Origin of the sequence: Campylobacter sp. BCW_4321, assembly GCF_001763075.1 — a bacterium.
In the GTDB taxonomy this organism is placed as follows: domain Bacteria; phylum Campylobacterota; class Campylobacteria; order Campylobacterales; family Campylobacteraceae; genus Campylobacter_D; species Campylobacter_D jejuni.
Window position 1 is genome coordinate 80,557 of record NZ_MJYA01000064.1, and the last position, 100,008, is coordinate 180,564.

At 30.4% G+C, this 100,008-nt stretch carries 114 protein-coding genes, 2 tRNA genes and 1 pseudogene (1 of these 117 only partly in view); 36 read left to right on the top strand and 81 right to left on the bottom strand.

What is annotated here, in order from left to right; genetic code table 11:
* Nucleotides 1-99, bottom strand: the beginning of a protein-coding gene (locus AJN58_RS08455; protein ID WP_044779048.1) for a hypothetical protein. It extends 504 nt beyond the left edge of the window; only the first 99 of its 603 coding nucleotides appear in the window; it begins with the start codon at nucleotides 97-99; the stop codon falls past the left edge of the window.
* A gap of 111 nt (nucleotides 100-210) precedes the next feature.
* Between AJN58_RS08455 and AJN58_RS08460 the strand changes: the two genes are divergently transcribed.
* The 4 genes from AJN58_RS08460 (at nucleotide 211) to AJN58_RS08475 (ending at nucleotide 3,888) form a co-directional block, all read left to right on the top strand.
* The gene (locus AJN58_RS08460) at nucleotides 211-1,410 is read left to right on the top strand and encodes an MFS transporter (RefSeq protein WP_044779047.1); all 1,200 of its coding nucleotides are present in this window, start codon (nucleotides 211-213) and stop codon (nucleotides 1,408-1,410) included.
* A 55-nt stretch (nucleotides 1,411-1,465) separates the two neighbouring features.
* Nucleotides 1,466-1,786: an invasion antigen CiaC gene (gene ciaC, locus AJN58_RS08465; RefSeq protein WP_044779046.1), complete on the top strand. Its 321-nt coding sequence runs from the start codon at nucleotides 1,466-1,468 to the stop codon at nucleotides 1,784-1,786.
* Between the two features lie 180 nt (nucleotides 1,787-1,966).
* A complete protein-coding gene (gene hemE, locus AJN58_RS08470; RefSeq protein ID WP_044779045.1) occupies nucleotides 1,967-2,989 on the top strand; it encodes a uroporphyrinogen decarboxylase in 1,023 nt (340 codons plus the stop codon).
* A complete protein-coding gene (locus AJN58_RS08475) occupies nucleotides 2,986-3,888 on the top strand; it encodes a radical SAM protein (RefSeq protein WP_044779044.1) in 903 nt (300 codons plus the stop codon). Before hemE ends, AJN58_RS08475 begins: the two co-directional genes overlap by 4 nt.
* Here AJN58_RS08475 and AJN58_RS08480 read toward each other — a convergent pair.
* From AJN58_RS08480 to AJN58_RS08490, 3 genes are read right to left on the bottom strand one after another with little or no spacing between them, the layout of a single operon-like run.
* A complete protein-coding gene (locus AJN58_RS08480) occupies nucleotides 3,885-5,081 on the bottom strand; it encodes a hypothetical protein (protein ID WP_044779043.1) in 1,197 nt (398 codons plus the stop codon). The two genes, AJN58_RS08475 and AJN58_RS08480, sit on opposite strands and share 4 nt — an antisense overlap.
* A 1-nt stretch (nucleotide 5,082) precedes the next feature.
* Nucleotides 5,083-6,885 (bottom strand): excinuclease ABC subunit UvrC, encoded by a 1,803-nt coding sequence (gene uvrC, locus AJN58_RS08485; protein ID WP_044779042.1) that lies wholly within the window; start codon nucleotides 6,883-6,885, stop codon nucleotides 5,083-5,085.
* Complete coding sequence (locus AJN58_RS08490; protein WP_004305626.1) at nucleotides 6,878-7,372, bottom strand: hypothetical protein; 495 nt, start codon at nucleotides 7,370-7,372, stop codon at nucleotides 6,878-6,880. Before AJN58_RS08490 ends, uvrC begins: the two co-directional genes overlap by 8 nt.
* Nucleotides 7,373-7,510: 138 nt before the next feature.
* Here AJN58_RS08490 and guaA point away from each other — a divergent pair, with 138 nt between their 5' ends.
* The 7 genes from guaA (at nucleotide 7,511) to AJN58_RS08525 (ending at nucleotide 17,277) form a co-directional block, all read left to right on the top strand.
* Nucleotides 7,511-9,046, top strand: a complete 1,536-nt coding sequence (guaA, locus tag AJN58_RS08495) for a glutamine-hydrolyzing GMP synthase (RefSeq protein ID WP_044779041.1) — start codon at nucleotides 7,511-7,513, stop codon at nucleotides 9,044-9,046.
* A gap of 85 nt (nucleotides 9,047-9,131) precedes the next feature.
* Nucleotides 9,132-10,592 carry a hypothetical protein gene (locus AJN58_RS08500; RefSeq protein ID WP_044779040.1) on the top strand — a complete coding sequence of 487 codons (1,461 nt, stop codon included), beginning with the start codon at nucleotides 9,132-9,134 and terminating at the stop codon, nucleotides 10,590-10,592.
* A 239-nt stretch (nucleotides 10,593-10,831) separates the two neighbouring features.
* Nucleotides 10,832-12,082: a phosphoribosylamine--glycine ligase gene (gene purD, locus AJN58_RS08505; RefSeq protein ID WP_002861945.1), complete on the top strand. Its 1,251-nt coding sequence runs from the start codon at nucleotides 10,832-10,834 to the stop codon at nucleotides 12,080-12,082.
* Nucleotides 12,079-12,531, top strand: coding sequence for an RDD family protein (locus tag AJN58_RS08510; RefSeq protein WP_002855813.1), 453 nt, complete (start codon nucleotides 12,079-12,081; stop codon nucleotides 12,529-12,531). Before purD ends, AJN58_RS08510 begins: the two co-directional genes overlap by 4 nt.
* The gene (locus AJN58_RS08515) at nucleotides 12,521-14,569 is read left to right on the top strand and encodes an LPS-assembly protein LptD (protein ID WP_044779039.1); all 2,049 of its coding nucleotides are present in this window, start codon (nucleotides 12,521-12,523) and stop codon (nucleotides 14,567-14,569) included. Before AJN58_RS08510 ends, AJN58_RS08515 begins: the two co-directional genes overlap by 11 nt.
* A gap of 69 nt (nucleotides 14,570-14,638) precedes the next feature.
* On the top strand, nucleotides 14,639-16,798 hold the full coding sequence (locus AJN58_RS08520; protein ID WP_044779118.1) for a polyribonucleotide nucleotidyltransferase: 2,160 nt from the start codon (nucleotides 14,639-14,641) through the stop codon (nucleotides 16,796-16,798).
* On the top strand, nucleotides 16,795-17,277 hold the full coding sequence (locus AJN58_RS08525) for a DNA-deoxyinosine glycosylase (protein WP_044779038.1): 483 nt from the start codon (nucleotides 16,795-16,797) through the stop codon (nucleotides 17,275-17,277). The genes AJN58_RS08520 and AJN58_RS08525 overlap by 4 nt, the downstream gene beginning before the upstream one ends.
* A gap of 36 nt (nucleotides 17,278-17,313) precedes the next feature.
* Here the strand turns inward: AJN58_RS08525 and AJN58_RS08530 are convergent, their stop codons facing one another.
* Together AJN58_RS08530 and AJN58_RS08535 are read right to left on the bottom strand one after the other, a co-directional pair.
* On the bottom strand, nucleotides 17,314-17,976 hold the full coding sequence (locus AJN58_RS08530) for a DUF4230 domain-containing protein (protein ID WP_002853958.1): 663 nt from the start codon (nucleotides 17,974-17,976) through the stop codon (nucleotides 17,314-17,316).
* A gap of 17 nt (nucleotides 17,977-17,993) precedes the next feature.
* Nucleotides 17,994-19,178: an MFS transporter gene (locus tag AJN58_RS08535; protein WP_070292183.1), complete on the bottom strand. Its 1,185-nt coding sequence runs from the start codon at nucleotides 19,176-19,178 to the stop codon at nucleotides 17,994-17,996.
* Between the two features lie 53 nt (nucleotides 19,179-19,231).
* Between AJN58_RS08535 and AJN58_RS08540 the strand changes: the two genes are divergently transcribed.
* Nucleotides 19,232-19,687: a low molecular weight protein-tyrosine-phosphatase gene (locus tag AJN58_RS08540; RefSeq protein ID WP_070292185.1), complete on the top strand. Its 456-nt coding sequence runs from the start codon at nucleotides 19,232-19,234 to the stop codon at nucleotides 19,685-19,687.
* 251 nt (nucleotides 19,688-19,938) lie between these two features.
* Nucleotides 19,939-21,213 (top strand): group 1 major outer membrane porin protein PorA, encoded by a 1,275-nt coding sequence (gene porA / locus AJN58_RS08545; protein ID WP_070292187.1) that lies wholly within the window; start codon nucleotides 19,939-19,941, stop codon nucleotides 21,211-21,213.
* A gap of 115 nt (nucleotides 21,214-21,328) precedes the next feature.
* Here porA and dnaJ read toward each other — a convergent pair whose 3' ends face one another.
* On the bottom strand, nucleotides 21,329-22,453 hold the full coding sequence (dnaJ, locus tag AJN58_RS08550; RefSeq protein ID WP_070292189.1) for a molecular chaperone DnaJ: 1,125 nt from the start codon (nucleotides 22,451-22,453) through the stop codon (nucleotides 21,329-21,331).
* A gap of 154 nt (nucleotides 22,454-22,607) precedes the next feature.
* Here dnaJ and AJN58_RS08555 point away from each other — a divergent pair, with 154 nt between their 5' ends.
* Genes AJN58_RS08555 through recR form a run of 3 tightly spaced genes read left to right on the top strand, consistent with a single transcriptional unit; the run spans nucleotide 22,608 to nucleotide 25,083 of the window.
* The gene (locus AJN58_RS08555; RefSeq protein ID WP_002861955.1) at nucleotides 22,608-23,279 is read left to right on the top strand and encodes a response regulator transcription factor; all 672 of its coding nucleotides are present in this window, start codon (nucleotides 22,608-22,610) and stop codon (nucleotides 23,277-23,279) included.
* Nucleotides 23,276-24,511 (top strand): ArsS family sensor histidine kinase, encoded by a 1,236-nt coding sequence (locus AJN58_RS08560; RefSeq protein WP_002861956.1) that lies wholly within the window; start codon nucleotides 23,276-23,278, stop codon nucleotides 24,509-24,511. The genes AJN58_RS08555 and AJN58_RS08560 overlap by 4 nt, the downstream gene beginning before the upstream one ends.
* Nucleotides 24,511-25,083, top strand: coding sequence for a recombination mediator RecR (gene recR / locus AJN58_RS08565; RefSeq protein WP_002861957.1), 573 nt, complete (start codon nucleotides 24,511-24,513; stop codon nucleotides 25,081-25,083). The genes AJN58_RS08560 and recR overlap by 1 nt, the downstream gene beginning before the upstream one ends.
* Here recR and AJN58_RS08570 read toward each other — a convergent pair.
* The 17 genes from AJN58_RS08570 to AJN58_RS08650 form a co-directional block, all read right to left on the bottom strand.
* On the bottom strand, nucleotides 25,080-25,616 hold the full coding sequence (locus tag AJN58_RS08570; RefSeq protein WP_070261352.1) for a HyaD/HybD family hydrogenase maturation endopeptidase: 537 nt from the start codon (nucleotides 25,614-25,616) through the stop codon (nucleotides 25,080-25,082). The two genes, recR and AJN58_RS08570, sit on opposite strands and share 4 nt — an antisense overlap.
* A complete protein-coding gene (gene cybH, locus AJN58_RS08575) occupies nucleotides 25,613-26,305 on the bottom strand; it encodes a Ni/Fe-hydrogenase, b-type cytochrome subunit (RefSeq protein WP_052794882.1) in 693 nt (230 codons plus the stop codon). The genes AJN58_RS08570 and cybH overlap by 4 nt, the downstream gene beginning before the upstream one ends.
* A gap of 10 nt (nucleotides 26,306-26,315) precedes the next feature.
* On the bottom strand, nucleotides 26,316-28,031 hold the full coding sequence (locus tag AJN58_RS08580; protein WP_070292190.1) for a nickel-dependent hydrogenase large subunit: 1,716 nt from the start codon (nucleotides 28,029-28,031) through the stop codon (nucleotides 26,316-26,318).
* 2 nt (nucleotides 28,032-28,033) lie between these two features.
* The gene (locus tag AJN58_RS08585) at nucleotides 28,034-29,173 is read right to left on the bottom strand and encodes a hydrogenase small subunit (RefSeq protein ID WP_070252803.1); all 1,140 of its coding nucleotides are present in this window, start codon (nucleotides 29,171-29,173) and stop codon (nucleotides 28,034-28,036) included.
* A gap of 119 nt (nucleotides 29,174-29,292) precedes the next feature.
* Nucleotides 29,293-31,134: a bifunctional tRNA (5-methylaminomethyl-2-thiouridine)(34)-methyltransferase MnmD/FAD-dependent 5-carboxymethylaminomethyl-2-thiouridine(34) oxidoreductase MnmC gene (gene mnmC, locus AJN58_RS08590; protein WP_070292192.1), complete on the bottom strand. Its 1,842-nt coding sequence runs from the start codon at nucleotides 31,132-31,134 to the stop codon at nucleotides 29,293-29,295.
* Nucleotides 31,131-33,110: an N-acetylmuramoyl-L-alanine amidase gene (locus AJN58_RS08595; RefSeq protein WP_070233579.1), complete on the bottom strand. Its 1,980-nt coding sequence runs from the start codon at nucleotides 33,108-33,110 to the stop codon at nucleotides 31,131-31,133. Before AJN58_RS08595 ends, mnmC begins: the two co-directional genes overlap by 4 nt.
* A complete protein-coding gene (locus AJN58_RS08600) occupies nucleotides 33,110-34,201 on the bottom strand; it encodes a nitronate monooxygenase (RefSeq protein WP_002861964.1) in 1,092 nt (363 codons plus the stop codon). The genes AJN58_RS08595 and AJN58_RS08600 overlap by 1 nt, the downstream gene beginning before the upstream one ends.
* On the bottom strand, nucleotides 34,198-35,403 hold the full coding sequence (gene tyrS, locus AJN58_RS08605; protein ID WP_002861965.1) for a tyrosine--tRNA ligase: 1,206 nt from the start codon (nucleotides 35,401-35,403) through the stop codon (nucleotides 34,198-34,200). The genes AJN58_RS08600 and tyrS overlap by 4 nt, the downstream gene beginning before the upstream one ends.
* 11 nt (nucleotides 35,404-35,414) lie before the next feature.
* Entirely contained in the window at nucleotides 35,415-37,610 is a 2,196-nt protein-coding gene (locus AJN58_RS08610) for a RelA/SpoT family protein (RefSeq protein ID WP_044779026.1), read from the bottom strand.
* Nucleotides 37,594-37,818: a DNA-directed RNA polymerase subunit omega gene (locus tag AJN58_RS08615; RefSeq protein ID WP_002853464.1), complete on the bottom strand. Its 225-nt coding sequence runs from the start codon at nucleotides 37,816-37,818 to the stop codon at nucleotides 37,594-37,596. Before AJN58_RS08615 ends, AJN58_RS08610 begins: the two co-directional genes overlap by 17 nt.
* Nucleotides 37,819-37,828: 10 nt before the next feature.
* Entirely contained in the window at nucleotides 37,829-38,548 is a 720-nt protein-coding gene (gene pyrH, locus AJN58_RS08620) for a UMP kinase (RefSeq protein WP_044779025.1), read from the bottom strand.
* Between the two features lie 51 nt (nucleotides 38,549-38,599).
* A complete protein-coding gene (locus tag AJN58_RS08625) occupies nucleotides 38,600-39,793 on the bottom strand; it encodes a murein hydrolase activator EnvC family protein (RefSeq protein ID WP_044779024.1) in 1,194 nt (397 codons plus the stop codon).
* Nucleotides 39,790-40,596: an FtsX-like permease family protein gene (locus AJN58_RS08630; protein ID WP_044779023.1), complete on the bottom strand. Its 807-nt coding sequence runs from the start codon at nucleotides 40,594-40,596 to the stop codon at nucleotides 39,790-39,792. The genes AJN58_RS08625 and AJN58_RS08630 overlap by 4 nt, the downstream gene beginning before the upstream one ends.
* Nucleotides 40,583-41,248, bottom strand: a complete 666-nt coding sequence (locus AJN58_RS08635; RefSeq protein WP_044779022.1) for a cell division ATP-binding protein FtsE — start codon at nucleotides 41,246-41,248, stop codon at nucleotides 40,583-40,585. Before AJN58_RS08635 ends, AJN58_RS08630 begins: the two co-directional genes overlap by 14 nt.
* A 69-nt stretch (nucleotides 41,249-41,317) precedes the next feature.
* Nucleotides 41,318-42,496: a tRNA (guanosine(46)-N7)-methyltransferase TrmB gene (gene trmB, locus AJN58_RS08640; RefSeq protein WP_070292194.1), complete on the bottom strand. Its 1,179-nt coding sequence runs from the start codon at nucleotides 42,494-42,496 to the stop codon at nucleotides 41,318-41,320.
* The gene (locus AJN58_RS08645; protein WP_079396981.1) at nucleotides 42,496-43,731 is read right to left on the bottom strand and encodes a fibronectin type III domain-containing protein; all 1,236 of its coding nucleotides are present in this window, start codon (nucleotides 43,729-43,731) and stop codon (nucleotides 42,496-42,498) included. Before AJN58_RS08645 ends, trmB begins: the two co-directional genes overlap by 1 nt.
* Nucleotides 43,676-44,644: an RluA family pseudouridine synthase gene (locus AJN58_RS08650; protein WP_044779019.1), complete on the bottom strand. Its 969-nt coding sequence runs from the start codon at nucleotides 44,642-44,644 to the stop codon at nucleotides 43,676-43,678. The genes AJN58_RS08645 and AJN58_RS08650 overlap by 56 nt, the downstream gene beginning before the upstream one ends.
* A 77-nt stretch (nucleotides 44,645-44,721) precedes the next feature.
* Between AJN58_RS08650 and AJN58_RS08655 the strand changes: the two genes are divergently transcribed.
* The 3 genes from AJN58_RS08655 to AJN58_RS08665 all read left to right on the top strand — a co-directional run bounded on the left by AJN58_RS08655 (nucleotide 44,722) and on the right by AJN58_RS08665 (nucleotide 47,335).
* Nucleotides 44,722-45,822, top strand: coding sequence for an FtsW/RodA/SpoVE family cell cycle protein (locus tag AJN58_RS08655; RefSeq protein ID WP_044779017.1), 1,101 nt, complete (start codon nucleotides 44,722-44,724; stop codon nucleotides 45,820-45,822).
* A gap of 53 nt (nucleotides 45,823-45,875) precedes the next feature.
* A tRNA-Ile gene (locus AJN58_RS08660) sits at nucleotides 45,876-45,952 on the top strand.
* A gap of 207 nt (nucleotides 45,953-46,159) precedes the next feature.
* Nucleotides 46,160-47,335, top strand: coding sequence for a tyrosine-type recombinase/integrase (locus AJN58_RS08665; RefSeq protein ID WP_070210339.1), 1,176 nt, complete (start codon nucleotides 46,160-46,162; stop codon nucleotides 47,333-47,335).
* On the opposite strand, the gene AJN58_RS08670 is transcribed toward AJN58_RS08665, so the two are convergent.
* From AJN58_RS08670 to AJN58_RS08770, 21 genes are all read right to left on the bottom strand, one after another.
* The gene (locus tag AJN58_RS08670; protein ID WP_044780132.1) at nucleotides 47,332-47,538 is read right to left on the bottom strand and encodes a helix-turn-helix transcriptional regulator; all 207 of its coding nucleotides are present in this window, start codon (nucleotides 47,536-47,538) and stop codon (nucleotides 47,332-47,334) included. The genes AJN58_RS08665 and AJN58_RS08670 overlap by 4 nt on opposite strands.
* A 1-nt stretch (nucleotide 47,539) precedes the next feature.
* Entirely contained in the window at nucleotides 47,540-47,893 is a 354-nt protein-coding gene (locus AJN58_RS08675) for a hypothetical protein (protein ID WP_002787307.1), read from the bottom strand.
* Between the two features lie 17 nt (nucleotides 47,894-47,910).
* Nucleotides 47,911-48,666, bottom strand: a complete 756-nt coding sequence (locus AJN58_RS08680) for a DNA-methyltransferase (protein ID WP_070292196.1) — start codon at nucleotides 48,664-48,666, stop codon at nucleotides 47,911-47,913.
* Nucleotides 48,644-48,910 (bottom strand): hypothetical protein, encoded by a 267-nt coding sequence (locus AJN58_RS08685; RefSeq protein WP_044780569.1) that lies wholly within the window; start codon nucleotides 48,908-48,910, stop codon nucleotides 48,644-48,646. Before AJN58_RS08685 ends, AJN58_RS08680 begins: the two co-directional genes overlap by 23 nt.
* Nucleotides 48,894-49,265: a hypothetical protein gene (locus AJN58_RS08690; RefSeq protein WP_002858334.1), complete on the bottom strand. Its 372-nt coding sequence runs from the start codon at nucleotides 49,263-49,265 to the stop codon at nucleotides 48,894-48,896. The genes AJN58_RS08685 and AJN58_RS08690 overlap by 17 nt, the downstream gene beginning before the upstream one ends.
* The gene (locus AJN58_RS08695) at nucleotides 49,266-49,490 is read right to left on the bottom strand and encodes a hypothetical protein (protein ID WP_002787300.1); all 225 of its coding nucleotides are present in this window, start codon (nucleotides 49,488-49,490) and stop codon (nucleotides 49,266-49,268) included.
* An 8-nt stretch (nucleotides 49,491-49,498) separates the two neighbouring features.
* Entirely contained in the window at nucleotides 49,499-50,260 is a 762-nt protein-coding gene (locus AJN58_RS08700) for a hypothetical protein (protein ID WP_070210183.1), read from the bottom strand.
* On the bottom strand, nucleotides 50,197-50,511 hold the full coding sequence (locus AJN58_RS08705; protein ID WP_044261580.1) for a hypothetical protein: 315 nt from the start codon (nucleotides 50,509-50,511) through the stop codon (nucleotides 50,197-50,199). The genes AJN58_RS08700 and AJN58_RS08705 overlap by 64 nt, the downstream gene beginning before the upstream one ends.
* Nucleotides 50,512-50,593: 82 nt before the next feature.
* Nucleotides 50,594-50,896, bottom strand: a complete 303-nt coding sequence (locus AJN58_RS08710) for a hypothetical protein (RefSeq protein WP_070210184.1) — start codon at nucleotides 50,894-50,896, stop codon at nucleotides 50,594-50,596.
* A gap of 147 nt (nucleotides 50,897-51,043) precedes the next feature.
* On the bottom strand, nucleotides 51,044-51,283 hold the full coding sequence (locus tag AJN58_RS08715; RefSeq protein WP_052776566.1) for a helix-turn-helix transcriptional regulator: 240 nt from the start codon (nucleotides 51,281-51,283) through the stop codon (nucleotides 51,044-51,046).
* Between the two features lie 462 nt (nucleotides 51,284-51,745).
* Nucleotides 51,746-51,970, bottom strand: coding sequence for a hypothetical protein (locus AJN58_RS08720; RefSeq protein WP_044261582.1), 225 nt, complete (start codon nucleotides 51,968-51,970; stop codon nucleotides 51,746-51,748).
* A 530-nt stretch (nucleotides 51,971-52,500) separates the two neighbouring features.
* A complete protein-coding gene (locus AJN58_RS08725; RefSeq protein WP_070210185.1) occupies nucleotides 52,501-52,734 on the bottom strand; it encodes a helix-turn-helix domain-containing protein in 234 nt (77 codons plus the stop codon).
* A gap of 13 nt (nucleotides 52,735-52,747) precedes the next feature.
* Nucleotides 52,748-53,149: a hypothetical protein gene (locus AJN58_RS08730; RefSeq protein ID WP_070210186.1), complete on the bottom strand. Its 402-nt coding sequence runs from the start codon at nucleotides 53,147-53,149 to the stop codon at nucleotides 52,748-52,750.
* A 4-nt stretch (nucleotides 53,150-53,153) separates the two neighbouring features.
* Nucleotides 53,154-53,384: a hypothetical protein gene (locus tag AJN58_RS08735; RefSeq protein ID WP_002787283.1), complete on the bottom strand. Its 231-nt coding sequence runs from the start codon at nucleotides 53,382-53,384 to the stop codon at nucleotides 53,154-53,156.
* Nucleotides 53,350-53,613: a hypothetical protein gene (locus tag AJN58_RS08740; RefSeq protein WP_044779014.1), complete on the bottom strand. Its 264-nt coding sequence runs from the start codon at nucleotides 53,611-53,613 to the stop codon at nucleotides 53,350-53,352. Before AJN58_RS08740 ends, AJN58_RS08735 begins: the two co-directional genes overlap by 35 nt.
* A gap of 9 nt (nucleotides 53,614-53,622) precedes the next feature.
* A complete protein-coding gene (locus tag AJN58_RS08745; RefSeq protein ID WP_044261586.1) occupies nucleotides 53,623-54,006 on the bottom strand; it encodes a hypothetical protein in 384 nt (127 codons plus the stop codon).
* 101 nt (nucleotides 54,007-54,107) lie between these two features.
* Nucleotides 54,108-54,905, bottom strand: a complete 798-nt coding sequence (locus tag AJN58_RS08750; RefSeq protein ID WP_070210187.1) for a DNA cytosine methyltransferase — start codon at nucleotides 54,903-54,905, stop codon at nucleotides 54,108-54,110.
* Complete coding sequence (locus AJN58_RS08755) at nucleotides 54,886-55,368, bottom strand: YopX family protein (protein WP_070210188.1); 483 nt, start codon at nucleotides 55,366-55,368, stop codon at nucleotides 54,886-54,888. Before AJN58_RS08755 ends, AJN58_RS08750 begins: the two co-directional genes overlap by 20 nt.
* Nucleotides 55,369-55,431: 63 nt before the next feature.
* Nucleotides 55,432-56,163 (bottom strand): phage regulatory protein/antirepressor Ant, encoded by a 732-nt coding sequence (locus AJN58_RS08760; RefSeq protein WP_070210189.1) that lies wholly within the window; start codon nucleotides 56,161-56,163, stop codon nucleotides 55,432-55,434.
* Between the two features lie 430 nt (nucleotides 56,164-56,593).
* Nucleotides 56,594-56,887: a hypothetical protein gene (locus AJN58_RS08765; protein WP_044779008.1), complete on the bottom strand. Its 294-nt coding sequence runs from the start codon at nucleotides 56,885-56,887 to the stop codon at nucleotides 56,594-56,596.
* Entirely contained in the window at nucleotides 56,884-57,087 is a 204-nt protein-coding gene (locus AJN58_RS08770; protein ID WP_044779007.1) for a hypothetical protein, read from the bottom strand. The genes AJN58_RS08765 and AJN58_RS08770 overlap by 4 nt, the downstream gene beginning before the upstream one ends.
* A 70-nt stretch (nucleotides 57,088-57,157) precedes the next feature.
* On the opposite strand from AJN58_RS08770, the gene AJN58_RS08775 reads away from it, so the two are divergent.
* From AJN58_RS08775 to AJN58_RS08795, 5 genes are all read left to right on the top strand, one after another.
* The gene (locus AJN58_RS08775; protein ID WP_002801731.1) at nucleotides 57,158-57,466 is read left to right on the top strand and encodes a hypothetical protein; all 309 of its coding nucleotides are present in this window, start codon (nucleotides 57,158-57,160) and stop codon (nucleotides 57,464-57,466) included.
* A gap of 256 nt (nucleotides 57,467-57,722) precedes the next feature.
* Complete coding sequence (locus AJN58_RS08780) at nucleotides 57,723-58,268, top strand: hypothetical protein (protein ID WP_052521811.1); 546 nt, start codon at nucleotides 57,723-57,725, stop codon at nucleotides 58,266-58,268.
* A gap of 316 nt (nucleotides 58,269-58,584) precedes the next feature.
* Nucleotides 58,585-59,226: a helix-turn-helix transcriptional regulator gene (locus AJN58_RS08785; protein WP_044780574.1), complete on the top strand. Its 642-nt coding sequence runs from the start codon at nucleotides 58,585-58,587 to the stop codon at nucleotides 59,224-59,226.
* A gap of 5 nt (nucleotides 59,227-59,231) precedes the next feature.
* Complete coding sequence (locus tag AJN58_RS08790) at nucleotides 59,232-59,885, top strand: DNA/RNA non-specific endonuclease (RefSeq protein WP_070243438.1); 654 nt, start codon at nucleotides 59,232-59,234, stop codon at nucleotides 59,883-59,885.
* 87 nt (nucleotides 59,886-59,972) lie between these two features.
* Nucleotides 59,973-60,260 (top strand): SHOCT domain-containing protein, encoded by a 288-nt coding sequence (locus tag AJN58_RS08795; RefSeq protein ID WP_070209750.1) that lies wholly within the window; start codon nucleotides 59,973-59,975, stop codon nucleotides 60,258-60,260.
* 6 nt (nucleotides 60,261-60,266) lie between these two features.
* Here the strand turns inward: AJN58_RS08795 and AJN58_RS09900 are convergent, their stop codons facing one another.
* From AJN58_RS09900 to AJN58_RS08875, 17 genes are all read right to left on the bottom strand, one after another.
* Nucleotides 60,267-60,464 (bottom strand): hypothetical protein, encoded by a 198-nt coding sequence (locus AJN58_RS09900; protein ID WP_079860321.1) that lies wholly within the window; start codon nucleotides 60,462-60,464, stop codon nucleotides 60,267-60,269.
* On the bottom strand, nucleotides 60,382-60,801 hold the full coding sequence (locus AJN58_RS08800; RefSeq protein ID WP_044778778.1) for a hypothetical protein: 420 nt from the start codon (nucleotides 60,799-60,801) through the stop codon (nucleotides 60,382-60,384). The genes AJN58_RS09900 and AJN58_RS08800 overlap by 83 nt, the downstream gene beginning before the upstream one ends.
* A 64-nt stretch (nucleotides 60,802-60,865) precedes the next feature.
* The gene (locus AJN58_RS08805; protein WP_070209747.1) at nucleotides 60,866-61,342 is read right to left on the bottom strand and encodes a DUF5675 family protein; all 477 of its coding nucleotides are present in this window, start codon (nucleotides 61,340-61,342) and stop codon (nucleotides 60,866-60,868) included.
* 13 nt (nucleotides 61,343-61,355) lie between these two features.
* Nucleotides 61,356-62,645, bottom strand: coding sequence for a hypothetical protein (locus tag AJN58_RS10440; protein WP_251988541.1), 1,290 nt, complete (start codon nucleotides 62,643-62,645; stop codon nucleotides 61,356-61,358).
* Complete coding sequence (locus AJN58_RS08815) at nucleotides 62,642-63,016, bottom strand: DUF1353 domain-containing protein (protein ID WP_021358083.1); 375 nt, start codon at nucleotides 63,014-63,016, stop codon at nucleotides 62,642-62,644. The genes AJN58_RS10440 and AJN58_RS08815 overlap by 4 nt, the downstream gene beginning before the upstream one ends.
* On the bottom strand, nucleotides 63,009-63,392 hold the full coding sequence (locus tag AJN58_RS08820; RefSeq protein WP_044780579.1) for a hypothetical protein: 384 nt from the start codon (nucleotides 63,390-63,392) through the stop codon (nucleotides 63,009-63,011). The genes AJN58_RS08815 and AJN58_RS08820 overlap by 8 nt, the downstream gene beginning before the upstream one ends.
* Complete coding sequence (locus AJN58_RS08825; RefSeq protein ID WP_044779002.1) at nucleotides 63,389-64,024, bottom strand: DUF4376 domain-containing protein; 636 nt, start codon at nucleotides 64,022-64,024, stop codon at nucleotides 63,389-63,391. Before AJN58_RS08825 ends, AJN58_RS08820 begins: the two co-directional genes overlap by 4 nt.
* 12 nt (nucleotides 64,025-64,036) lie before the next feature.
* The gene (locus tag AJN58_RS08830; RefSeq protein WP_070209749.1) at nucleotides 64,037-64,486 is read right to left on the bottom strand and encodes a hypothetical protein; all 450 of its coding nucleotides are present in this window, start codon (nucleotides 64,484-64,486) and stop codon (nucleotides 64,037-64,039) included.
* Between the two features lies 1 nt (nucleotide 64,487).
* Nucleotides 64,488-66,053, bottom strand: coding sequence for a coiled-coil domain-containing protein (locus tag AJN58_RS08835; RefSeq protein WP_070210013.1), 1,566 nt, complete (start codon nucleotides 66,051-66,053; stop codon nucleotides 64,488-64,490).
* Nucleotides 66,046-66,678: a hypothetical protein gene (locus tag AJN58_RS08840; protein WP_052775429.1), complete on the bottom strand. Its 633-nt coding sequence runs from the start codon at nucleotides 66,676-66,678 to the stop codon at nucleotides 66,046-66,048. Before AJN58_RS08840 ends, AJN58_RS08835 begins: the two co-directional genes overlap by 8 nt.
* Nucleotides 66,675-66,992, bottom strand: a complete 318-nt coding sequence (locus AJN58_RS08845; protein ID WP_002788295.1) for a head-tail adaptor protein — start codon at nucleotides 66,990-66,992, stop codon at nucleotides 66,675-66,677. The genes AJN58_RS08840 and AJN58_RS08845 overlap by 4 nt, the downstream gene beginning before the upstream one ends.
* A 12-nt stretch (nucleotides 66,993-67,004) precedes the next feature.
* Complete coding sequence (locus AJN58_RS08850) at nucleotides 67,005-67,442, bottom strand: phage gp6-like head-tail connector protein (RefSeq protein WP_002788293.1); 438 nt, start codon at nucleotides 67,440-67,442, stop codon at nucleotides 67,005-67,007.
* A complete protein-coding gene (locus tag AJN58_RS08855; protein WP_070284321.1) occupies nucleotides 67,439-67,720 on the bottom strand; it encodes a hypothetical protein in 282 nt (93 codons plus the stop codon). The genes AJN58_RS08850 and AJN58_RS08855 overlap by 4 nt, the downstream gene beginning before the upstream one ends.
* A 10-nt stretch (nucleotides 67,721-67,730) precedes the next feature.
* Nucleotides 67,731-68,897, bottom strand: a complete 1,167-nt coding sequence (locus tag AJN58_RS08860; RefSeq protein ID WP_002788288.1) for a phage major capsid protein — start codon at nucleotides 68,895-68,897, stop codon at nucleotides 67,731-67,733.
* Between the two features lie 16 nt (nucleotides 68,898-68,913).
* Nucleotides 68,914-69,471, bottom strand: coding sequence for an HK97 family phage prohead protease (locus tag AJN58_RS08865; RefSeq protein WP_002788287.1), 558 nt, complete (start codon nucleotides 69,469-69,471; stop codon nucleotides 68,914-68,916).
* An 85-nt stretch (nucleotides 69,472-69,556) separates the two neighbouring features.
* On the bottom strand, nucleotides 69,557-70,426 hold the full coding sequence (locus tag AJN58_RS08870; RefSeq protein ID WP_002788286.1) for a hypothetical protein: 870 nt from the start codon (nucleotides 70,424-70,426) through the stop codon (nucleotides 69,557-69,559).
* A 12-nt stretch (nucleotides 70,427-70,438) separates the two neighbouring features.
* Nucleotides 70,439-75,874 carry a hypothetical protein gene (locus AJN58_RS08875; protein ID WP_070292198.1) on the bottom strand — a complete coding sequence of 1,812 codons (5,436 nt, stop codon included), beginning with the start codon at nucleotides 75,872-75,874 and terminating at the stop codon, nucleotides 70,439-70,441.
* A 60-nt stretch (nucleotides 75,875-75,934) separates the two neighbouring features.
* On the opposite strand from AJN58_RS08875, the gene AJN58_RS08880 reads away from it, so the two are divergent.
* The gene (locus AJN58_RS08880) at nucleotides 75,935-76,273 is read left to right on the top strand and encodes a hypothetical protein (protein ID WP_002788283.1); all 339 of its coding nucleotides are present in this window, start codon (nucleotides 75,935-75,937) and stop codon (nucleotides 76,271-76,273) included.
* On the opposite strand, the gene AJN58_RS08885 is transcribed toward AJN58_RS08880, so the two are convergent.
* The 3 genes from AJN58_RS08885 to AJN58_RS08895 form a co-directional block, all read right to left on the bottom strand.
* Complete coding sequence (locus AJN58_RS08885) at nucleotides 76,265-76,480, bottom strand: hypothetical protein (protein WP_002788282.1); 216 nt, start codon at nucleotides 76,478-76,480, stop codon at nucleotides 76,265-76,267. The two genes, AJN58_RS08880 and AJN58_RS08885, sit on opposite strands and share 9 nt — an antisense overlap.
* Before the next feature lie 80 nt (nucleotides 76,481-76,560).
* Nucleotides 76,561-76,917 (bottom strand): hypothetical protein, encoded by a 357-nt coding sequence (locus AJN58_RS08890; RefSeq protein WP_002788281.1) that lies wholly within the window; start codon nucleotides 76,915-76,917, stop codon nucleotides 76,561-76,563.
* A complete protein-coding gene (locus AJN58_RS08895) occupies nucleotides 76,914-77,894 on the bottom strand; it encodes a hypothetical protein (protein ID WP_038851013.1) in 981 nt (326 codons plus the stop codon). The genes AJN58_RS08890 and AJN58_RS08895 overlap by 4 nt, the downstream gene beginning before the upstream one ends.
* Nucleotides 77,895-78,040: 146 nt before the next feature.
* On the opposite strand from AJN58_RS08895, the gene AJN58_RS08900 reads away from it, so the two are divergent.
* Both AJN58_RS08900 and AJN58_RS08905 read left to right on the top strand, forming a co-directional pair.
* Nucleotides 78,041-78,265, top strand: a complete 225-nt coding sequence (locus AJN58_RS08900) for a DUF6290 family protein (protein WP_002869970.1) — start codon at nucleotides 78,041-78,043, stop codon at nucleotides 78,263-78,265.
* On the top strand, nucleotides 78,262-78,525 hold the full coding sequence (locus AJN58_RS08905; RefSeq protein WP_002869971.1) for a type II toxin-antitoxin system RelE family toxin: 264 nt from the start codon (nucleotides 78,262-78,264) through the stop codon (nucleotides 78,523-78,525). The genes AJN58_RS08900 and AJN58_RS08905 overlap by 4 nt, the downstream gene beginning before the upstream one ends.
* Here AJN58_RS08905 and AJN58_RS08910 read toward each other — a convergent pair.
* The 9 genes from AJN58_RS08910 to AJN58_RS08955 all read right to left on the bottom strand — a co-directional run bounded on the left by AJN58_RS08910 (nucleotide 78,513) and on the right by AJN58_RS08955 (nucleotide 84,969).
* The gene (locus tag AJN58_RS08910) at nucleotides 78,513-78,863 is read right to left on the bottom strand and encodes a hypothetical protein (RefSeq protein ID WP_044261881.1); all 351 of its coding nucleotides are present in this window, start codon (nucleotides 78,861-78,863) and stop codon (nucleotides 78,513-78,515) included. The two genes, AJN58_RS08905 and AJN58_RS08910, sit on opposite strands and share 13 nt — an antisense overlap.
* Complete coding sequence (locus AJN58_RS08915; protein ID WP_002800770.1) at nucleotides 78,864-79,406, bottom strand: HK97 gp10 family phage protein; 543 nt, start codon at nucleotides 79,404-79,406, stop codon at nucleotides 78,864-78,866.
* Nucleotides 79,403-80,575, bottom strand: a complete 1,173-nt coding sequence (locus AJN58_RS08920; RefSeq protein WP_002788272.1) for a phage portal protein — start codon at nucleotides 80,573-80,575, stop codon at nucleotides 79,403-79,405. Before AJN58_RS08920 ends, AJN58_RS08915 begins: the two co-directional genes overlap by 4 nt.
* 159 nt (nucleotides 80,576-80,734) lie before the next feature.
* Nucleotides 80,735-81,169, bottom strand: a complete 435-nt coding sequence (locus tag AJN58_RS08925) for a type II toxin-antitoxin system PemK/MazF family toxin (RefSeq protein WP_002788265.1) — start codon at nucleotides 81,167-81,169, stop codon at nucleotides 80,735-80,737.
* A gap of 54 nt (nucleotides 81,170-81,223) precedes the next feature.
* Nucleotides 81,224-82,849 (bottom strand): terminase large subunit, encoded by a 1,626-nt coding sequence (locus AJN58_RS08930; RefSeq protein ID WP_070292200.1) that lies wholly within the window; start codon nucleotides 82,847-82,849, stop codon nucleotides 81,224-81,226.
* A gap of 3 nt (nucleotides 82,850-82,852) precedes the next feature.
* Entirely contained in the window at nucleotides 82,853-83,488 is a 636-nt protein-coding gene (locus AJN58_RS08935; protein ID WP_038850812.1) for a P27 family phage terminase small subunit, read from the bottom strand.
* Nucleotides 83,489-83,747: 259 nt separating this feature from the next.
* A complete protein-coding gene (locus tag AJN58_RS08945; protein ID WP_002788260.1) occupies nucleotides 83,748-84,089 on the bottom strand; it encodes an HNH endonuclease in 342 nt (113 codons plus the stop codon).
* Nucleotides 84,076-84,366: a hypothetical protein gene (locus tag AJN58_RS08950; RefSeq protein WP_002788257.1), complete on the bottom strand. Its 291-nt coding sequence runs from the start codon at nucleotides 84,364-84,366 to the stop codon at nucleotides 84,076-84,078. The genes AJN58_RS08945 and AJN58_RS08950 overlap by 14 nt, the downstream gene beginning before the upstream one ends.
* Before the next feature lie 527 nt (nucleotides 84,367-84,893).
* Nucleotides 84,894-84,969, bottom strand: a tRNA-Phe gene (locus tag AJN58_RS08955).
* Nucleotides 84,970-85,108: 139 nt separating this feature from the next.
* Here AJN58_RS08955 and AJN58_RS08960 point away from each other — a divergent pair.
* Together AJN58_RS08960 and AJN58_RS08965 are read left to right on the top strand one after the other, a co-directional pair.
* Nucleotides 85,109-86,452 (top strand): TrkH family potassium uptake protein, encoded by a 1,344-nt coding sequence (locus tag AJN58_RS08960; protein ID WP_044778992.1) that lies wholly within the window; start codon nucleotides 85,109-85,111, stop codon nucleotides 86,450-86,452.
* A gap of 10 nt (nucleotides 86,453-86,462) precedes the next feature.
* The gene (locus tag AJN58_RS08965) at nucleotides 86,463-87,113 is read left to right on the top strand and encodes a potassium channel family protein (RefSeq protein WP_002861975.1); all 651 of its coding nucleotides are present in this window, start codon (nucleotides 86,463-86,465) and stop codon (nucleotides 87,111-87,113) included.
* Here the strand turns inward: AJN58_RS08965 and AJN58_RS08970 are convergent.
* The 4 genes from AJN58_RS08970 to gltX are packed head-to-tail and all read right to left on the bottom strand — an operon-like array spanning nucleotide 87,110 to nucleotide 91,038.
* The gene (locus AJN58_RS08970) at nucleotides 87,110-87,781 is read right to left on the bottom strand and encodes a menaquinone biosynthetic enzyme MqnA/MqnD family protein (protein ID WP_044778991.1); all 672 of its coding nucleotides are present in this window, start codon (nucleotides 87,779-87,781) and stop codon (nucleotides 87,110-87,112) included. The two genes, AJN58_RS08965 and AJN58_RS08970, sit on opposite strands and share 4 nt — an antisense overlap.
* 5 nt (nucleotides 87,782-87,786) lie before the next feature.
* Nucleotides 87,787-88,413: a uracil phosphoribosyltransferase gene (gene upp, locus AJN58_RS08975; RefSeq protein ID WP_044778990.1), complete on the bottom strand. Its 627-nt coding sequence runs from the start codon at nucleotides 88,411-88,413 to the stop codon at nucleotides 87,787-87,789.
* Nucleotides 88,410-89,645, bottom strand: a complete 1,236-nt coding sequence (locus tag AJN58_RS08980) for a malic enzyme-like NAD(P)-binding protein (RefSeq protein ID WP_044778988.1) — start codon at nucleotides 89,643-89,645, stop codon at nucleotides 88,410-88,412. The genes upp and AJN58_RS08980 overlap by 4 nt, the downstream gene beginning before the upstream one ends.
* 1 nt (nucleotide 89,646) lies before the next feature.
* Entirely contained in the window at nucleotides 89,647-91,038 is a 1,392-nt protein-coding gene (gltX, locus tag AJN58_RS08985; protein ID WP_044778987.1) for a glutamate--tRNA ligase, read from the bottom strand.
* 64 nt (nucleotides 91,039-91,102) lie between these two features.
* Here gltX and salC point away from each other — a divergent pair, with 64 nt between their 5' ends.
* Nucleotides 91,103-91,918, top strand: coding sequence for a peptidylprolyl isomerase SalC (salC, locus tag AJN58_RS08990; RefSeq protein WP_044778986.1), 816 nt, complete (start codon nucleotides 91,103-91,105; stop codon nucleotides 91,916-91,918).
* A 36-nt stretch (nucleotides 91,919-91,954) separates the two neighbouring features.
* On the opposite strand, the gene AJN58_RS08995 is transcribed toward salC, so the two are convergent.
* Both AJN58_RS08995 and accB read right to left on the bottom strand, forming a co-directional pair.
* Nucleotides 91,955-93,286, bottom strand: a complete 1,332-nt coding sequence (locus AJN58_RS08995; RefSeq protein ID WP_002854112.1) for an acetyl-CoA carboxylase biotin carboxylase subunit — start codon at nucleotides 93,284-93,286, stop codon at nucleotides 91,955-91,957.
* Between the two features lies 1 nt (nucleotide 93,287).
* Nucleotides 93,288-93,743, bottom strand: coding sequence for an acetyl-CoA carboxylase biotin carboxyl carrier protein (gene accB / locus AJN58_RS09000; RefSeq protein ID WP_044778984.1), 456 nt, complete (start codon nucleotides 93,741-93,743; stop codon nucleotides 93,288-93,290).
* A gap of 145 nt (nucleotides 93,744-93,888) precedes the next feature.
* On the opposite strand from accB, the gene dcd reads away from it, so the two are divergent.
* Genes dcd through AJN58_RS09020 form a run of 4 tightly spaced genes read left to right on the top strand, consistent with a single transcriptional unit; the run spans nucleotide 93,889 to nucleotide 97,944 of the window.
* Nucleotides 93,889-94,449, top strand: a complete 561-nt coding sequence (dcd, locus tag AJN58_RS09005; protein WP_002861983.1) for a dCTP deaminase — start codon at nucleotides 93,889-93,891, stop codon at nucleotides 94,447-94,449.
* A 49-nt stretch (nucleotides 94,450-94,498) separates the two neighbouring features.
* Nucleotides 94,499-95,503 (top strand): UDP-N-acetylglucosamine 4,6-dehydratase (inverting), encoded by a 1,005-nt coding sequence (gene pseB, locus AJN58_RS09010; RefSeq protein WP_070292201.1) that lies wholly within the window; start codon nucleotides 94,499-94,501, stop codon nucleotides 95,501-95,503.
* A 1-nt stretch (nucleotide 95,504) separates the two neighbouring features.
* Nucleotides 95,505-96,635 carry a UDP-4-amino-4,6-dideoxy-N-acetyl-beta-L-altrosamine transaminase gene (pseC, locus tag AJN58_RS09015; RefSeq protein ID WP_070292203.1) on the top strand — a complete coding sequence of 377 codons (1,131 nt, stop codon included), beginning with the start codon at nucleotides 95,505-95,507 and terminating at the stop codon, nucleotides 96,633-96,635.
* Nucleotides 96,628-97,944, top strand: coding sequence for a DUF4910 domain-containing protein (locus tag AJN58_RS09020; RefSeq protein WP_044778980.1), 1,317 nt, complete (start codon nucleotides 96,628-96,630; stop codon nucleotides 97,942-97,944). Before pseC ends, AJN58_RS09020 begins: the two co-directional genes overlap by 8 nt.
* On the opposite strand, the gene AJN58_RS10195 is transcribed toward AJN58_RS09020, so the two are convergent.
* Nucleotides 97,927-98,196 (bottom strand): hypothetical protein, encoded by a 270-nt coding sequence (locus AJN58_RS10195; RefSeq protein ID WP_186820940.1) that lies wholly within the window; start codon nucleotides 98,194-98,196, stop codon nucleotides 97,927-97,929. The two genes, AJN58_RS09020 and AJN58_RS10195, sit on opposite strands and share 18 nt — an antisense overlap.
* A 551-nt stretch (nucleotides 98,197-98,747) precedes the next feature.
* Here AJN58_RS10195 and AJN58_RS09030 point away from each other — a divergent pair.
* Nucleotides 98,748-99,536 carry an AAC(3) family N-acetyltransferase gene (locus AJN58_RS09030; RefSeq protein WP_044778979.1) on the top strand — a complete coding sequence of 263 codons (789 nt, stop codon included), beginning with the start codon at nucleotides 98,748-98,750 and terminating at the stop codon, nucleotides 99,534-99,536.
* 9 nt (nucleotides 99,537-99,545) lie between these two features.
* Nucleotides 99,546-100,008, top strand: a pseudogene (locus AJN58_RS09035) (hypothetical protein); the annotation flags it as partial.

Below are 100,008 nucleotides of genomic sequence, written 5' to 3' on the forward strand. Positions count from 1 at the left end.
AAAACTGGGTTTTACTTCATCTTTATAAATAAGCTCATCAAAACTCAAAGCCCCTAAACTCACCAAACTTAAACCAAGCAATAAAATAATTTTTTTCATTATTTACCTTTAAAATTTTTATTTTATTTTAACAAAAATATTTTGAATTTTTTAAGGAAATTAAGCCTTTATTTTATTATAATGCGTTTTTATTTTTATAAGGAAATTAAAATGCAAAATTACAAAAAAGCTCTTTTTGCACTAGCTCTTAGTGCTTTTTGTATGGGTGTAACCGAATTTGTTATGGCAGGAGTTTTGGTTGATGTTGAAGCGTATTTTAGCGTAGATGCAAAAACTGCGGGCTATCTTACAACCTTATATGCTATAGGTGTTGTTATAGGTGCTCCTCTTATTACTATACCTTTAAGTCGTTTTCACAGACATACACAACTTTTAATCAATCTTGGAATTTTTGCTTTAGCAAATTTCATTATCTTTTTTAGCCAAAATTTCTATCTTACAGCGTTTGCGCGTTTTGTAGCAGGAACACAACATGGAGTATTTTTTGTCATTGCTACCTTAGCTGTAAGTGCTATAACCCCAGATGATAAAAAATCAAGCGCTCTAGCTATAATGGTCACAGGACTTACTGTAGCCTTGGTTACTGGAGTGCCACTTGGAACTTTCATAGGGCATTATTTTGGCTTTAAATTTATCTTTTTACTTATTTTTATCATTACAAGCCTAGCATTTTTTGGAGTATGGCATATGATGCCCAAAAATTTACATCCTAGTCCAACAAGTCTTAAAAATCTAATCCCTGCTTTTTCGCATCAAAATTTGTTAAAAACTTATACTATAACCATTTGTAGCTGTGGGGCTCAATTTGTTCTTTATACTTATTTGCAAAAATTACTCGTAGAAATAAGCAGTTTTAAAGTCCAAGATACAGCTTATATCTTGCTCTTATATGGAATTTGTGCAATTTGCGGGAATTTATGGGGCGGAAAAATAGTAGATAAAAAAGGTGCTATTTTTTCCTTGCGTCTTATTTTAAGCATACAAGTTCTAGTATTTTTAAGCGTATTTCTCACCATGTATTCTAAAATTTTAATCATTTTTAGCGTAGCCTTGATAGGATTTTTTGCCTTTTCAACCATACCTGCACTAAAAATGCTTAGCATTGCCAAAGCTAAACGCCATACTTATAAAGTCATAGATAGTACAGTAAGTGTGAATGAAGCAGCTTTTAATGTAGGCATAGCTTTAGCAAGTTTTTTAGGTGGGATTGTTTTAGCAGGATTGGGCATAAAATTTAATGCTTTATTTTCGGCACTTTTTGTAAGCCCTGCTTTGATTTTTGCCTTACTTTTTGCCAAAGATAAATTAAATTATAAAAAATTTCAAAGAAAAAGTTTAAAAAAGATATAAATTGGAATAGAAATTGCTTGTTTGTTTAATGTAAAGTTAAATAAAGGAGGAGAAAATGGTAGTAGATAATACTCAAAAAACATCAAATGCTATTTTTAGCACCACAACAAAGGTTAAAGAGAAAAATACTTCAGCAGATGAATTTCAAGCCACATTAAATGAAGTAAAAAACAAAGAAGAAAAGGAAGAAGAAAAAACAAGCTCAAGCAAATTTACCAACGAAGATATTGATCTTAGTGCTGTTAGAGAAGACTTTAGATCTTATGCTTGGCAAAAAATGAGAGAAGATCAATACAAAAAAAATGAGGAGACTTTGCTAAATAAGCTTTTTGCTACAATTGACGCAGGAAATGCCACAAACAATACAAAGGCTTAATATACAAATCAAAATTCAAACTACACAAACGAGAATTCCAATAATTCTCGTAAAATTTCTCATAACTCTGGATAAAATGAAAAAAATTTATTATTTCCTCCATATGAAGAAAATATAGAAAAATTGACCAATTTAATTTATCAATTTCTGTTATAATTTTGCCAAAAACAAAGGAAAATAATGATTTTTATTGATGCTTGCTTTAAAAAACCTACACCCTATACCCCTATTTGGATGATGCGTCAAGCAGGAAGATATTTGCCAGAATATATGGAAGTAAGAAAACAAGCGGGCGATTTTCTCTCTTTGTGTAAAGACTATAAAAAAGCTTCTGAAGTTTCTTTACAGCCTATTGATATTTTAGATGTAGATGCAGCAATCATTTTTTCAGATATCTTAGTTGTTCCTCTCGAAATGGGCATGAATTTACATTTTGAAAAAGGAGAAGGACCTGTTTTTGATAATCCTATTTCAACCCTAGAAGACTTAGAAAAACTTGACGATCAAAATGCGCATAAAAAATTAAATTATGTCTATGATGCCTTAAAGCTTACTAGAGAAAAATTATCTCAAAACAAGGCTTTAATAGGATTTTGCGGAAGCCCTTGGACTATAGCTACCTATATGATAGAAGGAGGCGGAAGTAAAAATTATGCAAAGTGTAAAAAAATGCTCTATCAAAACCCAGAACTTTTACATAAAATTCTAAACAAACTAACTCAAGTTTTAAAACTTTATTTAGAAGAGCAAATTAAAGCAGGTGCCAATGCTGTACAAATTTTTGATAGCTGGGCAAGTGCTTTAGAATACGATAAGTTTTTTGAATTCTCTTTTAATTATATGCTTGAAATTTCAAATTTTATTAAAGACAAATACCCAAATATACCTGTAATTTTATTCCCTAAAGGTATTAGCGGTTATTTGGATAGAATCGATGGTAATTTTGATGTTTTTGGGGTTGATTGGAGCACTCCGCTTGATTTAGCACGTGATAAACTATCGCACAAATACACTCTTCAAGGCAACATGGAGCCTTGCAGACTTTATGATAAAAATGCCATTAAAAAAGAAGTAGAAAAAATACTAAAAACCATGCAAAATAAAGCTCATATTTTCAACTTAGGACATGGGATCTTGCCTGATATTCCTGTTGAAAATGCAAAATATTTTATCAAGCTTGTACAAGAAAGTTCAGCTAAATGAAAATACTCTTTGGTCCTGTTAGCTCAAGGCGTTTTGGAAGATCTTTGGGTATAGATTTAAGCCCTAGTAAAAAACAATGCAATTTTGATTGTGTTTATTGTGAGCTTGATCCAAAAAAAGCCCAAGAAAAACAGGATGAAATTATCAGCATAGATAAAATTATCTCCGAAGTTAAAGCTATGCTTGAAAAAAATGTTGAATTTGATTTTCTTACCCTTACTGCCAACGGAGAGCCTAGTCTTTATCCTTATTTAAATGAGCTTATTTTATCTTTACGCAGCATTGCTAAAGATAAAAAATTGCTTATTTTAAGCAATGGCACAGCTGTATTAGATGAAGACAAATTTAATGCTTTGCTAAAACTAGATGTGGTCAAATTTAGCCTAGATAGTGCAGTTGCTAAAACTTTTTATCGTATTGATAGAGCTTTAAAAAACATTGATTTAGAAAAAATGATAGAAAAAATGGCAGATTTTAGAGCTAGGTTTAATGGAGATTTGATTATGGAAATTCTAGTTGTTAAAGATCTTAATGATAACGAAGAAGAATTTAAAGCACTCAATCAAGCTTTAAAAAAAATCATGCCTTTAAGAGTTGATCTAAGCACCATAGATAGACCTCCTGCTTATGCTGTTAAAAAAGTAAGCGAAGAAAAACTTTTAGAACTTTCTAAACTTATAGATTCTACTCCTGTACTCTTAGCCAAAAGACATTATGAAGGTGAAAAACTAAGCTTCAATGAAGAAGAATTATTAAAAATGCTTCATTTACGCTCACAAAGCGAAATAGATATAGAAGTGAAATTTGATGAACAATCCAAAACTCTCTTAAATCAACTTATCAAAGAAAAAAAGGTAAAAATTCTCGATTTAGCTGGAGTTAAATTTTATAAAGTTTAGGCCTTTGGTAAATACTTTCTAAGTAAAGCTATAAGATCATTTCTACTTACATCACTTAAAACTTCACTCACACAATCAAAATCCCTAACTTTTTCCTTTGAAAAAAAGATGATATGGCTTTGTGGATGCTGTTTTTTATAAGCACTTAGCAAATTTCTCATTTGTTCAAGATCAAATTTAATTAATTCATAATCAAGCAAAATCAAACGATAAGTCTCCTTGCTTAATTCTTGTTTTAATTGACTAAAAGAATTTATACATATATTTTTATCGCATTGTTTTTCTATTATATTAAAAAATAAGGTTGCATCAAAATCATTTTGTTTAAAAAGCAATACATTATTTTGATAAGGGGTTTTAAATTTTAAAGTGCAAACCTTATCAAGCTTGTTTTGCAAAATATTTTCAAGATCTTTTTTTTCAAAAGGTAAAGTTAAAAAATACTCATAATGTGTATTTTTATGGCGACCCATCACTATAAAATCATAGTTTTTCTTTACATTTTCATTTAAAATTTTATCCTTGATAAAAATCAAATGAAAGTCATTAACATCAAAACTTAAATTTTTAAAACAAGTGCTTTCTATGCCAAAATACGAAAGTAAATTTGCAAGTAAAAAATTCTCAAGCTCATCATTATTAACTATAGCCACACTTGCTTCAAATTGCAAAACCTTTCCATGAGATGTCCCTATAATGCTTTTATGATGCTCTAAAGCCTCATTTAATTCTAATCTAATTTGATCTTTTTGAGAATTTAAGGCATTTAAAATCAAAGAATTAATTTCTTTATTATACCCTTCATTTAAGCAACGCATTGCATTGGATATATTTCCAAGCTGATATAAATTTTCCTCCAATAAATGCAAATATCTATCTTTTTCATGGGATGTTTTAGTTAAATTTTGACCCGTAGTTTCAAATTTTTCCTTTAACAAATCAAGCACGCTATCAACATCAATCTTTTTTTGAAAATTTAAAAAATCATTTTGCATGTAAAAAATTTTTTGATATATTTTGTTTATATTTCTATTTTGTCTAAAAGCAAAAATAAAAAGTGTTAAAGATAAAACAAAAATGCTAGAAAACATACCTATTTTCAGTTGTTCAGCAACACTATCAAGCTTTGAGATATCAATACTTAAATACGCTAAAATTAGATTAAAAATAAAAATTATCCCTGCTAATATCAAATCAATTTTCCTTTATCTTTTGTGCCACTTTCTTGCCTACAAGCATTGCAAGATCTTTAAAATCAGCCTTATATATAGATTCAAAATTTCCATAATACGCTAAAAGTTTTTGTATAACCCCTGAACTAAGTCCTAAATTTACAAGCTTAGAACTATTCAAGTCCTGTTTTTTCTTAGTATTTTGATGAAAGCTGATAGCAAAACGATGCGCTTCATCTCTTAATTTCTGTAAGAATTGTAGTTTTTTATCGTTAATACTTAGGCTAAATTCTCCTTTTAAGGAATGAATTTTATCTCTAGCACCTCCTTTAGCCCTATGTGCTTTTGCATCGATTTTTTCTTTTGAAATAGCTAAAATATCGACATTTGCCCCACTACTTACAATGATTTCTTTAGCCAAATCAAGCAAAGCCTTGCCTCCATCTATAAGCCATAAATCAGGAGGGGGTATTTTATCAAAGTCCAAAGCCCTACGCATTAAAACTTCACGCATTTGATCATAATCATTTTTATGTTTTAAATGAAATTTGCGATATTTTGACTTATCCCAAGAATTTGCACTATAAGTTACCATAGCTCCAACATTTGCCACGCCTTGCAAATGAGAATTATCAAAAATTTCTATATCATTTGGTAAATTTTCAAGCTCAAAATAAGACTTTAATTCTTTTTGTATAGTAAAATCATGATTTTTTTGCTCTTTTTCTATATTTAAAAGGGCATTTTGAAAAGCCAAATCACAAATTCTTCTTTTTTCTCCTATTTTAGGGATTTTAATACTGATTTTTTTATCAAACCTTTGGCTTAAAATTTCTTCTAAAAGCATTCTATCTTCAAATTCTTCATAAACATAAATAACATTTGCAAGCAAAGGAATATCCATGCTAAAATTTTCTAAAATCAGTTGCTTATAAATTTCATTTTTATCCCATTGTATATCATTTTTTATAGGAGTAATCTTAGAATTTACACTGATAATTTTTCCATTTTGCACTACAAAACGTAAGGTTGAAAGCATGGAATTTTCAAAGGCTAAAGCAAATACTTCAAAATCTTCTAATTTTGCAATATCTATTTCAACCTTAACTTCCAAATCTTTAATCGTTGCAATCTGATCCCTTACTTTAGCTGCTTCTTCGTAATTTTCATTTTGCGCTAAAACAAACATTTGTTTTTCTAAGTTTTTAAGCAAAACACTAGGATTTAAAAGCGCATGCATAGCCTCATCTAAAATTTCAAGGTATTTTTCCCTGCTGATGCGTTTATCACAAGGCGCAAGACAACGAGAAATTTGATAAAAAATACAAGGGGATTTGCAACTTGCTTTTTGTTTTAAAGGATAGTATAAATAAAGCGCATTTAAAAGCTCTCTAGCACCTTTAAAAAAAGGGCCAAAATATTTGATTTTGCTTTTTTTTACCAATTTTCTAGTGATCTCAAAGCGTGGAAATTCTTCTTCAAAATCCACATAAATATAAGGATAAGTTTTATCATCTCTTAGTAAAATATTATATTTTGGATGCAGTTGTTTGATAAAAGAATTTTCTAAAATCAAAGCATCGGCTTCTGAATTAGTAGTGATAAATTCCAAATGCACTGTTTCTTCAATCATTTTTTGAATTCTTAAAGAATTTCTTGGATTTGCATGTAAATTTGGAGTAAAAGCAAAATAAGATTTGACACGATTTTTAAGATTTTTAGCCTTACCTACATATAAAAGCTTTCCTTCTTGATTGAAGTATTGATAAACTCCAGCACTATTGGGAAGAGTTTTTAGCTCATTTTCTAATTTCTCTTTAGTCAAGATTAGAACCTTTTTTTATAAGTTCTCTTAAATCTTCAAATTTCTTAAATAATTTTTCATCTTTAAAGCAATTTTTAAATTCACCCTTAGAAAGCTCCAAATAAGAATTTTTAGAGAGTTTTTCATCATTTTTGTTTTTATTTACTGCATAAGTGTATTTTTGGGAAAAGATTTTTATATCTTTTATATCAACAAATCCACTTAAAGGATATTTTTGTCCATATGCTTTTATGAGAAATTTAATATAAATTTTGCTATCATCATGATTTAATTCTTGATAAGCTGCTGGATGTAAGGTTATTATATTTAAAATATGATTTTTTACATAAATTTTAGCAATCAAACGTTGCTTAGCAAGCGGAAAAGAACTTAAAAAATCTTTGCAAAAAAATAAGGTTTTTAAAGGCTTATAATGAGGTTTATCCATCAATTCATTAATGACAGCACTAGCGTTTTTAGTCATCTTAATATTATTTCTTTTTCTCATAAGATGATTTTAGCATTTCTTTTCTTAATTTTCTTCTGTGCTTGCGGATATAAAGGCAACCCTCAATACACAAGCTATGAACAAAATGGTTCGGTAAAAACCATTAAAAAATACGAACAATTACATAGGTGGTAAATAATGAAAAAAGCAGATATTTTAGTTTTAGACTTTGGCTCTCAATACACTCAGCTTATAGCAAGACGCCTAAGGGAACAAGGAGTTTATGCAGAAATTTTACCTTTTAATGTAAGTTTAGCTGATATTAAGGCAAAAGAACCAAAAGGTATTATTTTAAGCGGAGGTCCAGCAAGCGTATATGCAACTGATGCGTATTTTTGCGATAAAGGCATATTTGACTTAGGTTTACCTATTCTTGGAATTTGTTATGGTATGCAGCTTATGGCGCATCATTACAAAGCTACAGTTGCACCTGCAGGACATAAAGAATACGGTAAAGCAAACATAGAAGTTAAAAAAGATAGCGCTTTATTTAAAAATCTTCCAAAAAAGCAAACTGTTTGGATGAGTCATTCTGATAAAGTAGAAAATTTACCTCAAGGTTTTGAAGTTTTAGCCACAAGTGAAAATAGCCCTTTTTGTGTTTTTGGAAATGAAGATAAGAAATTTTTTGCTCTGCAATTTCACCCAGAAGTACAACACAGTGAATTTGGCAAAAATATCTTAAAAAATTTTGCTAAATACGCTTGTAATTGTGAAAGTGTTTGGAATATGGGTTCTTTTGCAAAAACTCAAGCAGAAAAAATCCGTGAAGAAGTAGGCAGTGATAAAGTGCTTTGTGCTGTAAGTGGCGGAGTAGATAGTAGTGTAGTTGCTGCACTTTTAGCCAGTGCTATAAAAGAGCAAGTTATAGTAGTTTTTGTAGACAATGGACTTTTAAGGAGCGGAGAAAAAGAACAAGTTGAATTTATGTTTAAAAATACCTTAGGTATCGATCTTATCAGCATTGATGCAAGTGAAATTTTCTTAAGTCGCTTGGCTAATGTTAGAGATCCTGAGCAAAAAAGAAAAATCATAGGAAATACCTTTATAGAAGTTTTTGAAGAAGAAGCAAAAAAACATAAAGATGTAAAATATCTCGCTCAAGGAACACTTTATACTGATATCATAGAAAGTTCTGTTGTAGGTGCAAGCAAAACCATTAAAAGCCATCATAATGTAGGGGGCTTGCCTGAAAAAATGAATCTTAAACTCATAGAGCCTTTAAAAGAAATTTTTAAAGATGAAGTGCGTGCCCTAGGACTTGAGCTTGGACTTAGCAAAGAAGTAGTTTATCGCCATCCTTTCCCTGGACCAGGGCTTGCTATACGCATTATGGGAGAAGTAAATCGCCCTAGCTTAGAACTATTGCGCAAGACTGATGTAATTTTACTTGAAGAACTTAAAAGCACCGGCTGGTATGATAAAACTTGGCAAGCATTTTGCGTGCTTTTAAATGTTAAAAGCGTTGGGGTTATGGGGGATAACCGCACTTATGATAATGCAGTTTGTATACGCGTTGTAGATGCAAGTGATGGTATGACAGCTACTTTCTCGCATTTACCTTACGAAGTTTTAGAAAACATAAGTCGCCGTATCATCAATGAAGTAGAAGGTATAAACCGCGTTGTTTATGATATCTCAAGCAAACCACCTGCAACCATAGAATGGGAATGATCCATTTTTTCTAGCTCTTATTTTTATTATAAAATTTTTATAAAAATAAGGCTAGAATTTATTCAAGAAATTTCAAGGAAGAAATATGCATGGAAAAATAGCTATTTATATGGATTCTACAGGACGTGGAACCGTTACAAACTCAGCAAATACCTTTTTTGACTTCAATCGCCAAATTTGGAATGATAAAAAAAGTATGCCAAGTGTTGGCATGCTTGTGGAATTTAGAACTCTTTCTAGCGAAAAAAAAGCAGAAGACGGCAAGCCCGTTCAAACAAGCAAAACCATAACGGGTATAAAACCTTCAAAATTTCAAGAATTTAAAGAAGGGGATTTTATCACTGAGCATGATTTTTGGAAAACTGATAATGATGATGAATTAGAAGACTTGCAAAACTCAAGAAGAAGTGCTTATATAACAGAACTCTATAGAACAACAGACTTTGACAGTATAGAAAAAATTCCTCTTTCTTTTACTATACCTCAAGCTATACAAAAATATTTTGCCCATGAAATTTTATCCGTAGAAACGCTTCAAGCCAATCTACAAGATGAAAAGGAAATTCCTTGCATACTTGATTATCTTATACTTAAAAGATTTTTATTTAAAGCTTATGATACTTTAATTTTTATGGATAATAGCATAGACCAAACCCAATTTAGCGCGTTAAAAAGCATCATGATGCATTTAGAGAATTCATATAAGCAAATGATAGCTGATCAAAAACCAAATATCACTAAAATTTTTAACGAAACTTTTTTATCTTTGCAGTGTCATTACCAAGCTTTAGTAGCCACCATAGATACAAGAAAAAATCGTCTAGCCTCACTTGAAGCACAAATGAAAACTTTGCAATCTGAAATAAATCTTAAAAGCAATGCGGCCAATACAGACCCTGAAAAACTTAAAGCAAGACAAGAAAGATTGGCTAAACTACAAAAAGAAGCAGAATACTACAGAACAACACTAAAAAGACTTGATGCTATAAGGGAAGATTTTTATAAGAAAAATTACAATATTTTCGAAAATGCTTTTAAACTTTCACGAGAAAAGCTCTTTAAAAAAATTGTCACAGGTTTAAATCTATGCGCAACCATAATGGATGTTAAAATTTGGCACTTATCTTTAAAATCATCAGGGGTTAAAAATTCTTATTTTACCATGAGCAATATAGAAAATTCTTTCTGTTCTCTTTCTTTTGCAGAACATTACTTAAGTCGCTTAAATAAATCCGCTCTAAATCCTTTTGATCAAAAACTTTTAGTGTATATTCAAAAAATTACAAAAGAACAAAGAAAAAAATTTTTAGTTGTCACATCGGATTTAGATTTATTATGCAAATTAAAAATTGAAAACTTTTCACAAAATCCATATTATTTAGTAAAATACGCACCTAAAAAAGTAAATTATCAGTCTTTAATGCGTGACAACACCTTTGATATAGTCTATATTGATGAAAAACATGTTTGGGAAAATGTTGCCGATATTATTTTACAAGGAAAGCATTTTGACAAATCAGGAAAAACCAAATTTAAACTGATTTAAGACATAGAAATTTAAGCTAAATTAAGTTATAATTTCCTTGCCTAAACAGTTTGTGGTATTTAAAGTGATCCAACACATTTTTATTAACTGCGATTGTGTGATTTACCGTGTTCTGTGGCATCGTTTGAGCTTTGAAAAAAGCGAGAAGTTGCAGCCTTTAAAAATTACCTAGCGGTTTTCTTTGACTTTTTGGGGTCAATCTTTGTTAAACGGCTGTTTGGGTTTAAAAGGAGATATAAATGAAAATAATGATTTTGGGTAGTGGTGCAAGAGAATATTCTATTGCTTTAGCCTTAAGAAGAGTAGACAAAAATTTAGAGTTTTATTTTGCTCCTGGAAATGGCGCTACCGAAAGTCTTGGAACAAATTTAAACCTAAAAGATCCAGTAGTTTTAGCAACCTATGCGAAAGAAAAAGGTTTTGATCTTTGTATAGTAGGAAGTGAAAGTTTTTTAGCTGAAGGTGTTGTAGATATTTTTAAACAACAAGGACTTGCCATTTTTGGGCCAAGTAAAGCTGCTGCAATGCTTGAAACCTCAAAATCTTTTATGAAAAGCTTTCTTAAAAAATACCGTATCAAAACAGCCAAATTTTTAAACACAAATGATATTGAAAAAGCAAAAAATTTTATACATAGTTTAACCCCTCCTATAGTAGTAAAAGCCGATGGACTTTGCGCAGGAAAAGGTGTTATCATAGCTAAGACTCATGAAGAAGCCATAGAAGAAACAGCTAAAATGCTGAGTGGAGAAAGCTTTGGAGATGCTGGAAAACTCGTTGTAATTGAAGAATTTTTAGATGGTTATGAATTAAGCATTTTTGCAGTATGTGATGGCAATGATTTTGTTTTACTTCCTGTAGCACAAGATCACAAAAAATTACTCGATAATGATCAAGGGCCAAATACTGGCGGAATGGGTGCTTACGCTCCTAGCTCTTTAGCGAATGAAAGCTTGCTTAGAAAAGTTCAAAAAGATATTATTTTACCGACTTTAGCAGGCATGAAAAAAGAAGGAGCGGAATTTTGTGGTGTTTTATTTATAGGCGCTATGATCGTTGGAAATAAACCTTATGTATTAGAATTTAATGTTCGCTTTGGAGATCCTGAATGTGAAGTTTTAATGCCTTTAATCGAAAATCCTTTGGAGCTTATTTTAGCTGCTACTCAAAGACGCTTAAGACACACAAAAATCAAAATCAAAAAAGAATTTGCAGTAGGGGTTGTATGCGCGAGTGAAAACTATCCTTACAAAAGTTCACCAAAAAGTGAAATTACTGTAAATAACATTCCTGAAAACTCTCATATCTCTTATGCTGGAGTAAGCCTAGAAGATGGCAAATTAATGGCTGATGGTGGAAGAGTTTTGGTTTGCGTTGGCACAGGAAAAAGTATAGAAGAAGCGCAAAAAAATGCTTATAAACTTTGTGATAATGTAAATTTCAAAGGAAAGCAATACAGAAAAGACATCGCTCATCAGGTTCTTAAATGAAAGAAAATTTACAAGACCGCTTAGAGCGTGAAAATCTAAAAATAGCAAGTTTTGGAAAAAGAGTTCTAGCTTTTTTAATCGATGATATGGTTATTTCTTTGATTGTATTTATCATTTTTTATGATCGTCTAATCCAAGCAAAAGATTTATTTGAAACGACTCAAATTATAGGAAATTTTTATCTTGGCTTCATCTTGCTTCATTTTAGCTATCAAGCGATTTTTACTTATCTTTATGGGGCAAGTTTGGGAAAAATATTATGCAAAATTATCATCTTGGATGAAAATCTTCTCGACAAACCCAATCTCATCCAAAGTTGCATCAGATCTGCCATAAGACAAGTTAGTGCTATGGCGTTTATGCTTGGGTTTGCTTGGGCTTTAAGCAATGATTTGCGCAAAGCTTGGGAGGATTATCTAGCAAGGACAATAGTAGTCGATGTGGCGTAAATTTTCCCTATTGCTAGGAACTAGCATAGCTTTAAATGCAGCACAAGTTGATATTTACGCTCTTGATGCAAAAAAAGAAGGTGATATTCTTACTGCAAACAATGATGTTATTATTTTTTCTGATTTTTATTTCATCACTGCCAATAAAGCAATTTACAATGAAAAAACCGGAGATGTTGAGCTTTTTGGCGATGTTAACATCCTAAGGGGACAAAACGAAAGATCACATTCTGATTATGCTAAAATCAACCTAAATTCCAATCAAGCCGATTTTAGTAATTTTTTCTTTTCCAATAACAATCTTGAAGTATGGTTTCAAAGCAAAACAAGCCATCTAAATGATAAAGTCTTTGAAAGCAAAATTTCAGCAGTTTCAAGCTGCAATGTTGAAGATCCTGATTGGGAAATTCGTTTTTCAAAAGGCTGGCTTAACCGGGAAACCAATTTTGTTCATCTTTACAATGCAAGATTATATGTTAAAAATACCCCGGTTTTTTATCTACCTTATTTTGGATTTAGTGCTGATACTCATAGACAAAGCGGGCTTTTAATCCCAAAAATCGTTTTAAAAAGTAGCGAAGGCTTATACTATGAACAACCTATTTATATTGCCACTCAAGAAAATTGGGATTTAGAACTTGATCCACAAATTCGAACAAACCGTGGTTTTGGACTTTATTCTACTTTAAGATTTCTTGATTCTCCATATTCAACAGGAGAATTAAATTTTGGTGCTTTTAGGGAAAATAGCTCCTATTTTCACGATGAAAATTTGAAAAATCAAACCCACTATGGAATAGAACTAAAATACTCAAGAGATGATTTAATCAAATCTTTACTCAGTGATAATTTTCAAGAAGGCCTATGGATAGATGCAACCTATCTCAACGATGTGGATTATTTAAATTTAGGAAGTAGAGATTATCGAGATCTTAACTCGCTTGTAACCTCCAAAATCAATTATTTTTTAGCCGATGAAAACAATTTTTATGGAGCTTATGCAAGATATTATATCGACACATCTAAACTTAGCAACAATACAACCTTGCAAGAATATCCAAGCTTTCAATATCATAGATTTTTAAATAACCTTTTTGATGAACGCTTGCGTTATTCATTTGATGCTTCATTTCATAATTTTTATCGACCTGCTGGTTCTTATGCAAATGAGTTAAATTTAGACTTGCCTATCTCGTATCACAATGCTTTTTTTGGAGACTTTTTACACTTTACTTTTACAGAAAAATTTTATGCTTCTTTTGTAAATTATAGCAACGATCCCGAAAGAAACCATGAGCATTATTTCAGAAACACTCATGATTTTAATCTCTACACCGATCTTTCAAAAGCTTATGAAAATTTCTTTCATACTTTAAATTTAGGAGTGAATTACATTTTACCAGGAGCAAAATCAGGTAAAATCACGCAAGATTATCTTGAAGAATACGACAAAGAAAACGAACATACAAGTCTTTATGCTGTGCAATATTTCTATAACAACGAAGGACAAAAAAAACTCAAACACAGATTTTCACTTGACTATCTCAATAAACAAAATAAATTCTATGAACTTGAAAATCTTTTAACTTATTATTTTAATGCAAACATCAATCTCAACAGCGAAGTGCTTTACTCTTATGAACAAAGTCGCTTTACCAATGTCATCAGCCAAATAGAAGTCAATACAAATTCAAAATTTAATTGGATGTTTTCTCATGCTTATCAAAACGATGAGTATGGAAAATATAGCTTTATTGGCACAAGAGCAAATTATATTGCCTCACCTAATTACAATTTATTTGGTGGAATTTGGTTTGATACTCAAAGAGCTCATGCAAACATGTGGGAACTTGGCTATACCTATCAAAGAAAATGTTGGAACTATTCTTTAATGTATAGAGAAAGAATCGATCCACAACTCACAAGTGGTGGTATCACAGCTAAAAATCAAAGCGGAGTTTATTTTATTTTCAACTTCTATCCTTTAGGAGGAGTAAAATACGATTTCTCTTTAGCAGAAAGTGAAAACAAAATTTAAAAAGGATGAAATTTGCTAAATATTTTAAAAAATTTTACGAATTTATTATCTGGTAAAAAAGGAAAAATAATGCAATACAGCATAGAAATTAACAAAAATACAGAAATATTTGATATAGATAAAGTCGCCAAACAAGCTGCTGGTGCTGTTTTAATGAGACAAGGCAAAAGCGTTGTTCTAGCTACAGTTGCAAGAGAAGAAAAACAAGTTGAAGAAGATTTTTTACCCCTAACCGTCCAATACATCGAAAAAGCTTATGCCGCGGGAAAAATCCCTGGTGGTTATGTCAAAAGAGAAACCAAGCCAAGCGATGCAGAAACCTTAACAGCACGTATTATCGATAGAAGCTTACGCCCTCTTTTTCCAAAAGGCTATGCTTATCCAACTCAAATCGTTGTGATGGTTCTCTCAGCTGATCCTAAAGTAGATTTACAAGTAATGAGCTTAAATGCCGCAAGCGTAGCTCTTTATCTTAGTGATATACCTATGAAAGCTCCAGTATGTGGTGTTCGCATAGGAAAGATAGATGGAAATTTCATACTCAATCCAAACAATGAAGAGCTTCAAAATAGCACTCTAGATCTCTATGTAGCAGGTGTAAAAGATGAGCTTTTGATGATAGAAATGAGAGCCTTGCCTGATCAAAAAGAAAATGAAATTTTTATCGAAGCTCCTTATGCTGATGTTTTAACTCAAACCACTTCACAAAATATGAATGAACTTAGCGAAGATGAAATTTTAGAAGCTCTAAATTTAGCTCAAAAAGCTATATTAAATGGTTCAAATGCTTATGAAGAAGCCTTTAGCAAACACAAAAAAAATTCTCAAATCGAACTAAAAAATGAGATTGAACATCCTGAAATTTTAGCTTTTATAGAAAATAATTTCCAAAAACAAATCAAAGAAGCCATCAACCAAATGGCAAAAAGCGAAAGAGCAAGCGAACTAAATAAAATCGCTAAAGAAATTTTAAATCTTGAAATCGCTAAAGACTGGAGCGAAGAAAGTATCTTAAATACCTTAGCTAAAGTCAAACGCAAACTTATTCGTGAGCAAATTTTAAATGAAGGCAAAAGAGCTGATGGTAGAAGTTTAAACGAGGTTCGTCCTATCAGTATAGAAACCAATCTCTTGCCAAACGCTCATGGCTCTTGTCTTTTCACTCGTGGACAAACTCAAGCTCTAGTGGTTGCAACCTTAGGCGGAGAAAACGATGCTCAAATGATAGACTTGCTTACAGAAAAAAATCCTATAAGCGAACGCTTTATGGTAAATTATAATTTCCCAGGTTTTTCAGTAGGCGAAGCAAGTCCTATCAAAGCTCCAGGAAGAAGAGAGCTAGGACATGGAAATTTAGCCAAAAGAGCACTTTATCCAAGCATAGATGAAAACTATCCTTATGTAATCCGCTTAGTCAGTGAAATTTTAGAAAGCAATGGCTCAAGTTCTATGGCAACGGTTTGTGGCGGATCTTTAGCCCTAAAAGCAGCAGGAGTGCCAAGCTTAAAACTTGTTGCAGGAGTAGCCATGGGGCTTATCTTTGAAGATAGCAAATTTGCTGTTTTAACAGATATCATGGGACTTGAAGATCATGATGGGGATATGGACTTTAAAGTAGCAGGAAGCAAAGACGGCGTTACTGCTCTTCAAATGGATATAAAACTAGGCGGAATCGATCAAGAAACACTAAAACAAGCTTTATACCAAGCCAAAGAAGGAAGAATTCACATCCTAAATATCATGGAAGAAGCCGCCAAAGAAATCGTAGTCAATGAAGAAGTTTTACCTAAACTTGAGCTTTTTAGCGTTGATCCTTCAAAAATCGTTGATATCATAGGGCAAGCTGGAAAAACCATCAAAGAAATCATAGAAAAATTTGGCGTTTCTATAGACTTAGATCGCGAAAAAGGTGAAGTAAAAATAGCAGGTAATCAAAACGAGCAAATCAAAGCCGCAAAAGACTACATCATAAACATCACAAGCTCTCAAAAAGGAACTAAAAAAGGCTCTAAAGACAAAGATATATCAGACTTTGAACTTGGGCAAGAATTTCAAGGTATTGTTAAAAAAATCGCTCCTTTTGGAGCCTTTGTGGAACTTAAAAATGGTGTTGATGGTTTATTGCATAGTTCAAAAAGCAAGCATCTTAATTTAAGCGAAAACCAAAGCTTAAAAGTTAAAATCAGCGAAATTAAAAACGGAAAAATTTCTGTGGATTTGTGTGAGTGAGTGAATTTCTAACTCATCCTTTTGAACCTTTTTTTGACAAAGATTCTAAAATCTTAATTTTAGGATCTTTTCCTTCTATCAAATCAAGACAAGACGGCTTTTATTATCAACACCCAAGAAATCGTTTTTGGCCTATACTAGAAACACTTTTTGATGTAAAATTAGAAAATATCACAGAACAACAAGCCTTTTTAAGAAAAAAACATATCGCTCTTTGGGATGTACTTCAAAGTTGCAAGATAAAAAATTCAGATGATAAAACCATAAGTTATGCAAAAGCCAATGATTTAAACCTAATCCTTTCTCAAGCCAAAATCCAAGCCATTTTTACTACAGGGCAAAGTGCTTATAGATTTTTTGTTAAATTCCACCCTAACTTAGAAGCCATAGCCCTACCCTCAACTTCTCCTGCAAATTTAAATTTTTCTTTTGAGCAGCTTTTACAAAACTATGAAATAATCAAAAAATTTACAAAATAACAAACTAAGCATTACCCAAGCAAGAAAAGAAAAAAGCTAGTTTACATCTAACTTTTGCGTGTTATCTTTAAATTCAAATTCCACTCTCTTAGCCCCAAAACCTTTAGCAATAGCTTCTAAAGTATCCTTAGCACTTTTATGAATTTTGCTTTCTAAATTTTGGATAAGATTTAAAGACAAGTCTTTAACCTCATCTTTGGCTTCTTTTATGAGTTTGTTTTTATCACTTTCACTAAAACTAATCCCCGTACTATTGATAGAATCAGGCAGTAAAAAAGGTAAAAATTTAGCATTTTTTTCATCATAAAATTTCATATCTATGATGCTGTGTTTGTATCTACACTCTGGCATGATGATCTTATAAGCATCGTCCCCTAAAGGCAAAATATCAAAGTTTTTATCCCTTAAATCATACAAGAAAGTGATCTCAAATTCAAAAATCAAAGCAATCTGTCTTTCACTCAAAGACCATCCTAAAAGATTTTTCCAAATTCCATTAAAAGCGCTATCTTTTTTAGTGACAATCTCTTTACTAAAAACTTGAAAAACACTTAATTCTCCTATGGATTTAAGTTGCATGATATCGCTAAAACTTTGCGTGCTTTTTTCTTCTATTTTAGGGCTTTTATACTGCCTAAAAAGCACTACAAACAAAAGCACAAGCAAAATCATCACTAAAACAAATAAAATCATTTCCATTTTAAACCTTTCTAAATTTATAAACCTTGATTTGAAAAGATATATTTTTTCTCAAACGCCAAGAAAATAAAAGCATTAATGATAAAAATCAAACACACAAAAGTAAAAACAAATTCCACGCTAAAATGAGAAGCCATAAGCCCTCCACCAAAAGCACCGCAAAAATTTCCCAAAAATTGACAAGTTTGATTAAAACCAAAAATCACACTTAAATTTTTAGCACTCACACTTTTTTTAAGCAAGGCATTCACACAAGGCAAAAGCCCTCCAAGTCCTACACCTATAAGCAAACGCACGAAAATAAGCGTATAAACATTACTTGCTACAGCCTGCAAGTAAAAGCAAATTCCACAAAATATCAAAGCTCCAAAAATAATCTTACTAGGCCCTATCTTATCGGCGATTTTTCCAAGTTTTGGTGCGAAAAAAAGATTGCTAATCCCACTTGCAGCCACCACTATACCCGCCCAAAGAGCCAAATTTCCACCTTGATGAATTTGCTCAACATAAATACTTAAAATCGGCATCACTCCAAAAGTGCCAAATTGTATCACAAAAGTAGTGATAAAAAGAACGATGATAAGGGTTTTGTTTTCTTTCACTTTTTGAGTATTTTTCTTCGCCTCTTTTTGAATTTTTCTCTCATGGATGAAAAAATAAATCGTCACAAAAGAACAAGCGATCAAAAAAGCCACCACATCAAAAACCGCACTAATGCTAAAAAATTCAGTCACAAAGCCACCAAACAAAGGCCCAAGCAAACTTCCACTTATAGAAGCCGTAGAAAGAGTTCCTAAAGCATAAGCCACTTTTTCTTTAGGCGCTATTACAGCGATAAATACAACAGCAGCAGAAGTAAAACCTGAAATTATCCCTGTTAAACCCCGCACAAAAACCACTTCTAAAGCACTATGCGCAAAGCTAAGCCATAAGGTTAAAACCGACATTCCAAAACTTGCACGAAGAAGCATATTTTTATAACCATACTTTGCGCCCAAAAAAGCCCATAAAGGTGAAAAAACAGCCATAAAAAGCGGAGTGATCCCAAAAGCAAGTCCTGAGTAAAACGCTATCTCACTCGTATCAACATGTCCTAGTTCTTTGATATAAAAAGGCAAAATCGGAGCGATTTGACTAAGCCCCATGCTTGTGGTAAAAACACCAAACCAACACACAAGCAAAGTTCTATTGAAATTTTCCATGGATTTATTGTATGATATTTTTTATAATTTTTAATTAAAACTCAAGGATAAAAATGAAAAAAATACTCTTTATATGCTTAGGCAATATATGCCGTTCACCTATGGCAGAATTTATCATGAAAGATCTTGTCAAAAAAGCAAATTTAGAAAAAGAATTTTTTATAAGCAGTGCTGGAACTTCAGGAGAACACGATGGAGAAGGTATGCACTATGGCACCAAAAACAAGCTTACCCAACTTAACATAGAACACAAAAACTTCACAAGCAAAAAACTCACTCAAAAGCTTTGTGATGAAAGCGATTTTTTAATCACCATGGATAATTCTAACTTCAAAAATGTTTTAAAAAACTTCACCAACACCCAAAACAAAGTTTTAAAAATCACTGATTTTAGTCCTAGTCTAAACTATAATGAAGTCCCTGATCCTTGGTATAGTGGAAATTTTAATGAAACTTATAAAATTTTATCCCTAGCTTGTAAAAATTTACTTGTTTTTTTATCAAAATAATTTAAAACAACTATATATTACTTCTCGTTTACTTTTTAGGCTTATACTTCTAAACGAACCGAAAAACATTCATAAGAAAAACTCCTTAAAATTACACGCCTAGCTTAAATCCCTTTAGCTAGGCTTTTCTTTAGATGTTTTTATCCTTCGGATTTAAAATTTTTACTATTTTAAGTGCTTCTTAAGAAAAAACTCCAAATTTATGTGCTACAATTACGATGTTTTATTAATTTTTGACAAGGAGAATTCTCATGAAACTAGTTAAACTTAGTTTAGTTGCAGCTCTTGCTGCAGGTGCTTTTTCAGCAGCTAACGCTACTCCACTTGAAGAAGCAATCAAAGATGTTGATGTATCAGGTGTATTAAGATACAGATACGATACAGGTAATTTTGATAAAAATTTCCTTAACAACTCAAATTTAAATAACAGCAAACAAGATCACAAATATAGAGCACAAGTTAACTTCAGTGCTGCTATAGCTGATAACTTCAAAGCTTTTGTTCAATTTGACTATAATGCTGCTGATGGTGGTTATGGTGCTAATGGAATAAAAAATGATCAAAAAGGACTTTTTGTTCGTCAATTGTACTTAACTTATACAAACGAAGATGTTGCTACAAGCGTAATCGCTGGTAAACAACAACTAAACACTATCTGGACAGACAATGGTATCGATGGTTTAGTTGGAACAGGTGTTAAAGTAGTAAATAACAGCATCGATGGTTTAACTCTAGCTGCTTTTGCTGTAGATAGCTTCATGGCTGAAGAACAAGGTGCAGATTTATTAGGATTTAGCAATATATCATCTAATTCTAAGGCAGCTCCTTTTAAATTAGACTCAATTGGAAATCTTTACGGTGCTGCTGCTGTAGGTTCTTATGATCTTGCTGGCGGACAATTCAACCCACAATTATGGTTAGCATACTGGGATCAAGTAGCATTCTTTTATGCTGTAGATGCAGCTTATAGCACAACTATCTTTGATGGAATCAACTGGACACTTGAAGGTGCTTACTTAGGAAATAGCCTTGATAGCGAACTTGATGATAAAGCACATGCTAATGGCAATTTATTTGCTTTAAAAGGTAGCATTGAAGTAAATGGTTGGGATGCTAGCCTTGGTGGTTTATACTACGGTGATAAAGAAAAAGCTTCTACAGTTGTAATCGAAGATCAAGGTAATCTTGGCTCTTTACTTGCAGGTGAGGAAATTTTCTATACTACTGGTTCAAGACTAAATGGTGACACTGGTAGAAATATCTTCGGTTATGTAACTGGTGGATATACTTTCAACGAAACAGTTCGCGTTGGTGCTGACTTCGTATATGGTGGAACAAAAACAGAAGCTGTTAATCATTTAGGTGGTGGTAAAAAGCTTGAAGCTGTTGCAAGAGTAGATTACAAATACTCTCCAAAACTTAACTTCTCAGCGTTCTATTCTTATGTGAACCTAGATGAAGGTGTAAACACTAAAGAAAGTGCTGATCATAGCACTGTAAGACTTCAAGCTCTTTACAAATTCTAAGAAGTTTTTAAGTTAACTTTAAGGCGGGGTTTTGCTCCGCTTTTTTTATGCCTGATTTTTAAAACTTAAATTTATATAAAAAAAGATTTTCCCAAGCTAAAAAGCTTTAGGAAAATTAGGACTTAAACCAATTAGCTATTTTTTCAAAAAGCCCTTTTTGCTCTTGATGCATACCATCTTTGATACCAAAACTTTCACTTAGTCTTTCTAAAAGTTCTTTTTGTTCATCGTTTAAAGAAGTTGGAAATTTGATAGAAATTTGAACGATTTGATTTCCTATGCGAGAACTATGAACATCTTTTACCCCTTCTTTTTCAAGAACAAATCTTTGTCCATCTTTAGCACCCTTTGGCAAATTTAAACTTGCTTCACCGCGTATGGTAGGTACTTTTATACTCTCTCCTAAGATAGCTTGAGTAAAAAACACTGGAAATTCTATATATATATCATCATCATCTCTGATAAAAGTATCATCTTCGGCAGCAATGATCTTAACATACATATCCCCTCTAGTGCCATTTTTTAAGATATTGCCTTTAGCATTGACACGAAGTTTCATACCTGTATCTACACCTTCTGGGATATTAAGTTCTACACTATCTTTGCTTTCATTATAACCTAAACCTTTACAATCGCTACATTTTTCACTAGCTTTTTCTCCACTTCCTTGACAATCAGGACAAGTTTGTGCAAAAGTGATAAAACCTTGAGAAATTCCAACTTGTCCTCTACCTTGACACTTTGGACAAGTTTGAAGTTTTCCATCTTTAGCTCCTGTTCCATTGCAAGTTTTGCAAAAACATTTATAAGTAAAGTCTATATTTTTCTTGCAACCAAAAACCGCTTCTTTAAAACTTAATTTTAAATTAACGATAAAATCGGAAGGGATTTTCTCATCATTTGAACTCTTTCTACGACGCGATGATGAGCCAAAGCCTTCTCCAAAAAAACTAGAAAATATATCTCCTAAATCCTCAAAACCACCAAAACCTGAGCTATTAGAACCAAATCCACCGCCTTTTAAAGCATCTTTTCCATATCTATCATAAATAGCTCGCTTTTCATCATTACTTAAAACCTCATAGGCTTCATTAACAAGCTTAAATTTCTCTTCTGCTTCTTTATCGCCTTGGTTTCTATCGGGATGGTATTTTAAAGCCATTTTTCTATAGGCTTTTTTTATGGTTTCTTTATCAGCACTTTGCGTGATTTCAAGAATTTCATAATAACTTATTTCCACATTATTCCTTTAAAAAATTTAAAATTTTGCTAGAATTTTAATCTTAAAAATTCAAAAATCTAATTTTAGCAAAAATAAAATCAATAATTTATCAAATTTTAAATAAAATTATGCAAATATTATAAATCTTAGATAAAATTTAAAGGATACTAAAATGATTAATGTGTTGATGATAGAAGATGATCCTGATTTTGCGCAATTATTATCTGAGTATTTAGCGCAATTTAATATTAAAATTACAAATTTTGAAAATCCTAAAAGCGCCTTAAATGTAGGCGTTCAAGGCTATGATTGCCTAATCTTGGATTTAACTTTACCAGGAATTGATGGTCTTGAAGTTTGTAGAGAAATCAGACAAAAAAGCAATATTCCCATTATCATCTCATCAGCTAGAGGCGACTTAAGCGATAAGGTTGTAGGGCTTCAAATTGGTGCTGATGATTACCTACCAAAGCCTTACGATCCAAAAGAAATGTATGCAAGGATTATGAGTCTTATTCGTCGCACAAAAAGAGTTGAACACGCAAATAATGAAAATATTAATTCTGCTTTCAAAATCGATGAGAGAAGGCATGAGATCACCTATGAAGATAAGGTTTTAACACTTACTCCTGCTGAGTTTGAAATTTTAGAATACCTTATCCAACAGCACGGATATAGCGTTTCAAGAGAACAGCTTGTAAGTCGCTGTAAAAATCTAAAAGATAAAGATTCTAAAAGTCTTGATGTTATCATTGGTCGATTAAGAGTAAAAATAGGAGATAGTTCAAAATCCCCAAAACATATTTTTTCTGTTAGAGGTATAGGATATAAACTAATAGGATGACAAAAAATTATTCTATTTATACCAAGCTAATTATTTTATTTGTTGTTACTTTTTTCTTAGTTTGTGTGCTTTTTATCGTTCTTTTGAAAATAGAAGGAAGTGCTTACAACGAAGAAGAAAGTTTAAAACAAGAAAATCTTATAAAAAATTTACTCATCTCCTATGAAAACACTTCAGGTGCTAAAATAGGATCCTATCTTGAAAATAGCGGTTTTAATACTATACAAAATCCCTATCTTGTAAAAAGCATAAGAAATAATGGACAATCACTTTTTAAAGCAAATGGAGAATTTTGCACCCTTTCTTCTTTAAAATATCATAGCAATCTTTATTTTGATGTTCAATGTAAAGATTTTGATGGCTTATATGAAGAAAATACTAGCGATAGAGTTTATAATCTTTTATTAATAGGATTTTTTTCTTTTTCTTTGTTGGTTGTTTTTATGTATTTTTCGGTATTAAAATCTTTAGAACCTTTAAAAAAATTAAGAAGGCAAGTTGCTAAAGTTGCAAATGGGGAGCAACCTGATTTTTTAGATTATCAAGAAGATGAAGTAGGAAAAATCGCCTTTGAATTTCAAAAAGCTTTTAAAAAAAATCAAGAATTAATCCAATCAAGACAACTTTTCCTAAGAACAATTATGCATGAGTTAAAAACCCCTATAGGAAAAGGGAGAATTATTTCTGAAATGATCAAAGAAGACAGACAAAAAGAAAGACTTATCGCTATATTTTTACGTATGGATTCTTTGATCAATGAATTTGCCAAAATCGAAAATTTATTTTCAAAAAACTACAACTTACACTTTAAACCTAGTCGTTTTAGCACTATACTTGAGGAAGCTAAAGAACACCTTATGAGAGATGATTTTAATAAAGTTGTAAAAGTCGATATCAGAGATGATGCTTTAATCAATGTTGATATGGAAATTTTCTCTGTAATTTTAAAAAATCTTATCGATAATGCCTTAAAATACTCAAACAATGGCACTTGTGAGCTTTTTTGTTGTAAAGAATGTTTTACCATTAAAAATCCAGGCAAGCCTTTAGCAGAGCCTATAGAACATTATCTTGAAGCTTTCGCAAGAGAAAAACACAATCAGGTCAAAGGTATGGGACTAGGACTTTATATAGTTTCAGAGGTATGTAAACTGCATAATTTTGATTTGATTTATTTTTATGATGATGGAAAGCATTGCTTTAAAATTTTCTTTGGAGATAAAGAAAAATAATGGCAAAAGGCCTAGAAAAATTCAACGAACTTGTTGAAAGTTTTGCAAATTTACCTACCATAGGGAAAAAAACTGCCATAAGGCTTGCTTATCACCTTTGCATAAATAATCAAATCGATGGTATGAAACTCGCACACAATATAGAAAATGCTATCCGCTTTATAAAACCTTGTGAGCAATGTGGTGCTTTAAGCGAAAATGAGCTTTGCGAAATTTGCAGTGATGAAGAAAGAAATAAAAACATTTTATGTATAGTTGAAAGTCCAAAAGATATACTAACGCTCGAAGAGAGTCAAAGTTACAATGGGCTATATTTTGTTTTAGATGAGTTAAATGAAGAAAAACTTGAAAAACTAAAGCAAATCATACTTAAGCTAAATATCTCTGAGCTCATTTTTGCATTGACACATAGCATTAATTCTGATGCAACTATCTTTTTTATAGAAGATAAATTTAAAGATTTAAACCTAACTTTTAGTAAAATCGCTCAAGGAATTCCAAGTGGTGTAAATTTAGAAAATGTGGATTTAATCTCTTTAAATAAAGCTATGAATTTTAGAACAAAAATTTAGAAATTTTTATAAGAAATATCGGCTAATTCTTGCAAAGAAAAATCCGCAATCTTTTCATAAATAAAACCTTCCTTGCTTAAAAAATCAAGTAAAGTTTTTTCCATGATTTTAGCCCCTTGTATAAGCTCATCTGAGAGCTTAAAACTCATCGCTTCAATACGCTTTGGCACACAAGCTAAGATGTGTGTTTTAGGCAAATCTCCTGCAAGTTCCATGTATTGTAAGGTTTGAAGCATTTCTATTTCATGAGCACTTCCACTCCAGCTAATTTTATTAGGCATAGCATCATAAGGAAAGAAAAATACATCTCCTATACTCGCATCTTGCGCTTCTATGCAGTCTAAAACGATAAGTCTATCGTACCTAGCGATGATATAGCTAAGTTGCAAAGCCAAAGTTCCACCATCAATAAAATCTAAAGTAAATTCAGGATGAGTAAATTTGTAGTTTTTTTCAAGTTGTTTGCAAAGATGAACGCCTAAGCCTTCATCTGCAAACATGATATTGCCTATTCCAAGGACTAAGAATTTCAATGCTTTTCTTCTTTTACAAATTTATATCCGCTAATAATAGCATCCATAGCACCATCTTTACCTTTTACTGCGTTAAAAATCGCCATGTAAATATGTACTGGTACAAAAATCATAATCACCCACATCAAAATTCTATGATAAGTTCTTACATCAGCCAAACCGCCCATTGCAGCTTCAAGCGGTCTTAAAATATGATATAAAAGCCCACCTAAACCCTCATGGTAAGTATGAGTATAAAGAATAAGCCCTGTAAGAATGATACCTAGCATCACAAGATAAAAGAAAAAATAAGTTACAAATTGCAAAGGATTATAAACCCCTTTTAAATGCGGGTGTTTTCCTAAAAAAATGTAAAATTTTACTTGTTCTATCCATAATTTGATATTAAAAATATCCCATACACTTCTGCGTTCTTTTGCACTTACCTTGTCACAAAAAAACAAATATACTTTAAAAATAATACAAGCGATTAAAACAAAACCCACCGCTTGATGTACTAAACGGTATTTTGCTTGCATAAAATTTACAGGTTCGCCATTACTAATAGGACTTTGAAACACATAAGAAAGATAATACCCTGTGCCAATAAGAATCACTATAGCAATAGCTCTTATCCAGTGCGTTAAACGCAAACCTATGCTAAATTCATATTCAGCTTTTCTTTGCAATTTTTCTTCTTTGTTTTGCATGAAAGCCTCCTTATAAATTGACATTCACTTTATATTCACTTAGATTATTGCCCTTAGTATCCATTATATGCACCGCACAAGCAATACAAGGATCATAAGAGTGAATTTTTCTAATGATTTCAAGCGGTTGTTTTACATCAGCGATTTTAAGTCCTATCAAACATTGTTCATAACTTCCACCTACGCCATTTGCGTCTTTTGGACTTGCATTCCAAGTAGAAGGCACTACAGCTTGCCAGTTTTCAATGACGCCATTTTTAATTCTACACCAATGACTTAATGTTCCGCGTGGCACATGCCCCATATAGCGTCCTTTGTATTCTTTAGAATTATCGATCACATAAGGCGCACAAGTACTCTGATCTACTTTTAAATTTTCAACTAAATTATTAAACGCTTTTAAAGCATTATTTGCAACGATTTTTGCCTCAATACAACGCGCAGCTGTTCTTCCAAGTGTGCTAAATACAGCATTTAAAGGAAGTCCTGTTTCTTTTAAGAACTCATCTACCACAGGAACAACATTTTGATTACCTTTGGCATAATTTACAACGATATTTGCTAAAGGTCCTACTTGCATAGGGTTTCCTTCATAGCGTGGAGCTTTAATCCAACTATATTTACCCTTAGTATCAAACACTTTAGAATGAACATTATTTCCATGATGATCTACGCTTTCTCCATCTACAAGTCCTGTATAATTTGGATTTGTTTTGCCATCATAAGGATGTAAAGGTTCATTGTCTGCATACCAAGAATGAGTTGCCTCTTCAGTAATCTTATCTTCTTCTACTTCATAAACCTTGCTTAAATCTCCATTTTTGATAATACCACTTTCAAAAAGCCATTCATCTCTTCCGAGTTGGAATTCTTTAAAGGTGTAAAGATTATTTACCCCTATATCATTTAAAACACTTGCTTCATGCGCATAAGCTTTTCCTGCCATCACAAGATCAGGATAATACGCACGATTAACAAAGTCTTGTACTTCTTGGAATTTAACCATATATTCACCCATTCTTGCAGGATCAAGTAAATCCATAACGCAAGTTACACCACCAACAGTTAAGCTTTGTGGATGTGGATTTTTAGCTCCAAAAATCGCCATACATTGAGCAATGATTCTTTGGATTCTTAAACATTCTAAATAGTGAGAAAGAACGATTAAATTTTGCTCAGGACTTAAACGATAAGTTGGGTGATCATAGTACGCATTAGCAAAAGGTCCTAAATTTCCTTTATCTACGAAAGTTTTAAGTCTTTGTTGCACTTCAAGAAGTTTATCTGCACCTGTTGCATAAGGATTTGGAGTGTATTTAAAAGCTTCATCGCTTGCTTTTTTAACATCAGCACTTAAAGCACTTACCACATCAGCCCAATCAAGCCCATGAAGTTGATAAAAATGTACAATATGATCGTGTAAGAATAAAGCCGCATTCATTAAAGTTCTTGTTAAAAGGGCATTTAAAGGCGGAGTAATACCTAAAGCATTTTCAACAGCAACTATACCTGCTTTATAATGTGAAAAAGTACAAACTCCACAAATTCTTTGTGTCATAAAACCCGCATCTCTTGGATCACGCCCTTTTACTATGGTTTCAATACCACGCCACAAAGTAGAGCCAGCATAAGCTTCTTTTACCACATTGTTATCATCAACAACAACTTCAACTCTTAAATGCCCTTCAATTCTTGTAATAGGATCTACGATTATTTTTTGACTCATTTTTATTCCTTATCTTTTTGCATGGAAGATATAACTGCGTGCGCTGCTATAGCAACACCTGTGAGCGTAAGCACGCCTATGCCGATTTTATCTGAAACACTATCCGCGCCCAAACCAAAAACAGTATCAAATTTACGACTAGCCATAGGCTCTTCAAAAGGTCCCATAGTATCCCAAAAATCGGGCTCAGAACAACCTATACAACCATGCCCTGCTTGAATAGGCCAAGAAGTGTGCTGGTTAAATCTCTCTCTTGAACAGTTATTGAAAGTATAAGGCCCTTTACAGCCTACTTTATAAAGACAAAAACCTTGTTTTGCTCCTTCGTCTCCAAAGGCATGCACAAATTCACCCGCATCAAAATGTCCGCGTCTTTCACAAAGATCATGAATTCTTAAGCCATAAGCCCATTTTGGCCTATTATATACATCAAGTGCTGGTAACTCACCAAATAATAAATAATGAAGCACATTACCCACTATATTTTTTTCACTTGGAGGACAGCCGGGAACATTGATCACAGTTTTGCTTGTTACTTTGCTTAAAGGCTGCGCATTACTAGGATTTGGTCTTGCTGCTTGGATTCCTCCAAAGCTAGAACAGGTTCCTATAGCAAAAATAGCCAAAGCATTTTCACTTGCCATTTTTGAAAGCTCATAGCCTGTTTTTCCATGTGCACCTATGGTTAAAAAATGCTCTGTATCACCCATAGGGATACCACCTTCAACCATTAAAATGTATTTATTTTTATGCTTTTGAATGGCACTTTCTAAATTTTCTTCAGCTTGCCAACCTGCTGCAGCCATCACTGTTTCGTGATATTCTAAAGAAATATAATCAAAAATCAAACTATCAATCGTTGGAGTATCACTTCTTAACAAACTCTCACTACAGCCTGTACACTCAGCCATATGAAGCCACACAACAGGAAGTCTATCAGCAAGTTCAGCAGCTTTTGCTACCATAGGAGTAAAACTCGCTGGTAAAGCCAAAAATGCCGTCATAGCACCTGCCCATTTCATAAAATCCCTTCTAGAAAAACCTGACTTTTCTAATGCTTTTGCAATGCTATTATTGTCTTTTAAAGAAGGAAGCTTTTCAAGAGCCGATAAACGCGACTCTATTTGATGATAATCAATCATTATATTTCCTTTATAACATGAAATTTATTCTCTATAATAATAAAATAAAGGAAGTTAAAATAAAATTAAAAACTTACTCTCATAAGCAAATATTAGTATCAATCTTAATTAAAGTTTAATCATAAACCTTTTTTGAGTTTGCGAATCAAAAATCTTGCAGGGTGAATAGCGTGGATGTATTTTTTTTCTAAACACAAGGGTTCATTATTTATCAATGCACACAAATACCTTGCCGCTAAAACACTTGTGCTAAAACCCCTTGATCCATGAGCAAAATTAAAATACAAATTACAAGACATTTTAGCTGGTTTTTGCTCCTTGTTTTTTGTCCATAATAAAGCTTTATATTCTTCTTTATAAAACACTTCATCATAAGCATTTCCAACTATCATAAAGCGATCACTCGAATAAGATCTAAAACCTACCTTAGAACCTATGATTTCTAATTTTGTATTTTTATCTATAAATTCGGCTATATTTTCTATATTTTGTTTATCATCTTCTTCTTTTGATTCTAAACTTGTATCAAGCCTATCATAACTTGCTCCAATCACTTGCAAATCATCTTTTATAGGGCAAATATAAGCCTTAGAAGATAAAGGAAATGGAGAGTCTAAAAAAGGTTTTAGATGTGTAACTTGACCTCTTACTTTACTTAATTTCATCTCATCATAAAAAACAAAATCTTTTGTATCTGCACCCATAGCATAAATCAAAACCGCATAATCACTTTTAACAATATTATTTTTAAATTTTAAAGCAAAACGCTCATTTTCAAATTTATAAGCTTGAAATTCATGATTAAAATATATACAAGCTTTACTTTTTTCAAAAAGATTTTTAACCAAATTTTTTGGAAAAATCACTCCACCATCTTCTAAAAAAGCTTGATTTTTTGAAATTTTAAACAAAACATTTTCTCTTTGCGTGTCAAATCTTTCTTGCATCAAATCATTATGTGCAAACTCCACCACACCCTTAAATTCTAAATCTAAAATTTGTCTATAAAAACGGCTTGCTTCTATAAAAGAAAGCTCTGAAAATTCCCCTAAATTTACCTTAGGCTTTAAGATTAAAGAGCTTAAAATTCCACTTTCATTTCCACTTGCACCCTTGCCTAGTTCTAAATGTTTTTCAAAAACATCTATTTCAAAACCCCTTAAACTAAGCTCATAAGCTAGAACAGCACTTGATATACCCGCGCCAATAATAGCTACTTTTTTATTTTTTAAAGATGAAAATGTTCTTGAAAAATACGCTTCTTTATCTTTAAACTCAAGCTCATTTTCCAAATAAGCTTTAATCATTTCTCTTTTTCTAAAACCTTTGGTTTTTTCTACTCTAAAGCCATATTTTTTTAAATTTTTTTGCAAAAAACTTGCCGAAGAAAAGGTGCAAATTTGTGTATTTTTTTTAGAAAGTCTTGCCACTTCAAAAATTAAATTTTCATCAAACATTTGCGAGTTTTTATTTGGAGAAAATCCATCTAAATACCAAATATCAGCTTTAAAATCCAATTCTTTTAAAATAGCAATATCTTCAAAAACAAGGTCTAAAAAACAATCTTCAAAATAAAAACGATAAATCCCTTCTTTAGCCTTAGGATAAAATTTTAAAAATTGCTCTAAAAGCTCTTTAAACTCTTCATAAAATCCTAGTTTTTGGTAAATTTCTCTTAATTGTTCTTTTTCGATATAAAAAGCTTCTATACTGATATAAAAAAGTTTTTTGGGACGCTTAAAAGGAGTGGTTTCTAAAAAGCGTTTCAAAGTAAGAAAAAAATTTAAACCTATACCAAAACCACTCTCTGCGATAATGAAATTTTCTTGATTTTTCCATTCAAAAGAATGAGTGTAAACAAATTTGCTTTCATTTAAGCCATCTTTGGAATTAAAATAAAAATCATCAAAATCCAAAGAAAAAGGAGTATTATCCTTAAAAATTAGTTTAGCTTTTTTCATCGGTTGTTATAAAAATAACTCTCAACTCCATCAGCAATACCCTTAACCAATAAATCTTGAAAAGCTTTATTGGCGATTCTTTTACCTTCATTTGGATGTGTGATATAGCCAATTTCAATCAAAATTGCAGGCATTTGCGCACCCACTAAAACCCAAAAAGGTGCTTCTCTTACACCGCCATCTACAATTTTATACTTTTTGCGTGTTTGAGTGAGTATATTTTTCTGTACATCAATAGCTAGTTTATTTGAAGCAACGATTTTTTCACGATTTAAGAAATTTAAAATACTTTGTTTTGAGAAATAATTAATCTCTTCAAAATCCCCTTGATTTTCTTTTTCTGCTGCTTTTTTACTTCTTTCGCTTCTTGCAGGACTTAAAAAGAAAGTTTCCACGCCTTCGCTACTTTTAGCCTTGGCAACATTGGGTGCTGCATTAGCATGTATAGAGATAAACAAATCCGCTCTTTTATCATTAGCATATTTAGTTCTATCGCGAAGATTGATAAATTTATCCGAACTTCTAGTGTAAAGCACTTTATAACCGCGTTTTTTAAGTTCATTTCCAAGTTTTAAAGCCGCGCTTAAAACTATATCTTTTTCTTTTAAACTTCCTTTTTTATCACTTAGAGCACCGCTATCTTTTCCACCATGCCCCGCATCGATAACTATAAGTTTTCCTGATTTGTATCTCGTACTTAAGGTTTTATTAAAGCTTTGAGTTGCTTTTTTATCTACACTTTGACTTGAAGTTTGCGCATGAAAACCTAAAGTGAGATTTTTATTATCCAACTTTTTTAAAAGTTTAAATTCTTTAGGAGCACTCAAAACCACACGAACAATTTTTGGATTATATTGCGTAACGACAATTGTATTTTGTCCAAAGGTAAAGCTTTTTCTATTACCTTCTAACACACCTTTAAAACTTACAACATATCGGAATTTTTGATCTTTGGTTTCAAATATTGCTATTTCTTTTTCATCCAAATCATCGCTCAAATTTAACACCACAGCGTTAGAAATTTTATCCACATCTAAAACATATAAAGGTCCTTGATCTTCTTTTTCGTTATTGGTTTTTTTATCTTGTTTTTTTGTTTCTAAAACTTTGGCTTTAATTTCTATTTTTTGATCTTGCTTTTTCTCTGAAATTTTACTAACTTGCTCGGTCTTTTTTTGGCTAGTAATTTCTTTTGAAAAAATTATTTTTTCTTCTTTAAAAGATATATCAATAGGAATTTTTTCTTTAGCATAAACCACTATGCGTATGGTTTTGGGATTAAATTGTGAAATCACTAAACGATAGTCATCAAATTTAAACTCTTTTTTACCTCCTTCTAAAACCCCATCAAAATCACTAATAAAACGATAGTTTCCTTTTTCATCTAAAGCAAAACTTTTTAATTGATTCTTATCTAAATTTATATTTAATTCAAGCTCTACACCTTGGCTTGTTTTACTTGACTTTAAAACATAAATTTTATCATCACTTTTTGTTTTAGAAACGATACTACTCTTTGGCTCTTGTGAAGTTTTAGAATCTATTTTTTCTATATTTTTTATTTGTTCATTAGGTGATTTTTTTTCACTTTTTTGAACTGTTTTTACAGGTTTAAAAGTTGATTTTTCAGTATCTTGAGAAATATTTTGAACCTTAATATCTTTAATAACAGCCTTTCTTAAAGCATTGATACTTGCTTCACTTATACCACTTTCTTTTAACTCATTAGCATATGACTTGTCGTCTAAATTTAAAGTATTTGAACTGATGATCAATCTTTTTAAGATTTCAATTTTAGTTTTTTCATCTTCATTGATAACACTTTGTATATAAAGGCTTTTTAGCTGATGATGAAATTTTACTTGCACTTCGCTTTTAGAACTGATAAAATTTTTATCGAAATTTGCAAGTTCATTTTCATAAGCTCCAAAAAGAGTTGTGAAAACAAATACTAAAAATACAAAAATTTTAGCCATTATTCACCATTAACCAATTTTTCCATAAGTTCTTTAACGCTGATAAGTTTATCTAAACGATATCCATTTGCACCTGTAAAGAAAAGTCCTGTTTCTTTTTTACCTGACCACGCATCAAAAAGCCTATCTGCTATACAATAGCCTACTTTAGTCGCCTCTTTTCCGCGTCCACAAGGCGCTACACAATTGCTTATACAATTGATCTTTGGACCCATTCTTTTATCTACCAAATTTAAAAGATTGGTTCTAACTCCACGAGCAGGATAGCCCACAGGAGATTTAATAAGCTCTATATCTTCTTCTTTAGAAGCTAGCAAAACGCTTTTAAACTCTTCACTTGCATCACATTCAAAAGTTCCTATGAAACGCGTTCCCATTTGAACACCACTAGCTCCTAAAGAAATAGCGTTTTCTATATCTTTTTTATCCCAAATTCCACCTGCGGCAATCACAGGAAAAGATCCCCAATTTTTAGCCTCTTCTACCACAGGAGCGATTAATTTTTCTAGCTGATAATTTGGATCTAAGCACTGCTCATAAGTAAAACCTTGATGACCTCCACTTTTTGGCCCTTCTAAAACCACTGCATCAGGTAGGCGGTTGTAACGGCTTTGCCATCTTTTGCAAATAATTTTTAAAGCCTTTGCAGATGAAATAATAGGCACTAAAGCCACATCAGGAAAATCTACAGTAAATTCAGGTAAATTTGTAGGAAGTCCAGCGCCTGAAACAATCACATTAAAACCAACCTCACAAGCATCGCGTGCTATTCTTGCATAATCATTACTTGCACATAAGATATTACACCCCAAAGGTGCATCGCCACAAACTTTTCTTGCATTATTAATTAAAGCTTGCAAACCCTTGCGTGAGTAAAAATTTTCACTTCCATAAGGCTTAGCGTTTAATTCTTTACTCGCATACTTTCTTTCTTCATAATATCCTGTTCCCACAGAAGAAATGATCCCAAGTCCACCATTTAAAGAAACTGCAGAAGCTAATCTATCCCAGCTTATGCCTAGTCCCATTCCCCCTTGAAAAATGGGATATTTTATAGTATGTTTTCCTATTTGTAAGGGTTGTAAATTCATTCTTTTACCTTTAATTTTGCAAATTTTCTTTTACCTATTTGTAAGATGTATTCTCCTCGTTCTAAATGCATTTGCTCGTCGCTAACTTTTTGAGAATTTACACTTACTGCATTAGCACTGATGCTTCTTCTTGCCGCAGAAGTAGAACTTTCCAAACCACATTCAACCAAAGCCTTAGCAAGCCAAATTTTTCCTTGTATTTCAAACTCAGCCATATCACTTGGTAAAGCATTTTGAGAATGAATCCTATCAAATTCAGACTTAGCATTATTAGCCTCTTCTTTGGAGTGAAAACGCTCCGTAATCTCTAAAGCTAAATTTTCTTTAGCTTTTTTAGGATGTAAATTGCCTTGTTCTATATCTTTTTTTATTTGCGCGATTTCTTCTAGACTTTTTTGACTTAAAAGTTCATAATATCTAAACATCAATTCATCACTAATACTTAAAATTTTAGCATACATATCATTAGCTTTTTCTGTAACACCAATGTAATTATTTAAACTCTTACTCATTTTGTTTACACCATCTAAACCTTCGAGTAAAGGCATCATAATCACAGCTTGTTCTTTTCCTATGTTATAAACCCTTTGAAGCTGTCTTCCCATTAAAAGATTAAATTTTTGATCCGTTCCGCCCATTTCAATATCGCTTTTTAAAGCCACGCTATCATATCCTTGAAGTAAAGGATACAAAAACTCGCAAATCGAAATAGGGCTTTGCTCTTTAAATCTCTTGGTAAAATCGTCACGCTCAAGCATTCTAGCTACACTAAAAGTTGAAGTAAGCTCTACTATACCCGCAGCTCCAAGTTCATTAAGCCAAGTAGAATTAAACTTAATCTGTGTTTTTTCTTTATCCAAAACCTTAAAAACCTGCGTTTCATAAGTTTTAGCATTAATTAAAACTTGCTCTTTATCCAGCTTTTTACGCGTTGCACTTTTTCCACTTGGATCGCCAATTTGTCCCGTAAAATCTCCAATCAAAAACTGCACAATAGCTCCATGTTTTTGCAAAAAAGCCATTTTTGTTAAAACCACACTATGGCCTAAATGTAAATCAGGCGCTGTAGGATCAAACCCTGCCTTTATAAAGAAATTTTCACCCTTTTCATAATAATTTTTAATTAAATTTTCTATTCTTTCTTCATCAATAAGCTCTGCACAGCCACGCTTAACTTCTGCTAATATTTTTTTTATATCCATAATAAACCTTTTTAACCTTCTTTATAAGCATCATTTAAAGATGTAAAATCTAAAATTTTACAACGAGATTTTAACCTATCCTTGACACTATCTGGATTGATATTATCAGGAATTTCCATTGTAATCTCAAAATAATCTACCGCCGAATTTAAATCACTTGATAAATTAATTGTTAATAAATTTATCTGCATTTTAGCTAAAAATGCCAAAAATTCCGCTAAAACACCTTTTTTATTTTCCAAAGAAAAAATCAATTTATAAGATTTAGGGATGTTAGAATCCCATTTTATAAATACCATATCTTGATTATTATCTATCATTTTATCAGCTCTATCGCAAAGCTTATGATGGACAATAGCGTTACCACCTTTAACAAAAGCTAAAACAGCATCACCTCTTTTTGGATGGCAGCAAAAATCAAAATCCACATTAGCAATTTTATGGTTACAATATAGAGTAAAATTTCCTATTTTTTGTTCTTTAATCTCATATTTATCAAACCAATATGACTTCTTGGCGTATTTTTTAAGACTATTAACTATATCTTTCAAATAAGCACTATCTGTTGCTACTTGTCTAATACGTCTGGCTAAATTTTCTTTTTCTATCCAAGTTTCAATTCTGTTTTTATCAACTCCAAAAATAAAACTTAACATATTAATAGAACTTGCTAGATTAATCTCTCTGATTTTTTGCTTACAAAATTCCCTTATACTTGCTTTTGCTTTTCCTGTTTTAACACTATCTATCCAAGAACAGCGATAAAATTTATCATTGCTAGTAACCACTCGCACAATATCGCCATTTTTAAGCTCAGTTAACAAAGGTACTTTAATACGATTTACATAAGCGCTTTTTGCATGAAGCCCTACTTTGGTATGCACTTCATAAGCAAAATCAAGAACCGTTGCACCACGAGGCAAAGTGAAAATTTCTCCCTTAGGAGAATAAACTGCAACATCTTCAACATAAAGACTATCTTTAGCATATTCATAAAGTTCAATAGCATTATAATCTTCTGCATTTTCAAGATTGTTTATACTTTGCATTGAAATATCTGTAAGCCAATCAAGACGAGGTGCAACCACGCTGCCATCTTCTTTATATTTCCAATGCGCTGCTATACCAAATTCCGCAATTTTATGCATATCAAAAGTTCGAATTTGTGCTTCTATAATACTTTTAGCATCAAAAAGTGTGGTATGTATGGTTTGATAACCATTTTGTTTAGGCAAGGCTATATAATCCTTAAAACGCGAAACCAAGGGATTAAAATGTGTATGTAAAATTCCCAAAGCTAAGTAACAATCACTTACTTTTTCAACCAAAATTCTTACCCCAAGTAAATCAAGAACTTCTTCAATACCAATGCCTTTTCTTTGCATTTTAAGATAAATAGAATAACTATGCTTAATGCGTTTTTGAATTTCAAAACTACCTTGTCTAAAGCCATTACTCAAAAATAAAAGTTCGATTTTGGAAATAAATTCATTTAAACCTAATTGCATTTCTTGATTATTGGAATTGATATAATTGTCAATAAGCTTATACTCATCTGGCATAAGATATTTAAAACTAAGATCTTCCAAATAATTTTTTATGCTTGAAATACCAAGTCTATGAGCTATTGGGGCATATACAACTAAAGTTTCTTCGCTGATTCTTTTTTGCTTATCTTCTCTTAGAATATCAAGAGTAAGCATATTATGCAGTCTATCGCATAACTTCACAATCAAAACCCCAACATCTTCAATGCTTGCTAAAAGCATATTTCTGAAAGTCAAGGCTGATTTAGTTAAACTTTTTTTAGATTTTGATGAAATGAGATTATCTTCTCTAATTTCTATAATTTTAGTAAGCCCTAAAACAAGTTTTAAAACCTCAAAACCAAACTGCTCTCTAAGTTCTTCTTCGGTGCAGTTTGTATCTTCGATCACATCATGCAATAAAGCAGCTAAAATATTGCTTTTATTTTCACTTAAAAATCCAACCAGTGTTGCTACTAAAATAGGATGTACCGCATAAGGCTCTCCACTTTTTCTAAACTGCCCTTCATGGCAAAATATACAGTAATCTACTGCTTTTTCAAGAATGGCATCGTGGCCACAAATTTCGAAAAGTAAAACCTTAGCAGCTTCTAAATCTTTACAATTTTTTACATTATCGATTAATTGTTCAAGTAATAATTCTTCATCGATTGGTTTCAACTAAACCCTCTAAAGTGATTTTATTTTCTGCAATTTCATATAAAGCTATATCTGCAAGTTTATTTTTATTTTTATCAAAGTCTACCAAAGGGGTTGCTCCATTCGCCAATTGTTCCGCTCTTTTTGCTACCACTAAAGAAAGGCGATATCTATCATTACCCATTTTTTCCAAAGCTTTTGCCGCTACTTCTTCTATTCTTTTATCCATAATTTTCTCCTTAATTATTTTTAACGATTGAACAAAGGCTAGTATTACCTTGTATGATTTTAAGTAAATTACCCTCTTCAAACATATTACAAACCACTATAGGAAGTTTGTTGTCTTTAGCTAAAGCTATCGCTGTATCATCCATCACTTTAATATTATCTTGCATAGCCTCATCATAACTTAAAGTATTTAAAAATACTGCATCATCAAATTTTTTTGGATCTTTATCATAAACTCCATTAACTTTTGTAGCTTTTATTACCATATCTGCATCAATTTCTACAGCTCTTAAAATAGCTGTTGTATCTGTAGTAAAATAAGGATTTCCAGTGCCTGCAGCAAAAACCACAACACGACCCTTTTCTAAGTGTCTTTGTGCTCTTCTCATAATATAAGTTTCACAAAATGCTTCCATCTGAATAGCACTTTGAACCCTCACTTCAAGCCCAGAGCTTTCCAAGGCTTCTTGAATGGCAATAGCATTGATAACCGTAGCAAGCATTCCCATATGATCGCCACTTGTCCTTTTAATCAATCCGCCCTTAGCAGCACTTACTCCACGAATAATATTGCCACCACCTATAACTATGCCTACTTCTATTTGATTTTTTACAAGTTCTTTAATCTCTGAAGCTATGAATTTTAAAATAGAATTTTCTATGCCAAAGCCATTTTCACCTGCTAAAGCCTCTCCTGAAAATTTTACTAAAACTCTTTTTCTCTCTTGCATTATTTCTCCTTATTTAACTTGAAATTATATTTTAAATTCCATTAAATTTAGCTAATTTAAGCTAATGAGCTCCAAAGGATTGATATGAAAATTTTTTTGAGTTACTTCAAAAGTAAGATCATTTTTTATTCTACCCACTACGGCACCTTTTTTAATATTCTTACCAACTTTAATATTAGGAGCAATCTTATCTAAATGTGCATATATTGTATGTATGCCATTATCATGTTCAACAATAACAACTCGAGCTAGCATGCTAGTATCTTTGGCAAAAACTATTTTTCCATCTAGCACATTTTTAACAACTGCATCACTTTTATTACTTCTTAAAACTACATTCTCGTTAAAAATTTTAAGATTATAAACAGGATCAACATAATTTCCAAATTTTTGCTTCACAGTAAAAGAATCTAATGGAGCTATGGTTTTTTTTCCTGTGTAACGCTTGACTGAACCTCCTTGATAGCTTGAACCTAATTGCCTTATTTGTTGATTATTTTTTACTATTTTAGTGTCATTTTTGCTTGAATTTACATTTTCTTTATCATTAATAATTTTTAATTGATTTAATGTTTTTCTAAGCTCTTCTTGCTGAGCTTGTAAGTCATCAAGTTTTTTTGCATATATGGTTCGATCTGTTTTTTGTTTGTTGATTTCGCTAATTTGTTTTTGTTTTAAACTTTGAAGTTTAGCTAATTGAGCGTTGTAATCCTTAAGACTATCATTGATTTTCTTAATCTGAGCTTGTTTATCATCAATAAGCCTATTTATTCCCTCATAATCTTTAGAAATTTTTAAAATTTCTTCATTTAAAACTTTGTTTAAACTTCCTAAAATTTCAAAAGCCATAAAACTTTCTTCACTTTCAATATAGCCTTGAGGGATAGGTAAATCATAAGCAAAATCTTTAGCCATTAAAGATATAAGCTTACTTTCCATATTTGATTTACTTTTAAGCAAATCTTCATTTTGGCTTGTAAGGGTGTTTAACTCTTGATTTTGAGTCTTAGCGCTTGCTTCAAGCTTAGAAGTTTGTGAATTTAAGCCTTCAATTTGTAAGCTTAAGTCTTTCAAACTTTTTTCACCATTTAAAATATCACTAGCCAAATCTTCAAGTTTTTTATTTAGCTGTTCTTGTATACGTTTATTTTCTTCTAAACTTTTTGTTTTTTCATTTATAGCATTTGCTAAACTTATATCAACAAATAAAAAAAAACAAAAAAAGATAAGAATATTTTTTCTCATCTTTTAACCTTAAACATAACTGTATTTACACACAACAAGCAAATAAACAAAGTAGCTAAAAAAATTAAAGTCAAATGTAAAATAAAATTAATAGGTGGAAAAATAATATCTACAGCCTTTAAGCTTTCTTGGATAATAGAAAGATCAAAAATTTGGGTAAAAAAGGCAAGCAAAATAATAAAAGCAATAAAACAATCAACCACAACCACCTTATAAAGCATAAAAGATCTAAACCAAAACGGAGCTCCAAATAAACACATAATTTCAATACGATCGGTATGTTCATAAAGCCAAATTCTCATCTGTTTTAAAAACAAAACAAAGGCAAGTAAAATAATGATAAATAAAAATAACCAAAAAACAAATTTCATCAAAATAAGTAAGGAATATATCTTATCATGGGTTTTGGAAAAAGTTTCAACCTTGCTAACACCTACAATATTTAAAAGTTGATTTTTAATTGAATTTAGTTCATTTTGATCAGGCAAAGAATTTAATTTTAAAGTATAAAATTTTGGCAGAGAATCTTTTAAAACTTTCAAATTCTTTTCAGAAACATCATTTTTCAAACGATCGATTAAATCCTTAGGATCTAAAGATTCAAGTCCAGCAAAAAATGGTACTTTTGTTTTTACCACATTCTGATCAAGTTCAGTTTTACTGACAACTATAATATTATAATCTTTATTAACAAGTTCTTCATAATGTTTTAAAGTTGCATTTGTAATCAAAATAAACTCAAAAGCAAACATCATAAACAATAAAGATAAAATTAAAGATAAATGTGTTTTAAAAAATTTCATTCATTTTTCCATTTTCTATATTAAAACGACGATAATCCACTCTTAAATTGCTAGGAATTCTATGTGTTACCACTATAACACAAGTTCCTAAAAGTTCTCTAGCAGACTTTAAAAGAGTCCATATAATATCAGAAGAATACTCGTCCAAATTTCCCGTTGGCTCATCGCAAAGCAAAAGCTTTGGATTATGAGCTAAAGCCCTAGCCATAGCGACGCGTTGTTGCTCACCACCACTAAGTTGATTAGGCAATTTATCTGCTTTAAAAGTTAAATTTACATGCTTTAAAAGCTTAGCAGCTTGATCATGGCATACTTTTTTACTATAACCTTTAATCATTAAAGGCAACATAACATTTTTTTCAACACTATATTCTTGTACAAGTTTATAATCTTGAAAAATAATCCCTATTCTTTGACGCAATTTTAAAAGTTCTAAATTTCCAATTTTATTCATCAAAGATCCACATACTTCAAGCTTGCCAGAAATAGGTTCTAAATCCCCATAAAAAGACTTTAAAAGCGTACTCTTGCCACTCCCACTTTTACCAGTAATAAAAACAAAATCACCATCCTTAAAAGCAAAACTCGCTTCTTTAATAACTAGTTCATCATAACCTAAAGTAAGTTTATTTGCTTGGATTAAATTAGGCATCCTTTTTCCTTAATTTCCCTTTTTAAATTTTTAAATTATGCTTTATTTTTGCTTAATTTTCAAGAAAAATTATATTTTAAACTGAACTTTTAAAATTTCTTTTAATTCATTTACCGCTTTAATATTTTCTTGAATTTTAAATGGTTCTTTAAAAGCAAAATTAATCGTTTTATCAAGATGTAAATAACAATGTTCAGGCTTATTAAAAGCTCCAAAAGCAACCTTTAAAAGCAAATTCTCATCTTGTTTGTAGATGCTTTCAAAATGCAAAAAAAAATCATCTTTTTTTATAGTAATATTTTTAAAGTTCTGCTCTATTTTTTTTAAATCCTCTCTAGAAAATTCAACCGATGAGAGATTAAATTCATTTAACTCATAATTTTTACAGTCTTGGTTAAAATTCCACACCCAAAGATCATATATATTTTTTTCTTGCTTTTTCCATCTATCTTCATATTTGCTTGAAATTTCTAAATTTTCATTTTTTCTAAGACTAAATTTTGGCGCAGGAAAAGTCAAAAATTGCTCTAAAGTAAAATTAAAATACTCAAAACTATCTGTTCTAAGCTCAAAACGACCATTTTGAACTAAAACCCTAGCACATTCTTTGCAAAAATCCTTCCCAATAACTCGCCTATGAGGCTTTTTGTCCCAAGGAACAGGAAAATGTAAAAAAATCTTTTCAACTGATTTTGATTTTAATACACTCAATAACAATCTCGCATCACTTTGGATTAGCAAAATATTATTTACATTTTGTGCCTTAGCAAGTTTAGCTACTTGAGTTAAAGCTGGATTGTAAATTTCCACCCCTAAAATTAAAACATTTGGATTTTCTTTTGCTTGATAAAGCAAATGTCTTCCTGATCCAAAGCCTATTTCTATATAAATTTTACCTTGAAGTCTAGATAAAAGTTCATCAAAGTTATCAACGATAAATGGTGTTTTTTCAATTAAAGCATTGTTTTTAAGTCCAAAAGCTTCATTGATAATATCCTCACAAAAACCTTCTTTAAAGATTTTTAAAGCCTTTTGTAGATAACCTATTTTAGAAGGTTTTGTATGTTTATCGCCTTTAATCACACAACCATTTTGTGCTTTTTTAATCTGCAGAAAAAAACTCTCTTCTTGAACCTTTGTATAAATAAGACTAACATTATCATTCTTAGCAAGCCAAAGAAATTCAACATCATCCTTGCTATAAGGCAGATTCATTTCTTTGATCTTTTTGCTTCTAAAATTTGGCACTACTGAGCCGCCTTAACTTTGCTTGAAGGTTCTGAACGAAGCCCAGCCGAATCAATAGCAATAACTTCATAACTATATTCCACCCCTGGTAAAGCTTTTACATCTTTTAATCGCTTTTCTTTAATGCCTTTAAAAACTGCATTTTGCTCTCCACCATAGCGTCTTACTTCATATTCAACAGCTCTAGTATCATTATCACTCCATTCTAAATTTATCCCTTCGCTTGTGCTTTGAGCCAAAATAATACTAGGAGCCAAAGGATTATCTAAAGTTCTACCCTCTACACCATCTTTTGGCATAGGACTTTCAAGACCATCTTTATCCACTATTGTTACTTTATAATACTTGCTTTTACCTGCTCCTTCTACTATATCCTCATAAGAATTTTTATCAGTCTTTGCCAAAACACTAAAAGGAAGGAAGCTTGAGCTCGTAGAATAAACTTTATAATAAGAAAAATCTTCATATGTAGGAGCATCCCAAGTTAAAATGATTTTATTAGAACCATCTGTGCTAGCACTTAAATGCTCAACTTGAGGGGGTAAAGCCTTGCTTGTAGAACTTACAACTTGACTTGGCTCACTCTTTATCCCATTAAAACTCACAGCAATAATTCTATAACTTGAATTTTCATTAGGTTTTAAATCACTATCGATGTATTCAGCGTTTAAGCGATTTTTTACTTCTGCAATTTTTTTAAATTCTTTATCATCACCTTTAGTTCTTTCAATAATATAAAAATCAACCCTAAAATCAGGATGCGGACGCCAAATAAGTTTAATACGATTAGGCAAATTGGTCACAGCTTGAATAAAAGGAACAGCTTCAAGTCTTGGAGCTGTGCTCACTTCTATAACCTTGCCATCTTCTGAAATTTGTCCTTGCTCATTAAAGCTTTTCATCATATAACGATACTTAGTACCAGGCTCTAATTTAGTATCTACATAATGAGTTTGAAACTTATCTTTAATAGTGCCTACAAGTTTAAAATCAGGATTTTCATCACTAGAACGATACAAATAAAATCCTTTGATATTTTCATTATATAAAGGCTCCCATTCAAAAGCAATATTACTCATATCACTAAGACTTTTTAAACTTTCAACCTTTGGTAAGCTTTCATTTACGGCAGGCTCTTTACTTGAAGCTAGCGAATTCATTTGCGAAACACTACAAGCGCTAAGCAAAAGAGTTAAAAAACTCAAGTAAAAACTCAAGCGAAATCTTTTCATCATTCTCTCCTAAATTAATTTGTTCAAACATAATGTTTTTAAAATCTTCCATCAAAGGTGCTTTAACAAAAATTTGCTCTTTAGTTTTTGGATGGATAAAATACAAAAAATAGGCATGCAACATTATCCTACAATCATACTTACCCTTATAACCATACAAACTATCGCCCAAAATATGGCGATTTAAACTAGCCAAATGCGCTCTAATTTGATGAGTTCTTCCTGTAAAAAGCTTAGCAGCCATCAGAGTTAAATTTTCAGTTTTTACTACATTTATGAAGGCTGATTTTGCATTTTTACTGAATTTATTTTCCTTATCTATGGCTATTTTTTTAATAGCATTAGAAGGCGAACGCATTAAAAATTTTTCTACTATAATTTTATCTTCTTTTAGTGGCAAATCAATTAACGCAAGATAAATTCTTCCCATGCTTTTATCTGCAAGCTGTTCGCTTAATTTTTGATGGGTGAAATTATTTTTCGCTATTAGTATAGCTCCGCTTGTATCTTTATCTAATCTATGAACAAGACCAGCTCTTATCTCTCCTCCTAAATTTGATAAAGTATATTTTTTTTCTATCAACCAATCCACCAAAGTGGTATTTTTAACGCTACTTGCTCCATGAACGACTAAATTTGAAGGTTTATTTAAAACAAGCAAATCTTTATCTTCGTATAACACATCAATATCAAAATCCACTTCAAACTGAGGTTTTATCTCATCATAAAGCTTTAAGCTTGCAATAGAAATGATATCACCATTTTTAAGCTTAAATGAATTTTTATCTTGAATTTTATCATTAACCTGTACGCAATCTTTTTCTATAAGTAAAGTAACTTGATTGCGACTTTGGTTTAATTTTTTAGCCAAAAACACATCAAGCCTTGAATTTTCATCTACTAAAAAAGTTTGCATTTTTTCCTTAGAGGTTTTGATAAATTTAAAATTTTAGTTTATAATTATAGCTTTATATTACTAACTGAAGGCAAATTTTGTTTAGATTAGATAGAAGAATTTTAACTCATTTTGACTATATGCAACCCATTTTATTTTTACCCATAATTCTTATTTCATTTTTCTTGATCTTTGAAGCTAATCCTTTTTTAGCAGAAAAACAGTTTGTTTATGCCTGTGTGGGATTGTTTGCTTTTATGGTTTTTTTCTTCTTTCCCATAAGGAAATTTATTTGGATTATTCCTGTTGCTTATTGGATTAATATTTTTTTATTGCTAAGCGTAGATATTTTTGGGGTTGAAAAATTAGGTGCTAAAAGATGGCTTGAAATTCCTTTTACTCACTTTACTATACAACCTTCTGAAATTTTTAAACCTAGTTTTATTTTAATGCTTGCTTATCTTATTTATCAAAATCCTCCTCCAAAAAATGGATACAAACTTAAACAATTCATCAAACTTAGCTTTTACATCATCTTACCTTTTTTGCTAATTGCAAAAGAACCTGATTTAGGAAGTGCTATGGTTTTACTACTTGTTGGTTTTGGAGTTCTTTTTATCATGGGAGTTCATTATAAAATTTGGTTAAGTATTGTTATAGCTATAAGCATTAGTTCTCCTATTATTTATACACATCTTTTAAAACCCTACCAAAAGCAAAGAATTCATGATTTTATTTCAGAAAAACCAAGTTATCAAGTAGCCCAATCAATGATAGCTATTGGAAATGGTGGTTTAACTGGAAAATCTCAAGATGAAGCTACGCAAACTCATTTTAAATTTTTACCTATTTCAACAAGTGATTTTATCTTCGCTTACATGATAGAAAGATTTGGATTTATTGGGGGATTGACATTAATTATATTTTATATTTTACTTATTTTTCATCTACTTAGTTTAAATTATAAACTTAAAGATGATTATTTTACTAGAGTTGCTATTAATTGTGTTGCATTATTTATTTTTATTTATGCGGCAGTAAATATCTCAATGACTATAGGTTTTGCACCAGTAGTTGGGATCCCTTTGCCTTTTTTTAGTTATGGTGGAAGTTCTTTTACTATTTTTATGATTTTTTTTGGAATTTTACAGCATTTAATCACTTTTAGATATTTTTGGACGGATACAAAGGCTAAATAAAATATTTTTAAGCATTAATAAGATATAATTCTATCTTTTAATTCAACTTAGGCGGATTTATAGCTCAGTTGGTTAGAGCAACCGGCTCATAACCGGTTGGTCGCAGGTTCGAGTCCTGCTAAATCCACCATTACTCTTTTTTATCAAATCCCTATTTTGCTTTAATATCTTAATCAAATGTCTATAATAAAATGTCTTAAAGCTTATTGTATATTGTTGTTTTTTGTTGTTTTTTGTGTTAAAATGTTGCGTAAAAAGTGGGTCACTTTTATAAAAATGGGTTACAAAATGGGCTACTTTTTACACCAAAATAGACACTAAAAAAGAGAGAAAATTAATGGCAAAAATTAACAAACTTACCGATAGTTTTTTAAAAAGCATTAAATGCGAAAGTGATAAAAAATTTATAAAATTTGCTGATCCGAGTTTAAAAGGCTTATATGTTTTTATTTATCCTAGTGGTAAAAAATTATTTAAAATAAGACAAGCAAATGATACTTATATAAAAATAGGAGAGTATCCTTTACTTTCCTTAGCAGAGCTTAGAGAAATCGCTTTAAATGCTTTTAAGCTAAAAGCAAAAGGACAAAACATAAAAAACGCTAAAAGACTTAAATTTGGCGATATATATGATGAAGTTTTAGAAAAATGTAAGGCTGATGGATTAAGCCTAAAAGAAATACAAAGAGGATTAAAATACAAAAATGGCGTTTTTAAGAATTTCAAAGATGTAGATATAGAAAGCATCAAGCGTTCACATGTCATCGAAACACTTAAAACCATAGAGCATCAAATCCCTACACTTATAAAAGCTAAAGGCTGGATTAACAAAATCTTTAAATATGCTTTGCAACTTGAAATCGTAGAAAATAACCCTGTGACAAGTATTGATAATTCCATAGTTTTTAAAAAAGCTTCAAAAGTAATTCATCAGCCAACTTTACTAGAAAACGATAAAATTAAAGAATATATATTAGCCTTAAAAAATTCAGATCTTAAAAAAACACATAAAAATCTAATGCTTTTTAATCTTTTGACTGCACAACGCCCCGGTAATGTTATAAAAGCAACTTGGGATGAAATTGATTTAAAAAATGCTATATGGACTATTAAAGCTGAAAAAATGAAAATGAGAAAAGAACATATTATCACTTTAAATTCTCAAGTGCTTAAAATTTTAAAAGAACAAAAGAAAATGAAAGTCAATGATTATATATTTGCTGGAAGTTCAAAAAATGGGTGTAATAGCGAGAATATTACCTGTAATATCAATAAACGACTAGGATATAAAGGCATTCAAAGTGCACATGGCTTTCGTGCTATGTTTAGAAGTTTAGCCAACGAACATCAATTAGATCATGGTGTGAGTATGGATATAGCCGAGCAGTGTTTAGCACACGAGCAAAAAAACGCCATTTTAAAAGCTTATAATCGTAGTGAAAATATAGAATTAAAAAGAAAGTTAATGCAGTGGTGGGGAGATTATATCGAAAAACTTGCAGGGGATTTTTAAATCACCTTGCAAGTTTGCAACCATTTATCAATTTCGGCTTTTTCATATTTAAAAGTAGGACCTATTTTAATCCCTTTAGGAAAATTAAATTTATTTTGATTTACTCGCATTCGCATAAATCTTATACGATATTGCGAAATACCCAAATACTCCGCTACTTCTTTTGTTGATAATAATTTTTCTATCTTACCAAATTTTGCCATTTCATACTCCTTTCTCTAAATCAAAGCCTAATTTTGCAATAATTGCTTTTTGCTCTTCATAGCTTAAAAAATTGCTGATTAAAATCAAAACATCACCAAAACAAAAGCGATTATAGCTCGTGCTTTGTTCTAGCACTTTAATTTCTAATGTATCACTTAAACTCTCAAGCGAAGCTGTTATTTTCCAATTTTTATTAATAGCTTTTAACATCTCATCGTTTGCATTTTGATTAAAAGCATTGTCGTTTCTTAAAAGCAACATTTCTTTTATCGTTTGCTTTAACATTTCTTGCGTATTTTCTAGCTCTTTTTCTAATGCTATTTTAGCTTTTATGTATTCTTTGAATTCTTTCATTTTTTATCCTTTCTAACTTAAGCAAATAGACTTCTTTCTATATGTTTAAACATAATTTCATTAGCACTTTTAAAAAAGTCTTTTTTAATCTCAAAGCCATAAGCTTTGCGGTTTAAATTTGTAGCTGCTAAAAGAGTGCTTCCGCTTCCAGCACATGGATCTATAACAACATCACCTGCATCTGTAAAAATAGTGATTAATCTTTCTAGTAATTTAACAGGCTTTTGTGTGGGATGCACTTTAGGAATGCCTTCATCTTTTTGCCAATCCATGCAGTTATAAATCATCTTTCCATCATTGTTAAATTTTGGAAGTTTTTCACGATATAAGATTAAAGCATATTCACAATTTCCAACTATTTTCATATTTGCTTTTAAAACTTGAGATGATCCTTGTTTTCTAAAAACCAAATTTATATAATGATTAAAGCCATATTTTTTAGCTACTTCAATTAACATTGCTTGTTGTTCAAAAGAGCAAAAAACAATCATGCAAGGACTTTTACCGCATTCTTTAGGTTCTTTTATAAGCATTTTTGAGCAAAAGTGCATAAATTCGCTAACTCTAAAATCATTATCTGTATCAAAAAACGCCTTGTTTGCTTTTTTGCTTTCTCCATTTTTATTATCCCCATTTATATACCATTCAGGAGATGAAGCATAAGCATTGTTGCCTAAATTATAAGGAATATCAGCTATTACAAGCTGTGCTTTTGGTATATTATATCTTTTAAAATTTTGAAAATGGTCGTTATAAAGCTGTGGGTGAAACATCATCACTTCCTTTTTGATTAAATAAATTAGGCTCTTTTAAAAAGGCTATTTTTTCCATTATTTCATTAAATTCGCTCTGATAGTCTTTGATATTCTGATTTAATATGCTTCTTTCATCTTTAACTCTTTGTATAGATCTATGAATTGCTAAAGCTCTTTTGGTTAAAACTTCTATCTCTTGGTTTAACTCACCTTGATTTAATTCCTTTGACTGCTCTAATTGCTGATTAGTATTTTTTTTCATTTTTTATCCTTTTAATTATATTTTCAAGTTTTAAAAGTCCGCGTTCTAAAACTTCTTGTTCTTCTTTACTTCTTGCTTTTAGCTCATTTATTCCTTTTGCTGCGATAGAATAAAACACCAAATCAATTCGTTTGTAAAACTCTAATTTCTTTTTGTATTCTTCTCTTAGTCTTTGCAAAATGTTTTCTTTTTCTTTTTCAAATAAAGCTAAAACAAAAGAATCTGAAAAATAAAAACAAAGTCTTCTTTCTTTATTTTCCCCTACAATCTTTGCATCTTTAAAAAAGTATTTAAGATCATTATTTAAAACAAGTTTTGCTAAATCGTAAGCTTCTAATTCTCTTGTAATATTCATTTAACACCTCATTGTATAAGTTTTATTAAATTCTCTTGTGATCTTTTCTACTTTAAAGCTAGTTTTTAATTTATTATCACATTCAGGACAAAAGCCATCTAAACTCACGCTTTTTACATCGCCTATAATTTCATCAAGACCTTTAAAAAATTTAGAATTTGGCACAAATTCTAAGTTGCATTTTGAACATTTTATTGTCCCTTTAAAAATAAAATTTACTTTCATATTCTCTCCTAACTTGCCAAAGCGTAAGGCTTAAATATCTTAGCCCAACGTGGATTGTTTAAATACTTTGTTTGCTCAAGTATCACTCTCATATTAAAATGCCAAATTCCTACCATTCTTAAATAATCTTGCATAAGATCTAATGCATCATTGATATCATTTTCTATTCTATCTAAGAACTTATCCTTTATCTTCAATGTAAGCTCTAATCTTTTCCATCGCACAAATTCCCTTTTAATGTTTTCTTTGTGATAGTGCTTTTGTTTTTCGTATTTATCATAAAGTAAAATGCGTTCTAATTTATAGTATTTACTTTGAGGATTGTTGATATACATACTTGTTTTATAAGTATGAAAATCGCCAAAGATTTTAAGTTTGCTAAACCTTTCTTGGTGTTTAAATTCTCTTGGTTTAGATACTGCTAGATCATCATCAAAATCACAGGCAATATCCACACTATAAGCTTTAAACCTTTTTATCATTTTGCTTAAAATTTTCCACACTTCAGTTTCTATTTGTTTACTAGGCTGATAAAGCCCATTAAATTGCACCTCTATGTAGTAATCTTTTGCTTTTTTATTCTTTTTAGAAAGCTCAAAGCAAGCCTTAGAATTATCTAATATAATGATAGTATTTGAAAGGCTTTTATTTCTAGGTTTTATATTGATATAACGCATTTTAAAAGGATAAAATTTATCATTGGTTTTTATGCCTTTGAATTTGTCTTTTGCAAATTCATCAATGCTTTTGTTTCTTGTTGTGCTTCGCATTTTTTCAAAAAGCCCCCATCTTTTAAGGTATTTGTAAAAGGTTTTTTTATTGATAACGAAACGGAAGCTGTCGTATCCTGTGCTATGATTTGTTTGCATAAAATATCCTTTTCAAAACCTTTTTTCATTAAAAAGCCATTGCTACTTATCTTTACAAGTGCATAGCCACGCATTGCTAAACTTTCTATTACCTTTGCTCTTTGTGCTTTTTTAAAAGCATCATTATCTTTTTGTATGGGTTTAAAACTCATTTTTTTCCTTTTTTTAGACATTAAATGAGTGTTCAGGGTTTATTAAAATGTCCTAAACACTGCTATTTAATGGGATTTGTTGTTAAATTTGTTTTCTTTTGTTAAGCCTAAATTCTAAGATTTCAAAAGCAAACTTTCCTAAATCTTCATTTGTTTGCTTGATTTTAGTTTGCAATTCTTTTATGGTTGTTTCTAGCCATAGGTAAAGCTCTAAATCTTTAAAAACAAATAAATCGTATTTAGCAAATTCTGTTTTTAATCTCTCATAATTTTCTTCTGATATGTTTTTAAGATTAAAAAGCTTTGCCTTAGTCTTTTTGTGCTTTTGTTTTTCTATTAAAAGCTGATATTTCAAAGCTTTTATTTCGTTTTCTAGATGTTGCATTTAACTTCCTTTTTTGGTTTATAGATACTTGATAAGCTTCTCAAATATGTTTTAATAATAAATTATAACTTATTTAAGAAATAAAGTCAATATATTTTTATATATTTTATAAGTTTTTAGTAGAAAATTTATTTATTAAAGAAGTGATTATTTAGAAATATCCTTTATAATCTCTTTCAATAGATTAAATTGCTTAAGCTGTTTCTTAAGCTCTAAGGTCTCTAAATATAAATTAATGGCTACTTCTATTGTTTTGCTTATTTCACCAGTAGAAGCATTTTTATTTAAAGTGGCTTCGCTATATCCGATCTTTTCCCCAAGTTGTTTATAAGTTAATCCTAACTCCTTGCAGGTTTTTCTGATAAGATTTTCATCATTTTTTGCCATTAATCATCCTTTTTTTAAAAAACAAATTCTACTAAAAATCACTTAAAACTTTAATAACTATGTGATTATTCGTTTTCTAGGTATGGTTTGTTACTCATTTTTATTTCCTTTACTAATCATCAATGCTATATAAGCAAGTAAAACCACCTGCAAAACTTCTAAAATTTCACTCATTTTAAACTCCTTATGCTAAAATAAGAGTAGGCATAATGTTAAAGGTGGGGCAAAAGCCCCTTAGTTAAATCCAAGTTTGGATTATTTTTGAGATTAGATAAACAAGTATTGCGACTTTGATTAAAAAATCTAACCTTTGCATTATGCTTACTCCTTTCTTTATATATTTATAAATGCTAATTTTCTTAACATTTATAATTAAATTATACAAAGTATCTTATTAATTGATGCTTAAAATTGATAATTATTTTTGTGTTTTGGTAGAATTTTTGTTAAGTTATTTAACAATTAAATATTCTTGAAAATAGTTTTAATCGTTTCCCAATCTTTAAGTTGTTTTTTAAGTTCTATAGTTTCTTTTAATAAATTTATAGCAGCGGAAGTTTGCTCGCTAATCTTTCCACTTGCAATAGTAGCCCTTAAACTTGGCTCACTCCAGCCTAATTTTTGTGCTAAATCTTTATAAGTAAAATTATTTTCCTTGCAAAATTCCTTAATTTCCTGTGCTGTCATTTAAAACCTTTCTCAAAAAACAAATTCTACCAAAACATACTTAAGTTTTAACTATCATTTTAAAACTTTTATTTCGTTTTCTAGGTATGGTTTATTACTCATTTTTTAAGCTCCTTAAGTTCTTTTTCAAGCCTATAAACTTTTGCCGATAAAACACATAATAAAGTCGCTAATACTAAAACTATAATTTCTAAAATCATTTTTAACTCCTTTTTTGATATAATAGAAAAGGTAAAAGATGATAAGGGCTTTCGCCCTTTGCCTTAATGCTTTCTTGCGTTGATAATGGCTGTTATCAAGCAGATTAAAGCAGTGATTAACTCGAGCACATCACTAGCGTTCATCTTTTACTCCTTCTTTTATTTCAAAACTAACATTTTATTAGTTTTGATATGATAATTATATAATAAAATATTATATTTGTCAATAGATAAAACAATATAATATTAATAATTTCTCTAAATAAACTAATAAAATATGTTGAAATGTATCAAAAAAAGTAATTCTAGTGTAGCCCTTAATTTTAAGGACTATTTTTTAAGTATTTTTTCTAGTAGATTTTTTAATTCTTCAAAGTCTTTTAAATCATTTTCAAGTTCTAAAATGCGTTGATACATTTTAAAGCTATGTTCTATACTTGCAGTAATTTTATCATTAGCTATTGCATTTGTTAAACCGCCCTCGCTTAATCCTAAATACTTTGCTAACTCTTTATAAGTTAAATTTCTTTCCTTGCAAAAATCCTTAATTTCTTGTGCTGTCATTTTTACCCCTTGATTAGAAAAACTTATTAGCCAAAGAAAAAGCTAAGCTTATACTTTGTTTTATAGCTTCTTCATCTGCTAATTTTATACTATCTCTAAGTTTATCACCTAAAGTTTTATTATTTTGTAATGTTTTTGGGATTGATTTTAAAATTTCTAAAGATTTAAGAGTTAATCTTACACCAAAAAAACACTCAAACCCTAAAGTTTTTACCTCTTCATTAAAACTTATAAAATCAAAATCTCTTAATGCTATAATCGTTTCATAGACAAATTTTACATCTTCTTTGGTTGCATCGCTATCCTTGATAATGTCTTTTAAAATGTAAATATCTTTTTTTATAGGAAAATTATCAAACAAGATAGCTAATACTTTTGCGCTATAAAAATCAAATTTTTCTATATTGCTTTGCATTATATTACCTCTTTTCTTTTTCCTCACAAACAAAATAAACTTTTACATTCTTATTTTTATTGATTAAAAGAATTTGTTCGTGTAAATTTTCAAAAGGACTTTCTAAATTGTCATAAAATTTCAATCCACACACAGGACAATTTTTAATACTATTGTGAGTATCTATAATGATTTGCGTTTCACAATTTTTGCACTCTAGTTTAAACTTTTTTATCTTGGCGATTTCTTGTTCCATCACATTCCTTTTTACAAACAAAATAAAATTCTGCATTTTTATTTTTGCTAACACTTTTGAACAATTCAGTTAAAATTTCAAAGGGATTATATCCTAAATTTTCATCTATAAACTTTATTCCACATTGCGGACAAGTTTTAATAACATTACCTATTTTTGTAATGATTTTTGTATCGCAATTTTTACATTTTATTTTTAATTCTGTAATTTTTTTTAAATTCTTATCCATATTTAAACCTTATTTTATTAGTTCAAAAATATAACTAATGGTATGTTTAAGGATTTCATTGTTTGTTTTGTTCGAAAATTTTAAAATTCTATCAGCTAAGGTTTCGCCATTTTGTAAGCTTTTTGGTGTTGCCCTTAAAATACTTAAACCTTTAGCACTCAAGCTTACATTTAAAAATGCAATTGGGTTCATTGTTTTGCTTTGTATTTTAATGAGTTCTAATTCTTCTAAATATAAAATGCTATGATAATAAATCTTTTCTAATTCTACTATATCTTTTTGCGTTTCGCTTATTATATTTTGAAGTAAAATATCGCTTTTAAGTGGGAAATTTTCGAGTAAAATTTTAAAAACTCTCCCTGTGCAAATATCAAAATGTTCTAAATTATTCATAATATACCTTATTATTATAAAAAATAAAATTAACAAATTTAAAAGCTAATTTTATCAAAAAAATATTTAGCTTTAACCTGCTTTCAAAATCGCTTAAAACTTTAATAACTGTGTAGATTAAGCCATTCCCTTATCGCTAAACCATAAAGCTTTACAATTTGTGGGATTATTGCATTCCCTAACCCTTTAACTGCGTCCATTGTGCTGGAAAACCCATCATCTCTTCGTATATCTTGACAATCAAGCTCAAAATCTTTTTCACATCTTCGCCTCCTATACTCGCTATATAAGGATATAATCTCTTTTGATGGTTTTTGTGTGATTTCATTTGCGTAGAAATGGTGAAATTTTTCATACAAAAAGCATCCGATGCTAAGGGCGTTGGTAGTAAAATATTCTTTATTCCAACAAATAACATAAGCTCGTTTTCTTTTGTGTGGATATCCAAAGGATTTAGCACATAATAATTGCCACCAACAATCATACCCGATTGCTTGAATTCTTTTAATAAATTCTTCTCTAAAATCATCTCTCCAAATAAGTTCGGAGCTATTTTCAAACAAGATAAATTTTGCTTTTGTGAATTTTGCAATTCTAATGACTTCATAAAATAAACTGCTCCTTTCTCCTTGTAGTCCTTTTTTGCTTCCTGCTATACTCAAATCTTGGCATGGAAAGCCTGCTGTGATTAAATCAATTTCATCTTTTATATTTTCTTCATTGATTTGCTTCACATCGTTAAAAATAGCTTTTTCATTAAAGTTTTGCTTTAAAAGTTTTTGGCAATATGGTTCAATCTCACAAAAAGCTAAAGTGTTAAAAACTTTCTCATCTGCCATTTTTAAACCTAAAGCAAAACCACCTATGCCACTAAATAAATCAAGATGGTTTATTTTCATTTAATAATTCCGCATTTTCATGGATATTGCCTATTATTTCGGTATCATATCCTTCATCTTTAACTAAATAAATTAAAGAGCCTATGTAATCTCTACTTTTACTCTCAAGATAAAAAGTCCCTTCTTTATGAATGCTAACTTTTGCCAAAAAGCAATCGTATGGACTTTTAGTTTTAACAATATCCCCTTCATAAATCTTTTTGCCATTTTTATCATAAAGTCCTGTAAATAATTCTATCTCATAATTACATGATGTAAAGTCTTTAACTTTACAATATTCATCATAGTCTCCACCGTAATAATTGCTTTCGCAACTATGTTCTATAGTAAGAACATAGTTTTCATCATCAACATTTCCTGTAACTGCAATATACTCATTATTGTTTATATTATCATTGTATATTTTCTGTTTTAAATATTTTTTACCATCCCAAATCCTAAAATCAAAATCTTTTAATTTCATTCTTTCTCTCCTTTTGTACTTCTTTCAACTTCTTGCCATTCTTTGTCACTTTTAAATTCTCTATCAACTTGCTTTCAAAATCGCTTTTAAAATGGCTATTTGCCCTTTACCTGTTATTTTTGTCGTGCTTACAAGTCTATCGCCGTTGATGGTGCTAACAGTCGTTTCACTTACCTTAAAAAGTCCTTGTTCGATGTATTTTTGATAAGGTTTGTTATCGCTCATTAAAAATCCTTTTTCACGCAAGATCTTAAAAAGTCTTTTCTCGCCAATTTCAAGATTATTTTTTTCGTGTAAGATTTTTGCATAATCTCTTATCAAAATAGCATCATTTGTGTTTTGAATGCGATTTGCAAAATGAATTAAAGGTGCATTTTGTTCGGCTTCGTTTTTTAAATTTACATTTTCAATTTGAAGCTTTTCATTTCTCTCTAAAAGTTCTAATTGCATTTGCAAACTTTCTTTTAATGAAAGCGGTTTATAACTTTGTTTTTTAAGCTCATTTTCTAAGTATTCTAATCTATCGATTATCTTTGCTCTTAGTTCTACACTATATCCACTCACTAAAATTAGCACTTCTCTTTTTGGTAAGCGATAATACTTGTAAAACTGCTTATTTTGTGGGTTTTGGTAGGTATGCTCAAATTTGAAGACACCCCCTTCAACCACTTTTTCTAAGTAAGTTTCTATATCTCTTGTAACATTTCTGTGTTCTTTTCCTGTAAGCTCTGCTATCTCTAAAGAAGTTAAGCTTATTTCTTTGTTTTCATCTTTTCTAAACAGCTCTAAATTCATTTATTCTCCTTAAAATTTTTTAGTGTTTAAATGAAGACTTAAGAGCCATCTTAAAAGATGGCTTAATTTAAGAAGAAATAAATAAATTTGAGGACTTTAAAAGAATTCTCATTAGTCCTCATTTAAACACTAACCAAAACATAGGACCTGCATTCAAAGTCTAAAAGACTTTTGGTATTTTGGTAAATTAACAAAGCTTTAAAAAAGCCCACTTTCCACACCGTCGCCTGTGAGTGTAATAAAGATAAGAACACACTAGCCATAAAAGGCTAGTGAAGCAATCTAAAAAATATCAAACCTTTAAAGTTCGCAATTGTAGGCGTTTATCCACTTAACGCAACTTTTGCAAAAACCCTTTAAGCACACTTTTTGCTATCACTTTAAAAAATGCGATTTTAAAGTGCTTAGATAAATGTGCTTAATGAGGCTTTTAAGCTGCCTCAATTTCTTCTAGTAAAGCTTTAATCTGTGTAATAGCTCTTTCGTGTGCCTCTTTGTAAGTTACATTCTTTTTATACTCACTTTTTAAATCTTCAATCCTTTGCGTTAGCCTTTCATCGTCTCTTATTCCAAGTTTTAAAAGTGCAATTTCTACTTTTGAATTACGCTTAGTGGGAGTGCTAAGCCAAACAGATAAAGTCCTATCTGTAAGATCTAGTTTTTTTTCTACTTCTGCTATAGTTCCAACATCTAAAATTTGTTTGATTTTTTCATATAGTTTCATTTTAAACTCCTTAAAGAAATGATTGTTTTTTCAAAAAGTCCATCGCTGATCGCTTCTATGCTTACCTCATCATTTTCATGTAAAAAATTCAGCGCTTTCTCGAATACCTCATCGCTGAAATTAAAACACTTTCTAAGTTCTTCCTTTTCTTCACTTTTTCTAAAACTTAAAACATCTAAAATTGATTTTGCTTCTATCATTTTTTGCTCCTAAAAACTTGTTAAAAGCTTTTTTGTGATACAATCTAAAAGCTTTTAAGAAAGGTTTTAAATGGACTTTTATACTCCTATTAAAGATATTTTTGGCTCAAGCGTTTCAGCTTTTTTCTTTGGTTTTATGCTTGGTTTTGTGCTTTGTAAAATGTTTTCTTTTATGAAATTTCTTATTAAAGCACTAGAAAAGAAAAAAACTAATATTTGGCATGATACTTGTCCTTATGTTTCACACAATGGCAAGCCGTTAGCTATTTCTTTTAAAACACGAAATAGAAAAACCATCGATGTAAATTGTCCCTGTTTTAATTCTTCGAATAAAACTTGCATAAAATCAGGCTTTATTTGTGCTTTTTACAATGATTGATTAACAAAGCCAACGAAAAACCTACTACAAAAAAACAAGCTGATATTACATCTTGCATTTTATTTCCTTTGTGTGCAACTTTTGTTTTTAATTTAAAACAATTTGCAATTAACTTTTTTAAATTGTTGGTGTTATTATAATAAAAATATACTCATTTTGTCAAGTTTATATTTTCATTTTGTAAAAAAATACTAAATTTTTGAGTATAAATATTTCTTATGATACAATTTCTAAAAACATTAAAAAAGGAGCTAAAATGAAAGAAAGCATTTCATACGAAAACTATGAAAAGAATTTGAAATTGGAACTAGAAAATAAAAGAAAGGATTTTGATAGTCAAATTTCACAAATCATACCAGGTCAAACGCAAATGATAAAACTTTATTTTTGGTTTGCTACTCTTATAATATCAGGACTTTTGACTATATCAGGCAAGATGCTTAAAATTTATCTTACTTTTTCAAACTTGGAAATCTTACAAATATCTTTTTTCATCCTAACTTTTGCATGTGGCTTAGCTTGTATCTTTTTTGCACTAAAAGCGATTTTAAAAGGGGCTATTATCTATCATCCAGCTGGACTAAAAAAAGTATTTGAAGAGTTTCCAAAAGATAAGTATGAGCATGTAAAAGGCTTAGAGAGAATGATAAACGCAACTTATAAAGCTATAGAAGCAAACAAAAATGAAATCTTAAAAACTACAAAACAATTGCGTTTATCTTTTTATAGCATTATTCTTTGTTTGTCTTTTTTTATAGTATTTTTAATCACATTATTTCCAAATTTTATAGAAAGGGGGTGAGTATGCTTGGCAGATGAAAAAGAAAGCGTGGAAGTAGATGCGCCTACTCCAACACAAACCAGAGATGATAAAAAAGATTAAGGCGATTTAGCCTTAATAAAACAAAATATAATACCCAAAAAAGAAAAACGCAAGTATAAACCAAAACTCCATTTTTCAGCCTTTTAAATTAAAATAATATAAGTTTAAATTAAAACTTGGCATACTTATTGCTTAGGTTTTAACAAACGATTTAATTTTTTTATATTGTTGGTGTTATTATAATAAAAATATACTCATTTTGTCAAGTTATTTTATAACTTTTGAAAGGATTTTTGTGGACGTTAAAGAAATATTAGATCAATGGAAATCAGAACAAAAACTAAAAACTTATAAAGATTTGGCTATTTTTTTAGGTGTAGCACCAAATACACTCGATGTTTGGAAACAAAGAGGTAGTATACCTCCTAAAAATATACTCAAATATATTCAAATGCATTCAAGTATAAAATCCACAAATACAATTTCAATACGTTATTTTCCTGACATTTACGCAAGTGCTGGTTTTGGCAATACAAATGAAAATGAAAATTTTCAAATTATCAACGTAGATAAAACTTTTTTAACTGAAGTTTTAGGAGTGCCTTACAAAACTCAATATGATATGATTAAAATTTATGGTGAAAGTATGGAACCTTTTATACAAAATGGCTCTTTTATCATCATAGATACCACTAGAAATTCACTCGATAAAATAAGAAATGGCGATGTAGTAATTTTTCGTAATAGCAATAATGAACTTTTTTGCAAACGCATTCTTAAAAATGCTTTCGATGATGATATAGTTATTAGCAGCGATAATTTTAATTTTGGAGATAAAAAGGTAAAGAAGAGTGCTTTAAAAGATCATGTATTTATAGGCGCGGTAATTTGTTCTTGTAATGCAAAGATATTTTTAAATCAAATTGAAAGGGTATGAAACAAATGAAAAAACTTATAATCCTATCTTTATTATCCACTCTAGCTTTTGCTGATTATAATCAATACAAACCAAGCGAAGATTTTGCTAAGTATTTTACTAAGCAAAACTGCTCACAAGTTTTGGATAAATTTTATTATCTAAATTGTTATGACTATAATCTAAAAGGCACAAAAGCTGTAGCTTATAGATTAGAAGCGGATAATTTAAAAGGCGAACAAATCAAAAAACGCCCACGCTTTGAAGATGATACAAATATTCCTAAAAAATACCGCACCACATGGAGTGATTATAAAAACAGCGGTTACGACAGGGGACACACTCTTTCTAATGCTTCAATGAGAAAAACAACTCAAGCTCAAAGAAGCACTTTTTTAATGAGCAACATTACTCCACAAAATCCACAAATCAATCAAAGAGTTTGGAATAAAATTGAAAAAAGAGAAAGACAAGTAGCTTTAAAACTTGGAAGTTTAGAAGTTTTAAATTTGGTTAATTATGATAGTAATCCACAAAGAATAAGAAATCAAATTGCTATTCCAAGCTCTTACACTAAGATTTTAAAAGGTGATAATTTTAAAGAATGTTATCAAGTGCCAAATCATGAAGTCGATGATGAGAGTATAAAAAGTTATAAGGTTGATTGTGATCAATTTTAATCGTTTTTAATGACATAAATTGTTTTATTGTAAATTAAAAAAAATAAAATAAACTTTTTTAAATTATTTAAATTAAAAGGAGTAAAAATGGGATTTGTAGGTTTGGCTTATTTTATTATTAGTTTTATTGGAGCAATTGAAATTGCTAGAGATGCAAAACAAAGAAATATGAGTGGCTTATGGTGGGGTATTGGTGCCTTTCTTTTAGGAATATTTGTATGGATTTTATATATCGCAGTTAAAGAACCTTACAAAAGAGAACAAAAAATGTCTAAAATGAGAGATTTAGAATTTTTAAGAGGATTGAAAGAAAAAGGTGTTATCAGTGAAGCCGAGTATGAAAAACACAAAACAGAAGTTCTAGAATGGATGTAATGAGGATTAATCCTCATTCAACTCCTTAATCTTATTTATTTGTATCTCACACTGCTTGTATTTGTAAAAAAGCAAAGAATAAGCATTTATAATATCAAGTTCATTTTTTGCCTTTGGCTTTTCAAGGGGGCTTAGTGTTAATAACTCTTGCGGAATTTTTACTTTTTGAATTTCTATTTTGGTTACTACTTGTTGAGTTTGCATCCCACAACCTATCAACGACATCGTTAAAAAGCTTGGTAATATTATTTTCATTGCTTTTATAAATGTATTCTTTAACATATTCTATCCTTTCTTTAACTTCGTTTTTTTGATTGTTTGCTTCATTGATTGCTTTTAATTCTGCTTTATGAATTTGCGTAAGTTCTTTTAGCCTTGCTTCGTTGTTTTTATTAATCTCTAAAGCTAAGGCTAAATCATTTTGACTTTTTTCTAATTTTGCCTTTGTGCTATCAAGTCTTAGATAAAAATATCCTGCTAAGATTGCCATTAAAGCTAAGGCGATATAAAGCTTTGCATTTCCAAATAAAAGATTTATCATATTTTGTTTTAGAAGTTTAAGTGTGGGGTGTAAACTTTAACCTACTTAAACTTTTATCTCCTTTCTATGCTAACTCATTTGTTATTTCAAGTTTAATGTCTTCAAGATTTTTACCATACATCAAATCATAAAATTCTTTACAAGCTTGTCTGCTTTGACCGACACTTTCATTATTATTATCCTTGGTAAGCCCCAGCAAGATACAACCTTTTGTATCTTTATAAGTGTTTCCCCAATGGATTAAAATATGTCTTTCAAAATCCACATCATTATTATAAATATTTAAAACGCTATCATCTTCTTTTAATACAATAACTCCTGCAACTTCTTTTTTTCCTTTATCATTAAAACTAGAATTTATATGTCTTTTCAAATCATAAACTCCAGCAGGAATTCTTAAATTTTTACCACTTTCAAGTCCTTCTTCTTTTCTTTCCAAAGAAAAGCATTCAAAAAGAATTTTTTCTTCATCATCTAAAACCTTAAATTTCCCAATAACGCAAGTTTTGCTAGTATATCTTCTATTAATTGTTACTTTCATTTTTTCTCCTTTTTTAATTTAAAGTTATCTCACTTCCATCTCTAATATTTAAAGTATAATCTCTTGCTATTGCATCGCTATAATATGAATTTGTAAAATTTAAGCTAAATAAAGGTTTTCCTATAGAAGAAGCATAGGCTTCAATATTTAAATAACTTGAAAAATTTTGAGAATAACCTGTTGGTCTTGCAGCAATACCGATGATATTTTTTGGTAAAGGTTTATCAAAATCTAAAATGTATTCATAAGGCGTCATATATGCTAAGTTTGTTCCACAAATATAACCACCCGTAATTAAATCGTAATCGCCATAGTCAGCATTGATTGTAGAACTTATTCTTACTTCATATTCTTTTCCATCTATATCATATAAGCCTGTGGCTGATTTATTTTCTTTGTCTATTTGAATATTTTTAGCATAAATAGCAGTTTTATCTTCCTTTATTAATCTAACATCACTTAAGCAAACAGATCCACCACGATAGGCTGTTTGTACTGTTAATCTAAGTCTATTTACTTCTGGTTCTTTGCTAAGCTCTACTTTAATCCACGAGGTAAAATCACTTACATAAATATCGTTTGGAGTTTTTGAATTGTCTATCCAAATAAATCCTTTTTTATAACCATTATTTGTTTGTGTTTGTTCTGGTGGAGGTGTGTTTGTGATATTGCAAAGCAAAGCATTTTTTTCTAAAGCATTTGAAATAATACTTAAAGTGTTATTTATGGTATTTCCTACTTGATGAAAACTTTCTTCAAGCAAGGGTTTAGAAACTTCTTCTAAGGTTTGCCTTAATTTTTCATCGCTAATTTTATCACCATCTTCGCCTTTATCACCTTTTAAACTTGCTAAAAATTCATCTTGACTTTTTCCTGTGTTTTCTTCATTTTCAAGCCAAAGTTCATAAGCACTTTTACCATCAGCTCCTTTAGCTCCATCTTGCCCTTTTAAATTTTCAAGCTGTTCTTCTGTAAAATCTTCATAAGTAAAAGGATCTCCTTTATCACCTTTTAAACTTTCTTGATTTTCTAAAACAACTTTTAATACAACTTCTTTTAAACTCTCTTCATTGATATTTGCATTGATGTCAAGCTCTTCTAGCAAGGCTTCTAGTTTTTCTTTTAATTCACTTTGTTTTATAAAGTTAAAACTTGTTAAAACTTCATTTATAGCATTTTTAATACTTTCATCGCTTGGTTTTACTCCATTTTTAAAAAGTTCTTTTAAAATTTCTAAAGCTTCACTAAAATCTTTATTGATTTCTTCTGTTTTTATGGCAATTTCTCTTAAATCCACGCTCATCTTATCCCCTTTATTAAACATTTGATCTGATGAAATAAATTACAAGAGCAATAAAAAACAAAAATCTTAAATTTATTTATTTCTAAAGCTTGCATTGCTTCTTTTAAAACAAGATCAGCAAGTTTGTAATCTTTTCTTGATTTTGCTTTTTCACATAAAAAATCATGCACTACACAAGCACTAAAATACTCACTTTTAAAAGGTGGAAACAAAGACCAAAAAAGGCGTGGGATACTCGCTCCATCTGTTTTAAAGCCTTGTGGTACAACTCCTTTGTAGTTTGGTAAAATAAACTCATAATCTTGTATCACTTCAAACCTGTCCTTATCGTATGGCTTTACACAAACCCTTTTTAATTCTGTTTTAGTCATTGTTTTCCTTTTTTTTAAAAATACTTCTTAATTCATCATTTCTTATTTGAGTAAGCTTAACAAGCCTTTCATCCATTCTCATAAGATCTGTTTCTATAGCTTCTAGCTTGTCATTGGTTTTTGAGCAATGTGTTTCTATAAATTTAACCAAACTATCGCTACTTGCTCTGGATACTGCAATTTGTTCTCTAATAAGAGCATTAGTATTTTTGGTTTCACTTATAAGTTCTTTTGTTCTTTCCCCAGCTTCTTTATGTAAAGTTTTATATAAATGCCATGCAATCCCAGCTAAGACAAAAACCATCAATCCTAATAATGCAGATCCACTTAAAGAACCGAGTATAGCACCTTCTTTTATTATATTTTCAGTACTCATTTTTCACTCTCCCATGCAATTAAATTTAATTCTTCTAAAGATGTGGCATTTTTCACTTTATTTCTTAGTTCATCATTTTTAAAAATAATACTTTCAGTATATTTAGCGATACCAACCCCAAATTCTAAAAATTCTTCTTTGTTAAATGTAATGATTTTATTATCTTTATCAATCCAAGCAATATTTTCCAAAGGAGTATTATTGAGATTTGCCAACATTATCTCGCTAACTTTTCCGCTGATATTAATTTTTGCTTCCGTGTCAATTTGAAATGTAGTATTTTTAAAAGGCATAAATAAAAGCTTTTCTTCTTTTATAGCTTTTAACTCTTCTAATTTTAATTCTTTTAACTCTTCTAATGTTTTTTCTTTAATCTCGTAAGAAATAATATAAAGATTATTTTCTTCATCATAAGTTTGAATTTGGCGAAGTTCTTCAATTTTTTCATTAAAACTTGGGATTTCTTCTTCTTTAACTTTAGCAAAACCAAGCTCTTTTAAAAGCTTATCATCGCAAGCACTTAAAAAATAAGTATCTTGTGCATCAATTTCACCTTCTTCGTTTTGTATTTTTACATCTTTTAAAAAAATATCATCATATTTTAAACTTTTATTTTTTAAATCATAAAACATATTTACCCTTTCTTAATTCCAGTATAATGTTAAATTTGCTCTTGGGTTTAATCTATCCCCATCATTTAAGTTCCAACCAGCACTTGCATTTGCACTACCGCTTTGATAAGAACTTAGCATTATTTGTAAATTGTTTATATTTCCAAAATTGAATTTTTTCTCTACTTTGATTTTTGCATTGGCAGTGTAATATTTACTTAAAGCATGCAATTCTACACTAGAGTTAAAATTGTTCCATGTGATATGCAAAGTATTTGCAGAAGTTTTATTAGACATATTTCCAGTCGTCCAAACTTCGCCTAACACAACCACTTCTTTATTATTAATATTTGATGGCAATACCACTGCTTGTTTATAAATCATGTCTAGCTTTAACATATAATTATAATTTGCAACCGAGCCTCCTAAAGATGGAGGTAAATTTAGTGCTATACCATTATTAGAAAGAAGGAGACAATTCATTTTAAGTCCTTACTAATCTTACATTATTCGAAGCTATGCAAAAATAAGCAAAAGTTTCAGTGCCACTAAATCCACTTTGAGCTATTCTAAAATTAAAAGGGGCATTAAAAGCTACTACATTTTGACAATTATTTATGGTTATTGTTCCGCTTTTTCCTACTCCTCCAAAATTAGCTATTCCTATGCTTGTTCCTGCATTTGCTGTTAAAATAAAATGTTGAGCTTGTCTTAAATCTAGATTTATACTGCCAGTTGTGCCAAGATTTTTAATTCCACCACCATAATCTACATACCATTTTCTAGTTAAGTGATCATCATTTGTTGGATCGGCCCGAGAAGTTAATGCCTGATTAAAAGTATTTGTGCCATTAAATATATTATCTCCATTTAAAGTCTTATTTCCATTTAAAGTCTCATCACCTTTTAATCCTACTTTTTCTTTAAGGGCATCACTAAGCATTTTTTGACTAACCAAACTTTTATCTTTTTGTATTTGTTCTAATTCATTTTGTTTATGATTTAAATCTTCTTGCATCTTTGTGATTTCTTGCTCTAATTGCGTCTTTTTCTCATTGAGGTTATCTACATTTTGTGGTGGGTCTTTTGCTAATGCTTCTTCGATTTGCTTTTTAATATTTTCTAATTCTTCCTGTTTATTGCTTAAATTTTGTTCCAGATCCTTTATTTCATTTTTGCTTGTTTCTTCTTTTTCATCTTCTTTTTTCAAATCCCCTATAAGTGAAAGTATAAAGTTTATATTTTCTTTTTCTTCATTAAACCAAATAAAAGCATCAAGCCCTAGATCAGACTTTAAAATCCAAGCTGTATCGTTAGTCACTCTTGCATAGATTAAATACTCATTTCCTTTTTTCCAAATTTCGCCAAGTTTTGCCTCACTTGGTTCTTCTTCGCTTTCATAAGTAGGTGTATATTCGCTTGGGTTTTCAGGGCTAGTCCAAGAATTGCCACTTGTGGTTTTAATATAAACAAAATATTCATCCCCTTTTTTCCAAATATCGCCAAGCGTTGCATTTTGTGGAGCTTCTTCTTGATTAAATGCAGGTTCTAAATTCTCAGGCAAGGATGGGTTTATCCAAGCTTCATTCTTTAACACTTTTTCACAAAGATAAAATTCGCCTACTTGTAAATTAACATCATCCATAGGCTTAAACCAAATATCATTAATTTTTCTTTCTTTAGGTCTTTCTTTTTGTAAGAAAGTGATTTGTGGATTTTTAATAAATTTAAAGATTTTAGCCTCATCAGTTTTAAACCAAGTTTCATTCACATTGGGCATTGTAGGTTCTTCATCACTTACATAATCAAAAGGATAAACCACTTTTTTATAAAGTTCTTTTAGCATATTAAGTTTTTCATCGCTTAAGTTTTCATAGTTTTGTAAAGCTTCTTTTACTTTTTCATCAAAAGCATTTAAATTTTCTAAAATGTGCTCATCAATCCTATCTTTTGAAGCATAAAGCCACTCTCTTATGGCTGTAACATCCTTAGTAGCTTGACTTAGCGTAGCATAAAGCTCTGTGCTTCTTATTTTTGAGTTATCAAGCATTGTTTTCTCCTTTTAAAGTTAAATTAATTTCGTTTTGTGAAGAGAGTATGTTTGTAATATTTTCTAAAGCTTTTTGAGCAAGGTTTATATCTCTTCTTTGTTCTTCTAAACTCAAATTCACATCATCTAAATTTAGGGCTTCTTCTTTTCTTAGTTTAATAAAACCTCTTTCCATAATAAAGCGTTCTAAGCTTAAGCTATGAGCCAGAGATTGAGAAATGGCGATATAATCAGCTCCAACGCCATTGTCATTTAATCTTTCTATCATCTCATAGCCTTTGTTTTCAACTATGGTTAGGCATTCATCGGTAAATTCTTTTAATCTTTCTTTAGCTTTTTGCTCTAAAACATTTTGAAAATCTTTGCAAAAATTTTCTATTTTTAAGATATTTATATTTGTTTTACTGTCAATTTGCTCTAAAGCCAAATTAGTATAAGAGATCATATTAGAGTTTAGCTCTATCAAGGAAGCACTTAATATATTTATATCTTTAATAAAATCATTAATCTCTTTTGAAAAAGGAACAAGCGCATTAACAAAGTTATTAGCATCCTTGTCAAAATCAACAGGATTAGCCATATCAGGTGCTTTAGGTAAAGTATTAATGAAAGATATTTTATTCATTGAAATTTCCTTGCTTTTATTTTTAAAAATTTCTTGTTTTGGCTTTCATCTTCCAAGCTTACAATCTCATATTTTTCATCTCTAAAAACTAGAAAATAAGAAAAATCAAGCTCTAAAAATCTAAGCTCAAATTCATGCGTAGCGACTAAAGATAAGCCACTATTTAACTCTTTAACATCCGCACTTAGATTTTTACAACTTGCATAAACTTCTTTAAAAAGTAAATCTTGCGTAAAATCGCTTTCTAAAAACTCATTTTTGCTTTGTTCTTTTTTGTAAATTTTAACTCTATGCTTAAATCCATTTGCTTTCATTGCCATTGCCTTTTAAAAATAAGCTATTTTGTAGCGAGTGATTAAAGCACTTGAAATTTTAGGCATACTCACACCATCAAAAGCCATTAAAACATAATTTTTAAGCCACAATTTTATGTCTTGTGGCAATTCTTCAAAACCTAAATTTACAATCATATTCCCACAACCTATTGCATAAAGCACACCACCATTTGTTTTAAACTCGGCTTTAAAATTTGCATTTTTTAAAGCATTAAAAGGAGCTAAAATCACCCTTTCATTAAAAAATTCAACTTCATAATCATTTAAAGCTAAAATGCGATTGGTTCTTGTTTCAAATTCATTCATTCCAGCTTTTAAAAATTGTTTTAAATTTGCATCAAAAACATCGCTATCAATTCTTAAAAAGTCTCTTAATTCTTGAATATCTATGAGTTCTTTTTTGCTATCTTTTAATGCCTTTAATCTCATTTTTTACCTTTTTTATCTTCTTTTTCGTTTTGTTTTTGTGGCTTTTCTTGCATTTCTTGATCTTCTTGTGGCTTTTCTTGCATTTCTTGATCTTCTTGTGGCTTTTTATCTGTATTTGATTTTTCATCAGTATTTTGTTTTTGTTCTTCTTGTTCCACGATTTCCACAATGCCTTTTTCTAAGAGCCTTAAGGCTTCACTATCTTTAAGTAAAACCTCATCACCTTTTTTATAAAAAATATTACCGCTTAAACAACACTTGAAAACTACTTTTTTCATCTTCCATCCTTTAAGCAGGGCATACAATTTTACAAACTGCCGAATTATCCATAAGCTTTGCATCAAGTCTTAAACGCACTTTAATACCTATTAAATCATTTTGAGAGTAAAGCTCATTAAGTCTTGTAAAACTCATACTTGATCTATCCCAAATTTCATAAAAACTAAAATCTCCAAAAAATGCAGGGACTTTGCTTGCACCAAAACCATCAACACCAGAACAATAAACTACCTTTTTACCTAAAATTGTGTCATAGCCATTAGCACTTAAAGCAGGTAGCCACAATGGGCGATTATCATTATCTGTAAGTTTATAAATAGCTTTCATAAACTCATCTCCTACAAGCCAAGTGGCATTTTTACGATAAGCACTGTCTAAACTGAAAAAAGCATCTATGATATCATTGCTTGTAATACCTTGATTTGAAGCAAGTGTAAACGCTTTTTTAGCATTTTTAAGTCCTGTTGGTTTTTTATTTCCATCTCCATTAATAAAACTTAATTCTTCTGTTTTTGAAATCTTTTCAGCGGCTTTTCGCACTATAAAACTTTCAAGATTTGCAATGTTGTCACTCAAGAGTTCTTCGCTGATTTTAATAATACCGCCAAGCTTATGTGCACCTATACTTAAAGAACTAAATTTAGCACTAACTTCAGTAAAGCTTTCCTGTTCGCCAAGCCAAGAAAATTCCCCCATCTCATCAAAAACAGGTATAATTTGATTGCTAGAGCTTTTTTGCACTGTAGCAATCTTTCTAATAACACTAAGATCATTTAATTTTTCTCTTATTTTACTTTGCAAAGTTGTAGGGACTAAAATCCCACCTTGCTCTGCTGTGCTTTCATTTAAAACATTTCTTTTTAAAATATTGTCAATACTTCCATTTCTTAAATAATTCACAAAAGAACGCATATGATTTTCTTCATTTAAATCTTCATCCTCTCCTTTAGGATTTTGTCCTAAAACAGGGCTTACAACCTCATTTAAATATTTTTCTCTTTCTAGCTCTGCTTCAGCTCTTGAGAGTTCTTTTCTTTTACTTTCAAAATCTTGCATTAAAGCTTCGTATTTTGTGTTTTCTTCAGCACTAAAGCTTCTTTGCTCGTTTTTAGCCTTATTTGATAAAGCCACCATTTGTTCGTGTAAATTTCCTATTTCTTGTCTTAATTTTTGCATTGTTTTTTCTCCTTGTTTAAATTGATATTTCTAAAAGTTTAAGTTCTCGCTCTCTAGCTTCACTTAAGGCTTTGATTTTCTTTTTTTCTTCATCTTCTTCAAAGCGTTTTTTAGCGTTTTTATCCGCACCTTTCCAAACAGCGCTGAGTTCAAAAATTTCAAACTCTGTAACTAGAACCCTTTTAGGCGAACTTTTTTTATCTACAACTTGCTTTAAAACTCTATAACCAATTGACACATCGCTTAAAATTCCATCTTGATATTTTTTAAAGATATCTAAGCTTTTTTCGTCTTTGGCAAAGATACAATCACAAACTAACTCATTATTTTCAATTCTTATATTTTCAATTCTTGCGATAGCATTATCTACGCTTGGTTTATGATCTTTAAAAAGAGTTTTAAGATTTTCAAATCTCGCACCTTTTACATCAAGCTCTTCTATATAGTCCCCAAGCTCCCAATCAAAACGCAAACAAGCATTAGAATTTGAAACCATGACAAAGCTTAAAGACATATTTTCTTCGCTAACGCTTCTAAGTCTTGCGGTATCTGCTCTTATGTTTTTAAAACTCATTTTAAAATCCTTTTTTGAAGTTTTATAAGGATTTTAGAAAATTTTTAAGGCGTTAAAGTGCGTGTTAGAAGATATTTTTTATTTTTTAAATCAAACCTTGAATATTTAGTTTATATTGCATATAATCTTGATCCTCTAAAGGTGCAGAATAATCTTTTAAAATTCCAAAAGTAGTTAATTTTTTAAAGCCCAATTCGCTTTCATCTCCTATAAATAAGGCTTTAGTATTATAAAGTCCTGCTATTAAATCATCATAATAATCAAAGTCTTTTTTTTCTACAGCAACTATAAATTCTAAGTATTTTGCTTTCTTACCAGTTACTACATTTGTTACTCCCCATTCATTTGTTGAAGTTTTTGAGTAATTTATATAAGTGCTATTTGCAGGATAGATTGTAACACCTGCAAATTCTTTTTTTCCTATTAAAATATGTCCTACATTACACCCTATTTTAGCAGGCTCAAAACTTATTAAAATTTCTGAGTTAATAGGATAAGGTAAAAACACAAAATCTTCTTTATTGACTTTAAATTTGCTAAAAAAATATTCCCACCAAGTGCGAGATTTTTTATAATACATTGATTTTTCATAAATGATTTTGCCATCTAATGTTTCTATCTTTATTTTTGAAACATCTAAATTTAAAAATGCTAAAGTATCAAATACCCCATCTACTTTCAATTTTACACTCCAAGCTTTATCACATTTTGTTTGAGTATTTAATTCATCATCAAAAAAAGCATTTTCATTGATGGGTGCAAATTTAACCCATTTATCAAAATACACATCAGGTTCTTCATGCGTATCTTCATCACTTGCGCTTACCCAAACAAAACCTTTAAATTGCACTTTTTCATTATTTTTATAACTTACTTCCTTATCCCATAAAGGCGTTTCATCTTTTTTAGCTAAATTTTGTAAAACTTCAAATTCTAAAGGTTTAATTATAGTCATCTTCTTTCCTTATTAAATATTTTCTGCAATTTCTCTAGTTTGTTTAGTTAAAATGCTTAAATCCATATTTGCTCTTTTTACACTTTTATCTACATTGTCAATTTTTGAAGCGATTAAGTCTAGTTTTTCTTCAAAAGAATTAAAACCTTTATTAATAGCTTTTTCAAAAGCGATGCCTATTTTTTCAAAAACTCCACTTGCATCGATTTTTAAACCTTTGCCATTTTTTAAAGGAATTACAGCCTCAGGATAACCATTCTCTCCAATTAAAGCATTTGTAGGGCGTGTAACTATCCCGCCATCTGCAAAAGCTTTCATTTTTTTGTAAGGATTTTTAATCTCATTATTTAAATCTTTATCTATATTTGCCTGATTATTTTGATATTGCAAAAGTGCATATTCTAAATTTTTAAGCGTTGTTTCTGTAAGAGAGGCGCCATCTTTTATAGATTTAATCGTTTCTTGTAAATATTTAGCCATAGGGCTTTCTTCGCCTAAATACTCGATCATTTTTGCAATTTCTGCTTCACTTTGCGCAATGAGAGTTTTTTTATACTCTTTTAACTCTTCTAAAGTCATATTAGAAGTGTCTTTTAAAGTTTGATCTAACTTTTCTTGTAATTTTTTATTTTCTTCTGTAATGGCTTCTATTTTATCTTGTATTGAATTTAAATCTGCCTCACCACCTAAATCTTTCATCTCATTTGCCATTTTAAGCATTTGTAGTTGATACTCTGCAAAGCTTGAAGCTTGATTTTTGATCTCGTTTGCTTTTTGCGTTGCAGCGTTTTGTAAGGCACTAAAGCTTGAACTTGTAAGATTGCCATTTTTAAAATCATTTTTAGCTTGTTTTAAAATTTTATCGTAGTTTAGCGCCACGCTCTCGCTTGTAGCTATGCTTTGATTGATTAAATTAGTGCTAAAAGAACCCAAAGAACTTAAAATACCAAGTTCGCTATTTAATTTACTTAAAAGTTTATTATTTTCATTTAACCTTACTTGTTCTGCTTCTTTGTTTTCATCTTTATTCTCATACGCATTAATAAGCTTTTCTACCTCAGCGAGTTTGTTTAAATGTTCGCTTGAAAAGATTAAACCACCTTGTTTGTCGCTTATTTGTTTAAATTGTGTAATGATATCTACAAGCTGTTTTCTAAGTTCAGTATTACCCGTGCTTAAAAATTCATTTAAACCCTCATAACCTAAACTTAAAAGCTTATCATTAGCACTAAAAATATCCTTTAGCATTTCTTTTTCGCTATCATTTAAATCATCTTTTAAACCGCTCATTAAGGTTGCGTAAGAATTCATTAGATGATTAACTTCAAAAATACTACTTGAAATACCATTAGCACTTAAAAAGCTTTGATTGATTTGCATAAGTTCTTGTGTTTTTTGTATGATAGAATTTAAAAGATTTTTAACTTGTTCTTGTGCTTGCGTATAAGCTTGTGTTAATTGTTGCCAAATTTCTAAATTCTCAGGGCTAAAATCTTGTCTTAAGCTCTCATTGAAAGCTTTATTAAGTGCTTCGGCGCTAAGTTGTCCTAAGTCTTTAAAGCTTTCTTCACTTAATCCAAAAAGACTAAATCCACCTGTGGCATTTCTCATCGCAGTTTTTAAAGCATACATAGTATCATCATAAGCTAGTTTTGCTTGTTTTGTTGGATCATTTTTATAAATTTGATTTAAAATGCTAGTTTGCATTTGCATAAAAGTACCAAATTGATTAGAAAGTTGCTGGGCATAGCTTATATTATTTGCTTTTGCCTTTTCTTGTATTGCTACAATTTGTGCATCGATTTCGCTTTTATCATCGATATTTAAAAAGCTTTTTAAAAGTGCAGTAGGCAAAGCCGTATCAAATAAAGAATTATTAGCGTATTTTCCAGCTACTAATTCAAACTTATCTAAATTGGCATTTAATTTTACAAGTGTTGCGTATTGGTTTTCTAAAACACGATTGATTTCTTTGATTTTTTTATCACTTAAATTATTATACTCTGTCCAGCTTTTTTTACTAAACCATCCTTTCTTTTGATAGTCTACATAACCTTGCAAATTAGAATTTGTAAAAAAATCACTAAAATTTATATTTTCCCAAAGTTGTAAGCCGCTTCCTGTTACTTTGGTTTTTCCAAAAATACCGCCAATGACTGATCCTAAAAGCCCACCTACTATAGTTCCAATGCCAGGCATTATAATACTACCTAATGCACCACCTATCGCACCACCTGTTCCTGCGTGAGTATCAGCCTTAAAAAGCCAATCTCCTAAGCTTCCTATGCCATAACCTAGAAGTCCGCCCATTGCTGCATTAGCTAAAGTGCCACCTATATAGCCCAAGCCCCCACCAAAACCAAGAGATAAAGCATTACTTGCACCACTTAATCCCATACCCGCCAAAGAAACACCGTTTGTAAAGCTTGCACCAAGTCCTAAAAAATTTGCCAAATAAGCTGAGCCATTAGCTAAAAGATTACTGCCAAAAGTGCCTATTGAATTGATATAACCTTGTAAATTATCAAATAAAGAATTAAAGCCATTGCCTATACTATCTATAATATTTGTGCTTGAATTTTCAATAGTAGTGCTAATATCAGAACTTGAACTTAAAAAATCACTAAAACCATCCGCATTTAAAGCATCACTAAAACTTATTTCACTTCCTGCATTTTGACTACTGCCAAACCAATTCATAACTTTATCATAAGTGGCGCCCGCTTTATCTATCCATTCGCCACTCATAATGCCATCTAATTTACTTGCACCCTCTATAATATTACTCACATTATTAAAAGCATTATTTCCTTTTTCTATGGTGCCTGTTTTATCCATGACTACCTCAACACCATTAACCACACCTTGATATTTGCCATCACTATTTAAATTTAAACCTTGATTTTTAGCAAATTCAACAACTGAGCTAAAAGCATTTGTTTGCGAGTGTGAATTCACATTACCAAAAGCAAAATTAGGCATTAAACCGCTCAATACTCCAGCTCCTGCCTTAGATAAAAAGCCACTAAGTGATGAAATATAAGGACTTAAAAAATCTTGTAAAATGGTTTTTCCTAAATCTTTAAACAAATCTTTTAAGGTTTTTATTTTCCCATTTATAACATCAAAAAAGCTACTTTCTATCGTTTTTTGCATATTTGCTATCATTTGATTATAGTTTTTTTCTACTTCGCTCATGGCTTTTTTACTGTCTTTGCCCATTTGAAAATAAGCGTCTTTATTGGCTTTTATCATCTTTTTAAAATCTTCTTCTTTGATGAGATTTTCACTTAATAATTTGCTGTATTTGTCTCTTAGCTCAATTTCTTTTAATGCCCAAGCTTCCTGCTTATTTTCTATACTTTCATAAAATTCAATCATTAAATTTTTAGTATCTTCAAAGTCTTTATTTGCACTTTCTAGATCAAGATTAATTTTAAGGCTTTCTTCTGCTTGTTTTAATTTGTTTTTATCAATGCCTAACTTTTTCCATGCTTTTAATTTTTCATTAATTTGGCTTAATTTTTTATCGTATTCACTCATGCCTATTTGTGAAATTTCTTTTAAGGCTTCATTTTGTTCTTTAAGCCTTTCTATGTATTGTTTTTTTGCCTCTTGTGCTTTTTTCTCTATCTTTATTCTTTTATTTGCTTCTTCGTAAGCATTTGCGTTTGCCAAAGCATCTGATATGATATTTATTTGCGAAACTAAAGCGTTATTATTTTCCCAACCATCCATACCAACAAGCTCTAATAATTTTTGATTAAGTTGTTCTATAGCTTTGCTTGTTTTTTCTATTTTTTCGTTTTCAAGCTCAGGAATTTTGAGTTTTGAAACCAAAGATAAAGCATCACTTGTTTCTTTGTTGAATTTTTCTATGCTTTGTAGTTTTACTTCGCTTTTTTCTGTATTTTTAATTTTTTCATTAATTAAAGCTAATTTCTCAAGTGCATTTGCTTCTGATGCGATATCTTTTAAACTCTTTTCTCTTTGTAAACCTATTTCTTTATACGTTTCTTCCATTTTTAACCTAAGATTTTTATAGCCTTCACCTATAAAATCGAAGGTATATTCACTTAAGACATTTCCCACTAAATTAACATTTTGTCCTACTTTTTGAATAGTTTCAATTTCTTTTTCTAAATCTTTTTTATATTTTTTTAGCTCATCAATATCCATAATTTCCACTTTTCTTTTAAAAGCGGAATTAAGTTTGTCGGTCTTTTCATATATTTTTTCTAATGAACTTTCTACACTTAAAAGTCTTTCTATTAAAATTAAAGGTATAGCTCGTTTTGCTAAGTTGGCTAAAGATTTAAAACCTTGCCCCAAAAGTAAAGTTTTTTTATTGATTGTACTTATACTTTGAGTATTAGAAAGCATTTGTACTCTTTGCCTATAAAGTACATTTGTGCTTTCTATGATTGAGTTTTTAAAATTTAAAAAACCCTTTGTTAAAATACCTGAAACTTTTGAATAAACCTTTAATCCTGCGTAAGCCAAACCTATATTTATAATTAAAGGAGTTATGCTTTGTATTGTTTTGATGAAATTTTGAATTTCTTTTTCATTTTGTGCTACAAAAGTATTAAATTCGGATAAATTTTTATTAATTGCTTCAAACAAAGGTTCGCTTAACTCTCTTTTAAATTTATCTACATTAGACTTTAAAAGTTTGATGTTATCTTCATAAGAGCCTAAAGCAAGTTCTGCAACTTTTACATTTTCGCTTGTTTTTTTCATAATAAGCTCATATAGACTACCATTTGCATTTGCTTCCTTAATCGCTTCATTTGTAAGTCCTATTTGTTTTAAAAATCTTCCCAAATCTGAACTAGAAAGCACAGCACCACTTCCTAAACCATCTATTGTCATTTTAAGTTGCTCTACGCCCAAACCTGATATTTTTAAAGTTTGCATTAAATTTTCAAAGCTTTTTATACTTTCATCAAAATTCATATTTTTAGAAACGCCCGAATAAAAACTTTGAAAAATATCAGCAAGATCGGAAACTGCATAGCCTGATTTTTGTGATAAAATACTAAATTGTTTTAAAGTTTTTTCGCTTTGTTTTAAAGATAATTGATATTTTTCTTGTATTTTTAAACTTTTACCCATAGAGTTTATATTTGATGAATTTACCGCGATTAAAGAAGCAATATTTTTCTTTGTTTTTTCATATTGTGCGTTTAATTCTATGAAAGAATTTGAAAAATTATAAACATCAAGTGCTAAAGTTTTATAACCCTGATAAGCTTGTGTTAAATGGGCGTTCATGTCAATTACGCTTTTTGAAAGTCCTAAAAAGCTCTTTTCTATATCTTTTATGTATTTATTTGTCGCTTGTGTAGCATTTCCTAATTGATTAAAACTTTTATTTAAACCTCCAATACTCGCCACACCGCTATTTGTATCTACACTAACGCCGATTTTAACATTTTTAGCCATTTATGTTCCTTTTAGTTTTTTTTGAGTAGAATTTAAGATAAAAAATGGAGTTTTTAAATTATGTTTTTTCCATATATAGAGCTTAATTTTTTTGCTTTTGTTTTTATTTGTTTTGTCTTTTTTCTGATGTGGAGCAAAAGCCAAAAAATATTTAAAAATGAAAAATTTCTTAATGATTATAAAAGTTGCGAAAAAGAGCTTATCGCCTTTAAAGAAGCTCATGAAAATTTCATAAAAACAAAGCAAGGTAAAAGTGTGCTTATGAGTGCTTTTGCTTTGGAATTTGCTATCAAAAATAATGCTTTTGGCGATGATTATACGAAAGAATTTAAGCAAATTTTGCAAAATTATCCAAACGAAAAAGAATTCAATATAGAAATAAATCATCATCTATCCTAAAAGACTTAAAAAGTCATCTTGTAATTTTTTAATATCGATTTTTTGATTTTCGTTAGTATTTTGCTTAGTATGTTTTAAATGAGAGCATAATAAAAAGTCTTCATTAGTCGATTTTACACCCATAAAAGAAGCTAACATATTAAGTAAAATACTCATTTGCATTTCGTTTCTATCACTTGCTAAAGGCTCGGTGCTTAAGAAATACATCCACTCGTTAAACTCACTTTGTGTTATACTTTGTTCTAACTCGCCTATGGTTTTTCCTAATGCAAGGGCAAGGCGATAAATTAATCGCCCTTGCTCTCTTGCTTTGGGACTTCATTTGTAAATTTTAAAATTTCGTCTGCGACTTTTGCGATAATGTTTAAACCCTCTTGATTGAGATTATCAAAGGTTTTTTCATCGATTTTTGGAGCTACTAAACACTTTAAGATGATTTCTTTTCTAAAATTTGAATTCTTCTTAATAAAATCGATGCTGATTTTATCATCTTTATTTTCTTGTATTTCTATGCCATTTTTTTCCATAATCTCTAATTGTTCGAGCATAGAAAGTTGGCGAATTGTGAATTTTTCATCAATACCTTCGATTAAAATTTCTTTTTCTCTTAAAGAATGTTGTTTTAAAAAGTCATTGAATTTCATTTTTTACCTCCTTTTCTTAAAGCATCACTAAATTTTCCATTTAAAAAAGTTTGCATTGTGGCTTCACTCGCTATGCCTGAGCTTTGATCTATGGTGTATTTTTTGCGAATATCTTCATTTGCAGGATAAAGAAGTGTTAAGGCGTTTGGATAAAAATATAATGTTTTTCCTTTTAATTCCTCATAAGTCTGCCCTTGTTCTGGTTCGGTTTTGCTTTCATGGATAATATTTTCATCATTTTCTTTTTCCCAAACTTTATCAGCTTCTTTTGTGGTTATAAATTCATTGTTTTCATTAAAAGTTTGTGTGCTAGGATTTGGTACAACACCTCGCACCTCATCAAAAACATAAACCATTCTTTCATCGTTTAATTCTGGTTTTTCAAGTGTGCTTTCTTTTGGGTAAAAATAAATAATTTTACCTTTTTTATCACTCATCACATCGCCCACATTTAAAGCTTTTGTAGTGTGTTCTATATTTTGACTTTCTTCAAATCTAAAAGGTGTGATGTCTTTAGCTTCGCCGATTTTTTCTGCTGTGATATTTGCACTGAATTTATTATTTGCTTCGCTTTGAAGTTCAAAGCCTGTTAATTTCATTTTGATTTTAAGCGTGGTTTTTCTCTCATCATTAATCTCTACGATGATAAAAACTTCTTCATTTTCTTCAAAAGCTTTTTCTAGATAATTTACCCCCTCATAGCTTTCTAAATTACCATCTTTAACAAACTTATAAAGTAAATTCATATTTACAGTAGCTGAAGTTTTTTTGCCTACTGCGTTGATTTCTTCATAATCTCTATCGTTGATTGGGCTTAGTTTTTGACTTTCTCTAGTTCCACCTTTAAGACCTGAAATACTTGTTAAAAATCCTGCTTGAATAGCTTCTTTTCCTAAACTTTCCATAGCACGAGATAAAACTAAAACTCTAAGCCCTTGCACATCAGGGGCATCTGTGATTATTTTGTCTTTTGACATTTTTTCTCCTTATATAAGTAATGTAAGGAGATTTTATAAAAAGTTTAAGGCGTTAAAATGCGTATTAAGAGATATTTTTCATAAAACTATATTTTTGTATTTTATTTTCTAATTTTTTGTTATAATTTTCAAAAAAAGGAATTTTAATGCTTAGTCTAAATATAGAATTATCAAGCGAAAAAGAACAAGCTTTTTTAAATATAGCCAAAGAAAGAAATACAAGCAAAGAAGAAATTATTCAAGCTTTAATTATGGAATTTTTAGAAGACTTAGAAGATGCAAAAATAGGAGAAGTTGCTTATAAAGAATATTTAGCAAGCGGTAAAAAAAGCATTAGTGCTGATGAGCTTTTTAAAGAGCTTGGTTTATGATACAAATTGATTTTAGCCAAAAAGCAGTAAAGCAAATTAAAAAACTAGATAAAGAAGTTCAAAAACAAATCAAAAAATGGAAAGAAGAAATACAAAGCCTAGAAAGTCCAAATCAAAAAGGCAAAGCATTAAAAGGAAATTTAAAAGGCTTGTGGCGTTATAGGATAAATGATTATCGCTTAATCTGTTTAAATAATGATGAAAAATTAACTATTCTTTGTCTTGAAGTAGGACATAGAAAAGAAATTTATAAACGATAAGTGATAAAAATCTCACTCGTAAAAAATCCACTCTCTTCATCTTTATCTTCTCCATGTATTAAAATTTCAATAGGTTTTTTATAAAATTTTAAAATAAAATTTTCAATTTTGCTTTTTAACTCTCTTAAATCTTTGTATTTTGGAGTATAAAGGCTCAAATTAATTTCTAATTCTTTGCTTAAGATTTTATCATCTATACTTAAATTTAATTCTTCGCTTGTGATTTCATAAATTAAAAATGCTTTTTCTAGCTTTGTTTTTTGCCTTGAAAGTGGGTAAATTTCTATATTTAATTCCTTGCTTAGTCCCATTAAAAAATCGCTTAAAAATTCCTTCATTTAAAATCCTAATTTATCTAACTCAGCATTTAGTTTTGTTGTAACCAAGCTTTGCATTTTTGGGTCTATTTTCTCTTTTGCTTTTTGCATGGTATAAGTGCCTTTTACAAAAGTGTTTTTTCCGCTTATATTTGGTTTTCCTTTTGCACTTTTTTTCACTCCGCCTTTATGAAAAAATCCATACTCTATAAAATGAGCATAATACGCACTCGCAAAATAATCCATTCTTTGTTTTCTCTCATTTTTCTTTGCTTGTGTCCATTTTTTAGCATTTTTTAACTTCTCAAATCTTTTTATACCTACTTTTTTCATCCTAAAAACAACTGAAGCGGCACGATAAACACCTTTTTCTAAAGTATAACTAGAAACTGCCTTAACACTTTGCTTTAAAAGTCCGCTTTGTTTAGGAATATTCTTTTTATAATCATTTGTGATTTCTTTTGCTACTTCTAAAGCTCCTTTTTTAGCCGCATTTGGCAAAGCTTTTTTACTTATGCTTTGCAAATCTTTCATTAATTCGTTCAAGCCTTTTACTTCTATCATTGATTGCCTTTTTGTGTGTCTTTTTCATCTATTTTGGCAAGATTAAGCGGTATTAAATGATCGTTTCCATTATCAATTGGGTTCATTTCTTCCAAGGCTCTTACTTCGTTTATACTCATCACGCCATTACTTAAAGCTTTTACATAGCTTTCCCACCTTGAAGAACTATCAGCTCTTAAAATAGCGTTGATATTGAATTTAAAATAAAATTCTTTTCTTTCATTTTGGTTTAATAAAAAGCGATTTAGGGCTTGTTCGATTTTAGTTGTTAGAGGTGTTATGGTTTGCACCATATAATTTGTCTCTTGTTGTTCGATATTTGAAAAAGTCGCACGACTTAAATCTCCAAGTTTGTGCGGTGGGATATTAAAAAGTCTTGCGATTTCTATCACTTGAAATTGTTTGCTTTCTAAAAACTGGCTATTTTTATTCGCACTTGTAGTTTGTGCATAACTTGCTCCACCCTCTAAAATAGAAATATTATAAGCTTTTTTTTGGCTATAATTTTCTTTAAAGGATTGTTTTAATCTCGAATATGCCTCTTCGCTTAATTCATTTGGTACAGATATAACGCCACTTGTAAAACTTCCATTTTTAAAAAAGCTAAGTCCGTGCTGTTCTATAGCTGTTGCAAGTTCTGTGGTATTTTTGCTTTTTCTAAGCGGTGCGATACCTTTTACTCCATCTTTAGTATGATAAGGCACATTTAAAACCTCATCATAATTTAAAACAATACTGCCATTTTTTGAGTAAGCTTGATAAAAATACTTTCCATTCATTTTAAAGATATTAATGTCTTTATTTTCTATGAGTTCTATAGAATTAATCACCCCGTTTCTTTTTTTAACAGGATATAAAAAACCATTGCCATAAATTAGCATTTGTACCATAAAAGCCTCAAAGAGTGTAAAAGGTGTCATTGTTTCATTTGGTGCGATTTTGATGAGTTCATATAAGGGGTGATTAGAGGCTAGTTTTGATCCATCAGTTGTTCTTTGATATAAATTTAATGGCAAAGATGCTATGGTCTCGCTAATATTTGAGATTGCGGCAATTACTGCTGAAAGCTCCTCAGCTTTTATTTTATCTTCTAATAAAATTTCTAAGCTATTAACAAATTCATTATTTCGTGCTTTTTTTGTAAATAATGATCTTATTTTATTGAACATGCAAAACCTTTATTTTTTACTTATTTTAAAAAAAGTTTGAGGCGTTAAAGTGCGTTTTATAAAAAAAATGATATAATTTCTCAGTGATCATAAGAATTGTAAAACTTTAAAAGTAGGTTTTAGACTTCTTCTGATAAGGAGAGTTGGCTCATTTACGAGTTACCCCGCCCTGTGCGGGGATATTATTTTCTTTGTTATTTTTTCTCTAATTGTTTCTAAATCTTCTTTTTTGATTTTTCCATTATAATAACTTATTATTCTTTTAGTATCAAAGGTTCTTACTTGTGATAATAGAGCTACTTGCTTTCTGTTTTTACTATCTGTGAAGTGATGATAAAGAAAACCTGTTTTATTTTCTATTTTGCTTGTTAATGGAACGCCAACAAAAAGATTAACATAATCCTCAATGTATATTTTGTTTAAAACTAAAACCGGTCTTTTGAAGTCATTATGTTTTCCATAAACTTCACTGCCTATATTTTGTCCTATGCTAACCCAATAAATCTTACCTATGCTTATTATTTTATTTTCTTTTATTTGTAGTTTTTTCTTTTCATTATTCCATTTATCAAATTTATCATTACAATTTATCAAAAAAACTCCTTGAAAAATATAATTTTACTCATTTTTACTTCTAAATTTATTAAGCTATAAAAACCTTATACCTCTTTTTTCATAAACATTGATTTTTGGTTTTTCTATGCTGTTTTTAGTGGCGATTGCAGTGACTAAAGCCGAAATTGCATCTATCCTTTCACTTGATTTTTTCTTATCAGGCTTTATGTTTTCTCTTGCATCTTGATCAATAACTAAATTTGAATTACACCATCTAAAAATAGGATTGTTATTGTGATTTAAAGTTTGTTTTAAAACTCTGATTTGGTATTCTTTTAAAGGTTCGCTAATACTTGCAAAACCTTGTCTAATCTGAACGCACTCTATATTTTCATCGCTTAACTTTTTGGCTACTTCTAAACTATTCCATGGATCATAACCTATCATTTTGATATTTAATTTTTTATTTAGAGCTAAGATATCGTTAATTAAATAGTCATAATCAACACTATTACCTGGCGTTAGAGTTAAAAAGCCAAGTTTTGCCCATTCTAAATAAGGCACTTTATCTCTTTTACTTCTCTCTCTTGCACTAAGTTCTGGTGCATAAAATTTAAAATCCACATGTAAGATTTTATCCACTTCGCAAATTAAAGCTAAAGCAGTTAAATCAGTAGTAGCAGATAGATCAAGTCCAACATAAACATCGCCTTTTAAATCAAGTTCTTTAAAACTGCATTTTAAAAAATCATCATCTTTTATAAAAGAAGTAGCATTTGAAGTCCATATATTTAAATGTTTTGTTTTAAAACTCACCTCATCATTTGCGTTTGCTAAAGCTTTTTGATAATATTCTCTTAATTTTTCAAGCTTTACGCCATAACCCAAAGCAGGATTAACTTTGATCCAAGTTTTTTCATCGTTCCAATCATCATCAGCATCAGGCTCATAAATCTTTGCATAAGTTGATGGGTCGTTTATAATGCCATTTTTAACTTGTTTGCAATAATCATATTGCTTTTTCATCTCTCCAAAATGATTATATCCTGCTGTTGAAATGACTATACATAAAGAATTTACACGACTTGCCGTTCCTTCTTCTAAAACCTTATATAATTCCCCATTTTTAGCAGCGTGAAGCTCATCGTAAATAAAAACATAAGGTCTTAAGCCGTCTTTTGTCTCGCTTGTAGCTGTTAGAACCTTTATAAAATCTTCAAATTTAGCGTTTTTTTTGCGTATTTCTCTATAGGTTTTATATTGATAGCACATTTTATTTAATTCTTCTTCTTGGCTTACCATAGATGAAGCAGCATTAAAAACTAATTTTGCTTGTTCGGTTTCATTTGCGGCACAATATATTTTTTTACCCTTTTCTTTATCAATAAATAAAAAATAAAGCAAAATAGCTCCGATTAACTCGGTTTTACCGTTTTTTCTTGGGATAAAAAGCAAAGCGTAAGAGTATCTTCTGGCGTTTTTTTCCTTAGAATAAGTGGCGATGATATCGATGATAAACTCGATTTGAAAATTTAAAAGCTGAAAGGGCTTACCGGCTAATTCGCCATCGGTGTGCTTTAAAAGAGAGATAAACAAAACCGCTTTTTTGGCTATTTTCTCATCAATATAAAAGGGCGAGTTTTCAAATTCTTTGTTTTTTTGTTTAATATAAGCTAAAGCGTAATTTAATATATCTTCTCTTGCTCTTAATTTATCCATAATTTAACTTTCATCTTCTAAAAGCACATCAAAAGCTGATTTTTCTTTTTTATCTTTTAAATTTAGCCTTGCACGATTTGGAGAGCCTATGCCTAAAACTTTTGCTAAGCCTATAACATTTTTAGTCAAAGAATTAAAAGCTATAAGTTCAGGCGTTACAATAGGCGTTCCTTTATCTGTGCTTGTTGTAAAACCTTTTTTCTCCATTTCCTTGCTTGTGCATTCTAAAAAAATGAGATTTTTAACATAAGTTTTAATAATATCATTTTCTAAAGGATCATAAATGCCTAAATTTTCTAAATCTTTGATAGTTTTTTGTGTGAGTTCTTGCTCTATGGTTTCTAAATTTAAAGGCTTAAAATCATCTTGCGTTTGTATTTGTTCTGTTTTATTTGCCTTTGGCTTTTCTTTTATCGAATTTTCATCAATATACAAAATAACTTCGTTTTGTTTAGAATTGTAATGATTTTCATCTTGTCTTTTTTTAGCAAGTCTTAAAATTTCATCTTTTGGATAGGGTTTAGCTTTTCCTTTTAATACTTTTATACCATTTTTCTTTAAATATCTACTCAAATAGATTTTAGAATTAATGTTTAAAATTTGCAAAACCTCATCAATGTTTAAAAATTCTTTTTGCATTAAACACCTTTTTTTATTTGTATTTTAATGATATTTTAAGGCGTTAAAATGCGTGTTAGTTAATTTAAAGCAAAATTTGGCTTTTTTAGAACGCTTTTGATAAAAATAAAAATTTCAAATAAAGATTTTACCTTGCTTTGCTTGTGTTTTGGTTGGTTAGTTAGTAGGTTAAGTATAACATTATGTAAAAAACTGGCTCGCATTTTTTCGTGTCTACCGCTTCGGTGTATAGGATTGGCTTTCATAGAGATTACATACCCTACCCCTTAAGCTCGTTTTTAGTCTTTTCATTATGGCAAGCCAAGCATAAACTTTGCAAATTTTCTTCACTTAATTTCTTGCCACCTTGCTTAATAGGTATAATGTGATCTACAATTTTTGCAAACTTTCCACACCTTATACAAAATGGATTTTTATTTATAAAAGCATTTCTTAATTTTCTCCAAGCTACACTATTATAAAAATCTGAACTTTGCTTATCCCTTTTAAAACAATCATATCTTTTGTTTGCTATTTTCTTAAAAGTTTTATCACATTCTTCACAAGTTCTTAAATGAGTTTGTATTTTCTTACCACACTTGCAAAGTTTATAAATTGTCATTTTTGTAAAATCCTATTTCAGTTTTTTTAGAAAGTTCAACTTTAAATTCATATTTAAAATCATCATAAGGCTTAATCACATAACAATCATATCCTATCTCTAGCAATTTTATAAACCAATCAGGAAGCAAAACAAAAAAATTATTTCCTACTTGTTTGATTTTAAAACCACTTTTAAGCTCATTTACATTTCTATAAAAATTATCATACAAACCTAAATTACTTGCAAAAAGCTTAACGGGAACTGCATTAACAATAATATCTTTTTTATTAAACATAAGAAGTCTTTAAGTAATTAACAAACGAAGCTTTAAGGAATGATATTTTTATTTAAAAATTATAATATATAAAAAATAATAAAACTATTAATCAAAGATTAAATTAGCAATTATGGAATACTTATTGCTCTTTACTAAGAAAGCAAAAAAACAAAAACCATTTTTTATATTTTTATACAAACACTATTATATTAAAAAGCACTGGCAAAGATTATCGTATTGTTTTTAATCGGATTTTAATAAAAGCACATATCATTTTTAATCGGATTTTAAGAAATATGTTTATAGGCATTTTAATCGGATTTTAATATTAAAAAATCATATTAGAAAACTGGGTTATTTAATGGGTTACTATAAAATATAAAATATCTATTTTATAGGTATTTAAATACTTTTTTTAATATTCTGCTAAATCCACCATTCTATTATAAGTTATAGACTCTCTCTTTAAAATAATAATTTTTAGTCCTTTAAATATTTCGGTCTTGTGTAAAAAAATATGTGATGTGATTTTTTGAAAGATAAAGTGGTGGTTAGAGGCAGAATCGAACTGCCGACACGCAGATTTTCAGTCTGCTGCTCTACCGACTGAGCTATCCAACCACTTAGTTTGATAAAGTAAAAATGTAATTGTATCTTTTTTTCTTTAATTTAAGTTTAAATACAAAAATAAAATTTTATTTCCCTTAAAGTTTTAATAAGATAGAATACCCGCTTTAGATCATTATCAAATGGAAATTTTTTGAAACAATTTGGATTAGATAGACGAACTTTTAAAATTTTACTAGCTGGTTATATTATTATTGCATTGTTTGGGGCTTTATTGCTACATTCAAGCTGGGCACATACAACTCCTATTGATTTTTTAGATGCCTTTTTTACAAGCACATCTGCTGTTAGTATGACAGGATTAGCAGTTAAGAACACTGCGGTTGATTTTACCTTAGCAGGACAAATTATTATCTTGGCTTTGGTGCAAATTGGAGGCTTGGGATATATGGGTATAGGTTTGTTTGTTTATATACTCATACGCAAAAAAGTGGGATTTAGTGCAAGAAATTTACTAAAAGAGTCTTTATTTTATCCATCAATGGATGGTTTATTTAAATTTTTTAAAAAGGTTTTACTGTTCATTTTTACTATAGAATTGATAGGTGCTATACTTCTTACCATGCGTTTTGCCCTTGAAATGAATTTTAAGAAAGCTTTATGGTTTGGAATTTTTCATTCTATTAGCGCTTTTAATAATTCTGGGTTTACCATATTTGAACATGGACTTATAGCTTACAAACATGATATAGCAATTAATCTTATTATCACTTCTTTGATTATTATTGGAGGGCTTGGATATTTTGTTTTGGTTGAATTATACTTTTTTCAAAGAAAAAAATTGCAAAATTTAAGCCTACATACAAAAATGGTTGTTGTTGCAAGTATTTTTCTTATTTTCTCTTCAACGCTTATTATTTTTGCTTTTGAATACTCAAATCCTCAAACTATAGGACATTTTTCATTTTTTGATAAAATTTTAAGCTCATATTTTATCGCTATTAATTACCGCACAGCAGGATTTAACACCTTAGATATGGGACATTTGCATGATGCGAGCTTATTTTTTGGATCATTGTTTATGGTTATTGGTGGTGCACCAGGAGGAACAGCTGGGGGTATGAAAGTAACAACTGTAATGGTTTTATTACTCTATGCTTATTGGAGTATCCGAGATGGAAGAGTTAGAATTTTTGGACATGAAATTCCAAGAGAAACTATATCTAAAGCTTTTATTATAGCTGTAGGTTCAGCTGTTTATATAGTAATAGCTGTTATTTTGCTTTCCTTGCTAGAGTCAAATTTTGATTTTATAGCCTTGCTTTTTGAAACTTCTTCAGCTTTTGCAACCGTAGGAATTTCAGTAGGAAATGGTGGAACTTTATCTTTATGTGCTTTGTTTAGTGATCCTAGCAAGGTGATTATCATCATTATGATGCTAAGTGGCAGGATAGGTGTTTTTGCTTTTTTACTCTCGGTATTCAAACAAGACAAAGCTATTCATTTAAAATTCCCTGAAGGAAAGGTTAATTTATAAAGGTAAAATCGTGAAAAATCTTAATTATGGAATTATAGGACTTGGAAAATTTGGCTCAGTTGTAGCAGATGAACTCATTGCTGGAGGTCATACTGTTATCGTTGCGGATAAAGATGAGGAAACTTTAAAAAGTATACAAAATCCTCCAAGCTATGCTTATATTTTAGATTCTACAAATATTTCAGCTCTAAAAGAAGCAGGCTTTCATGATGTTGAAGTTGTTATTGTTAGCATAGGAGAAAATGTTGAAAAATCAATCCTTACTCTTATGGCGCTTAAAGATATAGGTGTTAAAAACATCATTGCTAAAGCAACCTCTAATATCCATGGTCAAATTCTTTCTAAGTTAGGCGCAACAAAGGTTATTTATCCTGAAAAAGAAAGCGCTAAAAGACTAGTAAAAGAATTTTTAACCAAAGATGCTGATTATGAAGTTTTTGATCTTTCAGCAAATACTATACGAGCTATTAAGATCAATATAGATGAAAAATTAGCAGGAAATTCTTTAAAACATGTAGCGCAAAATATGAAAGTGATTTCTTATAAAAAATTAAATAGCGACTGGGAAATACTACCTGATTTAGAAACCACAACAGTTTATAGTGGAGATGTTGTAATACTCCTTGGAACAGTTAAAGAACTTAGAGAATTTGAATACTAATCAAGATTTAAAGCCTTGCAAGCCTTTACAAAACGCTTTAAGGCTGTTTTTTCTTTAGTAGAAATTTTATGATATATAACTTCATCTAAATAATATCTAACATCTTTTATATCCAAATCCCTTGTTTTGGCATAATTTTGCAGTATATAATAAGGAATTTTAATCTTTGTTTTTGGAAATTTTTTCAAAATTTGTTTATATAAAGCTTTTTTTTGCACACAAGAGAATCTAGCAAAAACAAAAGGCAACCCTGTTTTTTCATGCCATTTTGCACATAAATCGATATATTTAGAAGAATCTTTTAGATAAAGCTTTAAAGCCTTATCACCTATAATTACTTTTCCATCTTGTTTTAATACTTTAGCTAAAGCATTTGAAGTTGCTGAACTTGGATCTTTAGCATTTGATGTATTTTTTTCTACTAAAACACTTAAAACTCTTTTATTAGCACAAATACCCAAATCTAAATTTTTATATTTTTTTCTAGCACTTTCTATGCTTGAAATGATAGCTGCATCAATTCTTCTATAAAATAAATCTTTATTTAGCTTACTTGGAACTCCTTTTTTATACTCCATGCTTGCTTTATAACCATTAGGTAAGGGATATTTCTTAAGATATATATGTAAAGGCAAAAGATTAATATAATCAATTTTTCCAAAAATCATCTCTTTTAAAGAGTGTTAAACACTCTATCTCCTGCATCTCCAAGCCCTGGGATAATATAACCTTTTTCATTTAAACCTTCATCAATACAAGCCACAAAAACTTCTACATCATCATGCATTTGGCTAAATTTTTGCAAACCTTGTGGAGTAGCAAGTATGGATATAAATTTTATTTTTTTAACTCCTTGGCTTTTTAAAAAATTACAAGCTTCTATAGCAGTTCCACCTGTAGCAAACATAGGATCTATGACAATAGCGGTGCGTTTTTTTGCATCTTTGGGAAGTTTTTGAAAATAAAAATCCGCCTTTAAAGTTTCTTCATTTCTTACAAATCCCAAAAATCCAACACTTGCATCAGGAATCATCTTAAAAACACTTTCAAGCATTCCTAATGCAGCTCTTAAAATAGGGCAAATCATAATTTTTTCATCAAGTTTTTTTACTGTAGTTTTTTGTATAGGTGTTGAAATTTCAATTTCTTTTAAAGAAAAATCTTTACTCGCTTCAAAAAGTAAAAAAGATGAAATTTCATCGATTAACATGCGAAATTGAAAGGGCTTTGTCTCTTTAGCCCTTAAAATTCCTAATTTATGTTCGATCAATGGATGATTGATACAATGAATATTTTTCATTTTAAGCTTTCAAAATAAGCTTTCTCGTTAAAATTTTTTACCTTAGCCACACCATCTTTTACCGCAACTGCTGCTACAGCTGTACTTACTGCAGCTTTTACTCTTTCATCAAAAGGTTTTGGTATGACATAATCTCTTCCAAATTCTAAAGCGCTTAAATTATAAGCCTTTTTAACCGCATCACTTACAGGAAGTTTTGCAAGATCTGCTAATGCTTTAGCAGCAGCTACTTTCATATTTTCAGTGATTTTACTTGCACGCACATCTAAAGCCCCGCGAAAAATAAAAGGAAAACCTAAAACATTATTGATTTGATTTGGATAATCACTTCTTCCTGTTCCTACAATCGCATCTTTTCTAAGTCTAGCCACATCTTCAGGCATCACTTCAGGGATAGGATTTGCCAAAGCAAAAATTACAGGATCTTTTGCCATACTTAAAACCATTTCATCATCAAGAATTTTTGGCGCACTAAGTCCTAGGAAAACATCAGCTCCTTTTAAAACTTCTTTTAAAGTCTTTTCCTTAGAATCAACAGCAAATTCAAGCTTTTGAGGAGTTAAGTCATTTCTATCCTTAGAAACAACACCTTTGCTATCTACTAAAATAATATTTTCGACCCCTAAATTTCTATACATCTTAGCACTTGCTATACCTGCGGCACCTGCGCCACTTACAACCACCTTAATGTCTTTAAATTTTTTACCGCTTATCTCCATAGCATTCATAAGTCCCGCAGTTGAAATAATAGCCGTTCCATGCTGATCATCATGCATTACAGGAATTCCTAAATCTTGCAAAGCCGCTTCAATTTCAAAACATTTTGGAGCAGCTATATCTTCTAAATTTATCCCACCCACAGTCGGAGCCAAAGCTTTGCAAAAATTTACAATCTCTTCCACGCTATGAACATCAATTTCTATATCATAAGCATTAACATTTGCAAATTTTTTAAACAAACAAGCCTTACCTTCCATAACAGGTTTTGAAGCCTGTGCTCCTATGTTTCCAAGTCCTAAAACAGCAGAACCATCGCTAACTATAGCTACCAAATTAGCCTTATTTGTATAAGTATAAGCAAGCTCATTATCTTTAGCGATTTCAAGGCAAGGTTCTGCAACTCCTGGGCTATACGCCAAAGATAGATCATGACTTGTAGCCATTGGCTTACTTGGGACAATATCAATTTTCCCACCTAAATGGTATTTTAAAGCTTCTTCTTTTAAATTCATTTTATTTTCCTCTAACTTTTAAAAAATTTTCTATTCTTTTTTTACACTCATCAACCCCTAAAAATTCTAATACTTCAAAAATACTAGGACTTACCGCACTCCCTGTTAAAGCTATGCGTATAGGCTGAGCCAAATCTTTTAACTTTGCTTCTTTTTTTTCTAAAAAATCATTTGTAAAATCTTCAAAATCTTTACCTATTTTTTGATCTTTAAGTGTATTAGCAAATGCTTGGAGCAATTCTAAATTATTTTCGTTAACAAATTTTTGCACTGCATTTTCATCATAATTTTGCGGTGCATTAACTATGCTTTTTGCACCATTGATAATATCATGCAAGGTTTTTGCACGCTCTCTTAATAAATCAAGTAAAAATCCTGCCTTTTCATAAACAGATAAATCAAAGCCAAGATCTTTAAGCTGACGGTTAATCTCTTCAAAAGGCAAAGTTTTAATATAATGAGCATTCAACCATTCAAGCTTTTTAGCATTATAACAAGATGCGCTTTTATTGATATGATAAGGATCAAAAAGTTTTTTCAAATCTTCTAGCGAAAATACCTCATCATCACCATGACTCCAACCTAAACGCACAAGAAAATTAAGCAAAGCTTGAGGTAAAATTCCCATTTCTTTGTATTCCATAACATCAGTTGCCCCATGTCTTTTTGAAAGCTTTTTACCATCTTCTCCATGTATCATAGCCACATGAAAAAATTTAGGAATTTTAAAACCCAATGCTTCATAAAGTACAATTTGTTTAGGAGTATTTGAAAGATGATCATCCCCACGAATCACATCACTTACTCCCATTAAAGCATCATCAATAACAACAGTAAAATTATAAGTTGGAGTTCCATCACTTCTTGCAATGATAAAATCGTCCATTATATCCTCTGCTTTAAATCTCACCTCGCCTTTAACCCCATCTTCAAAAACAATCTCACCGCTTTGAGGTGCTTTAATACGCACAACAGGTTCCATACCCTGAGGTGGCATGCCTTTAAATTCTCTATATCTTCCATCATATCTTGGGCGCTCTTTGGCAGCTTCTTGCTTGGCACGCAATTCTTCTAATTCTTCTTTACTCATATAACAATAATATGCTTTACCTTCATCTAAAAGCTTTTTAACATATTCTTTATAAAGATCAAAACGCTCTGATTGGTAAGTTACTTCTCCATCATGTTCTAAACCACACCATTTAAAAGCTTCGATAATTGCTTTAGTAGCTTCTTTGGAATTTCGTTTTAAATCCGTATCTTCAATACGAAGTAAAAAATTTCCACCATTTTTTCTAGCGTATAAATAATTATAAAGAGCTGTTCTAAGTCCACCTATGTGCAAATACCCTGTTGGGCTTGGAGCAAAACGCGTTGTAAGTTTTTCGTGCATTTTTTGCCTTTTCTTAAATTTTTATTGATATAATGCGATATTTATACTTAAATAAAGGTTTGAAATGAAAAAAATTTTATTAAGTTTTGTATTTTTTGCAAGTTTAGCTAATGCAAATACCATTAATGCTATAGCTGTAGTTGTAGACAAAGAGCCTATCACAACTTATGATATAGATCAAACTATGAAAGTGCTTAAAATTGATAGAAATAAAGCTTTAGGCGCACTCATCAATGAAAAAATGGAAATTTCACAAATGAAACAACTAGGTATTGTAGTCAATGAACTAGAGCTTGACGATGCTATAAATAAAATGCTTGCTCAAAACAAAACTACTTTAAATGCTTTCAAAGCAAATTTAAAATCCAAAAATCAAAGCTATGAACAATTTCGTGCAAATTTAAAAAAAGATTTAGAAAAAAGAAAGCTTTATGAAAAAATCGTAAGTATGGCAAAAACTGATTTTAGTGATGATGGAGCAAAAAAATTTTTCGAACAAAATAAAGATAAATTCACTCTTTATACACAAATTAATGCAAATATTTATTTATCAAACAATCCTCAAACTTTAGAAAATATCAAAAATACAAAAAAAACAATCCTTAAACCACAAAATGCATCTTTAAACACAAGCAATGCCGATCCAAGACTTTTAGGGCTTTTATCGCAAATTCCTGTTGGAGGCTTTTCCCCTGTTTTAAATGGAAAAAATGGCTATGAACTTTATGAAGTTAAAAGCAAAGATGGAGCACAAACTCCTGAATATGAGCAAGTTAAAAATGAAGTTTTAAACGCTTATGTAAGCGAACAAAGACAAAATTTCATACAGGATTATTTTGATAAACTCCACTCTAAAATCAATATAGAATATTTAAGATAAAAATTACAATTAAAATTTCCCTTTAATAGGGAAATTTTAATGTCTTGCAAGATAATTTGTATCGTAGTTATTGTTAATAAAATCAGGATTTTCCATCATAGAAAGATGGAAATCTTTGGTTGTTTTTATCCCACTTATAAGTAACTCATCTAAAGCTACTTTCATTTTTGCAATAGCTTTATTGCGATCTTCTGCCCAAACTACAAGCTTACCTATCATAGAATCATAATAAGGGGGCACGCTATAGTCTTGATAACAATGACTTTCCATTCTGACATTGCGTCCTGCGGGTGGAATGTATTTAGTAATCTTGCCTGGACTTGGCAAGAAAGTTTTAGAATCTTCTGCCGTGATTCTACACTCTATAGAATGCCCATTTAATTTAATACTTTCTTGAGATGGTAAGGCATAACCTTCTGCTACCTTAATCATTTGTTCTATGATATCAATTCCACTTACCATTTCACTTACACAGTGTTCAACTTGCAAACGTGTATTCATTTCTATAAAATAAAAGTCTAAATTTTTATCAACTAAAAACTCAAAAGTTCCCGCACCTTCATATCCTATAGCTTTGGCTGCCTTAATAGCAGTTTCATGAAGCCTAGTGCGTGTTTTTTCATCAAGCAAAATCGCGGGAGATTCTTCGATAAGTTTTTGATGGCGTCTTTGCATAGAACAATCTCTTTCACCCACATGAATCACATTACCAAAACTATCTCCTATAACCTGCACTTCTATATGGCGTGGATTTTGAATGTATTTTTCCATATACATAGTTCCATCACCAAAAGCTGTCATAGCCTCGCTTTCAGCCGACCAATATGCTTTTTCAAGATCTTTTTCATTTTCAACCACACGCATGCCACGGCCGCCACCGCCAGCAGCTGCTTTTAAAATCACAGGATAGCCTATTTCTTTAGCAAGTTTTTTAGCTGCTTCAGCTCCTGCTAAAGCCCCATCGCTTCCTGGGATTACAGGCACGCCTGCTCTTTGCATTACTTGTTTAGCTTTTGATTTATCACTCATTAAATTCATAGCTTCTACAGAAGGACCTATAAATTTGATGTTATGTTTAGCACAAATTTCAACAAAATTTTGATTTTCACTTAAAAATCCATATCCTGGAAAAATCGCATCTGCTTCAGCAATTTCAGCTGCTGTAATAATAGCTGGGATATTTAAATAACTTTCAGAACTTCTTGCTTTTCCTATACAAATGCTTGCATCAGCGTATTTTAAATATAAAGCATCTTTATCTGCTTCAGAATACACACAAATTGCTTTTTTACCCATTTCTTTAATCGTTCTTAAAGCGCGTAGTGCTATTTCTCCACGATTAGCAATTAATATGCTTTTAATTTCCATTTTATAATTTCTCCACCGCAAATAAAGGCATTCCAAATTCTACAGGCTGACCATCAGCAACTAAAATTTCAGTGATCCTGCAATCGAATTCCGCTTCAATTTCATTCATGATTTTCATCGCTTCGATAATAGCTATAGTATCGCCTTTTTTAACCGTGCTACCTACTTTTACAAAAGGTGCTGCACCTGGGCTTGGAGCTTGATAGAAAGTTCCTACCATAGGGCTGTTTATACTTGGCTTGTTTGATTTTGCATTTTGGCTAGGTTGAGCTTCATTTACAACACTTACATTGATAGGTTGTGGAGCTGGAACTGGAGGACAAACAGGAGCTGGAACATCGCAACACATATCTCTTTCAAGTTCTATTTCAAAACCATCTTGTTCTTTGATCTTAATTTTACTAATATTTGCTTCAGCAAAAAGGTTTACTAACTCTTTAATTTCTTCTTTTGTCATAAAATTCTCCTAAAATTTAAGAACTTAATCTTGTATTATATAAAAAAACTTAAAATTTAACTTTAAAAAAGAAAAAAATCATAAAAAATATAGATTTTTTAGGTTATAATCCTTATAAAAAATTACAAATATTAAAAGGTTAAAAATGGGCTTAAAAGCAGATAACTGGATAAGAAAAATGGCATTAGAATACAAGATGATCGAGCCATTTTGCGAAGCAAATATAGGAAAAGGTGTAATAAGCTATGGACTTTCAAGTTATGGCTACGATATACGCGTAGGGCGTGAGTTTAAAATTTTTACCAATGTTAATTCAACCGTAGTAGATCCAAAAAATTTCGTAGAAGAAAATGTAGTAGATTTTGAAGGTGATGTATGTATAGTTCCTGCAAATTCTTTTGCCCTAGCTAGAACTATAGAGTATTTTAAAATGCCTGATGATGTTTTAGCTATTTGTCTTGGCAAAAGCACTTATGCAAGATGTGGTATCATCGTCAATGTTACTCCTTTTGAACCAGGTTTTGAAGGACATATCACTATAGAGATTTCAAACACTACGCCTTTACCTGCAAAAATTTATGCCAATGAAGGCATAGCACAAGTGTTGTTTTTACAAGGCGATGAAAAATGTGATACCACTTATAAAGACAAAAAAGGCAAGTATCAAGCCCAAACTGGCATAACCTTGCCAAGAATTTTAAAATAGGAACACTTGTTGCTTTAATTTTAAAAAAACTTAAGCAAAGGAAGGCAAAATGTTTAACAAAAAAAATATCTTAATCACAGGCGGAACAGGCTCTTTTGGAAAAACCTATACTAAGGTTTTGCTAGAAAATTATAAACCTAATAAGATTATCATTTATTCTCGTGATGAGCTTAAACAATTTGAAATGGCAAGCGTTTTTAATGCTCCTTGTATGCGTTATTTCATAGGAGATGTAAGAGATAAAGAGCGTTTAAGTGCCGCTATGCGTGATGTGGATTTTGTTATACATGCTGCTGCGATGAAGCATGTGCCTATTGCTGAATATAACCCTATGGAATGTATAAAAACAAACATACACGGTGCGCAAAATGTCATCGACGCTTGTTTTGATAATGGGGTTAAAAAATGTATCGCTCTTAGCACAGATAAGGCTTGCAATCCTGTAAATTTATACGGCGCAACCAAACTTGCAAGCGATAAGCTTTTTGTCGCTGCAAACAACATAGCAGGCAATAAACAAACACGCTTTAGCGTTACAAGATATGGCAATGTTGTAGGTTCAAGAGGTTCAGTAGTGCCTTTCTTTAAAAAACTCATCAGCGAAGGAGCTAAAGAACTTCCTATCACCGATACAAGAATGACTCGTTTTTGGATCAGCCTTGAAGATGGAGTGAAATTTGTGCTGAGTAATTTTGAAAGAATGCACGGAGGAGAAATTTTCATCCCTAAAATTCCTTCGATGAAAATCACCGATCTAGCCCATGCTTTAGCTCCTAATTTAAGCCATAAAATCATAGGTATAAGAGCAGGAGAAAAACTACATGAAATCATGATTTCAAGCGATGATAGTCATCTAACCTATGAATTTGAAGACTACTATGCTATAAGCCCGAGTATTAAACTTGTGGATAAAGATAATGACTTTAGTATCAATACCCTAGGCGAAAAAGGACAAAAGGTAAAAGATGGTTTTTCTTATAGTTCAGATAATAATCCTTTATGGGCAAGCGAAAAAGAACTTTTAGAAATCATCAATCACACCGAAGGTTTTTAAAATGCTTACTTATTCTCATCAAAACATCGATCAAAGCGATATAGATACGCTTACAAAAGCCTTAAAAGATGAAATTTTAACAGGGGGTAAAAAGGTAGATGAATTTGAAGAATCCCTTTGTGAATATGTGGGTGTAAAACACGCTTGTGTATTAAACTCAGCCACTTCAGCCCTTCATCTTGCCTATACAGCACTAGACGTCAAAGAAAAAATCGTTTTAACCACCCCTTTAACCTTCGCTGCTACAGCTAATGCGGCCCTAATGGCGGAAGCTAAGGTAGAGTTTATCGACATTAAAAACGATGGCAATATCGATGAAAAAAAATTAGAAGCAAGACTTTTAAAAGATAGCGAAAATATAGGAGCTATTAGCGTAGTGGATTTTGCGGGCAATAGCGTTGAAATGGATGAAATTTCAAACCTTGCTAAAAAATACAGTATTCCTTTAATTGATGATGCAAGCCATGCTTTAGGTGCTTTGTATAAGAGCGAAAAAGTAGGGAAAAAAGCTGATCTTTCTATCTTTTCTTTTCACCCTGTTAAGCCTATTACCACTTTTGAAGGTGGGGCTGTGGTGAGTGATAATAAAGAGCTTATCGCTAAAATCAAGCTTTTAAGAAGCCATGGCATCATTAAAAAAAGGCTTTGGGATAGCGATATGGTAGAACTTGGCTATAATTACCGCTTAAGCGATGTTGCTTGTGCTTTAGGGATAAACCAGCTTAAAAAACTCGATCATAATCTTGAAAAAAGAGAAGAAATCGCAAGTTTTTACGATAAAGAATTTGAAAAAAATCCGTATTTCTCCACGATAAAAATCAAAGATTATAAAAAAAGCTCAAGACATTTGTATCCTATTTTACTTTTTCCTGAATTTTATTGTCAAAAAGAAGAGCTTTTTGAAAGCTTACTTCATGCAGGAATTGGCGTACAGGTGCATTATAAACCAACTTATGAATTTAGTTTTTATAAAAAACTCTTAGGAGAAATCAGACTCCAAAATGTGGATAATTTTTACAAAGCCGAGCTTAGCATACCTTGTCATCAAGAAATGAATCTAAAAGATGCGAAATTTGTAAAAGATACTTTATTTAGCATTCTTGAAAAAGTTAAAAAGGGATATTGTGGATAAGCTAGACTTTAGAAGTCAAGATTTTAGCCAAACTGGAAAGGCTATGTATGAACTAGCTTGCGAACTTTTTCCTATCGCTAGGAGTATCACAGGACAAGGTTTTAGAGATAGCTTAGAAATTTTAAATAAAACTCTGGGGGGGGGTATAATCAAATTTCACTCTATAAAAAGTGGTACAAAAGTTTTTGACTGGATAGTTCCTGATGAATGGAATGTTAAAGAAGCCTATATCATCACTCCAGAGGGAGAAAAAATTTGTGATTTTAAAAAGCATAATTTACACCTTCTAAACTATAGCGAAGCCATCGATCAAGAAATCGAACTAGAAGAACTTCAAGATCATCTTTACTCCATAGAAGAAATACCTGATGCCATTCCTTACGTAACGAGTTATTATAAAAGGCGTTGGGGATTTTGCCTTGCGCACAATGAAAGAAAAAAACTTAAAAAAGGCAAATACAAAGTCTATATCGATGCAAAACATGATGAAAATGGGGTTTTGGACTATGCTGATTTTATCCTACCTAGCACACAAAATTCAAAAGATGAAATTTTAATTTCAACCTATCTCTGCCACCCTTCCATGGCAAATAATGAACTTAGTGGCCCTGTGGTGGCTATTTTCTTAGCAAGATGGCTTTTGAGTTTAAAAGAAAGAAAATATAATTACCGCTTTGTCATCATCCCTGAAACCATAGGCTCTATAGTCTATCTTAGCAAACATTTAGAACATTTAAAAAAACATGTTAAAGCAGGCTTTGTGCTTTCTTGCTTAGGCGATGATCATGCTTACTCACTCATACACACGCCTAAAGAAAATACTCTAAGCGATAAAGTTGCACTGCATACACTTAAAAATAAAGAAAATTTCAAAGCTTTTAGTTTTTTAGATCGTGGAAGCGATGAAAGACAATACAATGCTCCGCTTGTAAATCTTGGCATAGTAGGAGTATGTCGCACAAGATACTTAGAATACGAACAATACCACACTAGCAAAGATGATCTCAATTTTATCTCTGAAAAAGGTTTAATGGGTGGACTTCAAAGCATGCAAGAAATAATTTTAAATCTAGAAATCAACGCCGTATATGAAAACACCATAGTATGCGAACCCAATCTTGGCAAAAGAGGACTATATCATACCCTTAGCACTGCCAATAACATTCCTTTGGCTTGTAATTTTCTAGCTTACTGCGATGGAGAGAATGATATCATCAATATAGCCAATATCTTAAATATGCAAGCTTATGAATTTAAAGAGCTTTTGGAAAAAATCTTAGAACATAAACTTTTAAGCATAACTCATTAAATTTTTAGCATGATTATCTTTAATATCCTTAACAATTATGTCATATGCCCTAGATAAATCAATTTTCTTAATGCAAAGATTTTCAAATTTTTTAAGTTCCATCACATTTTCTTTTATAAAAAGATCTTCCAAACCATTAACATCCGTTAAAACTCCATCTTTGCGAACAAACATATCATAAGTTTTTAATTGCGTAAATCCCTTTTCATCTGTATATAAAGCCTCAAAACTTTTGTTAAAGCGATAATCCACTTTTAAACATTCTTCCACATAATGCACAAAGGTAAAAGAATCTTACAAAGGCAAATTTACAATAATTATTTTTTATGTTATTTTGTAAACAAAAACAAGAACTATTATCAAAAGTTCCTTTATTCTCAAGTGCGGTAAATTCTTTTGAAATCTACTGGCAACAGCAAAAGAATAATTACGGAATATTTTATTTCTCTAAATTTTTTAAGCTATATATCAAAACTCTAGTTGCAATCTTAGAATTAAAATACTACAAAATTTGCAAAATTCCAATTGGTAATTTATATAACTAAGGTAATATCCTTATCTACTCCTATTAATTTCTAAATTTTATAGCATAATTTAAATTTTTAGCATTTCATCTTAATTTTAAAACTATTCTAAAATTACCCATTCTAAATACAAATATTCTATTAAACACTGAATATCTCGATAAATTTGAAAATAGCGAAAATTTATTGTAAAGCTAAATTAAAGAATTATATCGATATAATTCTTATGAAGAAAAAATATTTTTATATTAAAAAATTATTAAAAAGTGTTACCATTTAATGAAGGAATTATTTTATTACAAAAAACAAATATATAGCCAAGAAAATCTAATAAAAGTCTTAGAAAAATTAAATATAACCAATGGAGATATAATTTATATCCATAGTGAAATTTATAATTTTGGCATACCACTTTTGCCCATCAAAGAACTTTTAAAATCTTTGCTTGAATGTTTTTTTGAAGTTATAGGCAAAAATGGAACTTTGATTATGCCCACCTTCACATATAGCTTTTGCAATAATGAAATTTACAATAAGCTAGAATCAAAATGCGTAGTAGGGGCATTTAATGAATTTTTTAGACAACAAAAAGGAGTTAAAAGAACCAATGATCCTATTTTTTCTTTTGCTGTCAAAGGTGCCAAAGAAGATTTATTTTTAAAAGATACAACAAGTTGCTTTGGAGAAAATAGCGTTTATGATGAACTTACTAAAAATAATGCCAAAGCTATTCTTTTTGGAGGTAAACATTTAGGTTTTACATATTTTCATTATATAGAAGAAAAAGTTAAAATCAATTATCGCCATCATAAAACTTTTAAAGGGATTATTATAGATGAAAATGGCAACCAATTCGATAAAGAAATTCAGTTTTTTTGTAGAGATTTAACAAAAAAATACAATATTATTGATCAAGAAAAAGTTTTCAGCATCCTAGATTCTAAAAAACTTATTAATAAACTTAATTTCGGTGGTGCACAAATTATTTCTTTTGATATACAAAAAATCTACACGATTCTTTTTAGCAAGTTGATAGAAAATAAAAACTATCTACTTTTTCCAAAATAAGGTATTATAATGCAAGCCTCCTTTAATCATGCAAAATTAAGCTATGTTCTTACTATAGTTCCTCAAAATCTCATCAATATAGATGATGAACTCAATACAAGATACAAGGGTGATGTTAAAAAACTATCCCAGATTAAAAAAAATGTTGGCTTACAATATAGATATGAGGCAGATCAAGAAACAACTGCAAGTGATTTAGGAGAATATGGAGCTAAAATACTTTTTGATGAATTTAATATTGACAAAAACTCACTAGATGCGCTTATAGTTTGCACTCAAACTCCAGATTTTTTTATGCCTCCTACAGCTTGTTATTTACATGGAAAACTAGGCTTAAGCGAAAAAACATTAACCTTTGATATTAATCAATCGTGTTCTGGCTATGTTTATGGACTTTACACAGCTTATTCTATGATAGAAAATGGATCTTGCAGAAGAATTTTATTTATTTGTGGGGATACTTGGAGTAAAT

Coding starts and splice junctions, on each gene's coding strand:
- AJN58_RS08460 (WP_044779047.1), top strand. CDS start 211: ATGCAAAATTACAAAAAAGCTCTTTTTGCACTAGCTCTTAGTGCTTTT.
- ciaC (WP_044779046.1), top strand. CDS start 1,466: ATGGTAGTAGATAATACTCAAAAAACATCAAATGCTATTTTTAGCACC.
- hemE (WP_044779045.1), top strand. CDS start 1,967: ATGATTTTTATTGATGCTTGCTTTAAAAAACCTACACCCTATACCCCT.
- AJN58_RS08475 (WP_044779044.1), top strand. CDS start 2,986: ATGAAAATACTCTTTGGTCCTGTTAGCTCAAGGCGTTTTGGAAGATCT.
- AJN58_RS08490 (WP_004305626.1), bottom strand. CDS start 7,372: ATGAGAAAAAGAAATAATATTAAGATGACTAAAAACGCTAGTGCTGTC.
- guaA (WP_044779041.1), top strand. CDS start 7,511: ATGAAAAAAGCAGATATTTTAGTTTTAGACTTTGGCTCTCAATACACT.
- AJN58_RS08500 (WP_044779040.1), top strand. CDS start 9,132: ATGCATGGAAAAATAGCTATTTATATGGATTCTACAGGACGTGGAACC.
- purD (WP_002861945.1), top strand. CDS start 10,832: ATGAAAATAATGATTTTGGGTAGTGGTGCAAGAGAATATTCTATTGCT.
- AJN58_RS08510 (WP_002855813.1), top strand. CDS start 12,079: ATGAAAGAAAATTTACAAGACCGCTTAGAGCGTGAAAATCTAAAAATA.
- AJN58_RS08515 (WP_044779039.1), top strand. CDS start 12,521: ATGTGGCGTAAATTTTCCCTATTGCTAGGAACTAGCATAGCTTTAAAT.
- AJN58_RS08520 (WP_044779118.1), top strand. CDS start 14,639: ATGCAATACAGCATAGAAATTAACAAAAATACAGAAATATTTGATATA.
- AJN58_RS08530 (WP_002853958.1), bottom strand. CDS start 17,976: ATGGAAATGATTTTATTTGTTTTAGTGATGATTTTGCTTGTGCTTTTG.
- AJN58_RS08535 (WP_070292183.1), bottom strand. CDS start 19,178: ATGGAAAATTTCAATAGAACTTTGCTTGTGTGTTGGTTTGGTGTTTTT.
- AJN58_RS08540 (WP_070292185.1), top strand. CDS start 19,232: ATGAAAAAAATACTCTTTATATGCTTAGGCAATATATGCCGTTCACCT.
- porA (WP_070292187.1), top strand. CDS start 19,939: ATGAAACTAGTTAAACTTAGTTTAGTTGCAGCTCTTGCTGCAGGTGCT.
- AJN58_RS08555 (WP_002861955.1), top strand. CDS start 22,608: ATGATTAATGTGTTGATGATAGAAGATGATCCTGATTTTGCGCAATTA.
- AJN58_RS08560 (WP_002861956.1), top strand. CDS start 23,276: ATGACAAAAAATTATTCTATTTATACCAAGCTAATTATTTTATTTGTT.
- recR (WP_002861957.1), top strand. CDS start 24,511: ATGGCAAAAGGCCTAGAAAAATTCAACGAACTTGTTGAAAGTTTTGCA.
- cybH (WP_052794882.1), bottom strand. CDS start 26,305: ATGCAAAACAAAGAAGAAAAATTGCAAAGAAAAGCTGAATATGAATTT.
- AJN58_RS08580 (WP_070292190.1), bottom strand. CDS start 28,031: ATGAGTCAAAAAATAATCGTAGATCCTATTACAAGAATTGAAGGGCAT.
- AJN58_RS08585 (WP_070252803.1), bottom strand. CDS start 29,173: ATGATTGATTATCATCAAATAGAGTCGCGTTTATCGGCTCTTGAAAAG.
- mnmC (WP_070292192.1), bottom strand. CDS start 31,134: ATGAAAAAAGCTAAACTAATTTTTAAGGATAATACTCCTTTTTCTTTG.
- AJN58_RS08595 (WP_070233579.1), bottom strand. CDS start 33,110: ATGGCTAAAATTTTTGTATTTTTAGTATTTGTTTTCACAACTCTTTTT.
- AJN58_RS08600 (WP_002861964.1), bottom strand. CDS start 34,201: ATGAATTTACAACCCTTACAAATAGGAAAACATACTATAAAATATCCC.
- tyrS (WP_002861965.1), bottom strand. CDS start 35,403: ATGGATATAAAAAAAATATTAGCAGAAGTTAAGCGTGGCTGTGCAGAG.
- AJN58_RS08615 (WP_002853464.1), bottom strand. CDS start 37,818: ATGGATAAAAGAATAGAAGAAGTAGCGGCAAAAGCTTTGGAAAAAATG.
- pyrH (WP_044779025.1), bottom strand. CDS start 38,548: ATGCAAGAGAGAAAAAGAGTTTTAGTAAAATTTTCAGGAGAGGCTTTA.
- AJN58_RS08625 (WP_044779024.1), bottom strand. CDS start 39,793: ATGAGAAAAAATATTCTTATCTTTTTTTGTTTTTTTTTATTTGTTGAT.
- AJN58_RS08630 (WP_044779023.1), bottom strand. CDS start 40,596: ATGAAATTTTTTAAAACACATTTATCTTTAATTTTATCTTTATTGTTT.
- AJN58_RS08635 (WP_044779022.1), bottom strand. CDS start 41,248: ATGCCTAATTTAATCCAAGCAAATAAACTTACTTTAGGTTATGATGAA.
- AJN58_RS08645 (WP_079396981.1), bottom strand. CDS start 43,731: ATGATGAAAAGATTTCGCTTGAGTTTTTACTTGAGTTTTTTAACTCTT.
- AJN58_RS08650 (WP_044779019.1), bottom strand. CDS start 44,644: ATGCAAACTTTTTTAGTAGATGAAAATTCAAGGCTTGATGTGTTTTTG.
- AJN58_RS08665 (WP_070210339.1), top strand. CDS start 46,160: ATGGCAAAAATTAACAAACTTACCGATAGTTTTTTAAAAAGCATTAAA.
- AJN58_RS08670 (WP_044780132.1), bottom strand. CDS start 47,538: ATGGCAAAATTTGGTAAGATAGAAAAATTATTATCAACAAAAGAAGTA.
- AJN58_RS08675 (WP_002787307.1), bottom strand. CDS start 47,893: ATGAAAGAATTCAAAGAATACATAAAAGCTAAAATAGCATTAGAAAAA.
- AJN58_RS08680 (WP_070292196.1), bottom strand. CDS start 48,666: ATGTTTCACCCACAGCTTTATAACGACCATTTTCAAAATTTTAAAAGA.
- AJN58_RS08685 (WP_044780569.1), bottom strand. CDS start 48,910: ATGAAAAAAAATACTAATCAGCAATTAGAGCAGTCAAAGGAATTAAAT.
- AJN58_RS08690 (WP_002858334.1), bottom strand. CDS start 49,265: ATGAATATTACAAGAGAATTAGAAGCTTACGATTTAGCAAAACTTGTT.
- AJN58_RS08695 (WP_002787300.1), bottom strand. CDS start 49,490: ATGAAAGTAAATTTTATTTTTAAAGGGACAATAAAATGTTCAAAATGC.
- AJN58_RS08700 (WP_070210183.1), bottom strand. CDS start 50,260: ATGCGAAGCACAACAAGAAACAAAAGCATTGATGAATTTGCAAAAGAC.
- AJN58_RS08705 (WP_044261580.1), bottom strand. CDS start 50,511: ATGAGTTTTAAACCCATACAAAAAGATAATGATGCTTTTAAAAAAGCA.
- AJN58_RS08710 (WP_070210184.1), bottom strand. CDS start 50,896: ATGCAACATCTAGAAAACGAAATAAAAGCTTTGAAATATCAGCTTTTA.
- AJN58_RS08715 (WP_052776566.1), bottom strand. CDS start 51,283: ATGGCAAAAAATGATGAAAATCTTATCAGAAAAACCTGCAAGGAGTTA.
- AJN58_RS08720 (WP_044261582.1), bottom strand. CDS start 51,970: ATGACAGCACAGGAAATTAAGGAATTTTGCAAGGAAAATAATTTTACT.
- AJN58_RS08725 (WP_070210185.1), bottom strand. CDS start 52,734: ATGACAGCACAAGAAATTAAGGATTTTTGCAAGGAAAGAAATTTAACT.
- AJN58_RS08730 (WP_070210186.1), bottom strand. CDS start 53,149: ATGCAAAGCAATATAGAAAAATTTGATTTTTATAGCGCAAAAGTATTA.
- AJN58_RS08735 (WP_002787283.1), bottom strand. CDS start 53,384: ATGGAACAAGAAATCGCCAAGATAAAAAAGTTTAAACTAGAGTGCAAA.
- AJN58_RS08740 (WP_044779014.1), bottom strand. CDS start 53,613: ATGGATAAGAATTTAAAAAAAATTACAGAATTAAAAATAAAATGTAAA.
- AJN58_RS08745 (WP_044261586.1), bottom strand. CDS start 54,006: ATGAATAATTTAGAACATTTTGATATTTGCACAGGGAGAGTTTTTAAA.
- AJN58_RS08750 (WP_070210187.1), bottom strand. CDS start 54,905: ATGAAAATAAACCATCTTGATTTATTTAGTGGCATAGGTGGTTTTGCT.
- AJN58_RS08755 (WP_070210188.1), bottom strand. CDS start 55,368: ATGAAATTAAAAGATTTTGATTTTAGGATTTGGGATGGTAAAAAATAT.
- AJN58_RS08760 (WP_070210189.1), bottom strand. CDS start 56,163: ATGAATTTAGAGCTGTTTAGAAAAGATGAAAACAAAGAAATAAGCTTA.
- AJN58_RS08765 (WP_044779008.1), bottom strand. CDS start 56,887: ATGAAACTATATGAAAAAATCAAACAAATTTTAGATGTTGGAACTATA.
- AJN58_RS08770 (WP_044779007.1), bottom strand. CDS start 57,087: ATGATAGAAGCAAAATCAATTTTAGATGTTTTAAGTTTTAGAAAAAGT.
- AJN58_RS08775 (WP_002801731.1), top strand. CDS start 57,158: ATGGACTTTTATACTCCTATTAAAGATATTTTTGGCTCAAGCGTTTCA.
- AJN58_RS08780 (WP_052521811.1), top strand. CDS start 57,723: ATGAAAGAAAGCATTTCATACGAAAACTATGAAAAGAATTTGAAATTG.
- AJN58_RS08790 (WP_070243438.1), top strand. CDS start 59,232: ATGAAAAAACTTATAATCCTATCTTTATTATCCACTCTAGCTTTTGCT.
- AJN58_RS08795 (WP_070209750.1), top strand. CDS start 59,973: ATGGGATTTGTAGGTTTGGCTTATTTTATTATTAGTTTTATTGGAGCA.
- AJN58_RS09900 (WP_079860321.1), bottom strand. CDS start 60,464: ATGCAAACTCAACAAGTAGTAACCAAAATAGAAATTCAAAAAGTAAAA.
- AJN58_RS08800 (WP_044778778.1), bottom strand. CDS start 60,801: ATGATAAATCTTTTATTTGGAAATGCAAAGCTTTATATCGCCTTAGCT.
- AJN58_RS08805 (WP_070209747.1), bottom strand. CDS start 61,342: ATGAAAGTAACAATTAATAGAAGATATACTAGCAAAACTTGCGTTATT.
- AJN58_RS10440 (WP_251988541.1), bottom strand. CDS start 62,645: ATGAGCGTGGATTTAAGAGAAATTGCCATAAAAACAGAAGAAATCAAT.
- AJN58_RS08815 (WP_021358083.1), bottom strand. CDS start 63,016: ATGACTAAAACAGAATTAAAAAGGGTTTGTGTAAAGCCATACGATAAG.
- AJN58_RS08820 (WP_044780579.1), bottom strand. CDS start 63,392: ATGAGTACTGAAAATATAATAAAAGAAGGTGCTATACTCGGTTCTTTA.
- AJN58_RS08825 (WP_044779002.1), bottom strand. CDS start 64,024: ATGTTTTATGATTTAAAAAATAAAAGTTTAAAATATGATGATATTTTT.
- AJN58_RS08830 (WP_070209749.1), bottom strand. CDS start 64,486: ATGAATTGTCTCCTTCTTTCTAATAATGGTATAGCACTAAATTTACCT.
- AJN58_RS08835 (WP_070210013.1), bottom strand. CDS start 66,053: ATGCTTGATAACTCAAAAATAAGAAGCACAGAGCTTTATGCTACGCTA.
- AJN58_RS08840 (WP_052775429.1), bottom strand. CDS start 66,678: ATGAATAAAATATCTTTCATTAATACTTTACCTAAAGCACCTGATATG.
- AJN58_RS08845 (WP_002788295.1), bottom strand. CDS start 66,992: ATGAAAGCAAATGGATTTAAGCATAGAGTTAAAATTTACAAAAAAGAA.
- AJN58_RS08850 (WP_002788293.1), bottom strand. CDS start 67,442: ATGAGATTAAAGGCATTAAAAGATAGCAAAAAAGAACTCATAGATATT.
- AJN58_RS08855 (WP_070284321.1), bottom strand. CDS start 67,720: ATGAAAAAAGTAGTTTTCAAGTGTTGTTTAAGCGGTAATATTTTTTAT.
- AJN58_RS08860 (WP_002788288.1), bottom strand. CDS start 68,897: ATGCAAAAATTAAGACAAGAAATAGGAAATTTACACGAACAAATGGTG.
- AJN58_RS08865 (WP_002788287.1), bottom strand. CDS start 69,471: ATGAGTTTTAAAAACATAAGAGCAGATACCGCAAGACTTAGAAGCGTT.
- AJN58_RS08870 (WP_002788286.1), bottom strand. CDS start 70,426: ATGACTATAATTAAACCTTTAGAATTTGAAGTTTTACAAAATTTAGCT.
- AJN58_RS08875 (WP_070292198.1), bottom strand. CDS start 75,874: ATGGCTAAAAATGTTAAAATCGGCGTTAGTGTAGATACAAATAGCGGT.
- AJN58_RS08880 (WP_002788283.1), top strand. CDS start 75,935: ATGTTTTTTCCATATATAGAGCTTAATTTTTTTGCTTTTGTTTTTATT.
- AJN58_RS08885 (WP_002788282.1), bottom strand. CDS start 76,480: ATGTATTTCTTAAGCACCGAGCCTTTAGCAAGTGATAGAAACGAAATG.
- AJN58_RS08890 (WP_002788281.1), bottom strand. CDS start 76,917: ATGAAATTCAATGACTTTTTAAAACAACATTCTTTAAGAGAAAAAGAA.
- AJN58_RS08895 (WP_038851013.1), bottom strand. CDS start 77,894: ATGTCAAAAGACAAAATAATCACAGATGCCCCTGATGTGCAAGGGCTT.
- AJN58_RS08900 (WP_002869970.1), top strand. CDS start 78,041: ATGCTTAGTCTAAATATAGAATTATCAAGCGAAAAAGAACAAGCTTTT.
- AJN58_RS08905 (WP_002869971.1), top strand. CDS start 78,262: ATGATACAAATTGATTTTAGCCAAAAAGCAGTAAAGCAAATTAAAAAA.
- AJN58_RS08910 (WP_044261881.1), bottom strand. CDS start 78,863: ATGAAGGAATTTTTAAGCGATTTTTTAATGGGACTAAGCAAGGAATTA.
- AJN58_RS08915 (WP_002800770.1), bottom strand. CDS start 79,406: ATGATAGAAGTAAAAGGCTTGAACGAATTAATGAAAGATTTGCAAAGC.
- AJN58_RS08920 (WP_002788272.1), bottom strand. CDS start 80,575: ATGTTCAATAAAATAAGATCATTATTTACAAAAAAAGCACGAAATAAT.
- AJN58_RS08930 (WP_070292200.1), bottom strand. CDS start 82,849: ATGGATAAATTAAGAGCAAGAGAAGATATATTAAATTACGCTTTAGCT.
- AJN58_RS08935 (WP_038850812.1), bottom strand. CDS start 83,488: ATGCAAAAAGAATTTTTAAACATTGATGAGGTTTTGCAAATTTTAAAC.
- AJN58_RS08945 (WP_002788260.1), bottom strand. CDS start 84,089: ATGACAATTTATAAACTTTGCAAGTGTGGTAAGAAAATACAAACTCAT.
- AJN58_RS08950 (WP_002788257.1), bottom strand. CDS start 84,366: ATGTTTAATAAAAAAGATATTATTGTTAATGCAGTTCCCGTTAAGCTT.
- AJN58_RS08970 (WP_044778991.1), bottom strand. CDS start 87,781: ATGATTTTTGGAAAAATTGATTATATTAATCTTTTGCCTTTACATATA.
- upp (WP_044778990.1), bottom strand. CDS start 88,413: ATGAAAAATATTCATTGTATCAATCATCCATTGATCGAACATAAATTA.
- AJN58_RS08980 (WP_044778988.1), bottom strand. CDS start 89,645: ATGAATTTAAAAGAAGAAGCTTTAAAATACCATTTAGGTGGGAAAATT.
- gltX (WP_044778987.1), bottom strand. CDS start 91,038: ATGCACGAAAAACTTACAACGCGTTTTGCTCCAAGCCCAACAGGGTAT.
- salC (WP_044778986.1), top strand. CDS start 91,103: ATGAAAAAAATTTTATTAAGTTTTGTATTTTTTGCAAGTTTAGCTAAT.
- AJN58_RS08995 (WP_002854112.1), bottom strand. CDS start 93,286: ATGGAAATTAAAAGCATATTAATTGCTAATCGTGGAGAAATAGCACTA.
- accB (WP_044778984.1), bottom strand. CDS start 93,743: ATGACAAAAGAAGAAATTAAAGAGTTAGTAAACCTTTTTGCTGAAGCA.
- dcd (WP_002861983.1), top strand. CDS start 93,889: ATGGGCTTAAAAGCAGATAACTGGATAAGAAAAATGGCATTAGAATAC.
- pseB (WP_070292201.1), top strand. CDS start 94,499: ATGTTTAACAAAAAAAATATCTTAATCACAGGCGGAACAGGCTCTTTT.
- pseC (WP_070292203.1), top strand. CDS start 95,505: ATGCTTACTTATTCTCATCAAAACATCGATCAAAGCGATATAGATACG.
- AJN58_RS09030 (WP_044778979.1), top strand. CDS start 98,748: ATGAAGGAATTATTTTATTACAAAAAACAAATATATAGCCAAGAAAAT.